Annotated in this window: 108 protein-coding genes and 1 riboswitch (1 of these 109 running past the window's edge); of the genes, 42 read left to right on the top strand and 66 right to left on the bottom strand. The window is 65.4% G+C overall.

The genetic code is table 11. The features are described 5' to 3' along the window. A protein-coding gene (locus CH278_RS19200) for an enoyl-CoA hydratase-related protein (RefSeq protein ID WP_094622624.1) crosses the window boundary here: on the bottom strand, positions 1-271 show its 5' portion. Its footprint begins 434 nt before the window's first position; the window shows 271 of its 705 coding nt (coding positions 1-271); the start codon lies at positions 269-271; the stop codon falls past the left edge of the window. Between the two features lie 85 nt (positions 272-356). Here CH278_RS19200 and CH278_RS19195 point away from each other — a divergent pair, with 85 nt between their 5' ends. Continuing rightward, entirely contained in the window at positions 357-1,184 is an 828-nt protein-coding gene (locus tag CH278_RS19195) for a purine-nucleoside phosphorylase (RefSeq protein WP_048319886.1), read from the top strand. Beyond that, the gene (locus CH278_RS19190; protein ID WP_094622623.1) at positions 1,181-2,782 is read left to right on the top strand and encodes a phospho-sugar mutase; all 1,602 of its coding nucleotides are present in this window, start codon (positions 1,181-1,183) and stop codon (positions 2,780-2,782) included. Before CH278_RS19195 ends, CH278_RS19190 begins: the two co-directional genes overlap by 4 nt. 1 nt (position 2,783) lies before the next feature. On the opposite strand, the gene CH278_RS19185 is transcribed toward CH278_RS19190, so the two are convergent. Both CH278_RS19185 and upp read right to left on the bottom strand, forming a co-directional pair. Further along, on the bottom strand, positions 2,784-3,674 hold the full coding sequence (locus CH278_RS19185; RefSeq protein WP_230591647.1) for a DUF2797 domain-containing protein: 891 nt from the start codon (positions 3,672-3,674) through the stop codon (positions 2,784-2,786). A gap of 32 nt (positions 3,675-3,706) precedes the next feature. After that, positions 3,707-4,330 carry a uracil phosphoribosyltransferase gene (gene upp / locus CH278_RS19180; protein WP_032383959.1) on the bottom strand — a complete coding sequence of 208 codons (624 nt, stop codon included), beginning with the start codon at positions 4,328-4,330 and terminating at the stop codon, positions 3,707-3,709. A gap of 176 nt (positions 4,331-4,506) precedes the next feature. Here upp and CH278_RS19175 point away from each other — a divergent pair, with 176 nt between their 5' ends. From CH278_RS19175 to CH278_RS19155, 5 genes are read left to right on the top strand one after another with little or no spacing between them, the layout of a single operon-like run. Continuing rightward, positions 4,507-4,839 (top strand): type VII secretion target, encoded by a 333-nt coding sequence (locus tag CH278_RS19175; RefSeq protein WP_080730081.1) that lies wholly within the window; start codon positions 4,507-4,509, stop codon positions 4,837-4,839. 6 nt (positions 4,840-4,845) lie between these two features. Further along, positions 4,846-5,967, top strand: a complete 1,122-nt coding sequence (locus CH278_RS19170; protein WP_094622622.1) for a C40 family peptidase — start codon at positions 4,846-4,848, stop codon at positions 5,965-5,967. 43 nt (positions 5,968-6,010) lie between these two features. Beyond that, positions 6,011-6,349, top strand: coding sequence for a hypothetical protein (locus CH278_RS19165; protein ID WP_032408078.1), 339 nt, complete (start codon positions 6,011-6,013; stop codon positions 6,347-6,349). After that, positions 6,346-6,672, top strand: coding sequence for a YbaB/EbfC family nucleoid-associated protein (locus tag CH278_RS19160; protein ID WP_094622621.1), 327 nt, complete (start codon positions 6,346-6,348; stop codon positions 6,670-6,672). The genes CH278_RS19165 and CH278_RS19160 overlap by 4 nt, the downstream gene beginning before the upstream one ends. Positions 6,673-6,687: 15 nt before the next feature. Then, positions 6,688-7,968, top strand: a complete 1,281-nt coding sequence (locus CH278_RS19155; RefSeq protein WP_094622620.1) for a primosomal protein — start codon at positions 6,688-6,690, stop codon at positions 7,966-7,968. 30 nt (positions 7,969-7,998) lie between these two features. Here CH278_RS19155 and CH278_RS19150 read toward each other — a convergent pair whose 3' ends face one another. Next, entirely contained in the window at positions 7,999-9,123 is a 1,125-nt protein-coding gene (locus tag CH278_RS19150) for an adenosine deaminase (protein WP_045841980.1), read from the bottom strand. 244 nt (positions 9,124-9,367) lie between these two features. On the opposite strand from CH278_RS19150, the gene CH278_RS19145 reads away from it, so the two are divergent. Together CH278_RS19145 and CH278_RS19140 are read left to right on the top strand one after the other, a co-directional pair. Continuing rightward, positions 9,368-10,870, top strand: a complete 1,503-nt coding sequence (locus CH278_RS19145) for an APC family permease (RefSeq protein ID WP_094622619.1) — start codon at positions 9,368-9,370, stop codon at positions 10,868-10,870. A gap of 24 nt (positions 10,871-10,894) precedes the next feature. Then, a complete protein-coding gene (locus tag CH278_RS19140; RefSeq protein WP_094622618.1) occupies positions 10,895-11,749 on the top strand; it encodes a universal stress protein in 855 nt (284 codons plus the stop codon). Positions 11,750-11,823: 74 nt separating this feature from the next. Here the strand turns inward: CH278_RS19140 and CH278_RS19135 are convergent, their stop codons facing one another. Both CH278_RS19135 and CH278_RS19130 read right to left on the bottom strand, forming a co-directional pair. Further along, positions 11,824-13,245, bottom strand: a complete 1,422-nt coding sequence (locus tag CH278_RS19135) for an NAD(P)/FAD-dependent oxidoreductase (protein WP_032366672.1) — start codon at positions 13,243-13,245, stop codon at positions 11,824-11,826. Then, positions 13,242-14,744 carry a gamma-aminobutyraldehyde dehydrogenase gene (locus CH278_RS19130; RefSeq protein ID WP_094622617.1) on the bottom strand — a complete coding sequence of 501 codons (1,503 nt, stop codon included), beginning with the start codon at positions 14,742-14,744 and terminating at the stop codon, positions 13,242-13,244. Before CH278_RS19130 ends, CH278_RS19135 begins: the two co-directional genes overlap by 4 nt. Before the next feature lie 142 nt (positions 14,745-14,886). Between CH278_RS19130 and CH278_RS19125 the strand changes: the two genes are divergently transcribed. After that, entirely contained in the window at positions 14,887-15,351 is a 465-nt protein-coding gene (locus tag CH278_RS19125) for an Lrp/AsnC family transcriptional regulator (RefSeq protein WP_032366674.1), read from the top strand. Then, positions 15,348-16,715 (top strand): aspartate aminotransferase family protein, encoded by a 1,368-nt coding sequence (locus CH278_RS19120; protein ID WP_027496423.1) that lies wholly within the window; start codon positions 15,348-15,350, stop codon positions 16,713-16,715. The genes CH278_RS19125 and CH278_RS19120 overlap by 4 nt, the downstream gene beginning before the upstream one ends. A 9-nt stretch (positions 16,716-16,724) precedes the next feature. On the opposite strand, the gene CH278_RS19115 is transcribed toward CH278_RS19120, so the two are convergent. Continuing rightward, on the bottom strand, positions 16,725-18,008 hold the full coding sequence (locus CH278_RS19115) for a thymidine phosphorylase (protein ID WP_094622616.1): 1,284 nt from the start codon (positions 18,006-18,008) through the stop codon (positions 16,725-16,727). Continuing rightward, entirely contained in the window at positions 18,001-18,414 is a 414-nt protein-coding gene (locus CH278_RS19110; protein ID WP_027496421.1) for a cytidine deaminase, read from the bottom strand. Before CH278_RS19110 ends, CH278_RS19115 begins: the two co-directional genes overlap by 8 nt. Before the next feature lie 334 nt (positions 18,415-18,748). Between CH278_RS19110 and sdhC the strand changes: the two genes are divergently transcribed. The 4 genes from sdhC to CH278_RS19090 are packed head-to-tail and all read left to right on the top strand — an operon-like array spanning position 18,749 to position 22,094. Next, a complete protein-coding gene (gene sdhC / locus CH278_RS19105; RefSeq protein ID WP_027496420.1) occupies positions 18,749-19,090 on the top strand; it encodes a succinate dehydrogenase, cytochrome b556 subunit in 342 nt (113 codons plus the stop codon). After that, complete coding sequence (locus tag CH278_RS19100; RefSeq protein ID WP_027496419.1) at positions 19,090-19,542, top strand: succinate dehydrogenase hydrophobic membrane anchor subunit; 453 nt, start codon at positions 19,090-19,092, stop codon at positions 19,540-19,542. The genes sdhC and CH278_RS19100 overlap by 1 nt, the downstream gene beginning before the upstream one ends. A 16-nt stretch (positions 19,543-19,558) precedes the next feature. Then, a complete protein-coding gene (gene sdhA / locus CH278_RS19095) occupies positions 19,559-21,310 on the top strand; it encodes a succinate dehydrogenase flavoprotein subunit (RefSeq protein WP_027496418.1) in 1,752 nt (583 codons plus the stop codon). Between the two features lies 1 nt (position 21,311). Continuing rightward, the gene (locus CH278_RS19090; RefSeq protein ID WP_027496417.1) at positions 21,312-22,094 is read left to right on the top strand and encodes a succinate dehydrogenase iron-sulfur subunit; all 783 of its coding nucleotides are present in this window, start codon (positions 21,312-21,314) and stop codon (positions 22,092-22,094) included. A gap of 61 nt (positions 22,095-22,155) precedes the next feature. Here CH278_RS19090 and CH278_RS19085 read toward each other — a convergent pair whose 3' ends face one another. From CH278_RS19085 to CH278_RS19070, 4 genes are all read right to left on the bottom strand, one after another. Next, entirely contained in the window at positions 22,156-23,394 is a 1,239-nt protein-coding gene (locus CH278_RS19085; RefSeq protein ID WP_052053776.1) for an acyl-CoA dehydrogenase family protein, read from the bottom strand. An 84-nt stretch (positions 23,395-23,478) separates the two neighbouring features. Next, positions 23,479-24,282 carry an ATP-binding cassette domain-containing protein gene (locus CH278_RS19080; protein WP_032366676.1) on the bottom strand — a complete coding sequence of 268 codons (804 nt, stop codon included), beginning with the start codon at positions 24,280-24,282 and terminating at the stop codon, positions 23,479-23,481. A 2-nt stretch (positions 24,283-24,284) separates the two neighbouring features. Next, a complete protein-coding gene (locus tag CH278_RS19075) occupies positions 24,285-25,343 on the bottom strand; it encodes an ABC transporter permease (protein WP_032366677.1) in 1,059 nt (352 codons plus the stop codon). A 27-nt stretch (positions 25,344-25,370) separates the two neighbouring features. After that, positions 25,371-26,321, bottom strand: a complete 951-nt coding sequence (locus CH278_RS19070; RefSeq protein WP_256991784.1) for a substrate-binding domain-containing protein — start codon at positions 26,319-26,321, stop codon at positions 25,371-25,373. A 260-nt stretch (positions 26,322-26,581) separates the two neighbouring features. On the opposite strand from CH278_RS19070, the gene CH278_RS19065 reads away from it, so the two are divergent. Further along, positions 26,582-27,898 carry a D-alanyl-D-alanine carboxypeptidase family protein gene (locus CH278_RS19065; RefSeq protein WP_032366678.1) on the top strand — a complete coding sequence of 439 codons (1,317 nt, stop codon included), beginning with the start codon at positions 26,582-26,584 and terminating at the stop codon, positions 27,896-27,898. Between the two features lie 43 nt (positions 27,899-27,941). Here CH278_RS19065 and yhjD read toward each other — a convergent pair whose 3' ends face one another. The 9 genes from yhjD to CH278_RS19020 form a co-directional block, all read right to left on the bottom strand. Beyond that, on the bottom strand, positions 27,942-28,961 hold the full coding sequence (gene yhjD / locus CH278_RS19060; RefSeq protein ID WP_027496411.1) for an inner membrane protein YhjD: 1,020 nt from the start codon (positions 28,959-28,961) through the stop codon (positions 27,942-27,944). An 86-nt stretch (positions 28,962-29,047) separates the two neighbouring features. Then, the gene (gene trpS, locus CH278_RS19055; protein ID WP_094622613.1) at positions 29,048-30,088 is read right to left on the bottom strand and encodes a tryptophan--tRNA ligase; all 1,041 of its coding nucleotides are present in this window, start codon (positions 30,086-30,088) and stop codon (positions 29,048-29,050) included. A 138-nt stretch (positions 30,089-30,226) separates the two neighbouring features. Continuing rightward, complete coding sequence (locus CH278_RS19050; protein WP_027496409.1) at positions 30,227-31,033, bottom strand: exodeoxyribonuclease III; 807 nt, start codon at positions 31,031-31,033, stop codon at positions 30,227-30,229. 52 nt (positions 31,034-31,085) lie between these two features. Beyond that, entirely contained in the window at positions 31,086-31,988 is a 903-nt protein-coding gene (yidC, locus tag CH278_RS19045) for a membrane protein insertase YidC (protein ID WP_094622612.1), read from the bottom strand. Between the two features lie 63 nt (positions 31,989-32,051). Further along, positions 32,052-32,441: a DUF6412 domain-containing protein gene (locus tag CH278_RS19040; protein WP_094622611.1), complete on the bottom strand. Its 390-nt coding sequence runs from the start codon at positions 32,439-32,441 to the stop codon at positions 32,052-32,054. Positions 32,442-32,502: 61 nt separating this feature from the next. After that, complete coding sequence (locus tag CH278_RS19035) at positions 32,503-32,787, bottom strand: DUF6412 domain-containing protein (protein WP_032387034.1); 285 nt, start codon at positions 32,785-32,787, stop codon at positions 32,503-32,505. A gap of 41 nt (positions 32,788-32,828) precedes the next feature. Next, complete coding sequence (locus tag CH278_RS19030; RefSeq protein WP_094622610.1) at positions 32,829-34,259, bottom strand: DUF4153 domain-containing protein; 1,431 nt, start codon at positions 34,257-34,259, stop codon at positions 32,829-32,831. A gap of 98 nt (positions 34,260-34,357) precedes the next feature. After that, positions 34,358-35,332 (bottom strand): HAMP domain-containing sensor histidine kinase, encoded by a 975-nt coding sequence (locus CH278_RS19025; protein WP_048319754.1) that lies wholly within the window; start codon positions 35,330-35,332, stop codon positions 34,358-34,360. Continuing rightward, entirely contained in the window at positions 35,329-36,003 is a 675-nt protein-coding gene (locus CH278_RS19020) for a response regulator transcription factor (RefSeq protein ID WP_032371022.1), read from the bottom strand. Before CH278_RS19020 ends, CH278_RS19025 begins: the two co-directional genes overlap by 4 nt. Before the next feature lie 135 nt (positions 36,004-36,138). Here CH278_RS19020 and CH278_RS19015 point away from each other — a divergent pair, with 135 nt between their 5' ends. Beyond that, positions 36,139-37,188 (top strand): ABC transporter substrate-binding protein, encoded by a 1,050-nt coding sequence (locus CH278_RS19015; RefSeq protein WP_045841986.1) that lies wholly within the window; start codon positions 36,139-36,141, stop codon positions 37,186-37,188. Between the two features lies 1 nt (position 37,189). Here the strand turns inward: CH278_RS19015 and CH278_RS19010 are convergent, their stop codons facing one another. Next, positions 37,190-38,329 carry an MFS transporter gene (locus tag CH278_RS19010; RefSeq protein WP_032367243.1) on the bottom strand — a complete coding sequence of 380 codons (1,140 nt, stop codon included), beginning with the start codon at positions 38,327-38,329 and terminating at the stop codon, positions 37,190-37,192. Between the two features lie 371 nt (positions 38,330-38,700). Beyond that, a riboswitch (SAM riboswitch) is annotated at positions 38,701-38,823 on the top strand. 154 nt (positions 38,824-38,977) lie between these two features. On the opposite strand from CH278_RS19010, the gene CH278_RS19005 reads away from it, so the two are divergent. Both CH278_RS19005 and metX read left to right on the top strand, forming a co-directional pair. Then, positions 38,978-40,327 (top strand): bifunctional o-acetylhomoserine/o-acetylserine sulfhydrylase, encoded by a 1,350-nt coding sequence (locus CH278_RS19005; RefSeq protein ID WP_080729313.1) that lies wholly within the window; start codon positions 38,978-38,980, stop codon positions 40,325-40,327. Positions 40,328-40,335: 8 nt separating this feature from the next. Beyond that, a complete protein-coding gene (gene metX, locus CH278_RS19000; RefSeq protein ID WP_027496400.1) occupies positions 40,336-41,469 on the top strand; it encodes a homoserine O-acetyltransferase MetX in 1,134 nt (377 codons plus the stop codon). 20 nt (positions 41,470-41,489) lie between these two features. Here the strand turns inward: metX and CH278_RS18995 are convergent, their stop codons facing one another. The 3 genes from CH278_RS18995 to CH278_RS18985 all read right to left on the bottom strand — a co-directional run bounded on the left by CH278_RS18995 (position 41,490) and on the right by CH278_RS18985 (position 43,340). Next, complete coding sequence (locus CH278_RS18995; protein ID WP_045842095.1) at positions 41,490-41,735, bottom strand: DUF3017 domain-containing protein; 246 nt, start codon at positions 41,733-41,735, stop codon at positions 41,490-41,492. An 82-nt stretch (positions 41,736-41,817) separates the two neighbouring features. Then, a complete protein-coding gene (locus CH278_RS18990; protein WP_032400121.1) occupies positions 41,818-42,675 on the bottom strand; it encodes a bifunctional methylenetetrahydrofolate dehydrogenase/methenyltetrahydrofolate cyclohydrolase in 858 nt (285 codons plus the stop codon). A 56-nt stretch (positions 42,676-42,731) separates the two neighbouring features. After that, positions 42,732-43,340, bottom strand: coding sequence for a pentapeptide repeat-containing protein (locus tag CH278_RS18985; RefSeq protein WP_032400122.1), 609 nt, complete (start codon positions 43,338-43,340; stop codon positions 42,732-42,734). Between the two features lie 33 nt (positions 43,341-43,373). On the opposite strand from CH278_RS18985, the gene CH278_RS18980 reads away from it, so the two are divergent. From CH278_RS18980 to CH278_RS18965, 4 genes are all read left to right on the top strand, one after another. Further along, entirely contained in the window at positions 43,374-43,838 is a 465-nt protein-coding gene (locus CH278_RS18980) for a tRNA (cytidine(34)-2'-O)-methyltransferase (protein WP_179273747.1), read from the top strand. Positions 43,839-43,881: 43 nt separating this feature from the next. Then, on the top strand, positions 43,882-44,754 hold the full coding sequence (locus CH278_RS18975; RefSeq protein WP_094622609.1) for an SDR family oxidoreductase: 873 nt from the start codon (positions 43,882-43,884) through the stop codon (positions 44,752-44,754). 28 nt (positions 44,755-44,782) lie between these two features. Then, positions 44,783-45,250 carry a MerR family transcriptional regulator gene (locus CH278_RS18970; RefSeq protein WP_094622608.1) on the top strand — a complete coding sequence of 156 codons (468 nt, stop codon included), beginning with the start codon at positions 44,783-44,785 and terminating at the stop codon, positions 45,248-45,250. 489 nt (positions 45,251-45,739) lie between these two features. After that, positions 45,740-46,294, top strand: a complete 555-nt coding sequence (locus CH278_RS18965; protein ID WP_174557274.1) for a DUF6764 family protein — start codon at positions 45,740-45,742, stop codon at positions 46,292-46,294. A 26-nt stretch (positions 46,295-46,320) separates the two neighbouring features. On the opposite strand, the gene CH278_RS18960 is transcribed toward CH278_RS18965, so the two are convergent. Next, a complete protein-coding gene (locus CH278_RS18960; RefSeq protein WP_256991783.1) occupies positions 46,321-46,953 on the bottom strand; it encodes an SDR family oxidoreductase in 633 nt (210 codons plus the stop codon). A gap of 99 nt (positions 46,954-47,052) precedes the next feature. Between CH278_RS18960 and CH278_RS18955 the strand changes: the two genes are divergently transcribed. The 3 genes from CH278_RS18955 to CH278_RS18945 all read left to right on the top strand — a co-directional run bounded on the left by CH278_RS18955 (position 47,053) and on the right by CH278_RS18945 (position 49,083). Continuing rightward, positions 47,053-47,274 (top strand): hypothetical protein, encoded by a 222-nt coding sequence (locus CH278_RS18955; protein WP_094622606.1) that lies wholly within the window; start codon positions 47,053-47,055, stop codon positions 47,272-47,274. A 76-nt stretch (positions 47,275-47,350) separates the two neighbouring features. Continuing rightward, complete coding sequence (locus CH278_RS18950) at positions 47,351-48,304, top strand: HAMP domain-containing protein (RefSeq protein ID WP_032400176.1); 954 nt, start codon at positions 47,351-47,353, stop codon at positions 48,302-48,304. 53 nt (positions 48,305-48,357) lie between these two features. Continuing rightward, positions 48,358-49,083, top strand: coding sequence for an SDR family NAD(P)-dependent oxidoreductase (locus CH278_RS18945; RefSeq protein ID WP_032408008.1), 726 nt, complete (start codon positions 48,358-48,360; stop codon positions 49,081-49,083). A 19-nt stretch (positions 49,084-49,102) separates the two neighbouring features. Here CH278_RS18945 and CH278_RS18940 read toward each other — a convergent pair whose 3' ends face one another. Both CH278_RS18940 and CH278_RS18935 read right to left on the bottom strand, forming a co-directional pair. Beyond that, positions 49,103-49,603, bottom strand: a complete 501-nt coding sequence (locus tag CH278_RS18940; RefSeq protein ID WP_032408149.1) for a metallophosphoesterase family protein — start codon at positions 49,601-49,603, stop codon at positions 49,103-49,105. Between the two features lie 56 nt (positions 49,604-49,659). Further along, on the bottom strand, positions 49,660-52,935 hold the full coding sequence (locus CH278_RS18935; RefSeq protein WP_094622645.1) for an error-prone DNA polymerase: 3,276 nt from the start codon (positions 52,933-52,935) through the stop codon (positions 49,660-49,662). A gap of 127 nt (positions 52,936-53,062) precedes the next feature. On the opposite strand from CH278_RS18935, the gene CH278_RS18930 reads away from it, so the two are divergent. Together CH278_RS18930 and CH278_RS18925 are read left to right on the top strand one after the other, a co-directional pair. Next, entirely contained in the window at positions 53,063-55,192 is a 2,130-nt protein-coding gene (locus CH278_RS18930) for an MMPL family transporter (protein WP_032387027.1), read from the top strand. Between the two features lie 34 nt (positions 55,193-55,226). After that, the gene (locus CH278_RS18925; protein WP_094622605.1) at positions 55,227-57,227 is read left to right on the top strand and encodes an SDR family oxidoreductase; all 2,001 of its coding nucleotides are present in this window, start codon (positions 55,227-55,229) and stop codon (positions 57,225-57,227) included. Between the two features lie 8 nt (positions 57,228-57,235). On the opposite strand, the gene CH278_RS18920 is transcribed toward CH278_RS18925, so the two are convergent. Then, the gene (locus tag CH278_RS18920; RefSeq protein WP_094622604.1) at positions 57,236-58,000 is read right to left on the bottom strand and encodes a class I SAM-dependent methyltransferase; all 765 of its coding nucleotides are present in this window, start codon (positions 57,998-58,000) and stop codon (positions 57,236-57,238) included. Positions 58,001-58,055: 55 nt separating this feature from the next. On the opposite strand from CH278_RS18920, the gene CH278_RS18915 reads away from it, so the two are divergent. Then, positions 58,056-59,015: an ArsR/SmtB family transcription factor gene (locus CH278_RS18915; protein WP_032365676.1), complete on the top strand. Its 960-nt coding sequence runs from the start codon at positions 58,056-58,058 to the stop codon at positions 59,013-59,015. 120 nt (positions 59,016-59,135) lie between these two features. Next, complete coding sequence (locus CH278_RS18910; protein WP_230591929.1) at positions 59,136-59,735, top strand: methyltransferase family protein; 600 nt, start codon at positions 59,136-59,138, stop codon at positions 59,733-59,735. 12 nt (positions 59,736-59,747) lie between these two features. Here CH278_RS18910 and CH278_RS18905 read toward each other — a convergent pair whose 3' ends face one another. The 4 genes from CH278_RS18905 to CH278_RS18890 are packed head-to-tail and all read right to left on the bottom strand — an operon-like array spanning position 59,748 to position 63,480. Further along, entirely contained in the window at positions 59,748-60,257 is a 510-nt protein-coding gene (locus CH278_RS18905) for a hypothetical protein (RefSeq protein ID WP_032365598.1), read from the bottom strand. Positions 60,258-60,266: 9 nt separating this feature from the next. After that, the gene (locus CH278_RS18900) at positions 60,267-61,025 is read right to left on the bottom strand and encodes an alpha/beta fold hydrolase (RefSeq protein WP_371833675.1); all 759 of its coding nucleotides are present in this window, start codon (positions 61,023-61,025) and stop codon (positions 60,267-60,269) included. A gap of 20 nt (positions 61,026-61,045) precedes the next feature. Continuing rightward, positions 61,046-62,620: a DNA polymerase Y family protein gene (locus tag CH278_RS18895; protein WP_027496378.1), complete on the bottom strand. Its 1,575-nt coding sequence runs from the start codon at positions 62,618-62,620 to the stop codon at positions 61,046-61,048. Next, on the bottom strand, positions 62,617-63,480 hold the full coding sequence (locus CH278_RS18890; RefSeq protein WP_032400129.1) for a hypothetical protein: 864 nt from the start codon (positions 63,478-63,480) through the stop codon (positions 62,617-62,619). Before CH278_RS18890 ends, CH278_RS18895 begins: the two co-directional genes overlap by 4 nt. Before the next feature lie 205 nt (positions 63,481-63,685). On the opposite strand from CH278_RS18890, the gene CH278_RS18880 reads away from it, so the two are divergent. Beyond that, a complete protein-coding gene (locus CH278_RS18880; protein WP_174557273.1) occupies positions 63,686-64,906 on the top strand; it encodes a serine/threonine-protein kinase in 1,221 nt (406 codons plus the stop codon). A 23-nt stretch (positions 64,907-64,929) separates the two neighbouring features. Here the strand turns inward: CH278_RS18880 and CH278_RS18875 are convergent, their stop codons facing one another. From CH278_RS18875 to CH278_RS18865, 3 genes are read right to left on the bottom strand one after another with little or no spacing between them, the layout of a single operon-like run. Continuing rightward, a complete protein-coding gene (locus CH278_RS18875) occupies positions 64,930-65,937 on the bottom strand; it encodes a MerR family transcriptional regulator (protein ID WP_032374665.1) in 1,008 nt (335 codons plus the stop codon). Positions 65,938-65,990: 53 nt separating this feature from the next. Then, on the bottom strand, positions 65,991-66,638 hold the full coding sequence (locus CH278_RS18870) for a response regulator (protein ID WP_032365604.1): 648 nt from the start codon (positions 66,636-66,638) through the stop codon (positions 65,991-65,993). Then, positions 66,635-67,882 carry a sensor histidine kinase gene (locus tag CH278_RS18865; protein ID WP_045842100.1) on the bottom strand — a complete coding sequence of 416 codons (1,248 nt, stop codon included), beginning with the start codon at positions 67,880-67,882 and terminating at the stop codon, positions 66,635-66,637. The genes CH278_RS18870 and CH278_RS18865 overlap by 4 nt, the downstream gene beginning before the upstream one ends. A 277-nt stretch (positions 67,883-68,159) precedes the next feature. On the opposite strand from CH278_RS18865, the gene CH278_RS18860 reads away from it, so the two are divergent. After that, positions 68,160-69,551, top strand: a complete 1,392-nt coding sequence (locus CH278_RS18860; RefSeq protein ID WP_094622642.1) for a PspC domain-containing protein — start codon at positions 68,160-68,162, stop codon at positions 69,549-69,551. Then, positions 69,548-69,805 (top strand): hypothetical protein, encoded by a 258-nt coding sequence (locus tag CH278_RS18855; RefSeq protein ID WP_094622603.1) that lies wholly within the window; start codon positions 69,548-69,550, stop codon positions 69,803-69,805. The genes CH278_RS18860 and CH278_RS18855 overlap by 4 nt, the downstream gene beginning before the upstream one ends. A gap of 5 nt (positions 69,806-69,810) precedes the next feature. Here the strand turns inward: CH278_RS18855 and guaA are convergent, their stop codons facing one another. From guaA to guaB, 4 genes are all read right to left on the bottom strand, one after another. Next, positions 69,811-71,400 carry a glutamine-hydrolyzing GMP synthase gene (gene guaA, locus CH278_RS18850; RefSeq protein WP_094622602.1) on the bottom strand — a complete coding sequence of 530 codons (1,590 nt, stop codon included), beginning with the start codon at positions 71,398-71,400 and terminating at the stop codon, positions 69,811-69,813. 50 nt (positions 71,401-71,450) lie between these two features. Next, positions 71,451-73,205 carry an FAD-dependent oxidoreductase gene (locus CH278_RS18845; protein ID WP_094622601.1) on the bottom strand — a complete coding sequence of 585 codons (1,755 nt, stop codon included), beginning with the start codon at positions 73,203-73,205 and terminating at the stop codon, positions 71,451-71,453. Positions 73,206-73,393: 188 nt separating this feature from the next. Further along, positions 73,394-74,533: a GuaB3 family IMP dehydrogenase-related protein gene (locus CH278_RS18840; protein WP_027496367.1), complete on the bottom strand. Its 1,140-nt coding sequence runs from the start codon at positions 74,531-74,533 to the stop codon at positions 73,394-73,396. 55 nt (positions 74,534-74,588) lie between these two features. After that, positions 74,589-76,112, bottom strand: coding sequence for an IMP dehydrogenase (gene guaB, locus CH278_RS18835; RefSeq protein ID WP_032365609.1), 1,524 nt, complete (start codon positions 76,110-76,112; stop codon positions 74,589-74,591). A 300-nt stretch (positions 76,113-76,412) separates the two neighbouring features. Here guaB and CH278_RS18825 point away from each other — a divergent pair, with 300 nt between their 5' ends. After that, complete coding sequence (locus tag CH278_RS18825; protein ID WP_027496364.1) at positions 76,413-76,817, top strand: DUF5319 domain-containing protein; 405 nt, start codon at positions 76,413-76,415, stop codon at positions 76,815-76,817. An 89-nt stretch (positions 76,818-76,906) separates the two neighbouring features. On the opposite strand, the gene CH278_RS18820 is transcribed toward CH278_RS18825, so the two are convergent. The 3 genes from CH278_RS18820 to CH278_RS18810 form a co-directional block, all read right to left on the bottom strand. After that, a complete protein-coding gene (locus CH278_RS18820) occupies positions 76,907-77,923 on the bottom strand; it encodes an anti-sigma-D factor RsdA (RefSeq protein ID WP_052073694.1) in 1,017 nt (338 codons plus the stop codon). Further along, positions 77,916-78,494, bottom strand: a complete 579-nt coding sequence (locus CH278_RS18815) for a sigma-70 family RNA polymerase sigma factor (RefSeq protein ID WP_027496363.1) — start codon at positions 78,492-78,494, stop codon at positions 77,916-77,918. The genes CH278_RS18820 and CH278_RS18815 overlap by 8 nt, the downstream gene beginning before the upstream one ends. 135 nt (positions 78,495-78,629) lie before the next feature. Beyond that, a complete protein-coding gene (locus CH278_RS18810; RefSeq protein ID WP_256991782.1) occupies positions 78,630-79,472 on the bottom strand; it encodes a hypothetical protein in 843 nt (280 codons plus the stop codon). Between the two features lie 687 nt (positions 79,473-80,159). On the opposite strand from CH278_RS18810, the gene CH278_RS18800 reads away from it, so the two are divergent. Next, positions 80,160-80,453 carry a WhiB family transcriptional regulator gene (locus CH278_RS18800; protein WP_027496361.1) on the top strand — a complete coding sequence of 98 codons (294 nt, stop codon included), beginning with the start codon at positions 80,160-80,162 and terminating at the stop codon, positions 80,451-80,453. A 79-nt stretch (positions 80,454-80,532) separates the two neighbouring features. Here the strand turns inward: CH278_RS18800 and groL are convergent, their stop codons facing one another. Both groL and groES read right to left on the bottom strand, forming a co-directional pair. Continuing rightward, positions 80,533-82,146 carry a chaperonin GroEL gene (gene groL, locus CH278_RS18795; RefSeq protein WP_027496360.1) on the bottom strand — a complete coding sequence of 538 codons (1,614 nt, stop codon included), beginning with the start codon at positions 82,144-82,146 and terminating at the stop codon, positions 80,533-80,535. A gap of 98 nt (positions 82,147-82,244) precedes the next feature. Further along, entirely contained in the window at positions 82,245-82,544 is a 300-nt protein-coding gene (groES, locus tag CH278_RS18790) for a co-chaperone GroES (protein ID WP_008718149.1), read from the bottom strand. A gap of 521 nt (positions 82,545-83,065) precedes the next feature. On the opposite strand from groES, the gene CH278_RS18785 reads away from it, so the two are divergent. Further along, complete coding sequence (locus CH278_RS18785) at positions 83,066-84,751, top strand: Hsp70 family protein (protein ID WP_094622599.1); 1,686 nt, start codon at positions 83,066-83,068, stop codon at positions 84,749-84,751. On the opposite strand, the gene tsaD is transcribed toward CH278_RS18785, so the two are convergent. From tsaD to glmS, 8 genes are all read right to left on the bottom strand, one after another. Then, a complete protein-coding gene (tsaD, locus tag CH278_RS18780; protein WP_032365611.1) occupies positions 84,736-85,773 on the bottom strand; it encodes a tRNA (adenosine(37)-N6)-threonylcarbamoyltransferase complex transferase subunit TsaD in 1,038 nt (345 codons plus the stop codon). The two genes, CH278_RS18785 and tsaD, sit on opposite strands and share 16 nt — an antisense overlap. Beyond that, complete coding sequence (rimI, locus tag CH278_RS18775; RefSeq protein WP_032408018.1) at positions 85,770-86,258, bottom strand: ribosomal protein S18-alanine N-acetyltransferase; 489 nt, start codon at positions 86,256-86,258, stop codon at positions 85,770-85,772. The genes tsaD and rimI overlap by 4 nt, the downstream gene beginning before the upstream one ends. Then, positions 86,255-86,929: a tRNA (adenosine(37)-N6)-threonylcarbamoyltransferase complex dimerization subunit type 1 TsaB gene (tsaB, locus tag CH278_RS18770; protein ID WP_094622640.1), complete on the bottom strand. Its 675-nt coding sequence runs from the start codon at positions 86,927-86,929 to the stop codon at positions 86,255-86,257. Before tsaB ends, rimI begins: the two co-directional genes overlap by 4 nt. Positions 86,930-87,053: 124 nt before the next feature. Further along, the gene (gene tsaE, locus CH278_RS18765; RefSeq protein ID WP_027496356.1) at positions 87,054-87,581 is read right to left on the bottom strand and encodes a tRNA (adenosine(37)-N6)-threonylcarbamoyltransferase complex ATPase subunit type 1 TsaE; all 528 of its coding nucleotides are present in this window, start codon (positions 87,579-87,581) and stop codon (positions 87,054-87,056) included. Then, positions 87,574-88,587 carry an alpha/beta fold hydrolase gene (locus CH278_RS18760; protein WP_027496355.1) on the bottom strand — a complete coding sequence of 338 codons (1,014 nt, stop codon included), beginning with the start codon at positions 88,585-88,587 and terminating at the stop codon, positions 87,574-87,576. The genes tsaE and CH278_RS18760 overlap by 8 nt, the downstream gene beginning before the upstream one ends. Positions 88,588-88,590: 3 nt before the next feature. After that, positions 88,591-89,793, bottom strand: a complete 1,203-nt coding sequence (gene alr / locus CH278_RS18755; RefSeq protein ID WP_094622598.1) for an alanine racemase — start codon at positions 89,791-89,793, stop codon at positions 88,591-88,593. Positions 89,794-89,869: 76 nt separating this feature from the next. Further along, positions 89,870-91,303: an NAD(P)H-hydrate dehydratase gene (locus CH278_RS18750; RefSeq protein WP_094622597.1), complete on the bottom strand. Its 1,434-nt coding sequence runs from the start codon at positions 91,301-91,303 to the stop codon at positions 89,870-89,872. A gap of 52 nt (positions 91,304-91,355) precedes the next feature. Further along, complete coding sequence (gene glmS / locus CH278_RS18745; protein ID WP_032408020.1) at positions 91,356-93,218, bottom strand: glutamine--fructose-6-phosphate transaminase (isomerizing); 1,863 nt, start codon at positions 93,216-93,218, stop codon at positions 91,356-91,358. A 99-nt stretch (positions 93,219-93,317) separates the two neighbouring features. Between glmS and CH278_RS18740 the strand changes: the two genes are divergently transcribed. Beyond that, positions 93,318-94,178 carry a dienelactone hydrolase family protein gene (locus CH278_RS18740; RefSeq protein ID WP_027496351.1) on the top strand — a complete coding sequence of 287 codons (861 nt, stop codon included), beginning with the start codon at positions 93,318-93,320 and terminating at the stop codon, positions 94,176-94,178. Positions 94,179-94,197: 19 nt separating this feature from the next. Here CH278_RS18740 and CH278_RS18735 read toward each other — a convergent pair whose 3' ends face one another. From CH278_RS18735 to CH278_RS18725, 3 genes are read right to left on the bottom strand one after another with little or no spacing between them, the layout of a single operon-like run. Continuing rightward, positions 94,198-94,464, bottom strand: a complete 267-nt coding sequence (locus tag CH278_RS18735; protein WP_032371044.1) for a hypothetical protein — start codon at positions 94,462-94,464, stop codon at positions 94,198-94,200. Next, complete coding sequence (locus tag CH278_RS18730; RefSeq protein WP_094622596.1) at positions 94,461-96,359, bottom strand: hypothetical protein; 1,899 nt, start codon at positions 96,357-96,359, stop codon at positions 94,461-94,463. Before CH278_RS18730 ends, CH278_RS18735 begins: the two co-directional genes overlap by 4 nt. After that, positions 96,356-96,661, bottom strand: coding sequence for a type VII secretion target (locus tag CH278_RS18725; RefSeq protein ID WP_032365619.1), 306 nt, complete (start codon positions 96,659-96,661; stop codon positions 96,356-96,358). The genes CH278_RS18730 and CH278_RS18725 overlap by 4 nt, the downstream gene beginning before the upstream one ends. 150 nt (positions 96,662-96,811) lie before the next feature. On the opposite strand from CH278_RS18725, the gene CH278_RS18720 reads away from it, so the two are divergent. After that, positions 96,812-97,852, top strand: coding sequence for an LLM class F420-dependent oxidoreductase (locus CH278_RS18720; protein ID WP_094622595.1), 1,041 nt, complete (start codon positions 96,812-96,814; stop codon positions 97,850-97,852). A 21-nt stretch (positions 97,853-97,873) separates the two neighbouring features. Here the strand turns inward: CH278_RS18720 and glmM are convergent, their stop codons facing one another. From glmM to eccCa, 8 genes are all read right to left on the bottom strand, one after another. Further along, positions 97,874-99,220: a phosphoglucosamine mutase gene (gene glmM, locus CH278_RS18715; protein WP_094622594.1), complete on the bottom strand. Its 1,347-nt coding sequence runs from the start codon at positions 99,218-99,220 to the stop codon at positions 97,874-97,876. A 106-nt stretch (positions 99,221-99,326) separates the two neighbouring features. Further along, complete coding sequence (gene rpsI, locus CH278_RS18710; RefSeq protein WP_027496345.1) at positions 99,327-99,851, bottom strand: 30S ribosomal protein S9; 525 nt, start codon at positions 99,849-99,851, stop codon at positions 99,327-99,329. After that, complete coding sequence (gene rplM / locus CH278_RS18705; RefSeq protein WP_027496344.1) at positions 99,848-100,291, bottom strand: 50S ribosomal protein L13; 444 nt, start codon at positions 100,289-100,291, stop codon at positions 99,848-99,850. Before rplM ends, rpsI begins: the two co-directional genes overlap by 4 nt. Before the next feature lie 184 nt (positions 100,292-100,475). Next, entirely contained in the window at positions 100,476-100,817 is a 342-nt protein-coding gene (locus tag CH278_RS18700; protein ID WP_027496343.1) for a TraR/DksA family transcriptional regulator, read from the bottom strand. Positions 100,818-100,928: 111 nt separating this feature from the next. Continuing rightward, on the bottom strand, positions 100,929-101,210 hold the full coding sequence (locus CH278_RS18695) for a WXG100 family type VII secretion target (protein WP_032365622.1): 282 nt from the start codon (positions 101,208-101,210) through the stop codon (positions 100,929-100,931). A gap of 64 nt (positions 101,211-101,274) precedes the next feature. Beyond that, positions 101,275-101,613: a WXG100 family type VII secretion target gene (locus CH278_RS18690; protein ID WP_032365623.1), complete on the bottom strand. Its 339-nt coding sequence runs from the start codon at positions 101,611-101,613 to the stop codon at positions 101,275-101,277. A 187-nt stretch (positions 101,614-101,800) separates the two neighbouring features. Continuing rightward, entirely contained in the window at positions 101,801-103,279 is a 1,479-nt protein-coding gene (locus CH278_RS18685) for a type VII secretion-associated protein (protein ID WP_094622593.1), read from the bottom strand. Beyond that, the gene (eccCa, locus tag CH278_RS18680; RefSeq protein WP_094622592.1) at positions 103,276-107,262 is read right to left on the bottom strand and encodes a type VII secretion protein EccCa; all 3,987 of its coding nucleotides are present in this window, start codon (positions 107,260-107,262) and stop codon (positions 103,276-103,278) included. Before eccCa ends, CH278_RS18685 begins: the two co-directional genes overlap by 4 nt. 210 nt (positions 107,263-107,472) lie before the next feature. On the opposite strand from eccCa, the gene CH278_RS18675 reads away from it, so the two are divergent. The 3 genes from CH278_RS18675 to mycP all read left to right on the top strand — a co-directional run bounded on the left by CH278_RS18675 (position 107,473) and on the right by mycP (position 111,525). Further along, complete coding sequence (locus tag CH278_RS18675) at positions 107,473-108,462, top strand: LLM class flavin-dependent oxidoreductase (protein WP_027496339.1); 990 nt, start codon at positions 107,473-107,475, stop codon at positions 108,460-108,462. Between the two features lie 127 nt (positions 108,463-108,589). Next, positions 108,590-110,146, top strand: a complete 1,557-nt coding sequence (eccD, locus tag CH278_RS18670; protein WP_094622591.1) for a type VII secretion integral membrane protein EccD — start codon at positions 108,590-108,592, stop codon at positions 110,144-110,146. Next, positions 110,107-111,525: a type VII secretion-associated serine protease mycosin gene (mycP, locus tag CH278_RS18665; RefSeq protein ID WP_094622590.1), complete on the top strand. Its 1,419-nt coding sequence runs from the start codon at positions 110,107-110,109 to the stop codon at positions 111,523-111,525. Before eccD ends, mycP begins: the two co-directional genes overlap by 40 nt. Before the next feature lie 22 nt (positions 111,526-111,547). On the opposite strand, the gene eccB is transcribed toward mycP, so the two are convergent. Next, entirely contained in the window at positions 111,548-113,002 is a 1,455-nt protein-coding gene (eccB, locus tag CH278_RS18660; protein WP_094622589.1) for a type VII secretion protein EccB, read from the bottom strand. Between the two features lie 221 nt (positions 113,003-113,223). Between eccB and eccE the strand changes: the two genes are divergently transcribed. Next, the gene (eccE, locus tag CH278_RS18655; protein WP_179274366.1) at positions 113,224-114,825 is read left to right on the top strand and encodes a type VII secretion protein EccE; all 1,602 of its coding nucleotides are present in this window, start codon (positions 113,224-113,226) and stop codon (positions 114,823-114,825) included. 5 nt (positions 114,826-114,830) lie between these two features. On the opposite strand, the gene CH278_RS18650 is transcribed toward eccE, so the two are convergent. Next, the coding region (locus tag CH278_RS18650; protein WP_373557339.1) for an NADPH-dependent FMN reductase at positions 114,831-115,343 on the bottom strand (513 nt) is incomplete at its 5' end.

Below are 115,343 nucleotides of genomic sequence, written 5' to 3'. Positions count from 1 at the left end.
GCCGCGTGTAGAGCGTGTGCACGCGATCGAGGTACCAGGTGATCCGGTCCAGGTTCGCGAACAGCCAATCGGTGTCGAGTCCGTTGCTGTAGAACTTGCCTGCAGAGGTGGTGACCAGCGCGGCCGGACCGGTCGATGCCTCGACCTCGTCGAGCAGTGCATGGACGGCATCTATCCAGTCGGGGTGGAACCTGTTCTCTGGATTGCCCGCGCCCTCCTGGGCACCGAGGAACAAGATGTGGACATCACCGTCGCGTTCGAGATAAGGCATGCAGCGGATACTACTCGGCGGTAACTTCCCGGTCGCACCGTCTCGGTTCCACATCCATCGCAGCGATCTCATACTGTTGTTCATCGTGGCAACTTCCGACGCACGAGCAACCGATCCCGTGACCGATCCCGACGCGGCGGCGCGCACCGCCGCCGATGCTCTCGCTGCAGCGACCGGCATCGACACCCATACCGTCGCCATCGTCCTCGGCTCCGGCTGGCAGGCGGCCGCAGATGTCTTCGGCTCCCCCACCGCGACCGTGCGCATGGCCGATCTCCCCGGCTTCGCGCCGCCGTCCGCGTCGGGCCACTCCGGCACGATCACCTCGGTGGACGTGGGCGGAACCCACACTCTGTTACTTCAGGGCCGTACGCACGCCTACGAGGGCCACGACCTCCGACGCGTCGTGCACCCGGTGCGCACCGCTATCGCGGCAGGCGCGACGACCGTCGTCCTGACCAACGCCGCCGGCGGCATCCGTGAAGGCATGAGCGTCGGCCAACCGGTTCTGATTTCCGATCACCTCAACCTGACCGCCCGTTCGCCGCTCGTCGGCGCCGAATTCGTCGATCTCGTCGGTGCCTACTCACCCGAACTCCGCGCTCTCGCGGCCGAGATCGATCCGTCTCTCGAGGACGGCGTCTACGCGGGACTGCCGGGCCCTCACTACGAGACGCCTGCCGAAATCAAGATGCTGCGCACGTTCGGTGCAGATCTGGTGGGCATGTCGACTGTGCACGAGACGATCGCCGCCCGTGCAAAGGGTGCTCGCGTGCTGGGAATTTCGTTGGTCACCAACCTCGCTGCCGGCATGACCGGAGAACACCTCGATCATTCCGAAGTGCTCGCTGCGGGCAAGGATTCGGCAGCTCGGATGGGCGCTCTGCTGCACGAGTTGGTCACCCGGCTGTGATCGAGGATCTCACCGAACGCGTGCAACTCTGGATCGCGGGAGATCCCGATCCGGCGAGCCGCGACGAACTCGACGGCCTCTCCGATTCCGAACTCGCGGACCGATTCAGCGGTCCGTTGACCTTCGGCACCGCCGGTCTCCGAGGGCCGGTGCGCGCCGGCCCGAACGGCATGAACGTCGCCGTGGTCGTACGAGCAACCGCCGGTATCGCAGCGTGGTTGCTCGGGCAGGGCCTCGGAGGATCCACGGTCGTGGTGGGCCGTGACGCGCGCACCGGTTCGGAACAGTTTGCCTTCGCGGCGGCGGAAACGTTGGCTGCGCAGGGATTTTCGGTGGTCCTTCTGCCTCGACCACTCCCCACGCCCGTTGTCGCCTTCGCCGTACGGGCGCTCGATGCCGAGCTGGGGGTGCAGATCACCGCATCGCACAACCCCGCCGCCGACAACGGGTACAAGGTGTATCTGCGGGGCGGGTCGCAGTTGGTTCCGCCGAGCGATGCCCAGATCGAGGCGCTCATCGACGCCAGCGCAGATGCAGTCGACGTGCCTCGCACAGCCGTCGAGCCCAGCGGCTCGGACATCGCGTCGCGCTATCTCGATTCGGTTGTGAGACTGCCCCGTTCGAGATCACGCGATGTTCGTATCGCCCTGACAGCACTGCACGGCGTCGGCGGAGAACTCGCCGTGGCGGCACTGCGCGGCGCTGGGTTCCGCGACATCCGGGTGGTCGAGGAGCAGTTCGAGCCCGATCCGTCCTTCCCGACGGTGACCTTCCCCAACCCGGAAGAGCCGGGTGCTGCGGACGCGGTTCTCGCGCTGGCGGCCGAGACCGACGCCGACCTCGCCGTGGCACTCGACCCCGATGCCGATCGCTGCGCAGTCGGAGTCCGAGACGCTCACGGTTGGCAGATGCTGACCGGGGACGAAACCGGCGCTCTGCTGGCCGACTACCTGCTGCGTGACGCACCGCCCGGCTCACTGGTGGCCAACACCATCGTGTCCTCGCAGCTGCTCTCGGCACTGGCACCGGCCCGCGGCGCGCGCTATGCCCGCACACTGACCGGTTTCAAATGGCTCGTGCGCGCCGGAGACGGCCTCGTGTACGCCTACGAAGAAGCGATCGGTCACTGCGTAGATCCGAATGTGGTGCGAGACAAGGACGGGATTTCTGCCGCCGTCGTACTGGCGGACCTCGCGGCAGCGCTGAAGCAGGACGGACGCACGCTACTCGACGTACTCGACGACCTCGCCGTCGAATTCGGAGTCCACAGCGGTGCGCAGGTGTCGCGCCGAGTGCAGGATCTCACCGACATCGGGGACATGATGCGCCGACTGCGCAGCACGCCGCCGACCGAGCTGGCCGGACGCACGGTGACTGTCATGGACTACGCCGACCGGGACGACGAGTTGCGCACCGACGCAGTCGAAATCGCGGGATCCGGACTCCGGGTCATCGTGCGGCCGTCCGGGACCGAACCCAAGCTCAAGGCGTACCTCGAGGTCGTCGAGCCCGTCTCGGACCGGCAGGATCTGGCAAGGGCGAGAGCGACGGCGGACGAACTCCTGGCCCAGCTCTCCGCGTTCGCAAAAGAGCTGTAACTCAGAACAGTGCCGACTGCACCGCTGGCAGATCGGACGTGAAAGCCCCGAGTTCGATGCGCCGACCCTTCAATGCCGCTAGATCCGCGACGTAGGTCTGCTCGTCGACCGAGGCGATCACTGCCTGCCCGACGCATGTCCTGATCTGCAGTCCATGAGAGCCGGTTGCGACATCGGCGGGGTAGGCAACCCGAGTATCGTTTTCGCTCAATGTTTCCCGCCCCGCAGGCGGAGTCCACCGCTCCGCGATCGGCCGGCATCCGCCGATCGCGGCGTCGGTCAACAGCTGACGGACCTGCTCCGCACGCGCGACAGTGCCTGCCTCCAATCGGTCGAGATCGAGTGGCACGCACAGCGATGCTGCCTTCGTCGCCGACCGTACGGCCTGCCGTAGTCCGAGCCTTTCGGTCACCAGGTCCTCGGCGACACGCACGGCCTTGCCGTCGTCCGCGTGCGCGACGTACTGCGCACAGATAGCCCCCTGCTCGGCCAGCCGACCCCATTTGCGAGTCTGCGCGGCTGTCCCGATCTTGAAGGTGCCGTTGGCAAATGCCGCCAGGTAGAGCCAATGCGGTGCCATGACATGCTTTTCCAGATCACGCGAGACGAATCCGCTGCGGTGCACGGTATGAACGAAACGAAACACGTCCTTGTCCGCGCACCGTGCGCACTGGCTCGACCCGACGGCCGGCTCTCGGCCCGGGCACGGAACGTACCGCGGCGGCCCGTCCGCAGTGAATGCCGTTCGGCCCGTGCAGTATCGGTCTGCCGCACCGCCGAGAGCGCGGTAGCTCAGTGTGTTACCCACCAGCTCCTGGAACTCGACCTGCTCGGTCTCGATATCGAGCAGGCGCAACCGCGGGGTGTCGGGCCCGGCGGAGGGCCAGGACACCCCGAGCGCGAGCAGGGTTGCACCGGAGCGAATCAGCGGGGTCCGAACTGACGGTCGCCCGCGTCGCCGAGGCCCGGGACGATGAAGGCATTCTCGTTGAGTCCGTCGTCGATGCTCGCGGCAACGAGTCGCACCGGGAGTCCCGACGCTTCGAGCGCTGCGACACCTTCGGGGGCGGCCACGACGCAGATGGCAGTGACATCGGTTGCGCCGCGTCCAACGAGCAGCTCGATCGTGTGCACCATCGATCCGCCGGTCGCCAGCATGGGGTCGAGCACGTAGACCGGAGTCTGGGACAGGTCGTCGGGCAAGGACTCCATGTAGGGCACCGGCTGATGCGTCTGCTCGTCCCTGGCCATCCCGACGAACCCGACGCGAGACTGTGGAATCAGACCGCTCGCCTTCTCCACCATGCCGAGACCGGCACGCAGTACGGGCACGAGCAGCGGCGGATGAGCCAACCGGGTGCCCTGGGTGACTGCGACGGGAGTACGTACCTCGAACGTGTCGATGTCGGCGTCCCTGGTGGCCTCGTACACCAGCATGTGGGTGAGCTGGCGGAGCGCAGTTCGGAACGTGGCGTTGTCGCTCCGCTCGTCCCGCATGGTGGTGAGCAGGGCGGCGGCCAGTGGGTGGTCGACCACGTGTGTATCCATGTCTCACAGGATAAGGCCCAGCACCATGAGGCCCACACGATGAGCCCCACCGGAGGAGATCGCCGAGACGCACGGCGAACGGCAAGTCGTGGGAACCGATGTGCCCGCACTCGCGTCGAACCAGTTGGGCGTCGCATTCGGCGACTGCGCGAACGCACGCGATTTCAGGGGGACTCATGGACGAACTCGTCGTCGAGACCGAGGGGGTGCTCGCCTACGGCGCAGCGGCGTCGACCATGGCCGAGCAGATCGCGGCGGCCGGCGCTGCCGCCGCTGCCTGCGGGCCCGCCGTGTTGGCACCGGTGTTCGGCCTGATCGGGCAGGAATTTCTGGCCACCGTGACCGGAACCCATCTGGCGCATACCGATGCGGTCGTTCGCCTGGCGGGAGCTGTGGCGAGCCTCGGTTCTGCGGCCACCGATGCTGCGGTGTCGTACGCCCGCACCGACGACGCAACCGGGGCGGCCGTCACGGCCCGTTCTGCCGGTCGCGCACCGGACGCTCGGTAAGCGGCGATGATCGATCTACTCTCTCGCCCCATCGTCGAGCTGCTCGGTGCCTTCGGCGGCGGTACCGTTCCCTCCGGAGGCCCGGCCGACGTGTTGCGACTGTCGTCGGCTGCGATCGAGGCCGCACAGGGAATCGGCCGCATCGCGATCACCGAACTTGGTTCGACCTGGAACGGCGAGGCCGCGGATGCCGCACTTCGGTACGCCGAGAACGCTCATGCGAGTGCTCTGGCCCTTGCCGATCACGCGGACGATATCGCCGCCGTCGTCGATCGGGCATGTCGGGATACCGAGCAGGGTTTCGTCGAACTACAGGCAATAGTGCAGTCGTTCGTGGGCATCGCCCTCTCCGCAGGACCGATCATCGCCACCCCGATCGGGCAGACGATGCTGATCTCGGCCGCGATCGAGCACCTCGAGCGTGCCCTGGCGGTGGTCGCGCGTGTGCGCGCCGAACTGGCCGTGCACGCTGCGACAGCCGGCGAGCTGGCCTCCCCACCCGCGGTCCCCGCACCCATCGACTCCGGCCCGGCAGCAGTGCCGGGCTCGCCCTCCAATCTGATGACCTCACCCGCAACGGCGCAGGTCATAGAGACCGGGGAGAAGCTGGCGAAGACGTTCGCGCAGTCGCTCTCACCGACCGGCGGCACGCCGGACTCCCCCGGAGCCGTTGGAGCACAGCACTTCTTGGGCAATTCGGCGATGGATTCACCCCGCGCCGGGGACGCCGGCCGAGGAGTAGAGGTGCGATTGCCCGACGGGAGCACCGTCACTGCCCCCAACGCCGAAGCCGCAGGTGCCGTTCGCAGCGCGTTGACGCAGCAGGGCGTCCCCTACGCCTGGGGCGGTACGACGCCGGGCACCGGACTGGACTGCAGTGGGTTGACCCAATGGGCGTACGCACAGCAGGGCGTCGACATCCCCCGGCTGGCGCAGGAACAGGACATCGGCTCGTCGGTCGCGGCCGGTGACGTACAGCCCGGCGATCTCGCGGTGTGGGACGGCCACGTAGCGATGGTCATCGGCAACGGCCAGCTCGTCGAGGCGGGAGACCCGGTGCAGGTAGGACCGATCAGAACGACCAACAGCGACATGGCATTCAAGGGCTTCTACCGCCCGACCCAGTAACGGGTCGGACCGAACGAGAGGCAGACCGAATGAGAGGAAGTCGATGACGGACGCGAACACCACCGTCGTCAGCGCGGTATCGGCAACTCGATCCGGCTCGGTATCCGTTCGCGCCACCGAGCATGGAGTGCCGATCGCAATCGCTATCGACGAACGTGAACTACGTTACGGGGGAACAGCATTGGCGTCGACGATCCTGCATCGATGCACGCGGGCGACCACAGCCGCTCGGGCACAGCGCCGAATCCGGTTGGCCGAGGACGGGGTTCCCGCCGACATCCTCGATCGCCTGGGTCTGCCGACCGACGCCCGAGTGGCCGCCGACGCGAACGACGATCTGGCCCAGGATCCGGCACCCACGAGTTGGTTGCGACCGGTATGACCCACTCTCACCCCACCGATCTCGACACCGTGATCGACAACGTGATCGACAAAGCCCGACACCGGCTCGACGGATTGCGCGAGACACAGGAGCGCGTCGACCACATCAGGATTCGAGTGGCCTCGCCCAACGGGCTCGTGACCGTCGTCGCGGACGGTACCGGGGCCATGGTCGGCCTCGATCTCGCGGAGGATCTCGGATCGGTGACTGCCCGCGAACTCGCGTCGACCATCGTTCTCACAGCTGCCGAGGCGGCGTCCGCAGCGTTGGACCAGCGCGAGACCATCCTGCAAAGTCTGCAGGCTTCGTTCACAGACTCCTGAGATAGGCTTCGCGCCATGGCTGGAGACATCATCCCGATCGAACTCGGTCTGACCGCCGGTGACTTCTCGACACTGTGGGCACCGGAGTGGCGAGAAGGCGACGACGAATGGGAGGCATTCCTCGGACACGAGGAAGATCTCTACGGATTCGCCACGGTTGCCGAGCTCGCCGCATTCGTCCGATCCGACGACGACAACGACCTCGTCGACCACCCGTCGTGGCCGGTGGTGTCCGCTCTCGCGGCCTACGAATTCGAGCCGGACGAGCTGCATCGGTTCGACCTCGTCGCAGTGCCCGAGCTGGTGGCTGCAGACCCCGAAGCCGACGTTCTCGCCGAACTGCAGGCCACCTTCGACATCGTCTCGTCCATCGGTGATGTCTGCGAACTACGGCCCGTCACAAGCTTTTTCGGAACCAATCCGTTCGTCGGAGCGGTGGCCGGTGGCGTCGAGAACTTTCTCGGCCGTGAAGGTGCCGAGCTGTGGGACCGCATCGGCGCAGCAGTGGCGAGGCATTGGGACGAAGTCCTCGACGCAGTCGATTCCATCGTGACCTCCCCCGACGTCGACAGCGCCGCCGTCGCCGTCGCCGAGGCGGAGATCACCGCGGCTGCGGAGAACGCCGTCGATGCAGACGACGCAACGGACGACATCGACGACGACACCGAGGACGACGAGTCCGACGACGACGCAGAGAGCGACGATGACGACGTCGACCGAGATCCCATCGCCGCTGCCGCGGCGGAGGAGACGTTCTGGACCACCGTCGGTATCGATCCCATTCGCATCATCACGTCCGACGACACGCTGTACACCCTGCGTTGCTACCTCGGCGACAAGCCCGTCTTCCTCGGCCGCGGTGGCGCCATCAGCGTGTTCGGGTCCGAGCGGTCGCTGGCTCGCTATCTCGCCGACGATCACGATCACGATCTGGCGCAGGTCAGCACATACTCCGATGTTCAGACCGCCGCGATCGACGGCTCCCTGGACATCACGATCACCGACGACAACGTCTACGTACTGCCCGGACTAGCCGACGACCTTGCCGACGGGCCCACCGCAGTGGACGTCGACCAGCTCGATCTTGCCGTCGAATTGTTCACCGATGCAGCCGATTTCGCCGGGGACAGCTCGGTGGACGAGGCCCTCGCCACGTCCACACCGTTGGGCTGGTACGTCTCGTACACCCTCGAGCCCAGTCCCGATCGGCTGGCCCCGAGCGCACCGTTCGACGTCGAGGCCGAGGCCTGGCGCGCCCTCGAGCGAGAGTTCGAGAGCCGTCTCCGCAAGAAGTAGGGCGTTCTCGCCCGGCCACGCGCCCGCTCGTCAGCCGATCAGCACCGCGTAGCCGGGTTTGATGACGTCGTCGATCAACGCCAATCGCTCGTCGAACGGCAGGAATGCGGACTTCATCGCATTGATGGTGAATCGCTCGAGGTCACTCCACCCGTAGCCGAACGTATCCACCAGTTTGACCATCTCTCGGCTCATCGAGGTGTCGCTCATCAAACGGTTGTCGGTGTTCACGGTGACGCGAAACCGCAGTCGTGCGAGCAGGTCGAAGGGGTGCGTCGCCAACGATTCGACGGCACCGGTCTGCACATTGGAACTGGGGCACAACTCCAGAGGCATCCTGGTGTCGCGGACGTACGCGGCCAACAGACCGAGTGACGGCGTGCCGTCGGAGTTCGTGGTGATGTCGTCGGTGATTCGCACTCCGTGTCCGAGCCGGTCGGTCCCGCAGAACGCCACTGCTTCCTGGATGGACGGCAGACCGAACGCTTCGCCTGCGTGAATGGTGAAGTGCGCGTTGCTGGCTCGCATGTATTCGAAGGCGTCGAGATGGCGGCTGGGAGGGAAGCCCGCCTCGGCCCCGGCGATGTCGAAGCCCACCACTCCGCGGTCACGGAAACGCACCGTCAGTTCCGCGATTTCTCGTGAACGTGCGGCGTGCCGCATGGCCGTCAGCAGGGTGCCTATGGTGATGTTCTTGCCCCGCACCTTGGCTGCGGAGATGCCCGCCTCGAAACCGGCGAGGGTGTGGGTGACGACCTCGTCGAGGGTCAGCCCGCGTTCGAGGTGCTGTTCCGGCGCGAAGCGCACCTCGGCGTACACGACGCCGTCGTCGGCCAGATCCTCGGCGCATTCGCGCGCCACCCTGAACAACCCCTCGGGGGTTTGCATCACGGCCACGGTGTGCGCGAAGGTCTCGAGGTAGCGCTCGAGCGATCCACTGTCCGCTGCGTCGCGGAACCACTCCCCCAGAGCGGCACCGTCGGTCGCGGGTAACCCGTCGTATCCGCATTCGTCGGCCAGTTCGAGCACGGTCTGCGGTCGGAGTCCGCCGTCGAGGTGGTCGTGGAGCAACGCCTTCGGAGCCGACCTGATGGACGCGAGATCGAGTGGCGCACTGCCACCGATCGAGGACTGAGTGTTCTCCGCGGTGCTCATGTGTCGACGGTAGCGCGCGTCGTGCGCGGACGCGCGCCTGTCATCGCCACTCGGCGAGTCCGCGGATTCCCCCGACGTCCGCCGCTTCCGCGACCTATTTCGTTGCATTGTTACTCCGATGAAAACTATTCCGTCGATACACAGCGAATCGGCGACGGAAATCGTAGTGTTCATCCATCACACGCGACCGATTCTGTCGGGTCCCCTTCCGACGCCTCGGTCGACTCGAACCTCGGAGAGACCTATGTCGATTGCGGAACCGCCCAGCACCATTCCGGGCAAGGGACTCAACACCGGCGCGCTCGGGTTGGTCGGCAACATCGTCATCGGACTGTCGGCGGTGGCCCCGGCCTACAGTCTCGCCGCCACCCTCGGCTACGTCGTTCTGGCCGTCGGCGACAAAGCACCGTCGATGTTTCTCATCGCCTTCGTTCCGATGCTGCTCACCGCCTTCGCCTACCGCGAGCTCGGGCGCGACACACCGGACTGCGGGACGTCGTTCACCTGGGGCACCAAGGCCTTCGGGCCCTGGGTCGGTTGGATGGCCGGGTGGGGGCTGGCCGTCTCGGCGATCATCGTGCTGGCCAACGTCGCCGAGATCGCAGCCATCTACCTGTTCGAGTTCCTCGGCCTGTCGGACTTGGCGGAGTCGACCGCGGCCAAGGTCGCCCTCGGTTCGTTCTTCATCGTCTCGATGACCTACGTCAGTTTTCGCGGCATCCTCATCAGCGAACGCATGCAGAACGTGTTGCTGGTCGTCCAGTTCGGCGTACTCATCGGAGTGTCGGTGACGGCACTGGTCAAGGTGGGGACGGGTACGGCCGGTCCGCAGGCCATCACGCCGCAGTGGAGCTGGTTGGTGCCCACCGGGGTGACGATGTCCGACGCGGCCCAGGCCATCATCCTGTGCATCTTCATCTACTGGGGATGGGATGCCTGCCTTGCCGTCGGCGAGGAAACGAAGGACTCGGAGAAGACGCCGGGACGGGCCGCAGTGATCACCACGCTGATTCTCGTCGCGACCTACGTGCTCGTCGGATACGCCGTGCAGTCGTTCGCCGGGTTCGGAGACACGGGTATCGGTCTGAACAACCCGGACAACGTCGACGATGTGCTCACCATTCTCGGCGATCCGGTCGCCGGCTCGATCGTCGCGTCGCTGCTGCTGTTGACGGTGTCCATCTCGGCGCTGTCCTCTACACAGACGACCATCCTGCCCACGGCCCGCGGAACATTGTCGATGGCCGTGTACGAGGCAATCCCCAAGCGGTTCGCCAGTGTGCACCCCAAGTACATGACGCCCGGCTTCGGCACGCTCGTGATGGGTGCCGCAGCCCTGATGTTCTACCTTGTGCTCACCTTCGTCAGCGCCAACGCGCTGCAGGATTCGGTGGCATCGCTCGGGCTCGCGGTCGCGTTCTACTACGGCATCACCGCATACGCGTGCACGTGGTACTTCCGTCGGACACTGTTCTCGTCCGCCCGAAACCTGTTCATGCGCGGCATCTTTCCACTTCTCGGTGGGCTGTCCATGACGTGGGCGTTCGTGCAGAGCGCAGTCGACATGATCAAGCCCGACTACGGTTACACCGTCTACGGTCCGATCGGCGGAGTGTTCGTCCTCGGTGTCGGCATGCTGGTACTCGGAATCCCACTGATGCTGCTGTGCTTCGTGGGCAACAAGGATTTCTTCCAGGGCAAGACACTCACCGCGTCCACCGAAGTCAAGGTTCCGGACACTTACTAGAAGAGAAGAGAAGGACCGAAACTCATGAAGATCACCGTCGGCTACCTCGCCACCCCCAGCGGCGACGACGGCGTAGCCCTGGCCACCGCCCTCGCCCGCGCCCTCGACGCGTCCATCGACATCGTGCTGGTCATGGCCGTCGACGAACCTGTCATGGAAGGCAGCGGACCGTATCGAAAGATTCTCGAGGCCAAGGCGAGGGGCTGGGTGGACGACGCGGCCGCCCAGGTCCCGTCGGGTATCGAGGTGACCACGCACGTGATCGGCCACGAGTCGTTCGCCCGCGCCCTGATCGACTTCGCCGTGAACTCCGATGCCGACATGATCGTTGTCGGCGGTGCCAGTGACGGCCTGCTGAACCGACATTCGATCGGCTCGGTCGCCGGTCAGCTTCTGCACGCCTCGGAAGTTCCGTTGGCACTTGCCCCTCGGGGCTACCGGCTCTCCAGCGCACCGATCACCGATCTCACCGTCGCCGTCCCCACCCGGTCATCCGCCCCGAACCCGTTGCCGTTCGCTTTCACTCTCGCCAGCGCTGCGCACGTGCCTCTTCGATTGGTCTCGCTGGTCTCGCTGGAACCGACCGGAACCCCGAGCGACGAGACTTCACTGGACACGCGTCGACGGCAAGTCGCTGCCGCACAGGAGAATCTCGAACTCGCGGCCCGCACTCTCCCCGGCATCGAGGGCCTCGAATCCGTGGTGGCCGACGGGTCGACACTGGACGAGGCCGTGGGCAACCTCGAGTGGAAGCCGGGCGATGTGTTGTTGCTCGGCTCGAGTCGGCTGGCGACCCCCAAGCGGGTGTTCCTGGGCTCGAGTGCCGCCAAGATTCTGCGTGCTGCCCCGGTGCCGGTGGTCGTCGTTCCGCACGAGTGAGCGGCTTCGCCGCATGTGAGTGGAAATGCGTAGCAGAGCCCGAGTTTCCACTCACGTGCGGCGCAGCCGCTCGGTCAGCTGTCGAAGCCCAGACCCAACGCGTCCATTCCCTTCAGCCACAATCCCCGCCGTCCCTCGTTGCGGTCTGCACGAGCGAATTGCGCACGAGTGATGTTGATCCCGATCGACTTGAGGGGCTCGGGTGGAAACGGCAACGGCTTGGTACGCACCATCTTCAGGCGCGTTCGTTCGGTATCGCGCCCGTCGAGCAAATCCAGTGCCGTTCGGGCCCCGAAGTGCGACGCGCCGACGCCGAGGCCGGTGAACCCGGCCACCGACGCCACTCGCCCGTTCATACCCAGATCCCAGAAGGCACTGAACCGCGAGCACGTGTCGATCGATCCGCCCCACGCGTGGGTCGCACGGATTCCCTCGAGGGTTGGGAACATCTGCAGCAGATGTTCGGCGAGCAAGGCGAACTCGTCTGGATGTTGGGTTCGACGTGGGTCGGTGTCGCTACCGTAGAAGTAGTGCGCGTCCCACCCACCGAACAGGATGCGATCGTCCGCCGTCAACCGGAAGTAGTGGAATCGATTGCCGGAGTCGGCCAATCCTTCGCGTCCGGACCAGCCGATTGCGGCGAGCTGCGCAGACGTCAGCGGTTCGGTCATGATCACGTAGTCCCACACCGGGACTATCCAGTGACGGAGCTTGCGGCGCAACGATTTCGATGCCGAGGTGGCCAGCAGAACTTTGGCGGCCTCGATGGTGCCGTAGCCCGTCTTCACCCGAATACCGTTGCCGGACTTGTCGATCGACAAGGCCCGAGTGTTCTCGTGGATGCGTACGCCGAGCGACTCCACCGCGTCGGCCAGGCCCCAGGCCAATTTGGCAGGATCGATCATCGCGACGTCGGGGTCGAACAGGGCACCGCGCGCCATCGGTGAGGTGATTCTGGCTCTCACTGCAGCGGCGTCGAAGTATTCCATCGGTTGCGACAGTCGTCTCCCCTCGTCGCCGAGCTCACGGAGGTCGTCGACCTGCCAGTCGAAATTGGCGATGTCGAGCTCGCCCGTGCGTTCGATGTCGGCGTCGATTCCGTACTTCTTCGCAGTCGCGCAGATCGCGTCGAGCGTCTCGGTTCCCATTCGCAGCAACTCGGGTAGTTCGTCGGCATACCGGTCGAGTCCGTTGCCCAGTCCGTGCGTCAGGCTGGCCGCGCAGAAGCCGCCGTTGCGTCCGGTGGCACCCTCGGCAATGCGGTCGCCTTCGAGCAAGACAATCGATCGGTGCGGGTTCTCCTCTGCCGCGTGCAGAGCCGCCCACAATCCGGTGAACCCGCCGCCGACGATCACCAGATCCGCAGACGTCGAACCGGAGTGCCGCGGCCTGGGCGTCGGTCGTTCCGGTCGGTCGAGCCAGAAGGGCTGCGGCGCTGCTCCGAGAACCATCGCCACGCCGCGATCGGTGGGTTCGGTAGCCCAGGATGCGCTCATCGTCGTAGCTCCTGATCCTCGGGTCCTGCGCTAGCGAAAACGGTGCGATGCCAGGACTTTCGGGCCACACGGGTGATGTCGGTCATCACGTGTTTGACGGTGAGGTACTCGTCGAGCGAGTAGCTCGACATGTCCTTGCCGAACCCCGAGGCTCCGAATCCGCCGTGCGGCATCTCGCTGATGATCGGGATGTGGTCGTTGATCCACACACAACCGGCCGCGATCTCCCGCGACGCTCGGCCCGCGCGGTACACGTCGCGGGTCCACGCCGAGGCCGCCAGTCCGAACGCGGTGTCGTTGGCCCGCCGAATCGCATCGTCGTCGCCGTAGTGCCGCGACACCGTGAGCACCGGTCCGAACACCTCGTCGCGGTAGATCTCGTCCTGCTCACCCACATCGGCGATCAACGTCGGAGGGTAGAAAGCACCCCTACCGTCCGGGACACGGCCTCCGGTGACGATCCTCGCTCCGGTATCGCGAGCCCGATCCACCATGGCCGCAACCCGATCCCGATGCGCGATCGAGATCAGCGATCCCATGTCGGTCGCCGGATCCGTCGGATCTCCCATGACGACGCGTTCCATCACCTCGGCAACTCCGGCGACGAAATCGTCGTACAGCGAGTCCGCGACGATGGCGCGGGTGGCTGCCGTGCAGTCCTGTCCGCCGTTGATCAACGAACCGGCGACGGCACCGTGAATCGCAGCCTCGAGGTCGGCATCGTCGAACACCACGAAGGGGGCCTTGCCGCCGAGTTCGAGCTGCACCCGGGTGCCGTGCACGGCTGCCTGCGACATCACCTGCCTCCCGACGGGAGTGGAACCGGTGAAAGTCATCAGGTCCAGGCCCGCATGCGAGGACAACGCGACTCCGGCCTCCGCTCCGGTTCCGGTGACCACGTTGAACACCCCGTCGGGCAGGCCGGCCTCCGAGGCGAGACGCGCCAGACGCAGCGTGGTCAGAGGCGTGAGTTCACTGGGCTTGAGCACGATGGAACACCCGGCCGCCAACGCCGGGATCGCCTTCCAGACGGCCATCTGCAGCGGATAGTTCCACGGCGTGATCGATCCGACCACGCCGACCGGGTCCCGTCGGATGGCCGAGGTGTGTTCGCCCGAGTACTCGGCCGCTGCCTTGCCGTCCAGATGTCGGGCAGCTCCGGCGAAGAACTCGATGTTGTCGACGCTGCCCGGAACGTCGAACTCCGTTGCCAGACGCACGCTTTTGCCGGTCTGGGCCACCTCTTCGGTGGCGAATTCGGCGTCGGCCGCCACCGATCGCGCCAACTCGGCAAGCACCGCGCCGCGCTGGGCCGGAGTTGCGGTGGCCCACTGCGGTAGCGCCGAGCGCGCTCGAACGAGAGCCGCTTCGACGTCCGCTGCCGTGGCGAGACCGAACTCGGACACCACGGTTCCGGTCGCCGGGTTCTCGACGCCGCAGCGGTCGCCGCTGCCGTCCACTGCGCGTCCGTCGATCCAACAACCAGGAATGTTCGCCATGACTGCACGATACCGACCGATCCACGGATTCGCCCGATTTCCGATCCCGCAACAACCGATTCTGTCGTCGAAACAGATATTTATTGCGAATTTCATCGCCTATCGCTTGTGTCGGCGGCGGTGTCGGTGACAAGATCGACCGATGCCGGATCAGTCACCCATCGCACTCGACGACGTCTCCAAGGCGATCATCGAACAACTTCAGGAGGACGGGCGACGCTCCTACGCCGCGATCGGCAAAGCCGTCGGGTTGTCGGAAGCTGCCGTGCGGCAACGTGTTCAACGCTTGACGGACTCCGGTGTCATGCAGATCGTCGCCGTCACCGATCCGGTACAGGTCGGATTCAAGCGGCAGGCCATGATCGGCATCAAGTGCACCGGAGACAGTCATGCACTGGCCGAGCAACTCTCGGCGATCGACGCGATCGACTACGTGGTCCTCACGGCAGGCTCCTTCGACATCGTTGTCGAAGTGGTGTGCGAGGACGACGAACAACTACTACGGATTCTCAACAAGCAGATCCGCAGCCTCGACTCGGTCACCAGTACCGAAACCCTGGTCTATCTGAAACTCGTCAAGCAGCAATACAATTGGGGAACACGATGACGCGAACCACATCCGAGCTCGACGCCTCCGCGGCAAAGCATCTGTGGGGCCACTTCACCCGTCACGGCGGCGGGGTCACTCCCCCGATCATCACCCGCGGCGAGGGTTCGACCATCTGGGACTCGAACGGCAAGAGCTACATCGACGGTCTGTCGGGCCTGTTCGTGGTTCAGGTGGGGCACGGCCGCGAAGAACTGGCCGAGGCCGCGGCCAAGCAGGCCAAGGAATTGGCGTTCTTCCCACTGTGGTCGTACGCCACCGAGCCTGCCATCGAACTCGCCGAACGGCTCGCCGGATACGCCCCTGGGGACCTCAATCGAGTTTTCTTCACCACCGGCGGTGGCGAAGCAGTCGAGAGCGCGTGGAAGCTGGCCAAGCAGTATTTCAAGAAGGTCGGCAAACCAGGTAAGCACAAGGTGATCTCGCGTGCCATCGCGTACCACGGCACCCCGCAGGGCGCTCTGGCCATCACCGGTATCCCGGCACTCAAGGAACCGTTCGAACCGTTGACCCCGGGCGCATTTCGGGTGCCGAACACCAATATCTATCGGGCTGCGGCCCCCATGGACACCGATCCCAAGGCGTTCGGAATCTGGGCGGCCGACCGCATCGCCGAGGCCATCGAATTCGAGGGCCCCGACTCGGTGGCAGCCGTGTTCCTCGAACCGGTCCAGAATGCGGGTGGCTGCTTCCCTCCTCCACCCGGATACTTCGAGCGGGTCCGCGAGATCTGCGATCGCTACGACGTCCTGTTGGTCTCGGACGAGGTCATCTGCGCGTTCGGGCGCATCGGATCGATGTTCGCCTGCAACGACTTCGGCTACGTGCCCGACATCATCACCTGCGCCAAGGGAATGACCTCGGGCTACTCCCCCATCGGCGCGATGATCGCCTCCGACAAGCTCTTCGAGCCGTTCGACGACGGCACGTCGAGCTTCGCGCACGGCTACACCTTCGGCGGGCACCCCGTCTCCGCAGCCGTCGCCATGGCCAATCTCGACATCTTCGAACGCGAGGGGCTCAACGCCCACGTTGCGGACAACGCACCCGCGTTCCGCGCGACGCTCGAAAAACTGCACGATCTGCCCATCGTCGGCGATGTGCGCGGCGAGGGGTACTTCTACGGCATCGAGTTGGTGAAGGACAAGGCCACGAAGGAAACGTTCAGCGACGCCGAAGCAGAACGCATCCTCCGCGGGTTCCTGTCCACCGCCCTGTTCGACGCCGGGCTGTACTGCCGGGCCGACGATCGCGGCGACCCGGTGGTACAGCTGGCTCCGCCATTGATCTGCGGGCAGAAGGAGTTCGACGAGATGGAACAGATCCTGCGCAGCGTGCTGACCGAGGCGGGCAACCTGATCTGAGCGACGGCGCTACTGCCCGATCCGGTCGATGACGAGGGGGGTCGGCTGCGCCGCGGTGGTGCCGATCTCCCAGCTGCCCTCGAGGGCCTGCTGCGCGTAGTCGAACTTCTCCGGGGTGTCGGTGTACAGAGTGGCCAACCGATCCCCGGCGCGAACCCGATCGCCCCGCTTGGCATGCAGACGCACGCCGGCTGCGCTCTGTACCGGCTCGCCCTGCCGCTCCCGGCCCGCGCCGAGCCGCCACGCCGCGAGGCCGACGCCCATCGCGTCCAAGCCGGTGACGACGCCGTCCTGCGTCGCAGTGAATTCCTGGCTCTCACGGGCGACGGGCAGCGCGGCGTCGGGGTCGCCGCCCTGCGCCGCGATCATCGTGCGCCACCGGTCCATGGCGGACCCGTCGGCAAGCTTGTCTGCCGGATCGATGCCCTCGATCCCGGCCGCGGCGAGCATGGTGCGTGCCAGCGTGATCGTCAGCTCCACGATGTCCGCCGGCCCGCCGCCGGCCAGAACCTCCACCGACTCCTGCACTTCGAGCGCGTTGCCTGCGGTGAGGCCGAGCGGTGTGTCCATCGCCGTCAGCACCGCCAGGGTCCGTACGCCCGCATCCGTTCCGAGTTCGACCATCGCCGTTGCCAGTTCGCGTGCATCGTCGACGTTCTTCATGAACGCGCCCGCCCCGACCTTCACGTCGAGCACCAACGCGCCCGTGCCCTCGGCGATCTTCTTGCTCATGATCGAACTGGCGATCAACGGAATCGACTCGACGGTTCCGGTGACGTCGCGCAGGGCGTAGAGCTTCTTGTCGGCCGGGGCCAGATCTGCGCCTGCCGCGCAGACCACCGCGCCCACGGCCGGGTCGGCAAGAATCCGGTGCATCTCGTCGCCGCTGAGATCAGCTCGCCATCCGGGGATGGACTCGAGCTTGTCCAAGGTGCCCCCGGTATGCCCAAGCCCGCGGCCCGACAGTTGCGGCACCGCCGCTCCGCACGCAGCGACCAAGGGTGCGAGCGGCAGCGTGATCTTGTCTCCGACGCCACCGGTCGAGTGCTTGTCCACGGTAGGGAGCGGCAACGCGGAGAAGTCCATTCGCGTGCCCGACGCGATCATGGCGTTCGTCCACGTACTCAACTCCCGGCGCGACAATCCGCGCAGCAGAATTGCCATCGCCAACGCCGACATCTGTTCCGGCGCGACGCTTCCGCGGGTGAACTCGGCGATCACCCACTCGATCTGCTCGTCGTCGAGAACGCGTCCGTCGCGTTTGGCGCTGATGATCGATACGGCGTCAGGCATGGTTGTTCACGCGTCCTTCGTCGAGGTTGTCGGGGCCGAATGCGTCCGGGAGCAACTCTGCCAGCCGACGCGGCCCGGTGGCGGTATCGACGAGCAGATCCGCGCCGCCGAACTCGTACAGCAACTGCCTGCACCGCCCGCACGGCATGAGGATCTCGCGTCGGGAATCGCAACAGGAAAAGGCAACGAGCCTGCCCCCGCCGGTCGAGTGCAGGTTCGACACCAACCCGCACTCGGCGCACAGGCCCAAACCGTATGAGACATTTTCCACATTGCACCCGGTGACAATGCGATTGTCGTCCACCAGAGCTGCCGCGCCCACCGGAAAATTGGAGTACGGGGCGTATGCGTGCCTCATGGCCCCATGGGCATTGTCGCGCAACGCATTCCAGTCGATTTCGTTCATGGTCACCCATCCAATCACGCTGTCTGAATTGATGCAGAGATCTACCCAAAACCGCCCGAATGAATTGGGAAGGCAAACCTAACACCGGATTTCGGCACCATACGAACCTCGAGTCGAATTAGTTCCGTGTTTCGAATGGGTTTACAGTTTCTATCAAGCGGCTAGTACAACCAGCACTAGGGCCGAATCGCGACAAATCGAGCCAGGTTAAGCCCGGCCACCGGGCTCGACGCGTCCACCAACGACGTTGGAGGCATTGCACTCGATGAGTAGCACGACGGAAGCCGCTCCGGTCAAGGAGCGCAAGCGGTCTCTGTACCGCGGGGACCCGGGAATGTGGTCCTGGGTTCTGCACCGCATCACAGGCGTGTTGACGTTCTTCTTCTTGTTCGTCCACGTTCTCGACACGGCGATGGTTCGGGTCAATCCCGAGACGTACGACGCCATCATCGAAACCTACAAGACCCCGCTCGTCGGACTCATGGAACTCGGCCTCGTCGCGGCAGTGCTGTACCACGCGTTGAACGGCATCCGAGTCATGCTGATCGACTTCTGGGCCAAGGGACCGCAGTACCAGAAGCTGATGCTCTGGGTCATCGCAGTCGTCTGGCTCGTCGTCATGATCCCGGGCGCGGGACGAATCTTCTACAACATGTTCACGGCGGGTGGTCACTGATGTCGACGCAGGGTCCCGAGGCAAAGGTCCTCGGCACGAACTACGACCGTCCGGCCAGCCTGGCCAACCCGCGTTCGCCGCGGCGTCAGAGCAAGGGCAACTTCGAGCTCTACGCGTGGCTGTTCATGCGGTTCTCCGGCCTGGCACTCGTCGTGCTCGTACTCGGCCACATGTTCATCATGCTGATGCTCGACGACGGCGTGCACCGCATCAACTTCGCCTTCGTCGCCGGCCGTTGGGCCAGCCCGTTCTGGCAGTTCTGGGATCTGACGATGCTGTGGCTGGCACAGCTGCACGGCGGCAACGGTCTGCGCACCATCATCGCCGACTACTCCCGCAAGGACTCGACGCGATTCTGGCTGACGACCTTGCTGGTGCTGTCGATGATCCTCATCATGGGCGTCGGCACCTACGTCATCTTCACCTTCGATCCCAACATCTCGGCGAGCTAAGGACACTGACGCTTACATGCAGGAACATCGTTACGACGTACTGATCGTCGGCGCAGGCGGTGCCGGAATGCGTGCTGCGATCGAAGCCGGACCCCGTGCTCGGACAGCCGTATTGACCAAGCTCTACCCCACCCGCTCCCACACCGGAGCAGCTCAGGGCGGCATGTGTGCCGCACTGGCCAACGTGGAGGAAGACAACTGGGAGTGGCACACGTTCGACACCGTCAAGGGCGGCGACTACCTCGCCGACCAGGACGCGGTGGAGATCATGGCCAAGGAGGCCATCGACGCCGTCCTCGACCTCGAGAAGATGGGTCTTCCGTTCAACCGGACGCCCGAAGGAAAGATCGACCAGCGACGCTTCGGCGGCCACACCCGTGACCACGGCAAGGCACCCGTTCGTCGCGCGTGCTACGCAGCCGACCGCACCGGTCACATGATTCTGCAGACGCTCTACCAGAACTGCGTCAAGCACGACGTCGAGTTCTACAACGAGTTCTACGCGCTCGATCTCTGCCTGACCGAGACGGACGACGGGCCGGTTGCCACCGGCATCATCGCCTACGAACTCGCCACCGGCGAACTGCACATCTTCCACGCCAAGTCGATCATCTTCGCGACCGGCGGCTCGGGACGTATCTACAAGACGACCTCCAACGCGCACACTCTGACCGGCGACGGCATGAGCATCGTGTTCCGCAAGGGACTTCCCTTGGAGGACATGGAGTTCCACCAGTTCCATCCGACCGGCCTCGCAGGCCTGGGCATCCTCATCTCCGAGGCCGTCCGCGGCGAAGGCGGCATTCTGCGCAACGAGTCGGGTGAACGCTTCATGGAGCGGTACGCCCCGACCATCAAGGACCTCGCTCCGCGCGACATCGTGGCGCGGTCGATGGTGCTCGAGGTTCTCGAGGGACGCGGCGGTGGTCCCAACAAGGATTACGTCTACATCGACGTCACCCACATTCCCGAGGAAGTTCTCGACGAGAAGCTCCCCGACATCATGGAGTTCTCGCGCACCTACCTCGGTGTCGACCCCGTCAAGGAGCCGGTGCCGGTCTACCCGACCTGTCACTACGTCATGGGCGGTATCCCCACCAAGATTCGCGGTGAGGTGCTGCGCAACAACGAGGACATCGTCCCCGGCCTGTACGCGGCAGGTGAGTGCGCCTGTGTGTCGGTGCACGGCGCGAACCGTCTGGGAACCAACTCGCTGCTCGACATCAACGTCTTCGGTCGTCGTGCGGGCATCGCCGCGGCCGAGTACGCCAACTCGGTGGACTTCACCCCGCTCCCCGAGGAGCCGGCGAAGATGGTGCAGGATTGGCTCGAGCTGATCCTGTCCGACCACGGTCACGAGCGGGTGGCCGACATCCGTTCCGAGATGCAGCAGTCGATGGACAACAACGCGTCGGTCTTCCGCACGCAGGAACGCCTCGAGACGGCGCTGAAGGATGTGCGCGCCCTCAAGGAGCGCTACAACCACATCACCGTCGCGGACAAGGGCAAGCGCTACAACAGCGACCTGCTCGAGGCCATCGAACTCGGCTTCCTGCTCGAGATGGCCGAGGTGACCGTCGTCGGAGCGCTCAATCGCAAAGAATCACGCGGCGGACACGCTCGCGAGGACTTCCCCGATCGCAACGACGCCGAGTACATGAAGCACACCATGGCCTACAAGGAGGGCGAAGGTTTGCTCACCGAGATCCGCCTGGACTACAAGCCGGTAATCCAGACCCGCTACGAGCCGATGGAGCGGAAGTACTGACATGAGCGCACCCACACTGGACAAGAAGTCCGAACAGAACGATCTGCCTCCCGTGCCCGACGGCGCGGTCATGGTCACGCTCAAGATCGCTCGTTTCAACCCCGAGAGCGGCGACGGCCAGTACTGGGACACCTTCCAGGTCCCCACGCTGCCCACCGACCGCCTGCTCAACCTGCTGCACTACGTCAAGGGCTACCTCGACGGAACTCTGACGTTCCGTCGCTCGTGCGCCCACGGCGTCTGTGGCAGTGACGCGATGCGCATCAACGGCGTCAACCGTCTCGCCTGCAAGGTGCTGATGCGCGACATGCTGCCCAAGGATTCGTCGAAGACCCTCAACATCACCATCGAGCCCATCCGCGGCTTGCCGGTGGAGAAGGATCTCATCGTCAACATGGAGCCCTTCTTCGACGCGTTCCGCGCCGTGAAGCCGTTCCTCATGACGACGGGCAACGAGCCGACCCGCGAGCGCATTCAGTCGGCTGCGGACCGCGCCCGTTTCGACGACACCACCAAGTGCATCCTGTGTGCGTGCTGCACCACCTCGTGCCCGGTGTTCTGGAGCGACGGAAGCTACTTCGGTCCGGCGGCCATCGTCAACGCGCACCGGTTCATCTTCGACAGCCGTGACGAGGGTGCCACCGAGCGTCTGGACATCCTCAACGACGTCGAGGGTGTGTGGCGCTGCCGCACCACGTTCAACTGCACCGACGCATGCCCTCGTGGCATCCAGGTGACCAAGGCCATCCAGGAAGTCAAGCGCGCACTGCTGTTCGCTCGCTGATCTCCACGCCTACGACGAAAGCGCCCCTTCGCACACGCGAGGGGGCGCTTTCGTCTGTCCGTCACACGAACGCGCTGTAGCCCGTCACGCCGCGACCGACGATGAGATTGTTGATCTGAGCGGTGCCCTCGTACGAGTACAACGCCTCGGCATCGGAGAAGAACCTGATGACCTCGTGCTCGATGAGAATTCCGTTGCCGCCCATGATCTCTCGGGCCCATCCGACCACCTCGCGCAGACGCGTCGTGCAGAACGTCTTCGCGAGCGCCGCATGCTCGTCGTGATGAACTCCGTTGCCCTGCAGTTGTGCGACGCGAACGGCCATCCCCAGAGACGCGGTGATGTTCGCCGTCATCCGCGCGATGAGATCGGCAATGAGCTGGAACGACGCGATCGGAGACCCGAACTGCTCCCGTTCGCGCGCGTAGGCGACGGCTCGCTCGTACGCGCCCATCATGACGCCGACGGCTTGGAACGCCACCCCTCCGCGGGTCAGCCGCAGCACCTTGGCGGTGTCGGCGAACGAGTTGGCATCGGCCAGCTTGTTGGCCACCGGGACGCGGCAGTTCTCGAGATGGACGTCGGCGTTCTCCACGGCGCGAAGCGAGTACTTCCCTTCGATCTTCTCGGCCCGGAACCCCTCGAATTCCTTCTCGACCACGAAGCCCTTGACCTCGCCGTCGGCCTCGTCCTTGGCGAAGACGATCGTCAGGTCCGCGAAAGTCGCATTACCGATCCATCGCTTGCTTCCGTTGAGAATCCAATGGTCTCCATCGAGGCGAGCCGTGGTCTCCAGCCCGCCGGCGACGTCCGATCCGCCGTGCGGTTCGGAGAGTCCGAACGCCCCGATCGTCTCCATCCGCCGCATGCTGGGCAACCAGCGCTGCCGTTGTTCCTCGGAGCCGAGGATGGAGATACTGCTCATGGCCAGCGAACTGTGCACGCTGAACATCGTTCCCGTCGATGGGTCGACCCGCGCGAATTCCATCTCGAGCCAGCCGGTGAGTAGTTTGCGGGAGGCCTTGCGGTCAACAGGAGTGGAGCCTGCGGAACGACCCGGTTCCTTGAAGGCGTATCCCAGACCCGCGATTTCGAGGTCGGCGATGGCCGGCATCAGGTGTACCGGTGAGACGGCCTTCTCCCAGAACTCGTTGGCTCGCGGCGCAACCTGCTCCTGGAGGAACCGGCGGGTACGCAGCACCACGTCGACTTCGGCCTCGTCGAGCAAGCCCTGATACCCGTAGAAATCCGATTCGAGGAAGTCCGGCGACAGTGGCCCGAGGGGTTCGTGCTTGCTCATGGTCGACTCCTTCGTCCGGTGCCGCCCTCGGGCACCACTACTGCTCTTCTACCCGCCGTGCCCGTGTCTCACCCATCGCGGGTCTCAGCGACCGAGTTCGTGGGTAAGGGTTGCGAGCTCTTGACCCCCGGCCATTTCGGTCGTCAACTCGTCGAGCGAGATGTCGTCGTAGGTGCAATCCAATTTCTGGCGGCCGCGGTCGAGCAGGACGAAATGATCGCCCACCAGGTACGCGTGGTGAGGATTGTGGGTGATGAACACGACGCCCAGTCCCTGTTCCTTGGCGGCAGAGATGTAGCGCAGCACCATCCCGGATTGCTTGACTCCCAGCGCCGCGGTGGGCTCGTCGAGAATCAACACACGGGCTCCGAAGAAGATCGCGCGCGCAATTGCCACGCATTGCCGCTGACCGCCGGACAGCGCCCCGATGGGGGCATCGACGTCGGGCAGATCGATGCCCATCTTGCGCAGCTCTTCGATGGTCGTCGCGCGCATGGCGTTCGTGTCCAGAGTCTTGAAGAATCTGCCCTTCGTGAGCTCCTGGCCGAGAAAGAAGTTGCGCCACACCGGCATCAGCGCGACCACGGCAAGATCCTGGTAGACCGTCGCGATACCCAGGTCGAGAGCATCCCTCGGCGAGTCGAACATCCTCGGTGTGCCGTCGACGAACAGCTCCCCCTCGGACTGCTTGTGCAGGCCCGCCATGATCTTGATCAACGTGGACTTGCCTGCGCCGTTGTCACCGAGAACTCCGGTGACCTCACCGGCACCGACGCGTAGGTCGATTCCGTGCAGCGCCACGATGTTGCCGTAGTTCTTACCGACGTTCTTCAGCTCGATGAGCGGCGCCGACGGCGACTGGACGGGCTGGTCCGAGGAGGTAGTCATGCTCACCTTTTCGCCGCGTAGTTACGGAAGGAGTTGTTGGCGATCACGGCGAAGAGAAGCATCGCGCCGAGAAAGAACTTGAACCAGTCGGGATTCCACCCGGCGTACACGATGCCCTGGTTGGTCATTCCGAAGATGAACGCACCGATGAAGGCTCCGACGGCGGTGCCGTACCCACCCGTGAGCAGACACCCTCCGATGACTGCCGCGATGATGTAGAGGAATTCGTTGCCGACGCCTTGGCCGGACTGCACGGTGTCGAACGCGAACAGCAGGTGCATCCCGACGAACCACGCGCAGAACCCCACGAACACGAACAGGCCGATCTTGACCTTGGTGACCGGAACACCGACTGCCCTGGCCGATTCCTGATCGCCGCCGACGGCGAAGATCCAGTTACCGATGCGAGTTCTCATCAGCACCCACGTGGCCACGAGTGTGAACACGACCCACCACACGACGGTGATGCGGATGGAGACCCCGAACAGCGAGAACGACGAGGAGAACACGGCTTTCGCCGAGTCGAAGCCCTGCATGTCCGAGATCGACGGGGTCGCAACCTGTCCGGTGACGAGTTTGGTGACGGCCAGATTGATGCCGGTGAGCATCAGGAACGACGCCAGCGTGATCAGGAACGACGGAATTCTCGTCTTCGTCACCAGATACCCGTTGACGAAGCCGACCGCCGATGCGAGGCCCAGCGCCAGCACAGCTCCGGTCCATACGTTCAGGTGCAGGTTGTAGGCGAGCATCGACGCCATGATCGAGGAGAACGTGACCGCGACCCCGGTGGACAGGTCGAACTCGCCGCCGATCATCAGCAGCGCGACACCGATCGCCATGATTCCGATCGTCGACGACGCGTACAGCACGGTCGCCAGCGCTTCGGGAGACCGAAACGGCGGCGCGACGATGCAGAAGAAGACGAAGATGGCGATCGCACCGAACAGGGCACCCATCTCTGGGCGAATCAGCAAGCGCTGCAACGGTTTCTGTTTCTTCACCCGCTCGTCCAGGATCACGGCGTGCGTTCCCGAAGCCGGGTCGGCCTGTGTTGGCATGATGTTCCTTCCGCGTCCGGACGACGCTCAGCGAGTTCCGTTGCGGGCGTACTCGGCGATGGCCTCGATGTTGGTCGAGTCGACGAAGGCCGGGCCGGTGAGCACCGGGGTGCCGCCGCCGATGGTGTTGCCGTTGTTGAGGTACAGCCACAGGGAGTCGATGGCGAGATAACCCTGCAGATAGGGCTGCTGATCGATGGCCCAGGCGACGTCGCCTGACTCGATCGCGTCGACGAGGGCCGCGTTGGTGTCGAACGTGACGACGGTGGCGTCGCTACCGGCATTGGTCTTCGATTGCACCGCGGTCAGTGCGATCGGGGCTGCGAGCGCTACCACGTGATCGATGCTCGGGTCCTGCTGGAGCTTCGCGGTGATCGTCGCCTCGACCGACGGCATGTCCTTGCTGTTGACGTTCAGAATTTCGGTGCTGCCCCCGGTGAGGCCCTGTCGAACTCCTGCGCAGCGCGCTTCGAGCGCTACTGCACCCTGCTCCTGGATGATGCACAAGGTCTTTCGCGCACCGTCTTCGGTGAGCCGCGCCCCGGCAGCCCTACCCGCGATGGTTTCGTCCTGACCGAAGTACTGCTGCACCCCCATTGCGCTCCATGCGTCGTAGCCGGAATTGAAGGCGACGACCGGGATGCCCGCTGCGGTTGCCGCCTCGACAGCCGGAGCCATGGCCTCGGGCTTGGCCAGTGTCAGAGCGATGCCGTCCACCTTCGAGTCGATCGCGCTCTGAACGAGATTGGCTTGATTGGGTGCCTCCGGATCGGCCGAGTAGCGGAGCTCGATGTTGTCCTTGGCGGCTGCGGCCTCGGCTCCCTTTCGGATGAGATCCCAGAACGTGTCGCCCGGTACCTCGTGCGTGATCATCGCTACCGTCGCCGCAGGCGTGTTCGCCACTCCCGCATTGCTGCCGTTGTCGGTAGATCGTGGAGCCCCACCGGTGCTCGAACAGGCCGTCAGCGTCAGCACCATCACCAACCCGAGTGCGACACCCGCCCCACCGGCGCGGCGTCGAACCGAGCGGAGCGAGCCGGTACGGGCCGCCTGTCGAAATGTCATCCGGGTTCCTCTCGGGCGACCGAGCTGTCGGTAGTACAGCTCGGCGGATCACTGTCTGTACAACGTAATGCCGATCACAGACGATGGACGTAGTTTGGCAGGGCCTTCGAACCGGCCCGCTCCCCGGTGGGTCGCGGCCTCGGTGACCTCTGCAGCGCCTATGGTAATTCGCGATGAAAAGGACTCGAAAGTTCGTAGCCGTGTGGGCGACAGCTCTCGCTCTCGCCGGCGTCGGCGGCGGCCCGGCATCGGCGCAGCCGGCAGTCGAGCCACCCGTCGTATCGACGACGCCACCGTTCACGACGCCGAACACCGACGCGTGCCCGTTCGCGGCCTCGCCGCCCCCGGCGATCGATTCCTCGGAAGTTCCGGCTCCGGGTAGCACTGCGCCACAACCGGTTCCGATCCCGGCGGACCCGGTGGGCGGATCCCGACTGGCCGAGTGCGGCGCGATCGTGCCGGACGGCGCGCCCCCACTGCCCGCGGACATCTCGGCAACCGGGTTCGTGGTGGCAGACCTCGATTCCGGATCGGTGGTAGCCGCCAAGGATCCACACGGTCGGCACCGACCGGCGAGCACAATCAAAGTACTGCTCGCCCTCGTCGCTCTGGACGAGCTGGACCTCGGCAAACAGATCACCGCGACGGCCGAGGACGCCGACGCAGAAGGCAGCGCCGTCGGCATCGGGAAGAACGGTGTCTACACCAATCTGCAACTGTTGCAGGGCCTGGTCATGGCGTCGGGAAACGATGCCGCGCATGCCTTGTCGGCTCAGCTGGGAGGTGACGCCGCGACCGTCGAGAAGATGAATGCCAAGGCAGCAGAGTTGGGCGCGCTCGACACACGGACCGCGACCCCCTCCGGCCTGGACGGGCCCGGCATGGCGAGCTCGGCCTACGACCTGGCACTGTTCTACCGGGAGGCCATGCGCAATTCGACCTTCGCGCAACTGATTTCGACCGAGAACGTGCAGTTTCCCGGCTATCCGAAGGATCCCACGATCCCGGACGACCAAGACCGCCCCGGTTTCACGCTGTCCAACGACAACCAGCTGCTCTACAACTATCCGGGCGCTCTCGGCGGCAAGACCGGCTACACCGACGATGCCCGGCAGACCTTCGTGGCGGGTGCCGAACGCAACGGTCGCCGTCTGGTCGTGACGCTCATGAAGGGTGACGTACTACCGATCCGGCCGTGGGAACAGGCGGCTCGGCTGCTCGACTACGGGTTCGCCCTGGATACGAGCAGCAGCGTCGGCGATCTGGTCGAACCGGATTCCACGTCGCCGGTAACGAGTACACGTGCCACCAGCGCGGTGCCGACCCTTGCTCAACCCCCTGCGTCGGCGTCGAGTGCCGAATCGGGTACCCGACAATCCGATCTGCAGGCGCAGGGCGACACGGTCGTGCGCATCGCGATCGGGGTCATCGGTGCACTGGTCGTGGCCGGTTTGCTGTGGGGCGCACGCACACTGTCTCGCCGCCCCTGAACTCCCCCGCCGCCTCTCACATTCGCAAGTAGGTTGCCTCGGATCAGCGTCGCCGATTGCGAAGTCCAGCGATACCCAGAGCGGCCAGAGCGCCCGCGCCCACCAAGGCCAGACCACCCTTGACACCCGGGCCGTCGCTCACCTCGACCCGGGTGTTGATCACCGCGGGGTCCGGCGCCGGCACATGGGCGTCAGCAAGGCTCTCCCGAGTGGTGGCTGCGAACGCAGTCGAGAACAGCACCAACCGCGACGTCGTGAACACGAACACCAACAGACCGATGATGGGACCGAACACGACTCCGGCGGGCCCGCTCGTGACGGACGCGAGGTAGATCGCGCCGAGTTGCTTGAAGATCTCGAAACCGACTGCGGCCAACAGTGCACCTTTGGCCGCACTGCGCCACGACACCGGTTCGCGGGGCAGACGTGAGATCACCCAGGTGAACAGCGCCCAGGTTCCGGCAAGCGCGAGCAGTATCGAGAAGACCCGCAGCGCCACTCCGACGCCGGGAACGGAATCGAGGTTCAACCATTCGAGAATGCCACGCATGACGCCGCCCCCGGCCAACGCGGACAGCCCGAGAGAAAGCACCAGTGCTGCTCCCAGGCCGAGCAGAGCCGCGAGGTCCTTGGCCTTGGTCGCAAGGAATCCGCCCGACTCGTGCTGGCTCTCCCACATCGCGGTCAGGGCCTCACGCAGATTGGCCACCCAACCGAGCCCCGCGTACAGCGCGCCGAGCAGACCGATGACACCGACACCGGTACGGGACTCGATCGCGGTATCGATCAGCGAGCTGATCGTCTCACCGAAGCTGCCCGGGACATTCTCCGCGATCTGCGACTGAATCTCGGCAAGCCATTCGGGCTGATTCACCAGTACGAACCCGGCAACGGCGAATGCAACCATCAGCAGTGGAAACAACGCCAGCACACTGAAATACGTCATCCCCGCGGCGTAGTAATCACCCTTCTGCCCCTGATACCGCTGCGCGGCAACAACAGTGTGATCCAGCCACGGCCACCGAGCACGCCGATCGTCGAGCATGGCCTTGAAATCGGGCATGGCACTCACCTTTTCGCTGTCGTCGGCGGCTGTTCGGGCCGTGTCCTCGAAATGTCGTGTAGCGCGAATATCGTGTACTGACAGGGCTATGCGCCGGGAGGAAGGAACCCCACCCTGTCGTACACCTGAGCCAGCGTTTTGCTCGCGACCTCCCTGGCTCGATCCGCACCGGCAGCGAGGAGGCGATCCAATTCGGCTACGTCGGACATGAATCCGTCCATTCGTTCGCGCAGCGGAACCACGAACTCGGTCAGCACGTCGGCAGTGTCGGACTTGAGTTCGCCGTAGCCCTTGCCTGCGTAACCGGCGACCAGATCATCGATGCTCTTCCCGGACAGAGCGGACTGAATCACCAGAAGATTGCTGACGCCCGCCTTGTTCTCCGGATCGAAGACGATATCGCGTTCGTTGTCCGTCACTGCCGAACGAATCTTCTTCGCGGACACCTTCGGATCGTCCAGGATGTTGACGATGCCCGCCGGATTCGACGACGACTTGCTCATCTTCGCCGTCGGATCCTGCAGGTCGAAGATCTTGGCCGTGCCCTTGATGATGTGTGCATCGGGAACCACGAAGGTCTTCTTGAACCGCGAGTTGAACCTCTGCGCCAGATCGCGAGTCAACTCCAGATGCTGACGCTGATCCTCGCCCACCGGAACGAGATTCGGCCGGTACAGCAGGATGTCCGCGGCCTGCAGAATGGGATAGGTGAACAACCCGACGCTGGTGTGATCGCGACCCTGCTTGGCGGACTTGTCCTTGAACTGCGTCATCCGGCCGGCTTCGCCGAACCCGGTGATGCAGTTGAGAACCCACGCCAACTGCGCATGCTCGGGAACCTGGCTCTGCACGAACAACGTCGACTTCTCGGGATCGATACCCACCGCCAACAGTTGTGCGGCCGCTATCCGGGTGCGCCGGCGCAATTCCTTCGGGTCCTGCGGAACCGTGATCGCATGGAGATCGGGAACGAAGTAGAACGCATCGAACTCCTCCTGCAACTCCACCCAGTTCCGCACAGCACCCAGGTAGTTACCGAGATGGAACGAATCCGCCGTCGGTTGGATGCCCGAAAGCACCCGACGACGCGGACCCTGCGACGTGTCGATCGAGTCAGGAGAAGACATGCGGCAATCTTTTCACGCCGTCCCCGACCCGTACCGATTGCCTTGCCACACCGGTCACTCCGCAGGCTCCGCTCCTACCACCCCGGTCACTCCGCAGGCTCCGCTCCTACCACCCCGGTCACTCCGCAGGCTCCGCTCCTAGCGGTAGCGCACCGTCACCGGCGCGTGATCGGACCACCGCTGGTCGTACGCCTCCGCTCTCTCGGTGACGGCTTCCTTCGCACGCTCGGCCAGATCACTGGTGGCGAGTTGGTAGTCGATGCGCCACCCGGCGTCGTTGTCGAACGCCTTGCCGCGGTAGGACCACCAGCTGTACGGCCCCTCGACGCCGGGGTGCAGCTCACGCACGACGTCGGTCCACGGTGACTTCTCGGCGAGCAATCGCGATACCCACTCACGTTCTTCGGGCAGGAATCCCGACTTCTTGCGGTTGGTCTTCCACGACTTCAGATCCGCTTCGGTATGGGCGATATTCCAGTCGCCGCAGACCACGACGTCGCGCTCGGCAGACGTCGTTGCCTTGGCGGTCTTGGCGAGATACTTCGCGAACGCCGCCATGAAGCGTTCCTTCTCGTCCTGTCGGTCGGTCCCCACCTCGCCCGACGGCAGGTACAGGCTCGCCACGGTGACGTCACCGTAGTCTCCTTCGATGTAGCGACCCGCGTCGGCGAATTCAGCGACGCCGATGCCGGTTCTGATCGCCTCCGGTGCGGCCCTCGACAGCAGGGCCACACCGTTGCGTCCCTTCGCCGACGGTTCCGCCGACGCCAGATGCCATCCCGCATCGAGGGCCGGGGCCAGTGCTGTGGTCAGCTCGCCGTCGTTGGCGCGCGTCTCCTGAAGACAGATGACGTCGGCATCGGTGGCCTCGAGCCACGGAAGCATGCCCTTGCGAACAGCGGCGCGGATCCCGTTGACGTTGACAGTGGAAATAGTGATCGGCACGCCGACGACCGTAGCGGAGGCCACCGACAACCGGCAGGTGGCCTCCGCAGGCTCACCTTCTCTTCGGTTTGGCTCCTGGCTTCGGAGCCGTCACCACCGATGCCACCTTCGGCACCGCGACCGGCTCCTGGTCGATCCGTCGGTAGACGATGTGCTGCTGGGCGTAGGTCCAGATGTTGTTGCTCACCCAATAGAGCAGCACCGCAACGGGCAGCACCGGGCCACCGATCAGCACCCCGGCCGGGAAGACCCACAGCGCGAGTTTGTTCATGATCGCGGTCTGCGGGTTCGCCGCGGCGGCCGCATCCTGACGCGCGATCGATGCCCGGGAGTTCAGGTGGGTAGCCACCGCGGCAACGATCATCAACGGCACCGCGACGACCGCGATGCTCCACACCGACGGCACCCCACCGAACGGACCGAACGCTTCGAGAACATCTCGAGAGCTACTGACGGCAGCGGAGATCGGTGCGCCGAACAGCCGCGCGTCGAGAAACGACTGCACATCGCCCGCACCGAACACGTAGTTGGCTATACTCGCATTCTCCTGCGCCGACATACCCAGATGCCCGAACCCGGTTCCCGTCCGGTTGAACGAGCGCAACACGTGCAGCAGACCGATGAACACCGGTGCTTGCGCGATCAGCGGGAGGCAACCCATGAGTGGGTTCACACCGTGTTCCTTTTGCACTGTGCGGATTTCCGTGGCCTGTCGAGCCCGGTCACCGGAGTACTTCTTCCGTACCTCCTCGAGCCTGGGTTGGAGTTTCTTCATGGCGAGCTGTGAACGAATCTGACCTACGAACGGCTTGATCAACAGCGTTCGTAGCGTGAAGACCAAAAATACGACGGCCAATGCCCAGGCGACGCCGTTGTCGGGGCCGAGCACGAAACCGAATACCCGGTGCCAGAACCACAGCACCGCGGAGACGGGGTAATAGACGAAATCGAGCATGATGGAGTGCCTCACTGAGAGAGAAATCGGTCGGATGACGTCTCGACCGGATCTCGCAGTGGCTCAGCGGAACTGGAGCCACCGATCCGGTCCGTGAACCGATCCGGGTGCTCTCGGCATAGGGCGGCCTGGCGCGTCGGGTTGCTCTTGTCTGCGGTAGGCCCCACGGAGTCTGCCGCCGTCGGATCCGGCGGTTGTGGACGCGGGCGGCACCACGACGAGAACGTCGGCCGATGCACCCGTCACCAGCAGTGCCGCAGCCACCAGCGCACCGAACATCGCTATCTGGGCCGCGGGCTGGGCATCGACGACGGCGAAGACGACCAGCAGGACTGCCGCCACTCCGACGAGGGTGACCACTGCGGCTCGCCACGGCGACACCGCACGCCTGGAAATTACGTCGAATGCAGCCGTCGAACCGACACGGCGAGTGGCGTTGTCGATGGACAACATAGAGATTCTCCCGTTGAACCTCGTGAACCAGGGGCACGTGAGGTGTGGGAGAGCTGTCGAACTATAGCGCTCCCACCAGGAGACCGGGTGCTCGCGGCTGCGGGCGACCGGGTGCGTCGGGGCGATGTTGACGTCGGAACGAGCCACGAAGGTGGCGCTCCTCCGCATTCGGTCCGACGTTCGACGGACGGTACAGAAGGCTCAGCGCCCCGGCACGATGCGCGTAGAACACTGCCGCCGCCAGAGCAGCGACGATGATCAGTGCGAGATCCGCCGGTCCGGCCGGAGTAGTCAGTAGCAGCGCGAAGAACAGCACCGACGTGACGACGAGGTTCTGATAGCCCATCGTGCACCTCCGTCCTTAGTCACCGATCGTCGAGTCGTTGCTCAGGGTACAGATACCGTCGGGTCTGTGCACTGGTACCAGCTGTCTCCCCAGGAGACCGGGCCTCGGGCCTGAACACACTCACGAACACGTTCGGGCAGGCGATCGAGTTCGGAATCTGCGTCCGCCGACAACCCGCCGAGGTAGAACACGTCGATCCGCCCCGTCTCCTCGAACCGTTCGACGTTCTGCCGCGCGATGTACGCGTCCGGGTTCAGGGCCGCGAGGGCGAGAACGGTCAGCACTGCTCCCACACCGACAGCTCGCGGAAGCCAGCGACCCGACATCCGTACGCCCGCGACGAGCAGCAGTACGAACACCGAACCCAACCACCATTCGACCGCGGTGACGAACAGCCGCAGGGTGGTGTAGCCGTACTGCTCCTCGTACAACGACATTCGATGCAACGCCGACGCCACGATCACCACCGACAGTGCGCACAGCGCGCCGAGCAGACCCCGCAATGCAAGTCGGTCGCGTAGGTCCGTTCGTTCGGCCTTGGTCACGGTGACCGCGATGACGAGCAAGGTCAATACCGTCACCGTCAGCAACTGCCAGAAGCCCTGCCGTGCGTACTCGGCGTTGGTCAAACCTTCGGTGCTCAGAACGTGTCCCTGGCCGCCGAACAAGCTCGGAATCTGAAAGGCGACGAATACCCCGAACAGGCCGACGACAGCGCCGAGCGGTATTGCCCACTCCCACAACCGAAGTGTGCGACGCGGTGTTGCCGCCAGGCGGTCGAAGCGCGGCGGATGCACGGCCACGTATGCGGCGGCGAGGGCACCTGCGGCCGTCAGTACGAATACGATCACTCGGCCGAAAATCGATCCGAGATCGAACTGCGGAGTGACCGAGCCCAGAGCATCCGCGAAACGTCGATCCGCCGCCCCGAACAGCGCGGCGAACACCACACAGAGCGCGACGGTGACGGCGGCGACCACGCCGATTCGGATCGGCTTGGGCCCGTCGAGATCGACGGTTCCCGCCCCTCGTCGCGTCCACCGCACGACCCGCAAGGGCAGCAGCAGCGGCAGCACGGCGCCGAGAGCGATGCCCGTCCAAGTCCAGGCCCGCGAGAGAACGACCGACCCGACGACGACCGCAAGGGCAACGGACAGAGCGACGATCCACTCCGCCTCTCGTAGCGCCGCGACGCTGGACAAGGCGAGGACCCCCGCCACACCCACCCACTCCCACGACGACAACGACGCGCGCCGAACCGCTACGACGACGGCCATGATGCTCGCGGCGGTGATGGGTACGCCGAAGTTGTTGTAGCCCAATACCACTGCACTGACGAGCCCGGCAGCAAGCGCTCCGAGAAGTGCCGCGCGGGGTGCCCGAGAGTGTCGCAGCACCGGCCAGGTTCGAGGGCTCCACAGCGATCGACGAGGCCGCGTTCTGGGGTGCATGGGTATTCCGATCGTGGTCATGACTGTGATCCATTTCTGTGTTCGAGGCATGCCGAACCGCGGCTGCGGTCCAGGGACGAGCAGTCGAGGTGAGTGGGTGTGTGAGAGAAGGTGGGTTGTCAGCGCTCGGGGATGGCCACTCTGATGTGGCAGCCCGACTCACTGTCGAGAACGTCGATGGTCCCGCCGTGCAGTTCGGTGGCCCACCGTGCGATTCCGAGTCCGAGACCTGTTCCGCCGTCGGTGGATCCGCCGCGAGTGAACCGGTCGAACACCGCGTGACGGTCGGCCGGTGCGATGCCGGGACCCTCGTCGCGAACATCGAACGCGAACCGGTCCCCGGCTCGATGCGCTCGGATACTCACCGTGCCCGACTGCGGCGAATGCCGTACGGCGTTGTCGACGAGATTCGTGATCACCTGCGTCATTCGAGCGCGATCGGCGACGACCGTCCCGGCACCGGGTGAGACGACGATCGATACTCGTTCTCGGTGAACGCCGGTCGCCTCCTCGAGGAAGGGGCGCACCGGGAATTCCGTCGGGGCGATGCTCAGCACTCCGCCCTCGACCCTCGACAGATCGAGCAGTTCGGTCACCAGGTTTCCCAGTCTCTCGGTCTGGCCGAGAGCCACCGACAACGTAGCCGGGTCGGGTTCGGTCACCCCGTCGACCATGTTCTCGAGCACTGCCCGCAAGGCAGCGATCGGAGTCTTCAATTCGTGGGAGACGTTTCCGATCAGCTCGCGGCGGTACTTCTCGGCGGCTTCCAAGTCGCTCGCCATGGTGTTGAATGCGGTGGCGAGCTCGCCCACCTCGTCGCGGGACGTGGCACGCACCCGGGTCGAATAGTCGCCTCGCGCCATCGCTTTGGCTGCCGAGGTCATCTCTCGCAGGGGCGACGTCATGCCGTGCGCGACGAATTGTGTTGCGGCCAAGGACACGATCAATGCGGCGAGAAGTGTGTAGCGAAACTGCCAGCCGGCCCCGATCCAGAAGACGACGCTCGCCAGCACCAGCACGATGCCCACCACGAGCGAGACTTTGAGTTTGAACGACCGCAAGGGATCGAGCGGACGCGGCAGCATCGGCCTCATCGCGGTGCCTCCACGGCGTATCCGACGCCGTGGACGGTACGAATCAGGTCGCCACCGAGCTTGCGCCGCAACGCTTTCACATGACTGTCGACGGTACGGCTGCTGGCCGAATCGTCCCAGCCCCACAGTTCCGACAGCAGAGTCTCCCTGGACACCGCCGTACGAGGCCGAGCGGCGAGATACGCCAGGATGTCGAATTCGGTTCTGGTGACGTGGATGTCGCCCGCGTCGGTGGAGACGCGTCGCTCCCGGTGATCGATGTGCACGTCGCCGATTCGAGTGGTGTACTGCTCGGGAGTGACGACGCGCTCGGCGCGCCTGATGAGAGCGTGCACACGCGCGACCAGTTCACGCATGCTGAACGGCTTGCCCAGATAATCGTCCGCACCGACGCCCAGCCCGACGAGCATGTCGGTCTCGTCGGACTTGGCCGTCAACATCAGTACCGGTACCGGCCGGGATGCCTGGATGCGTCGACACACTTCGAGTCCGTCGAAACCGGGAAGCATCAGATCCAGCACCACCACGTCGGGGTCGATCCGGCCGCACACTTCCACCGCGGAGGGGCCGTCGGCGGCAGTGACCACGTCGTACCCCTCGCCTCGCAGTCGAGCGGCCACGGCGTCGGAGATCGTGGGTTCGTCGTCGACTACGAGAACTGTGCGGCTCATGAGAATTGACCCTAGAGGTCGCACATGGAGGACTTCGTCGGGAAATGTGGAGGTTCGGTGAAGGTTGACCTGAAAGTCGAACTAAGGGTGGGCTACCCTTCCTTTCGATACCCGACCTGACGAAAGGCCCACTCGATGCGTACCCGACCACTTCGGAGAACTTTGGCGGTGTGCGCGATCGCGCTGACCACGGCGGGACTACTGAGCGCCTGCTCGAACTCCGACGGCACGTCCGACGGCCCCGACTCCCCCACGACCGCCAGCTCGGGCGTCTTTCCCGTCTCGGTAAAGCATGCGTTCGGCGAGACCGTCGTTCCCGAGGAACCCACGCGCGTCGTGGTGGCGGGATACACCGAACAGGACACGGTGTTGGCCCTCGGCGTGATCCCCGTCGGAGTGACGGAGTGGTACGGCGACCAGCCGTACGCGACCTGGCCCTGGGCTCGGGCCGCGCTGGGAAATGCCCAGCCCGAGGTGCTCACCAACAACGGCGACGGTTTCGAGACCGAGAAGATCGCCGCCCTCGAGCCCGATCTGATCATCGCCACCAACGCCGGTCTCACCGCGGACAGCTACCGGACTCTGAGCAACATCGCACCCACGCTCGCCCAGTCCGACGCGTCGACCGCCTACTTCGAGCCCTGGGACGTACAGGCGGAGAAGATCGGCCGGGCGTTGGGCAAGAAAGCCGAAGTGGACGGACTCATCGACGGTGTGAATCAGAAGTTCGCCGATGCCGCGGCGGCTCACCCCGAGTTCGCAGGGAAGAAGGCGATCTTCCTGCAGAACGCGTTCTACGAGGGCAAGGCCATCGCGTACCAGGACGGTTTGAGCACCGACTTCCTGACGAAGCTCGGTTTTGTGATCCCCGACGACATCGACGCGTTCGTGCCGGCCGACGGCAGTGCGCAGGCGAGCATACCGCTGGAGAACCTGTCGGTCCTCGACACTGCAGATGTGCTGATCTGGGGAACGGAGAACCCGGGCGATCGCGGCCAGTTGGAGAAGGAACCGGTGTACAACGCTCTGCAGCCGGTGAAGGACGGCAACCTCGTCTTCACCGATGGGGTGACGGCGGGGGCGATCTACTTCACGAGTGTGCTGAGCCTGCCGTACGTGATCGACAAGGTGGCTCCGGCAATGTCCGAGGCGCTCGGCGGAACCGCCACCACCATCACGTCCTGACTCATGCCGCGGAGCGCTTCTCCATCCACATGGCGACGGACAGAACGCCCAGGCCGGCAACAGCGAGTCCCGAGCCGACGGCGGCCGGTGCCGTGTAGCCGAGACCTGCGGCGATCACCGCACCGCCCACCGCGGCTCCGATGGCATTGGCCAGGTTGAACGCCGCGTGGTTGAGTGACGCGGCGAGAGTCTGCGCGTCCTCCGCCACATCCATCAGACGGGTCTGAAGTCCGGGGACGACGGACGAGCCGGACGCACCGATCAGGAACACGAGAAGCAGCGCGGTCACCGGGTTGTGAGCCGCGACGACGAAAACGGCCAGGGACACTGCGGTTGCGGCCAGCCCGATGAAGGTGCCCTTGAGCTTGTACTTGTCGGCCAACCAACCGCCCGCGTAGTTGCCGGCAACCATGCCGAGTCCGTAGATCATCAATGCCACCGGAACCAGTGCACGGGCAAGGCCTGCGACGTCGGTCAGTGTCGACGCGATGTACGTGTACACCGCGAACATGCCGCCGAATCCGACGATGCCGACGAACAGGGTCATCCAGACCTGGCCACGGCGGAGGGCACCGAGCTCGGTGATCGGGCTGGTGGTCGGCATGGCGTCGAGTCGCGGCATCCACAGGACCAGCGCACTGACGGTGAGCAACCCGATCACGGCGACGAGCGCGAATGCGCTTCGCCACCCGAGGGCCTGGCCGATCCAGGTCGCCACCGGTACACCGACGACGTTGGCCACCGACAGACCCATCATCACCATTGCGACGGCCTTGGCTCGTTTACCCGGTTCGGCGAGGTGCGCTGCCACCAGTGCCGCAACGCCGAAATACGCGCCGTGCGGCAGACCGGCCACGAACCGGGAGGCCACCAACTCGTTGAAACTCGGCGCGAAGACCGTCCCGAGATTGCCGAGCGTGAACGCCACCATCAGCGCCAGCAACAACATGCGCCGAGGAACACGCGCCGCAAGAGCAGCGATGGTCGGCGCACCGACGACGACGCCGAGCGCGTAGGCGGAGATCATGTGGCCGGCCGACGGCTCCGAGATTCCCATCGTCGTCGCGATGTCCGGGAGCAGGCCCATCGACGCGAATTCGGTGGTGCCGATGCCGAAGCCGCCGATGGACAGGGCCAGCATGGCGAGCCTGCGGCGGGTCGAGTGCGGGCGATGGCCGACACTCAACCCACTCGACACCTTGCCGCGCACGGCGCTGACGTTTCTGGCGAGAGCGGAATCGGTGACAGTCACAGCAGAACAACCTTCGTAAGCAATCGGATTACAGAGCGGGCCAGGGGCTGGTGGATCGACGACCTGGTAAATCGACGACCTGGTGGATCGATTCAGTACAGCCCGACCGGACGGCACAACGTTCGTCGTGTTCATTCTCTTCCCCGAGGCGGCCGGTTTTCGAGTCGCCGGGCGGTGATTGTCCTCACCAGAGCATCTGCTCGAGGGTCGTGAGCGCCCTCGTTCCCCCGAGACACCCGTACCCGCTAAGATTCCTGCCAGGTCATGAGTGCCAGCATCGAGCCCCGGCTTGCTGGCCGGCAACCCTCCAACCGCGGTGGGGTGCCCCGGGTGAACGACCAGGCCGATGCAACACATCCGTGTCGTATCGACAAGCGCGGGTCCGCTCCGAAGCGGACCCACTGATCTTCGGTCCCCACGGGCCGAGGCATGTCAGGAGGTTCTCATGTGTTGCTGTACCGATACGCCCCGTAACGCTCGAGTTCTCGAGCTTCATTCGACAGAAAACACGTCTGAGAAAACGGAGTATCACCAGCCATGACCGATTCGACCCCCGACGTCGTCGACGCCACCGGAGCACCTACCGAGGATCCGTTCACCGATCCCGCAGCCGACTGGAGCTTCGAGACCAAGCAGATCCATTCGGGTCAGACACCGGACGGCACCACCAGGGCTCGTGCGTTGCCCATCTACCAGACCACCTCGTACACCTTCGACAACACCGATCACGCGGCCGCACTGTTCGGCCTCGCGGAACCGGGCAACATCTACACCCGCATCATCAATCCCACGCAGGACGTCGTCGAGCAGCGCATCGCCGCTCTCGAAGGGGGCGTCGCAGCGCTTCTGCTCGCGTCGGGCCAGGCAGCAGAAACGTTCGCCATTCTCAATCTCGCCGAGGCGGGCGATCACATCGTCTCGAGCCCGCGGCTCTACGGCGGCACGTACAACCTTTTCCACTACACGCTTCCGAAGCTGGGGATCACCGTCTCGTTCGTCGACGATCCGGACGATCTCGAGCAGTGGCGCGCGGCCATCACACCGTCGACCAAAGCGTTCTACGGTGAGACGATCTCCAACCCGAAGAACGACGTTCTCGATATCCCCGGCATTTCGGCGATCGCCCACGAGAACGGCATTCCGCTGATCGTCGACAACACCGTCGCGACGCCGTACCTGCTGCAGCCGCTGAAGCACGGTGCCGACATCGTGGTGCACTCGGCGACGAAGTACCTCGGCGGTCACGGCACGGCGATCGCGGGCGTCATCGTCGACGGCGGAACGTTCGACTGGACGCAGGGCCGTCACCCCAACTTCACCACCCCGGACCCGAGTTACCACGGTGTCGTCTTCGCCGATCTCGGCGCTCCGGCCTTCGCGCTGAAGGCGCGGGTGCAGTTGTTGCGCGACATCGGGGCTGCGGTGTCACCCTTCAATGCGTTCCTGATCAGCCAGGGCCTCGAGACGTTGAGTCTTCGAATCGAGCGGCACGTGGCGAACGCGCAGAAGGTGGCCACCTTCTTGGCCGGTCGCGACGACGTCGTCTCGATAAACTACGCCGGACTCGAATCCTCGCCCTGGTACGAGCGCGGGCAGCAGCTGCTCCCGAAGGGGCAGGGCGCGATCATCGCGTTCGAGCTGAAGGGAGGAGTGGACGCGGGCAAGAAGTTCGTCAACGCTCTCACTCTGCACAGTCATGTGGCTAACATCGGAGACGTGCGTTCTCTCGTCATCCATCCCGCGTCCACCACGCATTCGCAGTTGACCCCGGAAGAGCAGTTGGCCTCCGGCGTCACTCCCGGCCTCGTGCGTCTGGCCGTCGGTATAGAAGGAATCGACGACATCATCGCCGATCTCGAGGTCGGCTTCCGCGCGGCGGCGTCTTGAGCCACAGTTTGAACACAGGCGTTCGTCCGGAGGCGGTCCTTCCGTCTCCGGACGGGCGGTTGGGAACCATCGACATCGGTGGTCTCGATCTCGAGAACGGTTCTCACATTCCGCACGTGACCGTGGCGGTGCAGCGTTGGGGCGAGATGGCGGCCGATCGCAGCAACGTCGTGCTCGTCGAACACGCGTTGACCGGCGATTCCCACGTTTCGGGACCGCCGGATGCCGACCACGTACTGCCCGGTTGGTGGAACGGGATGGTCGGACCGGGCAGCCCCATCGACACCGACGAATGGTGTGTCGTCGCCACCAACGTGCTCGGCGGATGCGGAGGCACCACCGGGCCGAGCAGCATCTCCCCCGACGGCACCCCGTACGGTTCTCGCTTCCCGGAAATTTCGATTCGCGATCAGGTGGCGGCAGAGGTCGCGGTGGCCGACGTTCTGGGCATCGATCGGTTCGCCGCCGTCGTGGGCGGGTCGATGGGTGGCATGCGCACCCTCGAATGGATTGTGGGACATCCGGATCGGGTGGGTGCCGCGCTGGTGCTCGCCGTCGGTGCCCGCGCGACAGCGGACCAGATCGGGACACAAACCACCCAGATCGCTGCGATCAAGGCCGATCCGGGTTGGCTCGGCGGCAACTACCACGACACCGGCACCGCCCCGACCGCCGGACTCGGGATCGCTCGTCGCATCGCGCATCTGACGTACCGAACCGAAAGCGAACTCGACATTCGGTTCGGAAACTCTCCGCAGAACGACGAGGACCCGTGGGCCGGCGGCAGGTACTCCGCGCAGAGCTACCTCGAGCATCAGGCCGCCAAACTGGTCAATCGATTCGACGCGGCGACGTACGTTCTTCTGAGCGAAGCGATGAACCGCCACGACGTGGGCCGAGGACGCGGCGGAGTCGCCGAAGCCCTTGCGTCCGTGCCGGTTCCGACCATCGTCGGGGGCGTCGATTCCGATCGCCTCTACCCGCTTCGACTGCAGAAAGAAATTGCGCGTGAACTCCCACAGTGCCGGGGGCTCGAAGTGATCCAGTCGCGAGACGGCCACGACGGATTTCTCACCGAGGCCGATTCGGTGGCGAAGTTGCTGGCCGAGACGATGGAGCTCGCCCGCCTCGGACGGCGCTGACCCGAGTCGATCGGTCTACGTCAGTCCGTCCCCAGGGGATCGATCGACAGCGACAGAAAGACGATGGCGCCGCCGACGCCTCCCAGCGCCAACACGTCGAATCCCCTGCTGCGCACCTTCAGGGTGCCGACGCGTGACTCGGGTAGGCACAGTCGCAGCAACGCTGCCACCACCGCTGCGCACCCGAAGATGAACGAGCCGCGCCGCCAACGGTCGGCGAGAACCAGGACCAGCGCGGCGAGCACGATGATCGACACCACGACCATCGGTAGATTCCGAGCGAGCGCCGCTCGGAAACCCGGCACGTGATCGCCTCGCGCATCCTGTACGTCGTTCACCTCGGCTCGCTCAACTCTGGGCCGCAGTGCGTTCGGCTCGCTCCACGACATTGGACAGCAGAAACGCGCGCGTCAACGGCCCGACTCCACCGGGGTTGGGCGACAGGAAACCGGCCACCTCGGCGACGTCGTCCGCGACGTCTCCGCGCAATCCGTCCTCGGTGCGGGTGACCCCGACGTCGAGCACAGCCGCCCCGGGCTTGACCATGTCTGCGGTGATCAAACCGGGAACCCCGGCGGCCGCGATGACGATGTCGGCGCGGGAGACCTCTGCGGCAAGATCACGAGTTCCGGTGTGGCACAACGTGACCGTCGCGTTCTCCGAACGGCGGGTCAGCAGCAGTCCGATCGGTCGGCCCACCGTCACACCGCGGCCGATGACCACAGCGCGCGCCCCGTCGAGTGCGACGTCGTAGCGCCGCAGCAAGTGGACGATGCCCCGCGGGGTGCACGGCAATGCGGCGTCCTTGCCCAGCACCAAGCGGCCGAGGTTGATCGGGTGCAGACCGTCGGCATCCTTGTCGGGATCGATGCGCTCGAGCGCGGCGTTCTCGTCCAGATGCTTGGGCAACGGAAGCTGCACGATGTACCCGGTGCAGTCGGGGTTGGCGTTGAGCTCGTCGATGACCGCTTCGAGTTCGGACTGAGTGATATCCGCGGGAAGATCGCGTCGAATGGAAGTGATGCCCACCTTCGCGCAGTCGTTGTGCTTGCCCCGCACGTACGCGGCAGAACCCGGATCATCTCCGACGAGCACCGTCGCCAGGCCGGGAGTGATGCCCTGCTCCCGCAGACGTGCCACACGGGCGGTGAGGTCGACGAAAATCTCGTCACGAGTCGCTTTGCCATCGAGGATCGTTGCAGTCACCGGGCCATTGTTTCAGGTTCTGCCCGTCCGGCGGCGCGCCGGGCCGATCACCGCGGTCAGCTCTCGACGATCAGACCCTGCGCAGCCGCGAAGGCCACTGCTTGCATCAGTTCGATCTTGGCCCCGCGCACCAGTGCGCCGACCCACAGCGACGCATCGACGACGGCTCCGCGCAGGTCCGACTCCTCCATTTTGGCACCGACGGTTCGTGCGCCCACGAGATCGACGGACCGCAGCACCGCTTTGCGAAGATCGGTCGAGGTCAGGTTCGCCTCCCGCATCCGACATCCGGTCAGATCGACGCCGCGCAGGTCGGCATTACCCAGCGAGGCCAACGTGAAATCGACTTCGTCGTAGGTGGCCGGACGCATGCGAGTGTCCACGAACACCGATCCCATCAACGTCGAGTGACGGAAGACGCTGTGCTGCAGATTGGTTCGAGTGAACGTGCACGATCGAAAGGCCGAGTTGGTGTGCACCGAATCCGTGAGGTCGGTACCGGTGAAGTCGCATTCGGTGAAGACGACCGAGTCGGTCCGCACATTGCTCATGTCCGCGTCACGGAAGGTGCACCGGACGAACTGCCTGCCCGACCACTCCCGCCCGTCGAGTCGAGAATCCGAGAAATCTTCGCCGATGGTCTGTTCGTCGTCCACCTGCCCCATCCTCCCCGGGCTCGTGGTGGCAGAGTGATCCGGGTGTTTCGACTCATGTTCTTCGAGCCCCGGATTCCGCAGAACACCGGCAATGCGATTCGCCTCGTCGCCGGCACCGGATGCGAACTGCATCTCGTGGGCCCCCTCGGGTTCGACATGTCCGAACCCAAGCTCAAACGTGCGGGATTGGACTACCACGACCTCGCGTCGGTCACCGTGCACCAGGACCTGCCGTCGGCGTGGTCCGCACTGGCCCCGGAACGGGTCTTCGCCTTCACCGCGCACGCAACACGCTCCTACGCCGACGTCGCCTACCAACCCGGTGACGTCCTACTGTTCGGACCGGAACCCACCGGACTCCCCGACGACGTCCTGACCGACCCCCATGTGACCGATCAGCTGCGCATCCCGATGATCCCCGGACGCCGATCACTCAACCTGGCGAACGCCGCAGCAGTGACGATGTACGAGGCCTGGCGCCAACACGACTATCAGGGCAGCGTCTGAGCGATTTGCGTTCGAGTGCGCTCGAAGCCATAGCTTTCCGTTCATGACACAACCGCTCGGACAACGGCATTGGCTCATCACCGGAGCATCCTCCGGCCTGGGTCGGGCGCTCACCGTCGCCGCCCTGGAGGCAGGCGACACCGTCGTCGCAGCGATGCGGCGACCCGAACGTCTCGACGACCTGGTTGCCGAGAACCCGGAATCCCTACTGACCATCGCCTTCGACGTCAGAAACACCGAATCCGCGCCGACCGTCGTCGAGGCCGCGATCGGCCGGTTCGGACGCGTCGACGTACTGGTGAACAACGGAGGCGTCGGGCAGATCGGTGCGGCGGAGGAGATAGACGACACGCGATTGCGCGACATGCTCGAACAACACGTGGTCGGGCCTGCTGCTCTGACCCGCGCAGTCCTGCCTCACATGCGAGAGCGGAGCGCGGGAACCATCGTGCAGGTCAGCAGCCAAGGCGGCCGCGTCTCGTTCCCGGGTGCCGGCTCGTATTCTGCAGGTAAATTCGCGCTCGAAGGCTGGTCTGAAGCCCTTGCCGGCGAGGTCGCTCGGTTCGGCATTCGAGTTCTCATCGTCGAACCGAGTCGGTTCAGGACCAGGTTCAACAATGCCGATGTACTCGAGATCGCAGACCCCATCGATGCCTACACCGCCCTGTTGGGCGCGCTCAGAGTCGACATGCTCGACGTCGACGGACGGCAAGAAGGCGATCCGGCCCGTGCCGCGCACATCATCCGCCGACTGGTCGACGCCGAATCCGCTCCCCTGCGCATCCCACTGGGGCGAGAAGCGGTTCGACGGCTACGCGAGTCGTACCGTCGGGAACTCGACTCCTTGAACACCCATGCCGAATTGTCCGCAAGCGCGGATTTCCCCGGTGTGCCCGAATCCGTCCGTCCGGTATGACTGCCCAGGTAGGACTATCTTCCCTCTCATGTCGACGAACGAACTGATGAACAGGGCGCTGTCGGCGGCCGTGGACTCGGCTGCGCCCCTGACGGTGGAGCTGCTGCACGACCTGATCGAGCCGTCGGAACTGCCCGAACCGCTCGGTATCGCCGAGGTAGCCGAACTACTCGGCATCTCCACACACACGCTGCGGTACTACGAGCGATGCGGCCTCATCGACGTCGATCGCGACGGACTCGAGCACAGACGATACGATTCCGCGGCCGTCCGTCGATCGGTGTTCCTGACAAGGATGCGGCTCTCGGGTATGCCCATGCGCGACCTCCGGAGATACGTCGCGCTGGTCGACAGCGGCGACCAGACTGTCCCGGAACGACTCGAGATGCTCGTCGCGCATCGCCACGCTATTCACAAGCGCATCCGAGAACTGCAACTGTCTCTCGTGGCAACCGAGTACAAGATCGCAACATACGGCGGCGCCACGGGTCCGTGATCCGGGTGAAACAACCGTTCGGCCCGGTGGGCATGTCTACGTCCTCGCACGTCAAATCGATTGTGAGCGTCGACAAATCGATCTGGTCGGAACGGCACCTGCGCTGTGAGACCCAACTATCGAGCCGCGTCCGACGGCTCGCCAGCCCTCCGATAACAATTTCCTTTCGTTCGGCGGTCGCCCGGGCATGCCGACTCGGAGCATCGCCACCCGCTCCGGAGACCGGCACCGGGCCGACAGGCAAGCCCCAATTACTTGTTGACGGAACGGAATCGACCGGACTCCGTACGTAAAACCTGGGCAGTACAAAGGCGGTACGAACCGACTCGACCGTTACCGCAGGGGTCCGAGAAATCGGACTTCTACGACGATTCATCTCCCGATGCCATCGGCACCGTTACACAATCTGTGTCTGCTTGCTGTCACGGACCCCCGGAGCGGGGTACCGTGTGCCGCACCGACCCGTTTCGCTCGTGAAGGAGCTTTCTGTTGTTCTCTGTTTCCCTGCCCCGTACGGTTTCTTCCAACTCCTCCTCCGCGCGAACGTTCAGTCGGTTCGGTAGTCGAATCGCCCGCACCGCAGCTATTTTCGCCATCGGATCGGGCCTGACGGCGGCCGCCTTCGCCGGCACCGCCACCGCGTCGGCGGCACCGGTCACGTGCGTGTCGCCGCCCTCGGCCAACGACATCCAGGTGAGTGACACAGCGAGCTGCGGAGCCACCTCGAACGGACCCGGAACCGCCACCGCCGGTGCCGCTGACAGCGGAACTGCCGTCAGTGTCAACGACGGGCCGGGCGCAACCAACACCTACGCCAACGGTTACGGTGTCGCGCTCGGAGCAAGCAAGAACGCGGGCACGGCATACGCGCTCGCACTCGGCGGCGGAATCGCGCACTCGTGGGCAGATGCCGGCCAGACGACCCTCGCGGTCGCAGGATGGGGATCCGGTGCCACATCCGAGGCACGAGGCGTCGACTGCGTAGGGCCGCTGTCGTTGGCACTGAACCTCACGAGCGGTCAGTTCTGCGTTCTCGGTAGCTGATTCTTCTTCCGATCGAGCGGAGCCGACTACCCCGACACGGACCCGTCGAGGTAGTCGGCTCCACCGACGTAGACAGTCCGGCCGGGCTTCTCGATGGGTCCGATTGCAGCCTCCGTCACAGCCGACGCGAACTCCGCAATGGTCGGGAGCGCACCCTGCGCGGTTCGCGCATCGACTGAGTCCGGGTTACGACGTTCGAGCAGGGTGACCACGATCGTGCCCTCGATCATGTCCCCGGACACCACGACCAATTCGATTCCCCGAGAATCCAATTCAGGAATCATCCCACGTAGTGCATCCTCCCCCGCCCGTTTGCTCGCAGCAACGGGTTCGTATTCGACGGGGACCGGTTTCTTGCCGTGAAAATGCGCCTGGTGGCTGGTGAGGAAGACGATCCGCGAGCCCGGCTCCATACGGTCGATACTCGCGCGAGCCAGCGCCACCTGCGCGTCGCGATTGATACTCATCGCGTAGTCGGGTTCTGCACCGAACTCCAGGCCACCCGAGGCATTGAGAACCAGAACGTCGATTGCGCCGAACTCGGCAACGACAACGTTCAGCATGGCGTCGATCGCGTCAGCGTCGGTGACGTCGGCACCCACAGGAAGTGCTGTGCCGCCGCACGTTGCCAGCTCGACCACGCGATCCCGTTCGACCACGCCAATCCCCTCGGCGGCGGCTGGACCACCGTCAACAACCTCCAATGCCTCTGCGAAAACCACCACAGCGTCAAAACCGCAGGCTACTGGACCGCCGTCATGCTCCCCGGCGGCGCCATCCTATGGACCTCCACCTCGAAGACCACCCGAATCACCCTGCCCGCCAACGGAACCACAGTACCCATCATCGGCAACGACCTCCGGCCACACATCCCCACCCAACCCAGACGATCCGGCATCATCGCCTACCCCGACCCACCCGACAACCCGACCCCCGAGCCAGAACCGACCAACGAAGAAGACGAGGAGCCGCCCTTCTGAGTATCGGTGCGCTCTGCGGTGCCTACTCATGGCAGCCTCGCGAATTCTGGTCGCTGCCGACCGGCATACTCGATCCATGAGGTATTCACGTGCGCACACCCGCCCGAGGGCGCTGTCGTTGCACGGACGGATTCGAGTGTTGACGATGAGCCTGGCCGCGCTCGCCGTTGCGGTCAGCGCTCTGGCGATCTACCTCGTCGCAGAGCAGTCGCTTCGCTCGCAGATCATCGACCGTGTCGGCCGAAACAGCGATGCGCTGATCGCCAGCGCAGCGTCGGGAGTGCCGGCCGATCTGTTCGGGTTCGGGATCGAGGACACAGAAGGAACCGCGGTCAAAGTTGCGTTGATGACCACCGATGGCACCTTGGTGTCCTCGTCCAACGGCACCTACCCCTTCACCAACTCCGATGGTGGGCTCGACGATCCGGAAAAGGCGGTTACCGAGGGCCGCACCGATCGGTCACTGCGGGAGGTTCGCGGCTACTACATTTCCGCCGAGCGCACCGATTCCGGTGAGACGATTATGGTGGCCGAAGCCCTGAGCGGTACCTCACCACTGCTCGGAAAACTCACGCTTGCCCTGATCCTCGTCGGGGCGTTTCTCGTCGCCCTCGCTGGTGTGGCCGGCGCAGCCGTCGCTCGCACCGGCCTTCGTCCGGTCAGACGGTTGCGCGCCGGAACGGAACGAGTGGCCAGGACGGGTGACTTCGAGCCCATCGACGTCAACGGAGACGACGAACTGGCGTCTCTTGCCAACAGTTTCAACGAGATGCTGGCTGCGCTCTCGCGGTCGCGGGCACGACAGGGACAGTTGATAGTCGACGCCGGTGCCGAACTGATGGAACCGTTGACCGCTCTGCGCACCAACATCGATCTGTTGATGTCCCTCGACGGCCCGAATGCCCCGGTCATGCCCGACGAGCAACAGGACCGACTGCGCGTGGAGGTCATCGAACAGATGGACGTCATCATCGGACTGGTGCACGACTTGGTCGACCATGCCAGAGAGCCCGCACCGACCCAGCAGTGAGAACCCAGCGGTGACGGTTAGCTGTCGCCGCCGAGCCGCTCTATTGTCGAACGATGAACGCTCCACTGACGATCGTGACCGGCGGCAGCCGCGGAATCGGAGCCGCAGTATCTCGGCGTCTCGTGGCCGATGGGCACGACGTCGTGATCGCCTACCGCTCCGATTCTGCGGCCGCCGACGCAGTGGTGAACGAACTGTCGAGCGCCGACCGAACGGTCGTCGCGATACGTGCCGACACCACCGACGAGCGGTCGGTGATCGATCTGTTCGCTGCTGCTGCCGAGATCGGCACTGTCACCGGATTGGTGAACAACGCCGGATCGGCGCGTGCAGTAGGGACCCTGGCGAACAACGACATCGAGACGATCAGGGCAGACTTGGACGTCAACCTGCTCGGCGTCCTGACCTGCTGCAAGTACGCCATACACGCGATGGCCGACCACGGCGGTGCCATCGTCAACATCTCCTCCGCGGCAGCCACCATCGGAAGCCCCGGTATGTACGTGCACTACGCCGCGGCCAAGGCAGCCGTCGACACCTTGACGGCCGGCCTGTCCAAAGAGCTTGCCGCGCAGAACATTCGTGTCAACGCCGTCGCGCCGGGAGTCATCGAGACCGAGTTTCACAAAGACCGTGAGCGACCACGGAAGATGGCGTCGAGCATCCCCCTCGGCCGCCCCGGAGTGCCCGACGAGATCGCCGGCGCGGTGTCGTGGCTGTTGTCCGAGGATGCGCGCTACGCCACCGGAACGGTCGTCCGAGTCGCAGGCGGAATGTGACGGACACTCGGCATGCCGATCAGCGAGGCGGAAGTCGATGCAGCTCGACGTCTGTCAGCTCGCCGCCTTCGGCAACGGCGGTGAGGTAGGTACAGAACGGCTGCCGACGCCGGTCCGTCGGAGATCCGGGGTTGAGCAGCCGTAGACGGTTGTCGGCCGTCGTATCCCACGGAATGTGACTGTGTCCGAACACGAGGACGTCGGTATCGGGGTATTCGGCCGCCATCCGGCGCTCGCGTCCTGTGGCGGCTCCGGTTTCGTGGACGACGGTGAAGCGCACGCCGCCGAGTGCCACGTCGGCACGTTCGGGCATGACCGCACGCAGCTCGTCGCCGTCGTTGTTTCCCCAGCAGGCGACCAGCGAACGAGATCGCTGCGAGAGTGCCTCGAACGTCGCGAGATTCACCCAATCGCCGGCATGGATCACCACATCGGCGTCGTCGACGGCGGCCCACACCTGATCGGGCAGCACTTTCGCTCGGGTGGGCAGGTGAGTGTCCGCGATGATCAGTAGCTTCACGCCTCGATTCTGCACCGGCGTCCTGCTCGATGACGCACGGGCAGGGCGGGAGTCCATCAGCGAAAGTCTCTGGATCGGGACGCAACTCGCAGATCCATCAATTGCAGATGATCTGCCACCACGGTCACCGCTCCCTCGGCATTCTGCACTTTGCCTCGAATGAGCAACGCCGGAGCGGTGATTGCGAGTTTGCGGTACTTCGCCCACAACCCCACCGAGCACACGACGTTGACCATGCCGGTTTCGTCTTCGAGGTTGATGAACGTAACGCCTCCCGCGGTTGCCGGACGTTGACGATGCGTCACTGCACCGCCGACGAGGACCCGGTCGCCATCGGGGATCTTCAGCAGCCGATTCGCGGGCACCACGCCGAGGGAATCCAGCCGATCCCGGAAGAACTGAGTAGGGTAGGAATTGGGTGACACTCCCGTTGCCCAGACATCGGCCGACGCCAGATCGAGGTCCGTCATACCCGGCAGCGCAGGCGCTTTCGTCGATGCGCCGACGCCGGGGAGCAGACCGGGCCGCTCCCCCGCGGCCGCTCCGGCAGCCCACAACGCCTCTCGACGAGTGGTGCCGAAACACCCCAGCGCGCCGGCCGTGGCCAGTGCTTCCGCTTGCGCCACCGACAGTTCGACGCGTCCCGTCAGATCCAGAAACGAGGTGTACGGCCCGTGTGCGTCTCGCGCATCGACGATCTTCTGGGCAAGTGTCGTCCCGATGAACTTCACGTCCGCCAAACCCATGCGGATCTCGAGACCGTCTGCCTCGAGATTTGCATGGCCGAGGCTGGCGTTGACGTCGGCACCGTGCACGACCACGCCGTGCCGTCTGGCATCGGCCACCAGAGACTGAGGTGAGTAGAAGCCCATCGGCTGAGCACGAAGGAGACCAGCACAGAACGCCGCCGGATGGTGCAGCTTGAACCACGACGAGTAGAAGACCAACGAGGCGAAGCTCTGCGAATGGCTCTCGGGAAAGCCGAAGTTGGCGAACGCCGAGAGCTTTTCGTAGATTCGATCCGCGGCTGCACCGGTGATGCCGTGCAGATCACGCATTCCGTCGTAGAACCGTCCACGAAGCAATTCCATCTTCTCCGGAGACCGTTTCGATCCCATGGCGCGACGCAGCTGATCGGCATCGGCGGCGCTGAAGCCCGCGACGTCGATGGCCATCTGCATCAGCTGTTCCTGGAACAGCGGCACGCCGAGAGTTCGATCGAGAGCTTTCTTCAGCGACGGATGATCGAAGGTGACCGGTTCGAGTCCGTTGCGCCGCTTGACGTACGGGTGCACCGAGCCACCTTGGATGGGACCGGGACGAATCAAGGCGACCTCGACGACGAGATCGTAGAAATTACGCGGCTTGAGCCGCGGAAGAGTGGCCATCTGGGCCCGCGACTCGACCTGGAACACACCGACCGAATCGGCCCGTTGCAGCATCTCGTACACCGCATGTTCGGACAGGTCGATCGAGGCGAGGTCGATCTCGATGCCCTTGTGTTCGGCGACCAGGTCGATCATGTAATGCAGAGCCGAGAGCATCCCGAGCCCGAGCATGTCGAACTTGACCAAACCCACTGCGGCACAATCGTCTTTGTCCCATTGCAGCACACTGCGATTCTCCATCGTCGCCCATTCCACCGGGCACACGTCGGCGATCGGTCGGTCGCAGATCACCATTCCTCCCGAATGGATGCCGAGGTGACGCGGAAAGCCCTCGATCTGACGCGCGAGGTCGAGAACGGAATCGGGGATCCCGTCGCCGTCCTGATCGCCGATTCCGGACCACCGGGTGATCTGCTTGCTCCACGCGTCCTGTTGCCCCTGGGAGAACCCGAGAGCGCGAGCCATGTCTCGTACCGAGGACTTCCCGCGATAGGTGATGACGTTGGCGACCTGAGCGGCATGGGTACGGCCGTACTTGGCGTACACATGCTGAATGGCCTCTTCCCGCCGATCCGACTCGATGTCGATGTCGATGTCGGGTGGTCCGTCGCGTTCGGGTGCGAGAAACCGCTCGAACAGCAACTTGTTGGCAACCGGATCGACGTTCGTGATTCCGATGGCGTAGCAGACGGCCGAGTTCGCCGCCGAACCTCGCCCCTGGCACAGAATGTCGTGGGTCTTGCAGAAATGAACGATGTCGTGCACCACCAGGAAGTAGCCAGGAAATTCGAGCCGCTCGATGATGTCGAGCTCGTACTCCAACTGCGAATATGCAGCCGGGTTCGCCGACTGCGGGCCGTACCGCCGGGCAGCACCCTCGAACGTGAGCCCCCGCAGGTAACTGATCTCGGTGTAACCGTCGGGCACCTCGAACGGTGGGAGACGAGGCGCAATCAGTTTCAGATCGAACGTGCATTCTCGACCCAGTTCGACGGCACCGCGCACTGCACCGGGATAGTGCTCGAACAGCTCCGCCATCTCCGCCCCCGACCGCAGATGTGCACCACCCGTCGGTGCCAGCCACCCTGCCGCCTCGTCCAGACTGCTCCGGGCACGTACCGCAGCCATCGCCATGGCCAACCTTCGGCTACGTGGACTGGCGTAGTGCGCCGCCGTGGTGGCGATCATCGGCAGACCGTACCGGCGAGCCAGCGCCGCGAGAGCGTCGTTGCGCTCATCGTCGTCGGCAGTACCGTGCCTGGTGAGCTCGACGGTGACGCGCTCGGCCCCGAACCGATCGACCAGATCACGCAGCGCGAGATCGGCCGCCTCCGGCCCACCCCGCGAGAGTGCTTGGCGAACATGCCCTTTGCGACAACCGGTCAGGATCTGCCAGTGCCCTCCCGCCGATTCGGTGAGTTCGTCCACGTCGTACCGCGGCTCACCCTTGACTCCGCCGGCCAGATGCGCGGCCGCGATCCGACGCGACAGCCGCCGATACCCTTCCTGTCCACGAGCGAGCACCAGAAGATGCGTACCGTCGGGATCGGTCGCTCCGGCCCTGGACCGGTGGGTGTCGAGTGACAGCTCGGCACCGAACACTGTTCCGATGCCGAGGGCTCGTGCTGCCTCGGCGAAACGTACGACGCCGTAGAAGCCGTCGTGGTCGGTGATCGCAATGGATTCGAGTCCCAGACGCACCGCTTCCTCGACCATTTCCTCCGGCTGCGATGCTCCGTCGAGAAAGCTGAACGCAGAATGCGCATGCAGTTCTGCGTACGGTGTCGACGGCCCCACCGAATCGAGCCGGCGACCCTGGTAGGCGTCGCGTTTGCGCGACCACGCCGGGCTGTCGCCCCCATCGCCTTCGACGACCGGCTTGGGGCGCCCGGAGAGGACTCGCTCCATTTCCGACCAGGTGGGCGGCCCGTCGTTCCATCCCATCGAGACCACCTCCTTCACACCGTCACGCAGATCGTCGAACACTTGTTCTAATGAGAACACGAGGGTCCGACACGATCAACTACAGTCGAATCGCTACTCACCCCTTCCACAGAGCCGGAGCACAGTTGTGACGCGTTGGGCATCGTTCGTCGTATCGCACAAGCGATGGGTGCTCGCCGTCGTCGTCGCGGTCGTAGCCGTCGGCGGCGTGCTGGGACTGGGCGTCTTCTCGAAACTGAGCGAGGGCGGATACGCCGACGCAGGCAGCGAATCGTCACAGGTCGCGCGGCTGGTCCAAGGCATCGGCCAACCGACCCCCGACATCGTCGCGATCTACACCGCACCCGACGGACGCACGATCGACGACATCGGACCACAGGTGCAGTCGACACTCGACGAATTCCGCAGCCGCTACACCCTCGGAAACGTGAACTCCTACTGGACCGCGGACCCGGTGACCAAGGAATTCCTGGTCTCGAAAGACCGAACCAAGGCGCTGGTGACCATCTCCCTGGGTGCGAAATCGGGAGTTACGTTCAACACGTTCGGTGAGCTACCTCCACAACTCGTCGTCCCCGGCATCGAGTCGCAATTCGCCGGCGCATCGGTCGTGGGAGTCTCGCTCAGCCAAACCCTCGAGCGAGACCTCGTGCGCTCGGAGATCATCGCCGTCCCCATCACACTTCTGCTTCTCGTCTTCATCTTCGGTGGCGTGATCGCCGCAGCGGTACCGGTGTTCGTCGGAATTCTCAGTGTGCTCAGCTCGCTGGCAATCCTGCGGGTGCTGACCGAATTCACCGAGGTGAGCTCGTTCTCGATCAACGTTGCGTCGTTGCTCGGCCTCGGCTTGGCCATTGATTACGGACTGTTCATCGTCAGTCGATTCCGCGAGGAACTCCGCACCGGGTCGTCGTCGATGGAGGCGACCGTACGTACCGTGTCCACTGCGGGCCGCACCGTCGTCTTCTCCGGACTGCTGCTGATCTGCGCGTTCGCGGGCATGCTGGTCTTCCCGCAGGCGGTGATTCGATCCCTCGGTTTCGGTGCCATGGCCGCGGTGGCCAGCGCCGCCCTGCTGTCCCTGACCGCGGTGCCCGCCCTGCTCGCCCTTCTCGGCACTCGCATCAACTCCTGGACCTGGTCGCGTACCGCCTCGGACCGCAGCGACGCACGCGCACACAAGTTCTGGGGTGGTGTCGTCACCCGAGTGATGAAGAATCCAGGAATCGTCGCCGCCGTCATCGTCGCGGGCCTGCTGATCGTCGCCACGCCGATTCTGAAGGTCTCCCTGGGGGAGGTCGACTACACGGCACTACCGAAGAACGACCCGGCACGGGCAGCCTTCGAAACCCTCGCCACCGACTTCGAGTCCACCGGCGACGGTGCCACCGTGGTGCTGCGGGGTCTCGACGGCGTCAAGCCTCAGGGCCCGCCCGTTGCGGAACTGACCGCAGCGATGAACGCCACCCCCGGCGTTGCCCGAGCCGAATTCCTCGGATCCAAGGACGATCTGGTGGCATTCCAGGCGTCCTACAGCGAACCCAGCGACGGAACGACCGAGGCTCGGTCCCAATCGAATGCGGTGACTGCCCTCCGCGCGATCACTCCACCGGACGGAACCGAAATCCTCGTCGGCGGCGGACGCGCGAACGTCGACGACGGTAATGCCGCGATAGCGAAATGGCTGCCGGTGATGATCGCGATCATGGTGATCTCGACGTTGGTCCTGCTCTTCCTGGCCTTCGGCTCGATAGTGCTGCCGATCAAAGCAGTTCTCATGGCCGGGCTGAGCCTGGCAGCGACCTTCGGAGCACTGACCTGGGTGTTCCAGGAAGGTCACGGTGCAAGCCTGCTGGGAGTGACGCCCGGTCCGCTCGAGTCGACCTTCGTCGTACTCATCCTCGCAGTCATCTTCGGCCTGTCGACCGACTACGAAGTGTTCTTGATGTCTCGGATGGTCGAAGCGCGCTCGGCAGGTGCTTCCACCGAGGAGGCCGTCATTTTCGGAGCCCAACGCACCGGACGCATCGTCACTGCCGCGGCCCTGATCCTGATCGTCGTCACCGGAGCATTCACGATCTCGGGCCTGTCGATCATGAAGTTCCTCGGCTTCGGCGTGATTCTGGCGCTGATCATCGACGCCACCATCATCCGCATGCTGCTGGTGCCCTCCTTGGTCAAGCTCATGGGCGAAGCCAACTGGTGGGCCCCGGCGTGGATGAAGAAAGTGCACGAGAAGGCCGGTATGGGGCACTAGCCGTCAAACTTACCGAGGAGTAAGGTCGCCTCGCATGGCGAGCTACATCGTGACCGGCGGTACGGGGTTTCTGGGTAAGAACGTGCTGCCCCGACTTCTCGGACGTGATGCGGACGCCCTCGTCCATGTACTCGTTCGACCGCAATCGGTCGCTCGACTCGAGAAGCTGGCCGACGATCTGGACGGCGGCGACAGAATCCGCCCACTGATCGGCGATCTCGTCGAACCCGGGCTCGGCCTGAAAGACGTTCCGGCCGACGTCGATCACATTCTGCATCTCGGTGCCGTCTACGACCTCACGGCGGGAGACGAGCAAACCCCGACCAATGTCGCCGGAACGGCGTCGGTGATCGAACTGGCGAAAAGGACCGGCGCTCGTCTGCACCACATCTCGTCGATCGCAGTGGCAGGTGACTACCGAGGGACGTTCTCCGAGAACGATTTCGACAAGGGGCAGAACTTTCCGACGGCGTATCACCGCACCAAGTTCGAGTCCGAGAAACTGGTTCGCGGCAGCTCCGCTGACTGGCGGGTGTACCGCCCTGCTGCCGTGGTCGGGCACTCCGAGACCGGCGCGACAGACAAGATCGATGGCCCGTACTACTTCTTTCCACTGTTCGCCGAGCTGGCGAAACTGCCGGCGGTCCTGCCGATCACGGTACCCAAGATCGGACACACCAACCTGGTTCCGGTCGACTACGTCGCGGACGCCATTGTGGAACTGGTTCACCGAGACACCCCGTCCGGCAGCGTTTTTCACCTGGTGAATCCGGAACCTCAGTCGATGGCCGAGGTGTACTCCGCATTCTCTTCGGCTGCCGGATCCCGCGCCAGAATCGTCGACATCCCAGGGAAGCTGGTTGCCCCCGTGGTGTCACCCACATCCGCAGCGGTTCGGAAACAACGCAACGCTGCGCTTCGCGATCTGGGCGTGCCGCCGGTGATGCTCGATCATCTGACTCTGCCGACCGTCTTCGAGTCCGCAACGACACAGAAAGCATTGCAGGGCAGCTCCATCGCACCGCCGCCACTGCGGACGTACGCCGACCGCCTGTGGCAATACTGGATGGAGAATCTCGACCCCAAACGCAACCGCCGAGACGATCCACGCGGTCCGCTGTTCGGCCGTCACATCGTCATCACCGGCGGGTCCTCCGGTATCGGCAGGGCCAGCGCCGAGGCCGCTGCACGAAAAGGAGCGGTGGTCATCGTGCTCGCGCGCGGCCAAGATCAGTTGGACGAGGTCGTCCAGCAGATTCGCGCCGACGGCCATGTCGCTCATGGGTATTCGTGCGATGTCACCGACAGTGAGTCTGTCGAACGAACAGTGAAAGCGATACTGCACGACCACGGGCATGTGGACATGCTCGTCAACAGCGCGGGCCGATCCATTCGCCGCGCGCTCTACCGTTCCACCGACCGACTGCACGACTACGAACGCACCATGGCCGTCAACTACTTCGGCGCGATTCGTGTGGTGTTGGCGCTACTGCCGCACATGCGCGAACGCAGCTTCGGGCATGTGGTCAACATCTCCAGCGCTGCAGTGCTGGGGCACCCACCTCGGTTCTCGGCGTACGTGGCGAGCAAGGCAGCACTCGACGGTTTCACCGATGTTGCTGCAGCAGAGACGCTCTCGGACGGAATCACCTACACGACCATTCACATGCCGCTGGTGGACACCCCGATGATCACCCCGACGGGCGACAAGAACGTCGGCACTGTCTTCTCACCGGAGAAGGCAGCCGCGATCGTCATCCGCGCGTTGAGCGACAAGCCGAAGCGAATCGACACCCCACTGGGAACACTCGGACAGTTCGGGGCCATCTTCAGCCCCAAGGGCAAAGATCGCACGATGCATCAGCACTACCGAAAATTTGCCGAGTCGGCCGCCGCCAAGGGCGAAACGCCGGTACCCGTCGAAGACGGGAAAGTGCCCTATCGGGTTCGGCCGTACGACCCGTCGACCCCCAGCGCGCGTATCGGCAAGGTCGTCCGCCGCATCGGCAGGTTGGTACCCGGCACCAGTTGGTGACGTGCACGTCAGGGGGCCACGGCAGTCCACAGGGTCCAGCGATCGCGTTCGATCAACTCACCTTCGGCCAGGCGAGCCCTCAGATGCTCGACCAACTCCGTAAGTTCGACGTCGGAGAGTTCGTGCAGGATCGAGCGGCCTGTTCTGCCCGCGATTTCGTCGAGGTATTCGTCAAGGCCGGAGTAGCGGCGACGGGTTTCCCAGAATTGCTGCGTAGCGACATCGACGAATCCAGCTCGGGACAACGCGCCACGGACATCGTCGACGCCATGCCGTCGTCGAAGTTCGATGTCCATCAGCCGTGGAAATGCGTCGAAAAAATAGCCGCGCGGGTTGGTTGCGGAGCCGGACAGCCCGGCGTCCTCGGCCGTGCGGTCCTGGATGATCACCGTCCCACCCGGTCGTAGAAGCCGAGCAGACTCGAGCGCCACTGTGTAGGCGTCGGGCAGATGGTGAACGAGGGCGCGAGCGAACACGATGTCGGCTTGTCCGTCGGGCAAGCCGGTGTGCTCGGCACCAGCGCAGACGAATTCGATATCTTCGGGCGACGAGCGTCGGGCCGATTCGAGGATCGGCGGACTCGAATCGATCGCCGTCACACTCGCCCCCATAGAACGCCATGCCCGCGCATAGGTTCCGCCGCCGCACCCGAGATCGACCACGTGCGATCCGACCGGATCGACGATACGGACGACGGCGTCGCTCCAGGATGAGTCGGCCTCACGGTTCGAGTAGGTGTTGTTGTTGCGCGGATCACGAAAGTCGATAGGCATGTGAACGAGTACAGCGAGCCACACCGAGGGCGTCCACCATTTAGTGTGGGGCTACATGTTGGCTCTGCATCTTCGGGCCGCCGACTTGGCGGACACGTCACTGACCGTCTCGCCTCTGTTCGAGACGGTCCTGAGCCTGCGCACATGGACCGCTCCGAACCGGCACCCGCTGCACGAGCCCTGGCGACGACGCGTCCGATCGGCATGGCAGCAGTGTGACACCGAGATGCTGACGGCGCTGGTCTCTCCCGATGGGAGAATCCCGGATTTCCTCGCACCCCGACCGCCCACTCAGTCGCCGGCTTTCGACGACGAGATCGCTGTTGTCGGGGCAACACCGGCAACGGAGATGCGACGCGATATCGCGGCCGCCTTCTCCGCTGACATTCCTGCGGTCCTCGTCGGTCCGGCCCGAGAGGTGCGCACCCGTGCAGTCCATGCGCTCTCGCACTACTGGGCAACGTGCCTCGAACCCGACTGGTCCAGGATCCGAGCAGTATTGGATGGCGATCTGGACTACCGCGCGCAACAGCTTTCGCACTTCGGGGCACGAAAGATGTTCGAGCATCTCGATTCTCGTGTCCGATGGGACGATGGCGTGCTGTGGGTCGACAGGCTAGAGGACCAGGTGTGGGTCGACGTCGACGGACGTGGACTTCCTCTCATTCCGTCGGTGTTCGTGCACGGCGCGATCACGCAGACGAGCCCGACGCGAGCTCCCTCCCTGGTGTATCCGGCCCGCGGGCGAGGCGCAGTGTGGGACATGGGGCGGACAGCTCCGAACCGGGCGCTGACCAATCTTCTCGGCACCCAACGTGCAACGATTCTCACGCTGCTCGATGCGCCCACCACCACCGGGGAACTCGCTGCGGCACTGGCCGTCTCACCCAGCGCAGCGAGCCAGCATCTTCGCGTTCTGCGCGAAGCAGCGGTGGTGCGACGCGTCAGACAGGGACGATCGGTGTTGTACGTACGCACTTCGCTGGGGGACGAGCTGCTCGGGCGGAGTCGATAGACCGCCCACCGTCACGCTGTCAGTCGGTGATTCACCGCGCTGACATCGCATCACTCGATCATGGAGTGGGCGGTCCGGGTGATGTTCCGTTACGGGTCCACGTCTGCGAAGCTGTCACGCGTGATCGCCGAGAAGCTGCCGTTGTTCGTGACCGATCGTGCGGCCGCTGCTGTTCTGGCGGCAGCATTCACCGGTTTCGTGTGGTCGGAATACAAGATGGGAATGCGGAAGCCGCGTGCCGGCTCTTCGAATCGAGACAATGGTTCCGGTCGCGCCGTCGGCCGCGGCCTGGTGCTCTCGTATGGCGGAGGCCTTCTCCTGAGCGTGATCTCGCCTGCCACTGTATGCACCCGCCACCGACGGGCGGTGTTCCTGACAGGGTTGGCCACCGCAACCCTCGGGCAGACACTTCGGGTCTCGGCAGCTCGCACACTCGGAGAGTCCTTCACCTTCGTGGTCCACACACACCCTGAGCAACTCGTGGTTCGGACGGGCCCGTATCGGTTCATTCGCCACCCGTCGTATACCGGCGCACTGATCTGTGCGCTCGGTTTCTGTATTGCGTACGGGAACTGGCTTTCTCCCGCCATGGTGGCATTTCTGGCCGGAGGATACGTACGCAGAATCCCATCGGAGGAGAAGGCCATGCTCGAGGGATTGGGAGACGCGTACGCCGACTACATGGCACGCTCGAAACGATTGGTGCCCTTCGTTTTCTAGCCTGGTTTTTCCTCAGCGCAACAGAGCTCTTGCCCACACTCGCAGAAATCCCTGACTCAGGTATGTCAATGAGCCGATGGCCAGTATCCATTTGACGGTGCTGACCACGGTGGTGGCCCGTACGACGGTGTCGGAGATCTGTTCTCGGTTGTCCACCAGTATCAGCCCGACGATGTTTTCGATGTAGTCACCGGCAGCGGAGGCCACGGGAGCGACGGCCAATGCCGTCGTTACTGCAGGGCTCAGCGGAGTCTTCGCAGCCAAGCTCCTCGCACCCGCACGCAGTGCGATGGCATAGATGGCAGGGTGGACGAAGTCGGGCAGATAATGACTGCGGAAGCGGGCGATCTCCGTCTCGTCCATGCTCGCCAGAATCTGCCGGTACCGCTGTTCGGACCAGGCCGTCTGCACGGCAAGCACTTTCGGTGCCGCGGGCCCGAGCAACCGGGCGATATTGGCCTGGGAGACGACGAACAACGCCGACCATCCCAGCAGCTTCCGATCCAGCACAGTCAGCGACATGAGAGCAGATTACTGCGTCAGAAATGGACGAACTACCGCTTCGAAGGCTGAGTAGCCATCGCGGTGGATGCTGTGTCCGGTCCTGAATGCCTCCACTCGACAGTTCGGAATGCTCGCCACCATCGCGTCGAGCCGAACCGGATCGACCATGCCGCCCGGACCTCCGCGAAGTACCAACGTCGGAGCAGTGATGTCGGCCAACGACTCCCACCACCGCGGGTTCGGCCGACGGAACTGCTCGAGAGCAGTGGCGGTCATCGATCGATCGAACGCGAGTACCGCACGGGGATGCAGAACAACGCTGGTCGCCGCATGCCAGAGTTCGGTGACCGACGGCATCCGGCCGGTCAGGGTCGGCGGGGCGTCCCCCGGCCTGATCGGTATCGGAAGTTCTTCGAGAACCAGGCGTCGGACGAGAGACGGGCGACGCTGCGCCACGAGCGAGACCGCGTATCCACCGAGTGAATGTCCGACGAGATCGACTTCGGTGAGCCCGAGGTGATCGATCAGGGCGAGGAGATCACCGCCGAACATGTCGAACTCGTACGTGGGCGTGTGGGCACTCTTGCCGTGCCCTCGGAGGTCGACGGTGATCACCCGGCGACCGTGCGCGGTCAGAGCCCGAGCGAAGCGATCCCAGGTTCCGCTGTCTCCGCCCATGCCGTGCACCAGCATCACCGGTGCCGCACTCGTGTGTTCCTGCGGCACGAACGAGCGATACGCGATGTCGACGCCATCGAGGTCGACCGTCTCGGACATCATCTGCATTTCCCCGACGGTAGCGGTTCCTACTCGTAGATTCCTTCCACCCGCCACAGACCGTCGTCGAACACCAGCAGCAACGCCCTCTCGTCGTCGAGCACCACCTGTGCCCGCGCCGTCGGCCCCGTCGATCCTTGCCCGCTGTCCCACCACCGTTCGTCGACGGGCCACGGCCCGGCCAGGCCCGTCAACTCCCATTCCTTGGTTCCCCACCGCAATCTCTTGGGTGGCGCATCGAACACACCGCGGTCGGTGACGCCGATTCCCGAACCCGCCCGATTCATCAGCGTCACTGCCGGGCGTGTCTCGATCACCGCCGCCGGTGCCGGCTCGGGTAGTCGGCCAGGCCACGGGGCCGATGGATCGGACAGCGGCACCAGCTCGTCCCCCAGTGGACGCAACGTGATCCGCTCGGCCGGCCCGCGTCCACCGCTGAGAACACCCCCGAGCACCGATTCGCCGCCGAGCAGACCCTGAACGCGTACCAACGCCCGACGCGCCCTGTCGTCCTCGTCACCGACACTGCCCCACAAACCCAGCTGCAACTCCCCCGCTGCCACCACTTCGATCGGCTCGAGGCGCAGGACGGTGATCGCCGACGTCGGCTTGTTCTCGCTGCGTCCGGTGATCCAGCCGTCGAGTTGCCACCGCACGCGATCGGCCGTGCCCTCCGGCGTCAACGGCTCGGCGCACCGCCAGATTCGCGACAGATTCTCACCGTTGCCGGTACTGGCGTGCACCAGCAACCGAGTGCACGCAACAGCAGCCGCGGCGAGCTTGGTGTGCAGCTGCTCGGCCAATGCGCGCCCGGCGAACGCGGCTGCATCCACCCGATCGATCGGCGGATCGCACAGATACTCCACATCCAGGTCGGGAGGCAGAGCACGGGCAGACGGCGGCCTTTCGGGCTCACCGCGGGCACTGCGATGCGCCAGCACGGCATCGGTACCGAATCGCGATGCCACATCCGACGGAGACAGGGCAGCGAAGTCCCCGATTCTGCGTAAACCCAAGCGGTGCAACAGATCCACCAGTTCACCACGATCGGCCGCGGCCATACTGGGCTCCGCCGAGAGTTCGGCGATCGGTAACGGCGAAAGAAACCCGGCACCACCACCGCGCGGCACCACCTGTGCGTACCGCGCGGCGACGACTGCGGTGGACAACTCGTCGGCAATCCCGATCTGACATTCGACACCTGCAGCCGACGCTTCGTCGATCAACCGCTCCGCGGCGCGATGCTCGGTACCGAAGTACCGTCCGACACCACGCGCTGCAAGAACCAACAGGCCCGGCCGCAGCACTTCGACGCCGGGGGCGATGGCCGCGACAGCCGAGACCACGGGCTCGAACAGGCGTGCATCACGATCGGTATCGGCAACGGCCACATGCACGTCGGGGCACCGCGCCTGCGCCTCCCGGCGACGTAGGCCGCGCTTGATGCCCGACGCCCGTGCAGTGGCCGAGCAGGCGACGACCCGGTTGGCAGACGTGACGACCACCGGGTGCGTCGCCGGTAGATCGGCCTGAGCTGCTGCGGCGACGGCAGGCCAGTCGGGACACCACAGCGCCAGAACACGGTTGGACTGGCCGGTACTCATGTCGAGACCGCGATCGACAACGGATTCGACTCCTGCTGTTCGGCATGCCATTCGATGCGGCCGTTCTCCGCACGCAAGTCGAATCGAACCGTACGAGGACGCATCGCTTTGCCCCGCGCGCACACCGACAATCGAACCCCACGCAGCCGGCCACGCCCCAGCTCACGGCCTGTGCCGAGGCCGTCGTAACCGTGCACCGACGCGTCGAGTCGTAGCTCGGCTCCGTCCCAGTGCCCGTCGGTCACCACCAACGTCGACCCTTTGCTGCGGGCGCGCGCCACTACTGCCCTGGCCCGAGTCGGTGGTACCGACAGGCCGCCGAGACCGAGGACGACGAGATCGACGCCGTCGAGCAGGATCGCCGCCACTTCCACCGGGTCGGGGCCGGGATCGGGAATCAGAGCCAACTTGCTCAGTTGCGCGCCCATCTCCACCGCAGCCAGCAGCCCGAAGCGGGGCTGACCTATGACGGCGACATGGCCACCGGCACCGGTCACCGCGGCCACCAACCCGATCAACAACGAACCGGCACCGGACACCGAGGCCACCGTTCCGCGCACCAGACCACCGTGCGGAAGAACCTCCATCAGCGCCGACGGCACCGGAAGAACAGGCCGCCTACGGGTCGGTATCGACACCTGCTCCGAGCCGTTGACGACGTCGGAATCGGGGTCGGAATCGGGGTCGGTAGGGCGGGGACGAACGGAAGCAGAACTCTCGATGCGCACCGAGGCCGTTTCACCGCGAGACGGTACGGCAGCCATCCGACTGCGTAGCAGCGCCACCCGCTCGGGAAGCGACAACCCGTCGAGCGCATCCGGCGGTACGGAAGCCTGTGCTGCAGCCTCGGAAACAGACATGTCACTCCCCTTCACTGCATGAAAAATCGAGCCGAAACACCGGTGTTCGACGGACGCGGGAAGTGACGTATTCGAACACAATTTCGATCTGCACCCAGTAAAGCCGTTCGGACGGCAACTCGTCAAGGCGATGCCGTAGCCCCTGGTAGAGGCGGTAGTACCGCTGCTGCGGGCACACCGCGGCATCGTCCACTAACCTGTGGACGTGACCGATCAGCAGCGTGTTCGACGGGGAGTCGGGCCCGACTACCTCCTCGCCGGCAGATACCGTCTCGCCGGCAAGCTCGGCGGTGGCGGCATGGGCGCGGTCTGGCTCGCCACCGACACCCTTCTGCACCGGCAGGTGGCCGTCAAACAGGTCACCTCCACCACCCGATTGACCCCGGAACAGGCAGTGGACGTGCGCAACCGGGCCATGCGCGAAGGACGGATCGCGGCCCGCCTGTCGAGCCCACACGCCATCGCGATGCACGACGTCGCTCTCGTCGACGGCGAGCCGTGGTTGATCATGGAATACCTGTCCTCACGCAGCCTCGCGCAGGCGCTCGGCGTCACCGACTCACTACCACCGTTCGAAGTCGCTCAGATCGGTGCGCAGATCGCCGACGCCCTGACCGAAGCACACGACGCCGGAATCGTGCATCGCGACATCAAGCCGGGCAACATTCTGATCGCCGACCGCGGCAAGGATCTGGGCATCGTCAAGATCAGCGATTTCGGCATCTCTCGAGCCAAGGGTGACGTGGAGGAAGCCGACGACAGCGTCATCACCGGCACCCCCGCATACTTCGCCCCCGAGGTCGCCCGCGGCCAGGACCCCACTGCGGCCAGCGATGTGTTCTCCCTCGGTGCCACGTTGTACACCGCAATGGAAGGTGCGCCGCCCTTCGGCATCGATCACGATTCGATTGCGCTCCTGCACCGAGTTGCCAAGGGGCAGATCATCTCTCCCACTCGCAGCGGAGACCTCACCGGCCCACTACTGCACATGCTCGAGCCCGATCCAGCTCGACGCCCCACCATGGCGCAGGCCCGTGACGAGATCATTCTTGCCGCAATAAGCAAGCGCGGCACTATCTCTCAGTTGCGCGGAGTACCTCTGACCTCAGCGGACGGCGTCGTCCCCGCCTGGGCGAGACGGTCGACTCCCGTCTCGGAATCTCGTCGACCGTCCCGAGAATTCGGACGCACCATCGCCGGTCTGCCCGCCGTGCAACCGGGAGAAAGCCGAACGGATCCGACTCCCTCCTCGTACTCACCGCCGCCGTTCGACCTGCCGAAGAAGAGAAAGAACCCGGTCCAGGACGCACTCATGCGCATCGAGGACGTCATCGGCGACCGGACGTCCATCCCGGCAACGGCCGTCCTCGGCGGACTCGTCGTGGTCGTGATTCTTCTGATCCTGGCCGTCGTCCTGTTGCTGTAACAACTCCCGCACACTCCGTCCGTTCAGCCGAGAACCGGCATCACCAACGTCGTCAGAGCGCCGTCGACCGCGGAACGCACCAGCATCGGTTGATCCGGTGCAGCGATATCGAGCATCAGATCCGGTCCGACGGCCGATGCAACGGCGGCCTGCAGAACGGCCGCATCGAAGAACACAACGCTCTGTGAACCGGTCACCCGTGCAGGAACCGGAACACCATCGACCGAGAAACCGTCGGGCCCGGCCTCGATACGCAGGGTACTGCCGTCGACGGGAACGAAATCTCGTTGCAGCACAACCCTCGTCACGGTCGGAGCCAGACCGTCCATCATCGTGCGCCAGTCGGGGAATTCACCGTCGACCGTGTTCACCGGCACCCGAGAACCGTCGGAGTCGATCACCATCGACTCCTCGGTTCGCGTCAGCACGAGGGTGCCCGACGCGGGGACGGCCTCGAGAGATCCGACGGCTACGATTCGCGACCACGGTAATCCGGGCGAGCACTGCGCGACGAGACTGCGCGTGGACAATCGATACCGATCCGTCGCGGTGAGGGTGACACTGCTTCCGTCCACCTCGATCAGTACGCCCTGCAGTACCGGAAATTCTTCGCTCGTCCCGGCCGCCGACGAGACCTGCGCCATCGCCGAGGCCAAATCCTCGGCTGATACCGTTGCCGTGCAGTCTTTCTGGTCGAACAGTCGGCGAATCGACACTGCTGCCTCGGCTGCCGCCCGCGCCTGTGCAGCCAGAGCTTCGACGTGTCGATCCACGATTTCGATGGCGGCAGTTCCATCGCCGTCGAGGGCAGCGGCAACCTTGTCGAGTGGCAGCCCGATCTCGCGCAGCTGGCGAATGATGTTCGCCCGCTGCGATTGTGCGCGGGTGTAGTAGCGATAACCCGATTGTGCATCGATGGACGCCGGGGCCAGCAAGCCGCAATCGTCGTAGAACCGCAGCGCGCTGGGGGTCAGCCCGCTCTCGCGCGCGAACACACCGATGGTCAGGAATTCTTCGTCCGAATCAGTCATGCCGAAATCCTGAAGCTTCCCGTCGGTCGAAGGTCAAGCCCAACGCAGACGGCCTAATCGATTCGACGCTTGTGCGCCCACCGCGTCAGTGCATTCCTGTTCGATTGCTGGGTCTTCCGAAGAACATTGGACGCGTGCGTTTCGACGGTTTTGACCGAGATGAACAGATCCTCGGCGATCTCCCGATACGTGTAGCCGCGCGCCAGCAACCTCAGCACTTCGAGTTCACGGGGCGTCAACGAATCCAATTCCGGATCCAACGGCGGCTCGGGCGCTGCGCTGCGGCCGGTGAACGAGTCGAGGACGAAGCCGGCAAGACGCGGGCTGAACACCGCGTCTCCCCCGGCTACGCGTCGGACGGAATCGGCCAGTTCCGAGCCGGAGATGGTCTTGGTGACATACCCCCTCGCGCCGGCCCGGATGACGGCGATGACGTCCTCCGCTGCGTCGGACACGCTGAGCGCCAAGCACACCGGGCCCTCGGCGATTCGGTTGAGCACGGCCACGCCACCACCGTCGGGCATGTGCACGTCCAGCAGCACCACGTCGGGCTTGGTGGAATCGATCCCCGACACCGCCTCGGCGACTCCGCCTGCTTCCCCGACGACGTCGATGTCCACCTCACGGCCCAGTTCGGCGCGTACTCCCGAGCGAAACACCGCGTGGTCGTCGACCAGAAAAACGCGGAAAGGGTCGGTCACGTCGGCTGCTCCTGATGGTTGGATTCGGATTCGGTGGTCACTGCCCCGCCGTTGCGTGGCATGAAGATTCGTACTTCGGTTCCCTTACCGACTGTGGACCGCACCTGTACGGAACCGCCGCGGCGTTCGATTCGTCCACGGATGGACTTGGCCAGTCCCTGTCGGTCCTCGGGCACCGCAGACTCGTCGAAACCCGTACCGCGGTCGCGGACGAACACACTGACCTGCTCGGGTTCGGTTTCGGCGAACAGATCGATGTTGGTCTCACCGGAATGCTTGGCCGCGTTGACCAGAGCTTCACGAGTGGCCCCCAGCAGCGCGGTGAAGCTCTCGCGCGACAGCCCCGATTCGACGTCGTCCGGCAACAGATGCACGTCCCCGACCGTGATGGGACGGACCGTCACGCCGTGTTGATCCTCGACCTCGCCGGAGATGGTCTTGAGCGCATCGGCCAAGCTCGAATTGTCTGTGTCGCCGCCGTCGAACAACCACTTGCGCAGTTCTCGCTCCTGCCCACGCGCCAGCCGCATGACCTCCTGCGGCCGATCCGCCTGCTTCTGAATGAGCGCCAGCGTCTGCAGCACCGAATCGTGCAGATGCGACGCAATCTCTTCACGCTCGTCGTTTCGGATACGCGCCGATCGCTCGGCCCCGAGCGCACGCCAGGTCCGCAACCAGATCGGCACCGTCAACAGACCGACTCCGACGAGGGTGACCACCACCGCCAACAGGGACGACCGAAGCGACGCGAGATCGACGCGGGCCAACACCACCACGGCCAGGCCCAGGACGATCAACGTCGCGCCGCCGACGACACGAGCCCAGCTGAGCACGGTCGGTTGCTTGGGCAGCCCCAGCGCCGTCCGCGGCCCCTCGGCATCGAATTCTCGCCACACCAGGGCAGCACCGACGACGACCACGACGACCGGCACGACAACCGATGCCGCAGTACCACTGAGCAACCAGGCCAGCCCGACGGCGAGTCCGAGGCCGATGGCGGCCAGTCCCAATGCTCGTTGCCGCTCGGTAGCGCTCGGGCGTGCCGTGTCGTCACCGACCGGGGTGAACATCCAAATCAGGCCGTACGCAACGATCCCTGCACCGGCTGACGCCGCGAGCAACGCGAACGCCACCCGGATCTTGAACACGTCGACACCCAGATGATCGGCGAGTCCGCCCGCGACGCCGCCGACGATACGACCGCCGCCGCGGCGCCGATACGGTGCGGGGGCCGACCGTTCCAACGCTGCACGAGAAGCCGAACCCGACGCAACGACAGGGTGCGGCGGGAGCGGACGGGTCGACGGCGCAGCACCTGGCGCGGCGGACGCGCCGACGGCGGCGTCAACGGCTGGATTGTCGACAGGGTGCACGCCCACGATCCTGGCACGGCCGAGGGCGGTACCGCATCAGGGTTCGCCCTGATCTTTCGGCCTGCAACAGACCCGGGTGCAAGTCCGGGGTACGAGATCAGGGGAATCCCTGATGTGCTCCGAGGTTGGAGCCGACACGATGGTCATCATGAACAACGTGACCGTCTCGGATCAGCTACAGCAGATGTGGCGCACCCGTCCGCACCGCTTGCCGCAACGCGGACACGTGGCGGGTGTAGCAGCCGGTATCGGCTACCGATACGACGTCGACCCCGTACTGATCCGGGTCGCATTCGTCGTGTCCACCCTCTTCGGCGGCACCGGAATCGTGCTGTACCTGGCGGCGTGGCTGGTCCTCAGCCGCGCCGGCGACTCCGCCTCGGGGGTCGAATCCATGGTGGGCCGCGGGCACAGCTCCGATTCGACGACCAAGACCGTCGTCGTGGCGGTCGCGTTGGTGATCGCACTGTCGACACTCGGTCCGGCCGGTGTGGGACTCGGCGGATCCGGCGTGATCTCTCTCGCGGCGATGCTCGGCGGACTGTGGTTGCTTCACCAGCGCTGCCCCGAGCCGCCGCCGTACCTGCGAACAGCGGAATTCACCCGGCAGCAGTACGCACCGATGCCCTTCGGCTCGTCCACCACCTCCGCGGAGCAGTGGTCCGCCGCGCAATACCGGCCGCCGCAGTTCCAGTACGAGCAGTACACCCCGTACACGACGCTGCCCAAGAGCTACGAGCCGACACCGCAGACAACACAGCCGGTATCGGAATCCGGTACTGCACCGACCGTCGACCTCACCAAGAGCACACGTGCCGAAAGTACTTCTGCCACTGCCGTTCCGACCACACCCCAGGCCGTGACACCTCCGTCGTGGGACCCATTGGGAGTGGCACCGTTTGCGTGGGACCTCCCTGAACCGGCCGGCACCTTCCCACCGGCACCGATCGAACGTAAGCGTCGATCGCGTTGGACGGCAAGCTTTCTCGGCCTAGCATTGCTCGGCGCTGCCGTCACCACCGGACTCGGAGCTCTGACAGGTTCCGACTGGATCACTCCGGGCCGCGTCGGTGCCGTCGCGTTGTCGATCATCGCAGTGGGTCTGATCCTGGGTGCATTTCTCCGAAAGGGCTACGGCCTGTTGGTCGTCGGCGCGCCGCTGGCCGGGTTCGTCGTCCTCGCATCGGTGGTCGGGCCGGTGAATCTGGACGACAGTGTGTCGGGCGCGCAACGGGCTGCCCCGACCACCGCCGCCGCACTTGCCCCCGCCTACGACGTCGGCTTCGGTGAACTGGACCTCGACCTCACCGGCCTGACGCTCACCGAGAACAAGACTGTGGCGATCGATGTGACGTTCGGCAGTGCCGTGGTGACCGTACCGAGCACGATGAGCATCGAGACGAAATGCAACGCCGAATTCGGTTCGGCCGAGTGCGGTGATCCCGGCGTCCGCGCCGGAAAGGACGCACGACCCGACGCGCCGGTCTTGACGATCGAGGGCGATGCGACATTCGGAGAACTGAAAGTGGTGCAGCAATGAGCGACAACGGGATTCACACCGAATACTTCCACGGCGACAGTTCTTCGGACACCGCGGCACAGAGTTCGAGCAGGCAGGGCCCGTCGGCTCCGTTGTTCCTCGCCGGACTCGCCGCGCTGATCGTGGCGATCGCCGCGCTGATCGGCCAGGACGCCGTCACCGCCCTGGCCGAGGTTCAGTTCCGCTGGGTGTTCGTCATCGCTGCGGTCGTGGTGGGTGCGGCCTTACTGCTGGGTCCCAGCAGAAAGCACTGAACCCGCTACTCCCACTCGATGGTGCCCGGCGGCTTGCTCGTGACGTCGAGTACGACTCGGTTGACCTCCGGAACCTCGTTGGTCACCCGAGTCGAAATCGTTTCCAGCACGTCGTACGGCAACCGGGTCCAGTCCGCGGTCATCGCATCCTCGCTCGACACCGGACGCAACACGATGGGGTGACCGTAGGTACGACCGTCTCCCTGCACGCCGACGCTGCGCACGTCGGCCAACAGCACCACCGGGCACTGCCAGATCTGCTGATCCAGGCCTGCGACCGTAAGCTCTTCTCGGACAATCGAATCCGCGTGACGCAACGTGGCCAGTCGGTCCGCGGTAATCTCGCCGACGATGCGAATGGCCAGTCCGGGTCCCGGGAACGGTTGTCTGCCGACGATGTCCTCGGGCAGGCCCAGCTCGCGTCCGACGGCGCGCACCTCGTCCTTGAACAGCGCCCGCAACGGCTCGACCAACGCGAACTGCAGGTCGTCGGGCAGTCCGCCGACGTTGTGATGGCTCTTGATGTTCGCGGTACCCGAACCGCCACCGGACTCCACGACGTCCGGGTACAGGGTGCCCTGCACCAGGAACTCGACGGAATCACCGTGCTCGGCGTTCTCGCCCAACACCTCGGCAACGGCACCCTCGAAACTGCGAATGAACTCACGGCCGATGATCTTGCGCTTCTCCTCCGGGTCCGACACGCCTTCGAGGGCGCCGAGGAAGGTGTCGACCGCGTCGACGGTGACGAGCTTGGCACCGGTCGCGGCTACGAAGTCCTGCTGCACCTGCTCCCGCTCGCCCGCGCGCAGCAAGCCGTGGTCGACGAAGACACAGGTGAGCCGATCACCGATCGCACGCTGCACTAGTGCCGCGGCCACCGCGGAATCGACACCACCGGAGAGGCCGCAGATCGCCTTGCCCGTCGGACCGACCTGTTCCTGGACAGCGTCGACCAGCGCGTCGGCAATGTTCGCGGCGGTCCAGTCCGGCTTGATTTCGGCGGTCTCGTGCAGGAATCGGCTCAGGACCTGCTGTCCGTGTGGTGAGTGGAGTACCTCGGGGTGGTACTGCACGCCCGCCATCCGCTTCTCTTCGTTCTCGAAGGCAGCAACCGGAGCCCCGGCACTGGTCGCGGTGACGGTGAAGCCGTCGGGAGCAGCGGTGACCGCGTCACCGTGACTCATCCAGACCGGCTGGGTGGAAGGCAGACCGTCGTGCAGGCGGCCGCCGTCGACGCTGAGCTGAGTACGCCCGTACTCACGTGTTCCGGTGTGCTCGACGGTTCCGCCGAGCGCCTGCGCCATGGCCTGGAACCCGTAGCAGATACCGAACACCGGGACGCCCAGTTCGAGTAGGGCGGAGTCGAGTTCGGGTGCACCCTCGGCGTAGACGCTGGACGGCCCACCGGACAGCACGAGAGCAACGGGGTCTTTGGCGGCGATCTCCTCGGCGGTCGCGGTGTGCGAGATGACCTCGGAGTACACGCTGGCCTCGCGCACCCGGCGGGCGATCAGCTGTGCGTACTGGGCTCCGAAATCGACGACCAGAACCGGCCGTGCGTGTGCGGGATCGTGTGCAGAGGAGTCGGTCACCTGGTCAGTCTAGTGGGACGGATTCGGTGTGCTCGCAGCACCCGAATCGCTCACGCGACACCCGAATGTTCGACGGGCATGGCCGCCGAACCGGACCTGATCTGCACGATCGGCAGCCGCAGGCCGCCGGGTGCGTCGACGGGCACGACGGGCGAGTTCGGAGCGATCGGATCGAGTCGCTGGTAGGGCTGGCCCTGCGCCGGACGCAGGTCCGACTCGCCCTTGTTCGGCCACAGTGCAGCGGACCGCTCGGCCTGCGCGCTGATGGTCAGCGACGGGTTGACTCCGAGGTTGGCCGAGACTGCCGCACCGTCGACCACGCTGAGGGTCGGGTAGCCGTGGACGCGGTGGTACGGGTCGATGACGCCGTGCTGGGCGTCCTCTCCGATAGCGCACCCGCCGAGGAAGTGTGCGGTGAGCGGGATGTTGAACAGCTCGCCCCACGTCCCGCCCGCGACGCCGCCGATCTTCTTGGCAATTCGCCTGGTGGCGTCGTTGCCCTCGGGAATCCATGTCGGGTTGGGCTGTCCGTGTCCCTGGCGGCTCGAGACCTTGCGGCCGAAGGGGCCCCGCTTGGTGAACGTGGTGATCGAGTTGTCGAGGTTCTGCATCACCAGCGCGATGATGGTCCGCTCGCTCCAGTGCCGGACGTTGACGACGCGGACGAACTGGATCGGATGGGCGATGAGCGCGAAGACGAATTTGAGCCAGCGCGGGATCTTCCCTCCGCCGTCGGTCATCAACGTCTGCAGCATGCCCATCGCGTTGGAGCCCTTGCCGTAGCGGCACGGTTCGATGTGGGTGTTGGGGCTGGGGTGGAACGAGGACGTGATGGCGACGCCGCGCGTGAGATCCATGTTCGGATCGACCGCCAACTTCGCAGCTCCGACGATCGACTCCGAGTTGGTGCGGGTCAGCTCACCGAGAGTGTCCGACAACCGCGGCAACGTGCCCGTGTCCTTCATCTTGTGCAGGAGGTTCTGCGTGCCCCACGTGCCGGCTGCCAGCACGACATTGGCAGCGCTGTACGTCTTGCGACCCTTGCGCAAACGCGCCCCGGTGCGCTCGGTGTCGACGTCCCAGGTGCCGTCGGACCGAGGATTCAGGCCGGTGACCGTGGTCATCGGCACGATCTCGGCTCCGGCACGTTCGGCCAGCCCGAGGAAGTTCTTCAGCAGAGTGTTCTTGGCACCGTGGCGGCACCCGGTCATGCACTCGCCGCATTCGATGCATCCCGTGCGCTCGGGGCCGGCACCACCGAAGTACGGGTCCGGGACGGTCTTACCGGGTTCGTCTCCGAAGAACACGCCCACCGGTGTCTGAATGAACGTGTCGGCGACGCCCATGTCCTCGGCCACCGACTTCATCACCTCGTCGGCGGGGGTCATGTGCGGGTTGCGCACAACACCCAACATGCGGGTGGCCTGGTCGTAGAACGGAGAGAGCTCACTGCTCCAGTCGGTGATGTGCGCCCACTGCTTGTCCTCGAAGAACGGTGCCTGCGGCTTGTACAGCGTGTTCGCGTAGTTCAGCGATCCGCCGCCGACCCCTGCACCGGCGAGGATCAGGCAGTCGCGCAGCAGATGCACTCGCTGGATGCCGTAGAGACCCAGCTTGGGTGCCCACAGGAAGCGCTTGAGATCCCAGCTGTTCTTGGCGAAGTCCTTGTCCTCGAATCGCTGCCCGGCTTCCAGGATTCCGACGCGGTATCCCTTCTCCACCAGCCGAAGCGCGGTGACGCTTCCACCGAAGCCCGAACCGACGATGAGAACGTCGTAATCCGTTGCGCGTCCAGCTGAACCCATGGTGACCTCCGCTACGTCCGTTACCTGTCGAACAGCATGCACATCGCTGTGTGACTACCGCCACAAGCGATTCTAGCTGTTACGGAAGGTATCACCAACCGAGGGTCGGCTTACCGGTGCCTGCCCGACGAACGACACAGGGCGCGCACCCGAAGATCGAGTGCGCGCCCTGTCGTATGGGGGTTCTGTCAGGCCCGAACGTTCAGGCCGACCTTCTGAAATTCCTTCAGATCGGAGTAGCCCGACTTCGCCATCGAGCGACGCAATCCGCCGACGAGGTTGATCGAGCCGTACGACTCACGCGACGGTCCGTGCAGCACCTGATCGAGGCTCGGACGCTCCCCCGCGGACATCGGCAGCAACGCGCCACGCGGCATCGACGGATGCGCCGCGGCGGACGGCCAGTACCAGCCGCCACCGGGAGCCTCGGCGGCCACGGCCAACGGCGCACCGAGCACTGCAGCATCCGCGCCGCAGGCGATGGCTTTCGCCAGTGCGCCGGACGTGGTGATGTCACCGTCGGCGATGACGTGCACGTAGCGTCCACCGGTCTCGTCCAGGTAGTCCCGACGTGCGGCCGCCGCGTCGGCGATCGCAGTGGCCATCGGAACACCGATGCCGAGCACCTCACCGGTGGTGGTGCCGCCTTCGACCGAGCCGTAGCCCACGATGACGCCGGCCGCACCCGTGCGCATCAGGTGCAACGCGGTCCGGTGATCGCTGACGCCGCCGGCGATGACGGGGACGTCGAGCTCTGCGATGAACGTCTTGAGGTTGAGCGGCTCGTCGTCGCCGTGCGCAACGTGCTCGGCGGAGATGATCGTGCCCTGGATGACCAGCAGATCCAGACCCGACGCGATCAGCGCAGGCGTCAGGGCACGGGCGTTCTGCGGGCTCACTCGTACAGCGACGGTGACGCCTGCATCCCGCACCTGGCCGACCGCGGCGGCCAGCAGATCGGGCTGCAACGGTGCCGCGTGCAGTTCCTGCAGGAACGCGATCGGCGCGTCGGGATCGAGATCGGTCTCGGCGATGTGGATCAACTGGTCGAGCTTGGCCTGCACGTCGGCGTGCCGCGCCCACAGCCCTTCGCCGTTGATCACCCCGAGCCCGCCTTGCTTACCGAGCTCGATGGCGAACGCAGGCGAGACCAACGCATCGGTCGGATGGGCGAGCACCGGGATGTCGAACCGGTAGGCATCGAGCTGCCAGGCAGTCGACACCTCCTTGGACGACCGGGTGCGCCGAGACGGCACGATATCGACGTCGTCCAGCTGGTAGGTGCGACGGGCTTCTCTGCCCATGCCGATTTCAACGAGGTCGCGCACGCGCGCACCTTTCTACTTCGAGAGCGAATCGATCGGCCACCACGGGCCGACGCGACTATCGGGTGGTGTAGTTCGGAGCCTCAGCGGTCATCGTGATGTCGTGCGGGTGGCTCTCCTTGAGACCGGCCGCGGTGATCTGCACGAACTGAGCCTGCTGCAGGTGCTCGATGGACGTCGACCCGGTGTACCCCATGGCAGCGCGCAACCCACCGGTGAGCTGGTGGATGACCTGGTTCAACGGACCCCGGTACGGGACGCGTCCCTCGATCCCCTCGGGAACCAGCTTGTCCTCGGCCAGCACGTCGTCCTGGAAGTAGCGGTCCTTCGAGAACGACTTCGCTCCCCCGCGTCCCTGCATCGCACCGAGCGAGCCCATGCCGCGGTAGCTCTTGAACTGCTTGCCACCGACCAGGATCAGCTCACCCGGAGACTCGGCGGTGCCGGCCAGCAACGATCCGAGCATCGCGGTCGACGCGCCTGCGGCGAGTGCCTTGGCGATGTCACCGGAGAACTGCATACCACCGTCGGCGATGACCGGTACACCGTGCGGCTTGCACGCGGCCACGGCTTCGAGGATGGCGGTGATCTGCGGAGCGCCGACGCCGGCGACCACGCGGGTGGTGCAGATCGAACCGGGTCCGACGCCCACCTTCACCGCATCGGCACCGGCCTCGACGAGGGCGAGTGCGCCCGCGCGGGTGGCGACGTTTCCGCCGACGACCTGAACGCGCTCGCCCACCTCTGCCTTGAGCTTGCTGACCATCTCGAGCACCTGAGAATTGTGGCCGTGCGCGGTGTCGACGATGATGACGTCGACGCCGGCATCGGTCAGTGCCATCGACCTGGCCCAGGCATCCTGCCCGACGCCCACTGCTGCTCCGACCAGCAGTCGACCGTCACGGTCCTTGGTGGCGTCCGGGTGCTGCTCGGTCTTGACGAAGTCCTTCACCGTGATCAGGCCGGTGAGTGCGCCTTTGCCGTCGACGATCGGTAGCTTCTCGATCTTGTGGCGACGCAGCAGGCCGAGGGCCGCTTCGGCGGTGACCCCCTCCTGCGCGGTGATCAACGGTGCCTTCGTCATGACGTCGGCGACGCGACGGTTCTGATCCACCTCGAACCGCATGTCGCGGTTGGTGATGATGCCGACCAGCGCACCGGTCTCGTCGGTGACCGGGAGCCCCGAGATACGGAAGCGCGCACACATCGCGTCGACCTCGGCCAGCGAGTCGGTGGGCTTGCAGGTGACCGGGTCGGTGACCATCCCGGCCTCCGAGCGCTTGACGGTCTCGACCTGAGACGCCTGATCGTGCAGCGAAAGATTGCGGTGCAGCACACCCATGCCGCCTGCACGTGCCATCGCAATGGCCATCCGCGCCTCGGTGACGGTATCCATCGCAGAACTGACCAGCGGGACTCGCAGCCTGATCTCGCGGGTGATCTGACTGGACGTGTCCACGGCGCTGGGGATCAGATCCGAAGCGGCCGGCAGCAGCAGGACGTCGTCGAACGTGAGGCCGAGCATCGCGACCTTGTTGGGATCGTCGCCGCCTGTGCGGACGTGGGCTCCGGGACTACTCATACGAATCTGGCCCTCCCTAGAGCCTGGTTGCATCGTGGGCGCGGCATGCGGCCGGTGAGAGCTCGCAGGCGCACCGCGGTGCGGTGTTGGAGAACGGATGGAGTTTCGGCACTTGCACTCATCTGTTCAGCGCCGGGAACCATGGTATCGGCCTGCGGCACAATCAGTGCGCACGCCTCCCGCTGCGGACGCTCGGAGGCACCGAATCGAAGACCCGACGGGGTCCGGCGGTACGGATCGTCCGGCATGTCGTACTCGAACGGCTGGCGCAGACCCACCAGTTCTGCGTACCGTGGAGGCGTGCGCGATCAACTGCCTCCCGGTCTACCCCCGGATCCGTTCGCCGGAGACCCCGCCGACCCGTCGGCCGCCCTCGATGCAATCGAGCCCGGCCAGCCTCTCGATCCCCAAGAACGGCTGGCCGTAGAAGAAGACTTGGCGGACCTCGCTGTCTACGAGGCACTCCTCGGCCACCGCGGTATCCGTGGACTCGTCGTGTGCTGCGAAGACTGCCAGCAGGACCACTACCACGACTGGGACATGCTGCGTGCGAATCTGCTGCAGCTGCTCGTCGACGGCACCGTGCGCCCGCACGAGCCGGCCTACGACCCGGTGCCCGACGCGTACGTCACGTGGGATTACTGCCGTGGTTTCGCCGACGCATCCATGAACGACGCTCTGCACGGAGACGGTTTCGAGAGCTGAGACCCCAGACAAACGAAGAAGCCCGACACGATCATCGTGTCGGGCTTCTTCGTTGTTTACGGTCTGCGTCGTCGAACAGGGCCTGTCGCTCAGCTTCCGCCGGACGGAACCGACATGCGGTCGCCGTTCTCGGACGAACTGCCACTGGCAGTGGCCGTCGGCTGATTCGGGTTGTCAAGCACCGTCGGCGTGACGTCGGTGGTCGTCGGACTCGGACTCGTGGTGACGGGCGGGCTGACCGGTGTCGTCGTTTCCGGATTCGGCGTGCTCGGAACCGCGGTGGATTCCGGTGCAACCGTCTCCACCGGAGCCGTCGGAACCAGAGTTGCTTGGCTGGGCACCGACAACGGGGCTGCCGGGGCCGCACCCATCGGAGGTACCACGGGCGGCACCGTCATGGCCTGCAACTCCTGCAGCAAACGGGCCAGCCACTGGTCGAGTTCGGCTCGCTGTGCATCGTCGATGACCGCGGAACTGCGGTTCGATGCGCCGTCGAGAAGAGCGCGGGCAGCGTCGGCATCGCCGGACGACAGAAGGTTCTCCGCCTCCTGCAGCTTCGATGTCGTATCTATCTGCGCGACAGTCGAATCGGCCTGCTCGGAGAACACGACCGACTTGACGCTCCACAGCGGATCCTCGGGCGTCGAGTTGTACGAGATGACCACCAGACCGCCCAACACGACGGCGATCGCGGCGGCGGCACCGGCGAGCGGACGCAACAGACGCATCCGGCCCCCGCGGTTCGCCGCGCTGGATCGCGCCATGTCGGCTGCCATCTTCTCGCGCTCGACGGCCGCCACAACGGTGTCGAGAGAAGGACCGGCCGGCATGGACGGTGTGATCACGTCCGCTCGCCAATTGGCGAGCAGGAGCGCGAGTTGGTAATCGTCCGCATCATCGGTTGCGATCGGTCCGTCACCACTGATCGCGTCGATGAAGGCATCGTCACGACGAACGGCGACGAGGTCCACGGGACCACCGTCTGCGCCGATGTCGGCATAGGGATCGTTCTGCTTCGGTCCAGTGGGTGTCACGTGCTCTCCGATACGCGAGATTCCGCGACGCGGGGTCTCACCGGGGCCACCGTGACCATTGTCCCTAGCCATACATTTCACCTGCTCTCACAACTTCGTTCTTCAGTTTTGCGATAGCTCGGTGCTGAGCCACGCGGATAGCGCCTGCAGTGCTGCCGACCGCAGCTGCCGTCTCCTCGGCCGACAATCCGACGATGAGTCGGAGCACCAGAATCTCGCGGTGCTTGGCGGGCAAGGTGTCCAGTAGTGCAGTCATCTGACGACTCGACTCGGATTCCAGAGCTCGCTGCTCCGGACCGTGTTCTGTCGACACGACATCTGGTACTTCGGCGGCCGGGTCCGATTTGTTACGCGAGGCACTGCGATGAGCATCTGCGACCTTGTGCGCCGCGATGCCGTACACGAATGCCATGAACGGACGACCTTGATCCTGGTAACGCGGCAAGGCGGTCATGACTGCCAAACAGACCTCCTGCGCCACGTCGTCGGCCGAAAGCTGACCACGCTCAGCCGAACCGACTCGAGCCCGGCAATACCGGACGACGAGTGGTCGGATGAATTCCAAGACCCGGGACAGAGCCAGTCGATCGCCTTGCGCTGCGGCAACGACGAAAGAGTCCAACTCCTCACCCGCACTGTTCATCGTCGACAAATTTCCCCGCGTTACAGGTACGCACCCGCCTGGGAGCGCTTCCACGTGGTGGTGGAACGAACCAAGGATAGCGACACCGACGGCCTGCAATCGAACCGCTCGGTCCGTGCCCGGCTGCGGTCCAGGTCAACCGACCGCGGATCCGCCCAGTCGTTGGAGTGCGGCTCCCAGCTCGCGTGCCGACACCATGTCCGAATCCGCTCCCCCGGTTCCTTCGCACAGCATCGTCGCGGCCCAACGCAAGGGCAGTAAGCCGTGCATCGCCGCAGCACAGGCCACGTCGACGGCCCCTGCGCATGCACGCTCGGTCGCACCGGCGCAGCTCAGGGCCGCCGCCATCACCAGATCGGTTTTGATGCGGTGCCGTAACGAATCGGTGTCGGCGGCAAGTGCACGAGCGAACTCGGCGTGTCGGAGTGCTCCAGTGCCGTCTCCACGCATCATCGCCAGCTCGGCTGCCACCCACTGCGCGCGGAGTGCCGGACGCCACAGATCCGAGCCGCCACGCGCCGAGAGCAGCTCTGCGTTGCGCGCCAGAAACGCGTCCGCGAACCCGAATCGGCCGGTCCCCAGTGCATCCGCCGCCAATCCGACCAGTGCATCACTGCGCGCCTCCACCGCGTCCGTCGTTCTCGCCTCGCCGGTGAGCCCGATCAGGAACACCGCCCTCCCGTCGAACCCGCGGGCGAGCCGGTGCCGACCGATCTGGCGTAGCCATGACGCCCTGGTCGACTCGTACAGGGACTCGAGCGCCGGCGACGTCGGCCGGAACCGCCGGAGCTCGACCCGAGCAGCGTTGTACCGACCCTGGCCGGCCAGTGCGACGCCGCGGCACCAACTCTGCCGCGCATCGGTGGCCGCCGGAAGGTCGGTTCGACCGGGGTCTGCTCCGAACGCCGCCTTTTTCAGCTCGAGCCCGATGCAGTCGGACTCTCCGGTGACGGGCGAGGACTTCGAAACACTGTGCACGACGTCAGGGTATGGCCACAGCCGGACCGCAGGCACGCGAGTCGGCCGACCGAGAACGCCGGACACCGCAACGCACGAATGCGAATGTCGCGCCGGATAGCTGTCGCATTCACGACGACCTTTCGGGACGCCGCTGCAGTTTTCACAGAATTAACAATGTGAATAGGTGTTGTTTCGGAAACAGTTATCTGAACGCTGTGTGGCGAATGGGTTAAACGGCGGGTCGTTTATCGGAGCCGGACAAGAATGCGTCGGGCACATTCGACACCGCCGATCGGAATCGTTCGGCAACAACGACCGACTCCTCGCTCGATCCGCTCGGCCGCTCGTGCGTCGAGGCCGAACCCGGCCCGCCACTGCTCGACGCTCTGCGACAACACCTTCGAGCTGCAGGTCTTCGAGAAACGCGCGGTGGAATTCGGCGCGGCACCGGCTCGCGCCGACACGTCACCGTCGATCCTGCGCCGCGTCGTGCCATGAGCATCGTCTCCCGACTCGACCGATTTCTCAACCGGAAGCGCACACATGCGAGCGGCTCGAAGTAAATATCGAGCGTGTTAATTCTTCGCCCTCCTGCTATGCATTTGCCCACGATCGAGCTCTATTGACTCGATTTCGTCGACCCACATAACGTTGTCGCTGTTCGGATCACGAATCCGTCGAAGCCACACCACCCTAGGAGTTTCCATGCCGCAGCCGAATCACCTCCCTGGGCCGAACGCCGATATTTGGGATTGGCAGATGCACGGCCTGTGCCGTGGCGTCGATTCGTCCATGTTCTTCCACCCCGACGGCGAGCGGGGTCGGGCGCGAGCACAGCGAGAGATGCGCGCCAAAGAGATGTGCCGCAGCTGTCCGGTACTCGCTCAGTGCCGCACCCACGCACTCAACGTCAGCGAGCCGTACGGCATCTGGGGAGGGATGTCCGAGACGGAGCGCGAATTGCACGCCCGGCACAACCGCCGTCGCATCGCGGTCTGAGCACACGACATTCACAGCTGCACACACGACGAAGCCCCCAACCCGTTCGGGTTGGGGGCTTCGTCGTACTACCCGAAAATCAGTGAGCGTGTCCGTGGCCGGTTGCGGCCTCGGATTCTTCTTCGGGCTTCTCGACGATGGAGCTCTCCGTCGTCAGGATCATGCGCGCGACGGATGCGGCGTTGACCACGGCAGATCGGGTCACCTTCACCGGATCCACCACACCGTCGGCCAGCAGGTCGCCGTACGTCAGGGTCGCGGCGTTGAAACCGTGGCCCTTCGGCAACTCGGCCACCTTGCTGACGACGACGGAACCGTCGATGCCGGCGTTGGTAGCGATCCAGAACAGTGGTGCGTTCAGAGCAGTGCGCACCACTGCGACGCCGGTGGCTTCGTCACCGGTCAGGCCCAGATCGTCGGCAAGCGACAACGCGGCCTGAGTCAGAGCAGAGCCACCGCCGGGAACGATGCCTTCTTCCACCGCAGCCTTGGCCGCTGCAACTGCATCGTCGACGCGGAACTTGCGTTCCTTGAGCTCGGTCTCGGTTGCGGCACCGACCTTGATGACGGCGATGCCGCCGGAGAGCTTCGCGAGCCGCTCTTCGAGCTTTTCACGATCCCACTCGGAGTCGGTGTTCTCGATCTCGCGACGAAGCTGGCCGACGCGGGCATCGATGTCGTCCTGCGAGCCGGCACCGTCGACGATGGTCGTCTCGTCCTTGGTGACGACGACGCGACGCGCCCGGCCGAGCAGCTCGAGGCCGGCTTCCTTCAGGCTCAGGCCGACATCTGCAGTGATGACCTGGCCTGCGGTGACGACTGCGAGGTCGTCGAGGAACGCCTTGCGACGGTCGCCGAAGAACGGAGCCTTGACGGCAACGGCCTTGATCGTCTTGCGGATGGAGTTCACGACCAGAGTCGACAGAACCTCACCCTCGGTGTCCTCGGCGATGATCAGCAACGGCTTGCCGCTCTCGGCAACCTTCTCCAACAGCGGAAGGAAGTCGGGAAGCGAGGTGATCTTCTCGCGGTACAGCAGGACGTAGGCGTCCTCGAGCACAGCTTCCTGCGTGTCGACGTCGGTGACGAAGTACGGCGAGAGGTAGCCCTTGTCGAACTGGACGCCCTCGGTGACCGACAGCTCGGTGAGCAGAGTCGAGGACTCCTCGACGGTGACTACGCCGTCTGCACCGACGCGAGTGAGCGCCTCACCGACGAGTTCGCCGATCTCGGGGTCCCGCGACGACACGGTCGCAACCTGAGCGATGGCCTGCTTGCCCTCGACCGGGGTGGCGGCGGCGAGCAGTGCCTCGGCAACCTTGTCCGCTGCCTTGGAGATGCCGGTGCCCAGCGCGATGGGGTTGGCTCCGGCGGCGATGTTCTTCAGTCCGCCGCGGACGAGAGCCTGTGCGAGAACGGTCGCCGTGGTGGTGCCGTCGCCTGCGACGTCGTTCGTCTTGGTGGCGACGCTCTTGACCAACTGGGCACCGAGGTTCTCGAACGGATCTTCCAGGTCGATTTCACGAGCGATCGACACACCGTCGTTGGTGACCGTGGGGCCACCGAAGGCCTTGGAGAGGACGACGTGGCGACCACGCGGTCCGAGAGTGACCTTGACTGCGTCGGCGAGCTTGTCGACGCCGCGCTCGAGAGAGCGGCGTGCTTCCTCGTTGAATTGGATTTGCTTTGCCATGTTTCGGTGTTACTCCTTCGAGTAAAGAAACTCGATCGAACGCACTCCGCCCCGGGACCGACACTGAAATCGGATTCCGGGGCGGGATGCGTTGTGGCCTACTTGGCGATGACTGCCAGCACGTCGCGTGCCGACAGAATCAGGTACTCCTCGCCGGCGTACTTGATCTCGGTGCCGCCGTACTTGCTGTAGATGACGGTGTCACCTTCTTTGACGTCGACCGGGATTCGGTTGCCCTTCTCGGTGACACGGCCTTCGCCAACGGCGACGACGGTGCCCTCCTGGGGCTTCTCCTTGGCTGTGTCGGGGATGACCAGACCGGAGGCGGTCGTCGTCTCGGCCTCGTTGGCCTGGACGAGGATCTTGTCCTCGAGCGGCTTGATTTTCACGCTCGCCACGTTGAGCCCTCCAAAGTTATGGGGTACGCGTCCGGGGTCGGATCCCCGGACAGCTGTGTGTAAGTACTTCTCGTGCGGTCCTGACAAACTCGGCACGAAACTCGGTCCCGTCGTCGCGGGTGCCGGGACTTCGCTCGGTGCCAACTAGCACTCTATACACGAGAGTGCCAGCACTCAAGGGCTGGGTTCGCCAGGCTTGCGTTCGGGGGACCGACTCGGCCGGATCGCACTTCCACCCGACCCGCACCGGTCGCCTCGGCACGCGACACGGGGATTTCCACACTTTTTTCTCGATGCCGCGACACTGCCGAAGGTGCAGGTGAGGCCGCACCCGGGCCTGCGAAGTAACCGACCGAGCAGATTATTACGGTCGCGCAACGGGATCGGTAACGTTACGATAACGGAGCTGTCCGAACGATAACGATCGACAGCCGCGCCACGACTCGACAGACGAGAGGCACTGCACGACATCGGCGGAACCGAACGGTTCCTACACACGGACAACGGGGCGGAGGTACACCATGCGGGTAGGAGTCGGTGTATCGACCGGATCCGAGGGCGTGTGCGCAGCCCTGGTCACCGTCGAATCCGACGGCAGCCATGCAGTCGAGTACCGCACCGTCTCGGCGGATCGCCAGGCGAAGATCGATGTCGGTGATCTCGTGACGTCCGCGGTCGAGCTGATGGCGTCCCTCGTTCCCGGCGACCGGCAGCCCGATTCCATCGCCGTCACCTTCCGAACCGAAGAACATGCGGCGCGCATCCGCGCTGCACTTGCACACACCACGCGAGACGTTCGGCTCGTTCCGGAAGCCGCCGCCGCGTCGGCACATCTGGCCACCACCGGTCTGGTCGACGGGTACGACACCATCGCCCTGGTGGACCTGGGAGCCAGTGGACTGTCGGTGACCGTGGCCCGCCGGACCGACGGTGTCGTTCTGTCCTACCGCCGATCCGAGGCCATCGGCGGCGTGGTTCTCGACGCACTGGTCAAGGACCTCGTTCAGAACATGACGCTCGACAATCTGCGAGACGACATTCGCGACGACCGCGGAATCGGATCGGCACGGTACCGGGCGATCAAAGAACTGCTCTCACACGAGAACGAAGCACGCATCGAGCGCTACAGCGGTGTACCGCTGACCGTGAGCCGCGCTGCATTCGAGACCGCTGCGTCGCCCCTCTTCGACGAGGCAGCGCAGTTCGTGCGCAGCGTGTTCGACGAAAGCACACACGAACCCGAGGCCATCGTGCTGATCGGCGGCGGCGCCCACATCCCGCTGCTGGCCACGTCTCTGACCGACACGTTCCATGCACGCATCGTTCGCCTCCCCGAGCCGGATGCCGTGCTCGCCGTGGGCGCGGCTGTCGTCGCCGCATCGGTGACCGACAACGATTACCCCCTTGTCTCGGCCGCACGCCGGACTGCGGGCCGGATGGGTCGCTACTCGGGTGCGATCGCGGCGGCCGTCGTCGCAGGCGGGCTGGTCCTCGCCTACGGGCTGCAGACGATGACCCCGGCAGACGACCCCAGCGTGTCCCCTGCCGGTAGCGCCACCGAACCCGTCGCAGCCGGGGACGCAGGACGACCCGCAGCCGAGGGCTACTCGCCGAGCGATACGCCGACTTCGACCCGTTACACGGCTGACCCGATCGGCCCCGCGGCGACCACAGCCGATTCCTCGCGTCCGACGTCCCGACTCCCCGCGTCCTCGGCACCGACCACCACGCCGACGCTGCGACCGGCTCCCGACCTCCCGCGGATCGACTGGCCCATGGATCTGGCACCGGAGTCGTCGTCGCCCGACGCGGGCACCAGCGTCACCGTCGAGCCGTCGACGCCGGTCTCGCCCGAGCCCACGACGACGCCCGCGCCGACCACCAGCTCGCCCGTCGAGCCGACCCCGGCCCCGGGTGAGACTTCCGAACCCACTGCGCCGTCCGGCCCGATCGAGCTCAGCCCAGGACCGACACCTCGGCCCTCGGCAGGGTCGGTTCCGGAAAGCTCGGAAGTCCCGACCGGATCGATCACCGTTCCCACGACGGTCGTCCGTGGCTCGGATCCCACTCCGGAATTGACCGCTCCGCCGACGGTCTGGTCACCACCACCTGCTGTATCCGGTCAGAGCGTCGAACCCCGGACGTCACCGGACACGGCAGCGCCGCGAACCTCCGAGCCCCCTCAGGACGCTCAGCCGGGAACCTGACTGGTCGCGACCGACAGGCCGGGGTCCGTCACCGCTGTCAGAGCAGACGGTGCCGCGCCCCCGGCAACCAGGTGAGCACCGAGGGCGGCAATCATGACACCGTTGTCGGTACACAGCCGCGGCTTCGGAATTCTCAGCGTCAAACCGTTGTCGGCGCACCGTGATTCGATCAACGAGCGGATCCGCGAGTTGGCCGTTGCACCGCCACCGAGAACGACGGTGTCGACGTTCACGTCGGTCGCGGCGCGTACCGCCTTCATCGTCAACACATCCGCAACGGACTCCTGGAACGACGCCGCGATGTCGGCGACCGGAATCGGATCTCCGGCCCGCTGACGGGCCTCGACGAAGCGGGCGACGGCCGTCTTGACCCCCGAGAACGAGAAGTCGTAGCGCGCGTCCCGTGGGCCGGTCATCCCGCGCGGAAAAGCAATTGCAGTCGGATCGCCTTCGCGCGCCGCATCGTCGAGCGCCGGACCGCCCGGGTAGCCCAGACCGAGCAGGCGGGCCACCTTGTCGAACGCCTCACCGGCCGCGTCGTCGACGGTGGTACCCAGTTCCGCGATGGGCTTGGACAGATCGTCGACGTGCAACAGATGAGTATGGCCACCGGAAACCAGAAGTGCCACGCACGACGGCATCGGACCGTGTTCGAGGGTGTCGACCGCGACGTGGCCGCCCAGATGATTGACGGCGTAGAAGGGAACGTCCCACGCCGCTGCGTAGGCCTTGGCAGCGGCAACACCGACCAGCAAAGCACCGGCCAGTCCCGGTCCGATGGTCACTGCGACCGCGTCGGGACGATCGATGTCGGCGGCGGCGAGAGCGCGGCGCATCGTCGGAACCATGGCCTCGAGGTGGGCCCTCGACGCCACCTCGGGCACCACCCCGCCGTACCGGGCGTGCTCGTCGACACTGGATGCCACCTCGTCGGCCAGCAACTCGCACACACCCGAGTCGCGCCAGCGAACGATGCCGACTCCTGTTTCGTCGCAGGAGCTTTCGATACCCATGACGATCATCGGGCAGCCTCCGTCTTCTCCGGTCGACGCATGGTGAACGCATCGGCTCCGCTGGGCTGGTAGTACTTCGCCCTGGTACCCACGATCTCGAAGCCCTCACGTCGGTACAACTCGATGGCCGGGTCGTTGTCGGTGCGCACCTCGAGAAACACCGGCCCACCGTGATCGTCGGCGACGCGCAGCAATTCGCCCAACAGTCGTCCGCCGATCCCCCGGCGATGGTGCGCGGGATCGACTCCGATGGTGTGCACCTCGGCCTCACCGACGACGAACGCGCCGCGGCTCGGTTGCCCCAGCAGAGAGATTCCCGCATAACCGACGATCTCGCCGGCCTCCTTCGCCGTGACGTAATGATTGTGCGGCGCAGCCAGTTCCGCGACGAACGCGTCTGCCGACCACGGGTCGTCACCCTCGAAGAGCACCGTCTCGAGATACGCGCATCGTGCGCAGTCGTGCACCGTCATCGGTTCGATCGTCACCGTCATCGAGCGGCCTTCTCCGCAGCCCGTTCGGCGAGTGTCTTCGCGTCCGGGCGCCGCAGATAGAGCGGAACGAGCGGTCCCGGTGGCACCCCGCTGCCGATGTCGGTGGCAGCGACCCGAACCAACCCTGCCGGCGACGGGGCCTGCACGTCACGCACCGGCAACCCGAACAGTGCGGCATGCGGCGCGGAACCGGCGACAGCGTCGACGCCTCCGTGCTCCAGTTCGGCCGGAGCGATCACGTCGGGGCCCGCTACCTGAACCCCGGCTTCGTAACGTGCCCAATAGATTTCGCGACGACGTGCGTCCGTGACCACCAACAGCGATCCGGATTCGTCGACGTCAGCCGCGATCGCGTCGAGACTGCAGACACCGTGGACCGGCAGTCCGAGCGCATCACCGAATGCGGCCGCGGTCGCCATCCCCACCCGCAGGCCGGTGTAGGGACCGGGGCCCACCCCCACGACGACGGCCGCGAGATCGGCAGCCACGATTCCGGCCTCGGCCAGGCACTCGAGGATGTGAGGAGTCAGAACCTCGGCGTGCGATCGCGCGTCGACCTTGATGCGGGTGGCGACGGTGGTGACATCGGCCCCGTCGGCAGCGGAGTCGGACAACCGCACTACACCTGCGGTGACGGCAGGGGTCGAGGTGTCCACGGCAAGTACGAGCACGAGGATCAAGGCTACCCGCCCGGTGGTCGCACCCAGCACTCCCGTAGCCGCGGCACCAGGAACCCGGGATACCCGCATCGCACGCTTCGTCGAGTGCCGTTACGGGCGCGCCGGGTTTCGGTGCTCACTCGGGTAGGCGGCCGAGCGCATCGCCATTCACCCGGCGAGCACTCACCCTTCGGACGTCCGATTCCGGATCGCGTGACAAGCGCACGGAGACATGCTGATCCGTCAGGGTTTCCACCACGCCCTCGCCCCACTCGACGACGACGACGGCGTGCTCGAGATCGGTATCGAGGTCCAACGCGTCCAGCTCGTCGAACGCGGACTGTCCCGTCATACCCAGACGGTAGGCGTCGACGTGCACGAGGGCGACAGGCGGTAAACCGTTGGGGCGCACGCCTGGTCGATGCTCGCGGGCGATGACGAACGTCGGTGAGGTGACGCGACCGTGCACTCCGAGACCCGCCGCGATCCCCTTGGTCATCGCGGTCTTCCCCGCACCGAGCGGACCGTCGAGTACGACGAGATCGCCGGCGACCAGAATGTCCGCGAGCCGAGCACCGAACTCGGCAGTGTCCGTCGCCGTCGCCAGTTCGGCCTCGACGGGCAGGTCGAGCCGGGAGTTCGGTGGACTCTCGGAATCAGACAACGCCCCACCGCTTCTTCTTGGGCTCCGATGCTCGCGCCACCAGGCGAAGGATCGCACCGTTGACCTGTTCGGGGAACTCCAACTGCACCAGGTGCCCACCTTGACGCACCCGCACCATCTCCGATTTCGGCAGGGCGTCGGTGAGTGCTTCCGAACTCGCGAAGGGAATGATCCAGTCCTCGTCGCCGCACACCACCGACACCGGAATGTTCTCGAATTCCGCCAGAGCCGCCGACTCGTCGTGCAGTTCGAGGGTCTCGAGAAAATTCACGATGGTGACAACGGAGGTGTCGTCGATCATCGACTGCGAGAATGCCACCAGCCGAGGAGACACCCGCGTTCCGTACGAGGCCGCGCGCAGCACCGGTGAAATGATGGCGCGCACCGCTCCTCGCCCGAATTGCACCAGGCCGGGTGACGTGCGTACAGCCAGTCGAAAAGCATCGACCGCCGGATTCTGCAGGCTGCGGCCGACTCCCGTCTGTGCGAGGCCGGCAGCCGTAGTGGAGATCAGCACGGCACCGATCACTCGTTGCCGGACGACGGACGACCGCTGGCGCGCCATGGAAAGAATCGACATGCCGCCCATCGAATGCCCGACCAGGACGATGCGTCCCTTGGGCACGACCGAACGGATGACCGCGTCGAGGTCGAGGCCGAGCTGACCGATGGTGCAACTGCTTGCACTGGGCACCCCGGAGCGGCCGTGACCGCGCTGGTCGTAGAACACCATGCGCACGCTCGAACCCCACTGCTGTTCGAGCGCACGTCGTTGGAAATGCCACGACGACATGCGCAGGCAGTATCCGTGCACGAACACGACGGTCAGTTGTGCATCCGCCGGCCCCACCTCACGGACCGCCAGCGGAACACCGTCGTCCGCCGTGACGATACTGCCTCGATCGGCGTCCATCAGGTCGAGATTCTCGGTCGCCAGCGGATCCTTGTTGGATCGAAACGCCGTCTCCCGCACCACTATCGCAAGACTCTCCAGCAATCCCAGCATGGCCTACTTCGTCGCCTCCCCTGAGCGCGTGCCGACGAAACGACGTCGAACACGTCCACGAACGCCGGTGACGACCTCGTAGCCGATGGTGTCGAGCGCATCCGCCCAATCCTGAGCGTGCGGCTCTCCGCTGTCCCCCGGCCCGAACAGTATCGCCTCGTCGCCGATGGCGACACCCGAGCTGTCGCCGCCGAGATCCACGACGAATTGGTCCATGCACACGCGCCCCACCGACGGGTAACGACGACCGTCGATGGTCACCTCGAAACGACCGCTGAGTCGGCGTACGACCCCGTCGGCGTAACCCAGCGCCACCAGTGCGACCACCGTGTCGGTCGGAGCTGTCCAGGTGTATCCGTACGACACCGATTCACCTCGGTTCACCTTCTTGATGTGGGCCACCTGCGCGGACAATGTCATGACCGGACGCAAGCCGAAATCTCCCATATCGGGCACCGGCGACAGGCCGTACAGCGCAATACCCGGACGCACCATGTCGAAACCGAGGTCCGGCCTGGTCAGCGTTGCCGCCGAGTTGGACAGATGCACGACGGCCGGCGAGATACCGCGCCGGCCGGCGCGGGCAACAGCGTCGCGGAGCCGCTCTGCCTGGGCGTCGTTGGCCGGGTGATTCGGTTCGTCGGCACAGGCGAGATGCGAGAACATCCCCGTCAATCGCACGGACCCTTCGGCGACCGCCGACGCGGTGGCGTCCAGGACGACATCGAGGTCCGCCCGCGCAACGCCGTTGCGATTGAGGCCGGTATCGATCTTGAGCGAGAGGTCGGCGGTGAGACCGGTCCGCCTGGCTGCGGCGATCACCGAATTCAGCTGGCCGGCCGTGGACACCCCGACTCCGATGTCCTCGGCGATCGCAGCACCGAAGTCCGAATCGGCCCGGTGCAGCCACGCCAGCACCGGCACGGTGATTCCGGCTGCGCGCAATTCGAGGGCCTCGCCGATGGTCGTGACCCCGAATTCGTGCACGCCCGCCGCGACGGCAGCGTGTGCCACGGGGCCTGCCCCATGGTTGTAGGCGTCGGATTTCAGGACGGCCATCACGGCGGCGTCGCCTGCGAATTCCCGCAGAACCCGGACATTGTGGGCCACGGCATCGAGATCGACGGTTGCCAGAGCACCCGAATCCGTCCGCGGATCGGTCTCCACGTCGCCGTTACCGATAGTCACAACATTCGATAGTGCCATCCCTGCCGCACACACCACGGATCAGGTGGCACAACTCATGACACACCGTTAGGTCGGCCGGCGAGCCCAGTGCAGCTCAGACAGCGATCGAGCGGACCGTCCGGATGGCTTCTCGCAGGCTGTTCGACAACGGTGTCGCCGAGATCGGGGCTGCGAATTCGCCATCGGCTCCGTGCGCGGCATGGGCTGCGGCCAGTGCGTGCACTTTGGCCCCGCACGCGGCCGCGGTCGACGGTGCCATTCCGGTTGCGAGTAGGGCACCGAGGACGCCGGACAGCACGTCCCCGGATCCGGCGGTGGACGCGGCGGATCCGCCCGCGTCACTGACGAACGCGGTGCCGTCCGAGTCGGCGACGACCGTCGCGCGGCCCTTGAGCAGCACGGTGACGCCCCACCGAGCGGCGAGGCCTCGTACGGCCGCGACGCGGTCGGGACCGGGTTCCGATCCGGTCAGGCGGGCGAACTCCCCGGCGTGCGGGGTCAACAGCGTCGGTGCAGTGCGATCGACGACCCACTGCTCGTTGTCCGCGAGGATCGTCAATGCATCGGCGTCGACGACCACCGGCAGATCCGATTCGAGCACTCGACGCACGATGTCCGCCGAGGAGTCGTCCGTGCCGAAGCCGGGGCCGACGACCCACGACTGCACCCTCCCCGCTGCATCCAGATCCGGTGCGACGACGACCTCCGGGTGGTGCGAGACCACTTCTGCGCCGGCACTTCCCACGTACCGAACCATCCCGGACGTGGCGGCGACGGCTGCGCCGACACACAGCAACGCGGCCCCGGGATACGTGGCGCTGCCGGCCAACACGCCGACGACTCCCTGCGAGTACTTGTCGTCCGACGCGGTGGGAATCGGCCAGATTCGGCCAACGTCGGCCGGCTCGAAGGACTCGATCTCGGGTGACGGCAGGGTCAGCCCGATGTCGACCACGTCGATTCGGCCACAACGAGGTACGGCCAACACGTGCACCGGTTTGCGAGCGCCGAACGTGACGGTGACATCGGCGGTCACCGCCGGTCCCGACACCTCACCGGTTTCTGCATCGACGCCACTGGGAATGTCCACGGAGACAACGGGCGCGGTGATCCGGTCGACCATCCCGGCAGCGTGGGGACGCAGCGGACCCTTCCCGGATATCCCGACGATGGCGTCGATGACGAGGTCCGGATCGTCCGGCTCCGTGACGACCCGTCCCCCCGAGGCTCGCAGGGCCGCAAGACCTTCGGTGTGCACACGGTCCGGATCGAGCAGCAGCGCGGACACCGCGACGCCGCGCCTGCGCAGGAACGCACCTGCCCACAGGCCGTCTCCGCCGTTGTCTCCCGATCCGACCAGTATCAGTACTCGTCGCCCCGCGACGCCGCCGGTTCGCGAGAAGAGCTCGCGCGCCACCACCGAGGCCAAGCCGTACGCAGCGCGGCGCATCAACGTGCCGTCGGGCAACGATCGCAGCAGCGGAGCCTCGGCGTTCCTGATCTGCTCGGGTGTGTAGTAGCCGCGCATGCCGAGGTCCTCCCGCTCGTGCCGTCGTGTGTGTCGAGCCCCGCCGGTCCTACTACTCGACCGTGACGGACTTGGCCAGATTTCGCGGCTTGTCCACGTCGTAGCCGCGCGCCTGAGCGACCTCGGCTGCGAAGACCTGCAGCGGAATCGTCGAGAGCAACGGCTGCAGCAGTGTCGACGCCGCCGGGATCTCGATGAGGCTGTCCGCGAAAGGCCGGACCGCTTCGTCGCCCTCCTCCGCGATGACGACCGTCCGAGCGCCGCGGGCCTGGATCTCGCGGATGTTGCTGAGCATCTTCGAGTGCAGCACCGCACGGCCCTTGGGCGACGGCATGACGATGATGACCGGAACGCCGTCCTCGATCAGCGCGATCGGACCGTGCTTGAGCTCACCGGCGGCGAAGCCCTCCGCATGCATGTAGGCGAGCTCCTTGAGCTTGAGCGCGCCTTCGAGAGCGACGGGGTAACCGACGTGTCGACCGAGGAACAGGATCGTCGACGACGTCGACAGCTCGCGCGCGAGCGCACGCACCGGCTCGACCGTCTCGAGCACCCGCTGCACCAACTCCGGCATCGCTTCGAGTTCGGCGAACTCGCGCGCCACCTCGTCCGGGTACTTGGTGCCGCGCGCCTGAGCGAGAGCCAAGCCGACGAGGTAGTTCGCGGTCACCTGGGCGAGAAACGCCTTGGTCGACGCGACGCCGATCTCCGGACCTGCACGCGTGTACAGAACTGCGTCGGCCTCGCGGGGAATCTGCGAGCCGTTGGTGTTGCACACCGCAAGAACGCGCGCCTTCTGGTCCTTGGCGTGCCGCACTGCTTCGAGGGTGTCGGCGGTCTCGCCGGACTGCGAGATGGCCACGACCAGGGTCGACCGATCCAGTACCGGGTCGCGATAGCGGAACTCGCTGGCCAGTTCCACTTCCACCGGCAGCCGGGTCCAGTGCTCGATGGCGTACTTGGCGAGCAGACCCGAATGGTAGGCACTGCCACAGGCGACGACGAACACCTTGTCGACGTCACGCAATTCCTGATCGGAAAGACGCTGCTCGTCGAGCACGATCCGGCCGTTGTCGAAGTGGCCGAGCAACGTGTCGGCCACGGCGGCGGGCTGCTCCTGGATTTCCTTCAGCATGAAGTAGTCGTGGCCGCCCTTCTCGGCGGCCGCGAGGTCCCAATCGATCCGGAACGGACGCCCCTGCGCCTCGTTGCCGTCGAAATCGCTGATGTCGTAGCCATCGGCCGTGATGACGACGACCTGGTCCTGCCCGAGTTCGACGGCGTCGCGCGTGTGCTCGATGAATGCTGCGACATCGGACCCGAGGAACATCTCGCCCTCGCCGACTCCGAGCACCAGAGGGGTGGACCTACGCGCCGCGACGATCGTGTCCGCGTGATCGGAATGAGTGAAGACCAGCGTGAACGCACCTTCGAGGCGACGCAGCACCGCCTTCGCACTGGCGACGAAATCGCCCGCGGTAGGCCCGTCCGCGTATGCCCGAGCGACGAGGTGGACAGCGACCTCGGTATCGGTGTCGGACAGGAACTCCACACCCGCCGTTTCGAGTTCGGCACGCAGCGGACCGAAGTTCTCGATGATGCCGTTGTGCACCACCGCCACCGTTCCGGACGCGTCGCGATGTGGGTGAGCGTTGCGGTCGGTCGGACGCCCGTGCGTCGCCCACCGCGTGTGTCCCATGCCGGTGGTCCCGACGAACGTATCGGTGCCGATGTCGTCCAATTCGGCCTCGAGGTTTGCCAGCCGCCCGGCCTTGCGCTCCACCGCGGTAGAGCCTGCGCCGTCCAGTATCGCGATTCCTGCGGAGTCGTAGCCCCGATATTCCATACGCCGAAGCGCCTCGACCACCACACCCAAAGCTGGGCGGTGGCCGACATATCCAACGATTCCGCACATGGTGCATCAGGGTACTCGGCACGACGCGCACGACCCATTCGCTCAGGTCGCCGTGTCCGGCGTCCCCGTACCCGAGCACATTCGGTAGCGTCATCTCTCGTGGCGAAACCGAAGAAGCTGGCATCTGCTCTCTCCAAGCGTGGCCCGCACAAGGTACTCAGAGGGAACCTGGCCCTGGCCGGGCAACCTGGCGTCGTCTACACCCCGGCCGAGGGCTTCGGCCTGCCCGGTGTGGCGTTCGCGCACGGTTGGATGCTGCGCCCCGGCAGTTACACCGACACCCTGAAGCACCTGGCGTCGTGGGGGTTCGTCGTGGCAGCACCCGACACCGAGCGTGGCCTCGTGCCCTCGCACCGCGGACTCGCCACCGACCTGGGCACTGTGCTCGACATCATGACCGGCGTTCGCCTGGGCTCGGGCAACATCAGTGTGCATCCCGAGAATCTGGCCACAGTCGGTCACGCGATGGGCGCCGGGACCGCCGTACTCGCTGCCTCCCGACGACCGGATGTCAAAGCGGTCGCCGCCCTGTTTCCGGCACCGACGGCACCGTCGTCCGAGGACGCCGCCGCAGGCCTCGACGTGCCCGGACTGGTCGTCGGCGACAGCTCGAACGCAGATTCGCTCAACGACAATTCACTGGCTCTCGCCCAGGCCTGGCACGGACCATCCGTCCTCCGACGGATCGACGGCTCGACGGCAGACGGATTCGTCGAAGGCCGGCGAATGCTCCGCGCACTGGGAGTCAACAGCTCCGACCGCAAGACCCAGCAACGCACCCGCGCTGTACTGACCGCATTTCTGCTCTACCACCTGACCGGCGACTCCGACTACGAGGAATTGGCCGGAACGAACGGCGACATCGCCGGCACCCGTGCTGTCGACCCTCACGCGCCGCTGACCGAGCAGCCCAAGCCGAAGGCGACCGCGTCGATCAAGGCATTGCTGGGTCGCGGCTGACCCACCGGACTCGGCGTCGTCACACCAGCCACGATCGGGGTTGCTCGTCGGGGTCCGGTTCGACGTGTGGTGCGCCGTGCCGCCGATCCAGGTGAGCCGGGCGCAGGACCGAGCCCGCTGCCAACCGAGTGTCGCTTCCGCTCAACCGGTCCGAAACCCCCTGTCCCACATCGGTTCTCGCCGGTTCTCTCGGATTCCGTAGCCGTTCGGCGGCATCCGCCATCGCCGACCGATGCGCGTCGCGAATACGGTGCAGTTCACGACGCCACGCGGGGTCCGAATTCACAGTGCACCCGCCTCGCTCAAGCCCGCGCCGGACCCCGCCGAGCTGGGCTGAGGTTCGGTGACCGGAGGGGCCACGGGAGCTGCAGGTACCTCATGAGTCTCGTTCGAGCCCTGCCGGACGGAGCGCTCCTCGCCCGAAGTTTCCGGAACGCATACCTCCGGAGTGTCCGCGGTCGATGCGGGCTGCAAGTCCGTGGGTTCACTACCCACCTGCGGCTCGTCGGCCGGTGCGACATCCACCGGCGGTGAGGTCGCTGTGTTCGGCTCGGGAGCGCCGGACTCGGCAGAAGGAGGTGCCGGTTCGATCTCGGGTTCTGCATCGGGTGTGGTTCGATCCCCCGCGGCGGGCTCCGGCGGTTCCACGGTCGCCGAAGACCGGTTCGGCACCCCGACACCGCTCGGATCGACGGTCCCGGGAACTTCGACGATCTCCGGCAACCCGAAGGGACCAACGCGCAACTCGAACGTGCGCACCCCGAGGCCCGGTGTCTCGAGTCGAAGCGATACGGCCCCATCGTGTTCGAGCGCGATACGGGCACGATGGCCGTCGAGTTCGGCCTCGAGATGTCCGCGCTCGCCGACGACCTTCGATGCATCACCGAATTCCGGCGACGGGATCGAAGCGGGCGGATCATCGAGCGTTGCAGTCGGATTGGGTTCTGAGGCGGGGTTGGGTTCTGAGGCGGGGTTGGGTTCTGCGGTGGGTCCGGATTCTGCAGTGGGGTCGGCATCGGTCTCGTCGCTGACACTCCCGTCGCCGGTCGTGTCACCGAGCGCCTCGACAACCCGGTCCACGATGTCGTCCACAATGCCGTCGACGAGTCCGGCGACTGCGTCGACCCGACTGTCTTCACGACCATTGTCGTTCTCGGTTTCGCCCCACGCTTTGGGACCGGTGGCACGTGCATCCGGAGCAGGTGCCGGTTGCGCCGACGGAGCCGAGGCCGGCACCTCGGACGGAGGTTGGTCTGTCGATGCGGGTCGGTTGACGGCTGCCTCTCCCCCAACTCCGCCCGTGACCGCCGCAGGGCAGTTCTCGGGCGACGACAGCTCGCTCGAGTGCTCGGAAACAGCCAGCGGCACCCAGCTGCGCTCGTCGAGCTCGTCGAACACAGGGTGGACGACTTCCTCGATGACCTTCACCACCAGGGCCAAGCACTCTCGAACGGCCGTGTCCGTGGCCGTGCAGGCAGACGACACTGCGGCACACGTGCGTTGCACATGTGGCACGAACTCGCCCTCGATCCATTCTCGAGACCGGTCGGCGACCTCGGCCGCGAACTCGTCCGATACGTCTCCTCGCGCGAATTGCTCGGCCCATTCCGGAAACGCCGGTGTCAGGCGGGCGAACACGGTTGCCCGGTCGACCGGAACGCACTCGATGCCCGAGGCCAGCAGAAGCGCATCGATTCGGTCGGGATCGTGTCCTTCTACGGTGTCGGTATCGAGGCTTCCGACGAGCTCGGCCTTGTCGGTCACAGCCTCACGCAGTACGTCCACAGCCGTGTACATCGTCTGCAGCGCATCCTCGACCGAGTCGAGAAGCACCCCTGCTCTCTCCTGCTCGGTGCCCACGTACTGCTGCGCCGTCTCACCGGCGTCACCGTGCCACCGCAGTCGGAGAACGATCAGAAGCTGCGCCTGCTCGTCCAATTGTTCACCCAGCGCCGCAGCCATCGCCCCGACCGCATCTGCGTCGGACGTCAGAGCCTCCAGATTCAGGCCGCGCTGCTCGTCGTACCGTGCACACACCTCGTCGTAGCGCGGGACTTCGCTGCCGGACACGCGCTCGGCCAACGGCAGGAAACGCTCGAAATACAGCAGCCCGACGGCATTGGCGTCGAGAATCTCGTCGACCGATGCCGCCTCGGCGGGCGAGGTGGAAGACACGGTCACCGCAACGAGTCGATCGCGTGCGCGTCGACGTCGTCCTGTAGTTCGTACGCATTCATCGCAGCGACGAGGGCATCCGCGATGTCGTCGACCGACGATCGCCACACCCCGACGGCCCGCCCGAGCCCGGAGTGGGCGTCGAGATAGGCCGCGCCCAGGTCTCCGTAGTTCCGTCCTGCGGCGGCGGTACCGAATCCCGGTGATGCGATCGAATCGGCTGCCGCACCCAGGGCCTCCGCCGACGCCGTCATCGAGTCCGCCACCTCGCGCACGCGGACCGCGTCCACCCAGAATCCGTCGCTCATCGCCCGCCCGTTCCCGCTCGAAGTGCCCCTTTCCCACTATGACGTGCGCCGACTCCCATCGGTTCCCCGGCGAGCGGTAACGTCCCGATACGAAACGTCGGTAACAGACAACCGAGCAGCTCCACCAGCTACTCGAGAACGAGGAGTCCCATGCACATCGGAACGATGCTGAACTACAGCGGTGGTTTCACCGAGACCGTTGCCGAGGTAGCCGAACTCGAGAAGGCGGGCCTCGACATCATCTTCGTGCCCGAGGCCTATTCTTTCGACGCCGTCAGTCAACTCGGGTTCCTTGCGGCCAAGACCAGCACGATCAAGATCGCGTCGGGCATCTTCCAGATCTACACGAGAACGCCGTCGCTGACGGCCATGACGGCCGCCGGCCTCGACTACGTTTCCGACGGGCGCTTCGTTCTCGGACTCGGCGCATCCGGGCCACAGGTCGTCGAGGGTTTCCACGGCGTCAAGTACGACGCACCCATCGCCAGAACCCGTGAGGTCATCGAGATCTGCCGCCAGGTGTGGCGTCGAGAAAAAGTGCAGTATCAGGGCAAGCACTACCAGATCCCGTTGCCGGCGGACAAGGGAACCGGCTTGGGCAAGCCACTGAAGCTGATCAATCACCCTGTGCGCGAACGCATTCCGGTCGTCATCGCCGCTCTCGGACCGAAGAACGTCGAGCTGACCGCAGAGATCGCAGAGGGCTGGCAGCCCATCTTCTACTTCCCGGAGAAGGCAACCGACGTGTGGGGCGAATCGCTGGCCGCAGGCAAGGCCAAACGCGATCCGTCACTCGGCGAACTCGAGGTGTTCGCCAGTCCCACCCTGGCCATCGGCGAGGACGCGGACAAGTACCTCCCCTGGGTCAAGCCGCACCTGGCGCTCTACATCGGCGGCATGGGAGCCAAGGGAAAGAACTTCTACAACTCCCTTGCTCAGCGCTACGGCTACGAAGCCGAGGCCGAGAAGATTCAGGATCTGTACCTCGCCGGCAAGAAAGAGGAAGCAGCAGCGGCGGTTCCGGACGAGCTCGCGCGTTCGGTGAATCTCATCGGACCGGAGAGCTACGTCAAGGAGCGCGTGGCAGCCTTCGCCGAAGCCGGCGTGACGACACTCAACGTCGCACCGTTGGCCGAGAACACCGCAGGACGCGTCGCGCAGCTCACCGCCTTGCGAGAACTCACCGCCTGACGATCGGACACTGCCTGACGATCAGACCGCCGCGACCCGGCCCGCCAACTCCTCGGCGAGCCGGGTCGCGACGTCGAGTTCCGACGCTTCCACCATCACTCGCACGAGCTGTTCGGTCCCGCTGGGACGCAACAGAACTCGCCCCGATTGGCCGAGCTCGAGCTCGGCGACGGCCACGGCGTCCGACACCGACGGTGCCGACGCCACCGCAGCTTTGTCCGAGACACGTACGTTGATCAACACCTGGGGCAGCGTGCGCATCGGCGACGCCAGATCCGCCAGGGTGCGTCCGGTCCGGGCCATCCGCTCCATCAGGCGCAGCGCGGTGGCGATCCCGTCGCCGGTCGTCCCGATCGCAGGGAGTACGACGTGTCCGCTCTGCTCACCACCGAGTGCGTACCCTCCGCGGCGCAACTCCTCGAGGACGTATCGATCACCGACTGCGGTGGTAAGCAACGTGATTCCCGCTTCGCGCATCGCGATGTGGAGCCCGAGGTTGCTCATGACGGTGGCGACCAACGTGTTGTCGGTCAGCGTGCCGTTCTCACTCATCGCGATGGCCAGCACAGCCATGATCGCGTCCCCGTCCACCACCGCACCGGAGGCATCGACCGCGAGGCAGCGGTCGGCGTCGCCGTCGTGCGCGATCCCGAGGTCGGCCCCGTGCTCGACGACAGCCTTCTGCAGCCCTTCCAGGTGCGTCGAACCACACCCGTCGTTGATATTCAGCCCGTCGGGCTCGGCGTTGATCGCCACGACCGTCGCACCGGCCCGGCGGTAGATTTCCGGTCCGACCGTCGAGGCTGCACCGTGCGAGCAATCCACCACGACGGTGACACCGTCGAGTCGGTGCGAGAGCGGTGCCACGAGGTGCGCGGCATAGAGCTCGGCAGCGTCCGGCGCGACGTCGATACGACCGATGGCAGCGCCCGTCACATCGACCGGCTTCTCGGTACGACCGTCCACCCCGAGTAGCGCCTCGATGCGATCTTCCATGTCGTCGTCGAGCTTGTGCCCGCCTGCGGCGAAAATTTTGATTCCGTTGTCGGGCATCGCATTGTGCGAGGCGGAGATCATCACGCCCAGCGCCGCGCCGTATTCGCCGGTGAGGTAGGCGACCGCGGGGGTCGGCAGCACGCCCACGTCGATCACGTCGACACCCGAGGCAGTGAGCCCGGCCGACACTGCGGCACCGAGCATCGAACCGCTGATTCTGGGGTCACGGCCGACGACCGCTGTCCGTCGACCACCGTCGACATCCGGTGCCAGCACGGCGGCGGCAGCCCGGGCGATGGTCATCGCGAGCTCTGCCGTCAGGACCCCGCCTGCGAGTCCCCTCACTCCGTCGGTGCCGAACAATCGCGCCATGAATGAAGACCCCTTCGAACAGAGAGAACATCGTCGGAAAATGCCTCGAGGGCAGGCATCCGATCTTGCTGGAGCCTGCCCTCGAGGATGGAACGGGTAAGACGCGTCAGCGCTTGGAGTACTGCGACGCCTTACGGGCCTTCTTCAGGCCGTACTTCTTGCGCTCGACCGCACGCGCGTCACGCGTGAGGTAGCCGGCGGCCTTGAGAGCCGGGCGATCGTCCGGGGTGAGCTCGATCAGCGCACGCGAGATGGCCAGACGCAGCGCGCCTGCCTGTCCCGACGGTCCGCCACCGTGCAGCAGTGCCACGATGTCGAAGGACTCTGCGCGGTCGACCAGCACCAGAGGAGCCTTGATCAGCTGCTGGTGCACCTTGTTCGGGAAGTAATCCTCGAGGGTGCGGCCGTTGAGCTTGAATCCACCGGTGCCCGAGGACAACCGAACACGAGCGACGGCTTCCTTGCGGCGGCCGACGGTCTGGATCGGGCGATCGAACACGATGGGGGCCGGAGCTGCAGCAGCTTCGATTTCCGTGGCCACCTCGGGATCTTCCACTGCCACGAACTCGTCGGCGGCGATCTCTTCGATGTTCTCCTGCGACGTCACGTCATTTCCCTCCGGCGCCGTCACTGGGACACCTGCTTGATCTCGAACGGAACGGGCTGCTGAGCGGCATGCGGGTGGTTCGGTCCCGCGTAGACCTTCAGCTTGCTCGCGATGGCATTTCCGAGCTTGTTCTTCGGGATCATGCCGACAACGGCCTTCTCCACGAGACGGTCGGGGTTGTTCTCGAGCACCTGACGCGTCGAGCGCGACTTCAGACCGCCCGGATGGCCGGAGTGGTGGTGGTGGAACTTGCCATCGAGCTTGTTGCCACTGATGGCAACTTTCTCGGCGTTGATGATGACGACGAAGTCGCCACCGTCGACGTTGGGTGCGTAGGTGGGCTTGTGCTTACCGCGGAGCAGTGTCGCGGCCTGGACGGCGAGGCGTCCGAGCACGACGTCCGTGGCGTCGATCACATGCCACGTCCGGGTGGTGTCCCCGGCCTTCGGGGCGTAAGTAGACACAGAAAATTCCTGTCTTCATGATGTCGCTGCTGGCCAAGACGTGTGGATGCCCTCGGCGGCCAGTTGAGACCCGAGGACAAGAGCTCTGCGCATCGAAGAAATGCGGCGAGCCCATACACGCCAACGGGGAACGATACCGGGAGCCGGCACCCAGGTCAAAACGCCTCCGACGCGGAAGACCGGCTCAGGACAGGCGAACGCACCGCACACAGCGGCGGGCCGCAGGCAATGCCTCGAGCCTGATCGCCGGTATCGACTCTCCGCACCGCTCGCACGTGCCGTACGTCCCGAGATCCCACCGCGTGGACGCGGCGTCGAGCTCGCGCATCTCGGACTCGGTGTCGGAGATCAGGGCCGCGATCTTGGCACGCTCGAAGGCGATGGTGGAACCCTCCGGGTCGTGTTCGTCGTCGTCGGTGGTCCACCGGCTGCCTTCGATGACCGACGCGAGCTCGTCGCGAAGGGAGTGCAGGCGGTGTTCGGCGCGAGAACGCTCGGCATCGATCGCCGTCCCGAAATCCGTCATCCGTCCAGTACACACCGCCACCACAACCCGCGCCAGGTGCCGCGCCCCTCGACAGTCGTATGCCCCGACCGACAAGTGCCGATCGGGGCATACGACGCTCGTGGTCTACGGTCAGCGCGCCATGCGTGCCTTGTTCGCCATCTCCACCCCGTGCATGGCCTCGCCGCCGGTGCGGGCGGCCGCGACGAGGCTCGACAGAATGAGATTGAGCTCGTCGGATGCAGAGTTCCACTGACGCTGGAGTTCGTAATAGGACGTCATCGCGTCGCCCTCCCACGATTCGTAGAGTCTCTTCGCAGTGCCGTCCACGTCGGCGAGAAGGTCTTTGGTCACGTTCGCCTGCTTGTTCATCGCCTCGGTCAACGCCGCGATCTGAGCGAAGTCGTACTTCATGTCGAATCAGTCTCCTAAATAGAGCTCGGTCGTGTGGTCGGTCGTTCGGTGGCCGGTCGTGCCGTCAGTTGAACGTGGTCAGTCCCGAACCGAGCGATCCCGCCACCTGGTTCACAGCCGCCACGTTGTCGTCGTCCGCATCGGAGTAGCCGTGGCCGTTGGTCTTGATGTCCGCCGAGATCTGCTCGAGCGCGCTGCGCATCTTCTGGGCACTGGTGTCCCACTGCGACATGACATCCTGAAACGACTTGCCGGCCTTGCCCACCCACGCCTCGGCGGTCTGCTCGACGATGGAACGCACGGCCGAGTTCGACGCATCGATCGACACGCTCAGGCCCTCGATCGTCGCCCCGGCAGCAACGAGCTCCTGCGGTGTGACGGTGACGCCGTTCGACGAACCCATAGATTCCGGTCCCCCTGGATATCCCACTTCGACTCCTCTGCTTCGATTTTCGTATCCACGTACGCCCGCGGCGCACATGACGCTCGACCGAGGGACCGCGTGCGGCCCGCTCACTCCCCTACATCTCCTTGGACGCAGCCACCCCTTGGTTCGGTTCCGGCATACGGCGAAAATCTGCGCGGCGGCCTCAACGCATCTTCACGACCTCCAGAGTCTGGGTGGCCAAATCACATTCGGTGTCGATCGCGGACGAGTCCGGTCCCTCGAACTGACAGCCGATGCTCACCTGCACATCCGATTCGACGAGCACACGCCACAACACTGTGGACGCATCGGCCGGCCGCTCGACGTACGAGATCCCCACCCGACCTCCGAAATCCCGGGCAGGCTCCAGCGATCCGATCGGGGAGTCGGGTCCACGCGCGTCGACTGCCGCACCGAGCTCGGACGCAACCTGTTCGAGCGTCGAGCCGTGCACCAGTTCCTGCACTGTGACGACGATGCGACGCTCGGGTGCTGTCGGCGGAATCAACACCATCCGGGCCGGGTCCTCCATCCTGGTCCAGGTCGCCGGTAGTCGCAGCGACGCCCGGCCCGAGACGAACGTCGCCGACGGGATCACCGACGGTGACTCGCTCGTCGCCGATACTGCTGTCGCCGAGGTTGTTTCGGTCGCGGAGGTGGCTTCGGTCGCCGACACCGCCTGGGTGGCAGGCATCGCGAACGGCGGCGAGGTCGCGACGGCCACCTCTTGCGGAGACCGAAGGACGAACGTCAGTGCAACGACACCACCGGCAACGATGACCGATGCGGCCACCGCACCGAACGCTCGAACCGGCCATCCGCTTCTTCGGGGAGGTGGCACCGCGACGGTCACTTCGTCGAGCCATGCCGCCGAGCGCCCTGCCGTGGCTCGACCTGGCGGGGCAGTCTCCACCTCCGCTCCCGCACGTCGATACAGAGACCTGGCCACGTCGAGACCGGTCAGCCATCGTGCCGGATCTTCCGCAGCGGGGCTCGAGCTCGAACCCGACTCCGTCACGATGAAAATGTCCGCGGGACATTGCGACACCGACGATCGAAGGTAGTCGTCGGCTCGTCGTCGCCAGCTGTCGTCTCGTTCTCCGACAGCAAGTACTGCACCGATGTCGCCGCCGTGAGTTCTTGCCTCGTCCACCAGGACGACCGTGGTGTCGAGGGTGCCCACTTCGATCACCACCGCAGCAGCCGGTGCCCGTTCTCCTGCCGACGCGACCGCGGCGATCGCCGTCTCCACGACGACGACCTCGCTCGCCGACGTGGCGAACACTGCTCGGAGGAGCTCTCGACGCTCGTCGCCCCACGTCGAGGGATACGCGATCTCGAGCAGATCGAGTCGGTCGTGTATCCCGGCTCCCTGCAGCGCCGACCACACGATCCCGTGCAGGACTTCGCCGCGATCCCACACTGCGCCGCCCACGAGGATCGATCGATCGTCGAGACACAGCAGCGGAGGGACCTCGGTGTCCGCGCCCGCCCGCCCGAAGACGAGACGACCACCCTCCGATACCGCGTATGCGGATCCGACGTGTTCGCGTGGACCCTGCAGCGTCGCACCGGACGCGACGACAGAAATCTCCGAATGACTCAAATGCACAGCCGCGTAACGCCACTGCGGCCTCGTCAACTCGAGTGTCCGAGCTGCACGAGCGCGGGGCCGGACCGATCGACGAACACTCCACGTCCGGGCGGCATCGGGCTCGGACGCACGGTGCCGATCAAGCTCCCCTCGTCTCGGCTCCCGCTCATGACCAATCCCGGAGTCACCAGGTCGCGTAGCCGCCCGATCACCGGGTCGAACAGTGCCCGCCCCGCCCCGCCCGAGCGACGCGCCACGATGAGGTGCAGTCCGATGTCCCGGGCGTGTGGCAGATGCTCGACCAAGGGCGACAACGGGTTCCCGGACGCGGTGGCCACCAGGTCGTAATCGTCGACGACGACGAACACCTCGGGCCCGTCCCACCACGACCGCTCGCGGAGCTGCTGCTGGGTGACGTCCGATCCCGGCATGCGCCTGCTCATTCTGCCTGCGAGATCGGCGATCATCGCCGTCAACGTCGCCTGCGCGGCCGCATAGCCGGCCAGATGCTCGGAATCGACTGTGCCCAAGAGAGTTCGACGGTAGTCCGCCACGATCAGTTTCACCCGATCGGGTGGGTTCGCATCGACCAAAGATCGACAGATCCCCCGCAGCAGGGACGTCTTCCCGCATTCGCTGTCGCCGAAGACGACGAAATGTGGGTTCTCGGCGAAGTCGACCGTCACCGGAGCCAGCTCGGCCTCGTCGATGCCGATCGGAACCCTCAGTTCCGCAACGGTGCCACGGTCGCGGGGCCAGGCGCCGGCGAGTCGATCGAGCACCTCCGACCGTTCGAGCATCTCCGGCAACATGCGGACCGGCGGGGCAGGCGACCCCGTGGACGCTGCGGCGATCGCGCTGACGGACTCTGCGACAGCTCGGGACAGGTCGGCCACCGATCGACGGTCGTCGACCCGAGGCAGTGCGATCTGCAGGTGCAGACCGTCCTTGGTCATGCCCCGGCCCGGTCGGCCCTGCGGCACACTGGCGGCTTTCGTTCGGCCGATGTCCGAGTCCGACGGATCTCCGAGTCGCAGCTCGAGCCGGGTCCCGATCAGATCCTTCGTCGCGGGCCTCACTTCTGCCCAGCGAGAGGCCGTCAGAACGAGGTGCAGACCGAATGCCAGTCCCTGGGTCGTCAGCGTCGCGATCTGTTGTTCGAGACTCTCGAAGTCGGATCTGATGGACTGCCATCCGTCGATCACCAGGAAGACGTCGCCGAACCGGTCGTTCTCATCGACCGGTTGCATCGCCCGCAGCCGCCGGAACTCGACCATGGAATCGATGCCGCGATCTCGAAAAGTCTTCTCCCGCTGACGAACGACAGCCGCGACCTCGGCCACGGTCCGGCGCACTCGGTCGACGTCCAATCTGTTGGCCACCGATCCGACGTGCGGTAGTTCGGCCAACCCGGCCAGCGTTCCACCCCCGAAGTCCAAGCAGTAGAACTGAACCTGAGCGGGTGTGTGCGTCATCGCCAGAGCCATGATCAGCGACCGAAGGGCCGTCGATTTCCCCGACTGCGGAGCCCCCACGATCGCGACGTGCCCGGCTGCACCGGACAGGTCGACGGTGAGCAGATCCCGCCGCTGATCGAACGGCCTGTCGATGATGCCGATCGGCGCACGAAGTGTGCTCAGCGCATCGACGCCGCCGCTCAGTACCGACCGAGGCAGTAAGCGGGTCAGTGTCGGTGCCTTGTCCAACGGCGGTAGCCATACCTCGTGGGCCGGCATACCGCGGCCTGCGATTCGGCCGACGACGACGTCGAGAACGGTCGCGCCGGTGTCGTCGTTCTCGACCGGATCCGGTTCGACCACCGGCTCGACACGGACGTCGTTCTCGACGGGATCGACCATGACCGGATATGCGGTGAACGGCCTCGGACGGATATCGACGCCCTGCGCGGCGGGTGCCCCCGCACTCGAACGTGGCGGAACGTACGGTCCGGACACGTAGGCCGCAGCGAAGCGGACGATCTCGGCCGAATCGCACTTGAGATAGCCGGCACCGGGCTGAGCAGGCAGGTGGTACGCGTCGGGAACACCGAGAACGGAACGTGACTCGTTGGCCGAGAACGTTTTCAGACCGATTCGATAGGACAGATGGCTGTCGAGTCCGCGCAGCTTGCCTTCTTCCAGACGCTGACTGGCCAACAACAGATGCATGTGCAACGAACGTCCGAGCCGCCCGATCGCCACGAACAATTCCGCGAATTCCGGTTGCTGACTGAGCAATTCCGAGAACTCGTCGACCACCACGAACAGAGCGGGCAACGGTGCCAGAGCAGCTCCCGCTGCGCGCGCCTTCTCGTAGTCGGACACATTGGCGAAGTTTCCGGCCGCGCGCAGCAACTCCTGCCGACGGTTCATCTCGCCGGCGAGGGCATCACGCATCCGGTCGACCAGAGCCAGGTCCTCGGACAGGTTGGTGATCACGGCCGCAACGTGCGGCGCGGCCTCGAGCCCCGCGAAGGTCGCCCCGCCCTTGAAGTCGACCAGTACCAGGTTCAACTGCTGCGGGGCGTGGGTGGACACCAACCCGAGAACGAGCGTACGCAGAAACTCCGACTTACCCGAACCCGTTGCGCCGATGCACAATCCGTGTGGACCCATGCCGTTCTCGGCAGACTCCTTCAAATCGATCTCGACCGCGCTGCCGTCGGGTGCGACGCCGATGGGTACCCGCAACCGGTCTCGACCGCGACGCACTGTCCACGCTCGATCCGTATCGAGCGCACCGACGTCGGCGATTCCGACGAGGCTGTTCCATCCCGACACTGCGGCCCCGTCGTCGGTGACGGTATCGACAGCGGAGGGCGACGACGGCGCGCGATACGGAGAAAGGCGTCGAGCAACGGCGTGTGCCTCGGTGGTACTCATCGCGTCCGCCACAGCGAAGACCTCGACTGCCGTGCCGCTCACAGCACCGATCGAGCCGTTCTCGACCACCAGCTGGAGCCCGCGACTTGCCGCCAGTCGCGTACACAACCCGGACAGGTCGACGATGGTGACGGAATCGAGGCCGGTGTCGGTGAGGTCGGTCGAACGGTTGGCGACCAGTCCGCCGTCCACCACGATCACCAACTGCGTGACCCCACTGTTCACCGCCCCACGTGCGAAGCGATTCCGCATCGACAGGACGTCCCCCAGCGCGCTCTCGAGCTCGAGGACACTGCCGAAGATCATTCGCGCAGAACCGGCACCGTCTCGCAACACGTCGTGTTGTGTGTGCGGCAGCCACTTGGTCCATTCCCACTGCTCCACGGTGTCGGGGCCGCAGACGACGGCAACCGCGAGGTGGTCCGGTCCGTGAAAGGTACAGAGATAGGCGACCATCGAGCGCACCATCGCACGAGCGGCATCGCGATCCCCGGCTATCGACAGAGCGGCGAATCCCCTCAGCGACACGGCAATCGGCAACTCGGACACCACCGAGTGTGCTCGCACGAATCGGCGCAGCGACACCGCGGACACCGGTTCCAGCTCTTCCACAGGTCCGGTCTCGGGAGGCACGAGTCGGGTCGCCAAACGCTGATCGCCGAGCCCGACCCGCACGTGGGCGAAGTCGGCGTCCTGAGGCCGACGCTCCCACATACGCTGCGTTCCGGCCGTCGACCACAGAGTGCCCGGATCCGGGTGGCTCCACTCGAGTGCCCTGCGCTGATCTCGCTCGGTGTCGGCGACGTCTCGTCGAAGCTGGTCGAGATACCGCAGATAGTCCTTACGGTCCTCGTTCGCCTCGGCGGTACGTGCTCCCCCGGACTTGCCCCCGCCGGCCAACATGCCCACCATAGACATCAGCATCATGGCTGGGAACATCAACATCATCGGGTTCGCTGCCGCACCGGAAGTGAACATGAGCGCAACCATTCCGACCATGGCGGCGACCATCACCAGCGGCATCAGCTTCATCAGGAGATTGCCGGGTACCGCGCGCGGCACGGGAGGCGGCGGTTGAAGTACGACCTCGCCGCCCGGTGACCGAGGTACTTCCCGGCGCGCGCTGCGAACGAAGCGCACGGTACTCATCGATCAGCCCCCACGGCCGCGCCCCCACAACTGCATTCGCGGCGACCTCCCCCCGAGGCCGCGTGGACGACAGGCTAACGCATGCACAACCGGAGGGTCCACTGTTGAGTCGAAGCATCGGGATACAGAAATAGAACGGCACCGCATTCGGTTGAACGAAGAATGCGGCTCCGAGGCCGCACATGTTCGACGAACGAAAGGTCGGCTTCCGTGTCCGTACCCCTGTCCATCCTCGATCTCGCACACGTGGGCGAGGGCGAAACAATCCGAGACAGTTTCGACGCCAGCGTGACGCTCGCCCAGCATGCCGAGAACTGGGGTTACCAGCGCATCTGGTACGCCGAACATCACAACATGAAGACGATCGCATCGTCGGCGACATCGGTGTTGATCGGGCACGTGGCCGCACACACGAAGCGAATTCGACTCGGCTCCGGCGGGATCATGCTTCCCAACCACGCGCCGCTCACCATCGCCGAGCAGTTCGGCACGTTGGCCACGTTGTTCCCGGACAGGATCGATCTCGGACTGGGCCGCGCCCCCGGCAGCGACCAGGTGACCATGCGCGCCATGCGCCGCGACCCGGCGTCCTCGGACCGATTCCCTCAGGACGTCCAGGAGCTGCAGGGGTACCTGTCCCAGCAGTCCCTCGTCCCCGGGGTCAGTGCCACGCCGGGTGCCGGCACCGAGGTGCCGCTGTACATCCTCGGATCGTCTCTCTTCGGCGCACAGCTCGCGGCAGCCCTCGGCCTGCCGTACGCATTCGCATCGCATTTCGCACCCGACGCACTCGAACAGGCCGTGGAGATCTATCGCCGCGACTTCCGTCCGTCGGCGCAGCTGTCCGAACCTCACCTCATCGTGGGCGTCAACGTGATCGCCGCGGACACCGTGGCCGAGGCTCAGGCCCAGTTCCTCCGCACCAAGAGAAGCCGCGTGAGCCTGCTGCTCGGACGGGGTCGCACCTTCACCGACGAAGAAGCCGACATGGTGCTGGAAGCACCTGCGGGGCAACAGATCTCGAAGATGACGAAGTACTCGGCCGTCGGGACACCCGACATGGTCAGGGAGTACCTCGACCGATTCGCCGAACGCACGGGAGCAGACGAGTTGATCGTCGCCTCGGGCGTCTCCGATCGTCGATCCTGGCTCAGGTCGTTCGAGCTGCTGGCCCAGGTGAGCGAGCTGGTTCCTGCCTGACTGCTGCGAGCAGGTCTCGGCGGAGGAGACGAGCGGTCGAGTGTCGGCGTGATGTCGTAGGGTGTGGACGCACGATGCCCGGGGGGCGGGCATCGACAGTGCATTGCACGCATCCGGGGGGATATCCATGACACGCGCCGACAGCCGTCCCGCAACGACGAACACACCGTCCGACGCAGCCGAACCGACCATCGCATCGGACCCGGCCCGACGTGCGCAGGGGCTGCGTGCCGTCTTCGCCCAGGACGTGTGCCGGGTGACGGTGTCGGCGAGGTCGACCCAGGTTGATATGGCACTGCCCGTGGACGTTCCGGTGTCGCTGTTGATTCCGGGGATCGTCGATATGATCGCGTCACGAGCGGAGCCTGCGGAAGGACCGGGTCCGGTCGGGAGCCGGACCGCGGACTCCGGATCCGACGGGTTGTCGGGGGCCTGGACGCTGTCCCGTATCGGACGTCCGCCATTACCGTCGACGTCCACACTGTCGGAACTGGGCGTACGTGACGGCGACCTGCTCGTGTTGGGTGTCGCCGCGCGTCCGGCACCGACTCCGTTGTTCGACGATCTCATGGATGCCGTGGCCCGTTCCGGCACCGACGACCTTGCTCAGTGGACCGCGCGTACTGCACGCACGGTCGGTTCGATCATCACGGGCTCGACGGTCCTGCTCGCCTGCGGAATCGTTCTGAGTGACCCGGTGCGAGCCGGTGCCGAGAACACGAGCAGCCCGGTCGAGGCAGTCGCCGCGGTTACGGCCGCGGTCCTGTTCGCCGTTGCGGGGATGATTCTCGGCCGGCTGTACGAGCAGGTGGCCGTCGCGGCGCTTTTCGGGGGATGCGCCTCGGCGCTGATGTTCACCGGTGGAACGCTGTTCGTACCCGGCCAGTTCGGGGCAGCTCACGTGATGTTGGGTTCGGCCATGGCCGGCTCGATGGCGCTGTTGTCTCTGCGAATCGGCGGTGCCGGGCTCGCCGTGTTCACCGGGTCGATCGTGCTGGCAGTGTCGGCGTTCGCCGCGGCTGCCTGCGCGTTGTTCACCGTGATGACGCCGGCGGCCATCGGTACCGTCGCAGCACTGGTAGGTCTGACCGGAATCGCCGTGTCGGCCCGACTGTCGATGATGCAGGCGCGGCTTCCGTTGCCTCCGGTCCCCACCGCCGGTGCCCCACTGGACACCGCCCAGGAGGCAGAGCTCGATTCGATGTCGTTCGCAGATCTGCAGGTGGCAGCTACGCGCGCACGGAGCTACCTGACGGGATTGCTCACGGCGTTCACGATCGTGGTGGTGATGGGAGTACTCGCTGCGGCGGCGAGCGACACCGCGACCGGTTCTGGGTGGCCCGGCATCGCCCTCGCCGCACTGTGCGCGCTGGTGCTACTTCTGCGCGGACGCACGTATGCCGTTGTGGCACATGCCGTCCCACTCGTCGGTGGTGGTGCGGTCGTCCTGTTCTCGCTCTCGGTCGGGGCAGTGATCACATTTCCGGACCGTGCACTCGAGTTGTTCGGCGCGACGTTGGCCGCCGCCGTCGTCGCATCCGTGTTCGGAGCCCTGGTTCCGACCCGCAACTATTCGCCGGTGATGCGGCGATCGGCCGAACTGGTGGAATACGCCGCGATCGCCCTCGTCATTCCGATCGCAGTATGGGTGTGCGGTCTGTACAGCGTCGTCCGCGGACTGTGACCGCGCGCCGGCGTCGAGCGTGCGTCGTTGCCGCGCTCACCGTCCTGACCCTCACCTACGAAGCACTGATCGGACCGTCCTTCGCACACGCCGAACGCCCGCTCATCGATCCGGTGCAACTGCCACCGCCCAGCCCTCCCGCCCCTTTGGAACCGACCGAGCAGAAGAACGCGTGCGCCGTCCCCTCCGAAACGATCGACGCCCAGGAAATTCCGACGGCGCAGCAAGCACTCGACTTCGCGTCCGTATGGCCGATCACTCGCGGAGCCGGTCAACTGATTGCCGTCATCGATACGGGCGTCACGCCTCACCCACGTCTGCCGGGGCTGATTCCGGGGGGCGACTACGTCGGCACCGGCGACGGATTGCTCGACTGTGACGCGCACGGCACGATGGTGGCCGGTCTCATCGCCGCACAGACGGCCTCGGGCAGCGGTTTCGCCGGCGGCGCTCCGGACGCCCGTGTCCTGTCGATCCGCCAGTCCAGCAACGTGTTTCAAGTCGTGGACAACAGGACCGACCAGGAGAAGACGACCGAACCCGAGAACGCTGCCGGGTACGGAAACGTACGGACGATGGCCATGGCAATCCGGGCGGCGGCCGACGCAGACGCATCGGTCATCAACATCTCCGAAGTGGCGTGTGTCCCTGCCGGCGCAGGCGTCGCCGACGGCCCACTCGGTGCAGCAGTGCAGTACGCCGTTCGTGAGAGTGACGCCGTCGTCGTGGCTGCGGCAGGCAACTTCGGAAGCGACGCGTGCAGGACACAGAACCCCATGCCCGACCCGGTCCGGCCCGAGGCGGACCCGTGGGAAGGGTTTGCGACCATCGCGACACCTGCCTGGTTCGACGACGTGTTGACCGTCGGTTCGGTCGAGTTGGACGGTTCGCCGTCGTCGTTCAGCCTGGCCGGACCATGGGTGGACGTGGCTGCTCCGGGCTCCAACATGACGTCGCTGTCGCCGGCGGGCAACGGCCTGGCCAACGGCATTCGGGGCACCGACGGCGTAGTACCGATGACCGGAACCAGTTTCGCCGCACCGCTCGTCGCTGCGACAGCGGCACTGGTGCGGGCGTACAGGCCCGATCTGTCCGCTCTCCAAGTGATCGACCGCATCGAGCGAACAGCTCATGCGCCGGCCGACGGATGGAATCCGTCGGTCGGCCACGGCGTCGTCGATCCACTCGCTGCGGTGACCGACGTCGTGACACCGACGCAGCGAACCGTCCCCGCAGATGCGGTCGCGATCGGTGCGCCGCTCCCACCGCTCGCCGTCGATCATCGGCCCCGCGATGCGGCGGTGGCCGGGTCGGTAGTGGTCGCGGTGATTCTGGGCCTCGGAACGGCAGTCTCCATTCCCCTGCGCCGACGACTGTGATCGGCTCGCCCACTCACCGGGACTACTTGGACGGAACCGCGGCTGCCTGCGGGTCCGCCGCGACCCCGTCGTGCATGGTCAGCGCCTGACCACGCCCCAGAGTCGGCCCGCTGCCCAGCAACTGCAGAATCTGCCACGGTGCAGGTGCCGGGAGTCCGAAGCCCAATGCCGACGCTGCATCCGCACCCTCGACTCCGTAGCGAACTCCCGTGTCGGCGACGAAGAAGACGCTGTCCTGACGGGTACTGGCCGTCGAGATACCGGTGCTTCGAACGAATCCGCCGCTACCCGGCGACAGATGGACCTGGTCGACCGCATCACCGCCGCCGTCCGCCTGAGCCAGTGCCACCGGTGAAGCGGTGGTATCGAGTGGCAACGACCGTCCTGCGGATTCGACCAGCTGCGCAGTCGGACCACCGTCGGCGACATCGAGTGGTGACCATGTCAGACACCCGACGGGCCTCTGGCCCGAGTCGACGATGTCGGGAGTCGTCGGTGGGAAGGTCGATATGTCGAGTCCGGACATCGTCTTGGGAGCGTCGGCCAGGACGTCGGGATTGACGGCCGCGATGTCGGGGCTGCCCTGCGAGTCGGCGAACTTGACGAGTAGGGCTGCGGTTTCGCTGATGGCTTGGATGCCGTCCTCGAGCACGACGTAGTACCGAACGTCGCGGCCGGCAACCTTGACCACGGAGCCGATAGGCCGGTTGTCGAACGGGTAGGCGGGGATCTCACCCGCTCGCGCTATGAACGGAGCCGTCACCGCAGGCGACTGCGGTACCGCGTTGAGCAGACCGGCACTGACCGGCGTCGGCGTCGCATCCTCGAGGCCCAGCGCACGAACGACAGCTCTGTCCGCCAGATCGACCGGCGACTTGGTGCCGTCGTGGACGAGATACGCCGCACCGCCCGAAGTCCACAGGAATGCCTCGGATGGGCCGAGCGCAGCCGCGTTCTCGCCGTAGCGGGGCTCCCCCACGATCACTGTCGTGGACGTGACGCCGGCGATCGGATCGACGGTGTCGCACACGGTCCACGACTCGGCCTCGCCGTCCGGGTCGTGCGGCAGCGCCGACGGGGCACCGGGAATTCCGACCAGCGCACCGCGAGGTCGCGACGCCAGTTCCGACTCCTTCACCGTCACAGGGTTGTCGGGCCTTCCCACGATCAACCGCGCCGAAGCCAGGTTCAGCACCGGATGGAACACGCCGTCGACGCTGACGAACATGGCGGCCGACTCCTTACCGACCACGATCGACGCGTCGCCGATCTTGTCCTGAGGCCGAAACAGCGCCAGGGCAGCGCAGCCCGCCAGACCCACGCATGCGACGACGACACCCACCATGAGCGCGCGCGACTGCGACTTCATCGGGTCGTGCAGCATCCGCGCGTCGCGCCTGATGAGGGCATGTTCCATTCGTCGGACGAGAAAGCGGTATCCGCCGACCTGCCATTTCGTCGTCGGAGTAGATGCCACGATTCCTCCCCAAGATTGTGCCGACCCGATCCCCCATCGGGTCACGCGACACAGTACAGTTCGTCCGCACCCATCGGCGACCGCGTCGGCGACGATCGATCGGGCTGCAACCTTCGGGGGGAGGGTATGTGATGACGCGTTCGAGGAGACGACGGCGCACGTCGGTCGTGTCGTTCGCCGTGCCATCTGTTCGAGGGTTGTTCGCGGCCGAAATAACTACTGTGACAACAACTCTCGCACTACTCGCGGCCGACGTTCCCGTCGAGTGGACGCTCACCGCCGCAGCGACGGTGTCGCTCGTACCGTTCGTCGCCTTTCGGCGAACGTCGATCGCCGGCTGGCTGGTCGTCGCTCTGCGCTTCGGATCCGGCCGAGCCCCTGCCGTCGGGGTGACAACAGAACATGTCGACCCCGACGGCCGGACCGTCGCTGTGCACTGGCAGCGCGATACCGTCACGTGCACCGTGGAGATCATTGCACCGGAACACGACACGACGGTGCTGGCGCGAACGCGAGCCGACACACGACACACGCTGCCCATCGAGGCGTTGACGTCGTGCTTTCGGCAGCACGACGTCGAGGTTGCCGCAATCGACATCGTCGCGCTCGGGTTTCGAACCGCCGACGGTTCGGTGGCCACCGACGTGTACGAGGGCCTCATCGGCCCGTTGCCCGCCGTCGCGCAGCGCACGGTGTGGGTGTCCGTCACTCTGGACGTACGAGCCAACGCCCTGGCGATGGCAGCGAGGGGCACGGGCCGGACGGGGGCGGCCCGAACCGCGGTCGTTGCAGCCCTCCGCATTGCACGCGCCTTGGAATCTCATGGACTGTCCACACGGCTGTCGACGGCCACAGAACTCCGAGCCGCGGCATTGCACCTGAGCCGGGGTGTCGACACCGACGACCTGACTCAGGTGTGGTCCTATGCTCCATTGCCCGGCGTCGCGAGTACGGGTTACGGAATCGATTGCAGCACAATCACTGTCGAGGATCTTTCGGCCTTGTGGGCGACACCGTCGCTGGGTACGACCATGTCCGTTCACCTGCGCCCCACCGACGAGCCGAGCCGCGTCCGCGTTCGTGCGTCGTGCAGATTCGCTGCGCGAGAGGCAATCTCGAGGCCCGATGTTGCTTCACTGACCTCGATGGCCGGACGTCAACGAGACGGCATTCTCGCCCAATTGCCACTGGCTGTGGCAACACACTCGGCAGTGATGCCGGTCGGAACCCTCTCGACCTCCGCACTGCAGGCCTGGGCGTTCCCGGTGAGTGGTTGCGGCCAACTACTGGGATCGGATACGAACGGAAACGGTGTGGCAGTGCGGATCTTCGGGGCGAACCTGCCGCGGGTCAGCATCGTGGGCGAGCTCTACCTCGCCCAACAACTTCTGTTCCGAGCCGTGGCGATCGGAGCGCGAGTTGTCGTCAGAACGGACAGACCGCACGCCTGGGGAGCCCTCCGCGACGCCATCGGGGAGCCCAAGCGGTTTCTGGTCGACAGCGACCACACTCGGGTGCGGCCCTCGTACGACGTCGTCGTGGTCGACTTCGCAGACGGCTCCATCTCGCTCGATCAACAGTCTGTTCCCGGCGTCACTGTGATCTCGCTGACCGAACACGAACCGCCGCATGATCCGGCGGCACCCGGGCCGAGCCGACAGGAATTCGCCGCGATGCTGTCGATCGTTCAGCCGCGTGCGTCGGGTGACCGAATTCGGGTGCGCTCGGGTCCGATCGACATCGAACTGACGCTGGTCACCATTCCGCAGGAAACGGCGTTCATCGGTCGACCGAGAAGTCTTCGACCCGCCGTCCGAGTCTGACAGTGTCAGCCGGGGTACCGGACGCGCGCCCGTGCGCTCGACACTGCGCCGGCCCACCACTCGAGTTGGTCGAGCAATCGCCCCAAGGAGTCGACAGCAGCGGGATCGTCGACGCCACCGGCCTCGTCGAAACGCCGACGCACGCGATGGAGTGATACCGAATCCCGTACCGACACCATGTGTAGCTCTGCGGCGATGAGGCGCAGTTGCTCGGTCGCTCGCACACCACCCGCCAGACCACCATAGGAAACGAATCCCACTGGCTTGGAACGCCATTCGTACTTCACCGTGTCGAGCGCGGTCTTCAGCGAGCCGGGCACAGCGTGGTTGTATTCGGGAGTGACGAGGACGAACGCGTCGGCCTCGCCCACGATGCGGGTGAAACGTTCGGAGTCCTCGCTCGACGTCAAGCTGTTCGGGAGATCGAAGTCCGCGAGATCGACATCCACAACCGTGAGGGAGTCGCGCGCCGACGCCACGCTGCGTACCCAGGCTGCGACGGTGGGGCCCACCCGCCC

This window comes from Rhodococcus sp. 05-2254-5 (assembly GCF_002258575.1).
GTDB lineage: Bacteria > Actinomycetota > Actinomycetes > Mycobacteriales > Mycobacteriaceae > Rhodococcoides > Rhodococcoides fascians.
Note: the sequence above shows the minus strand (reverse complement) of the source record. Positions and strands in the feature narration are given on the sequence as shown.

What these genes read in the sequence shown, in the direction of transcription:
- upp (WP_032383959.1), bottom strand. Translation starts at nt 4,330, where the DNA reads ATGGATACACACGTGGTCGACCACCCACTGGCCGCCGCCCTGCTCACC.
- CH278_RS19175 (WP_080730081.1), top strand. Translation starts at nt 4,507, where the DNA reads ATGGACGAACTCGTCGTCGAGACCGAGGGGGTGCTCGCCTACGGCGCA.
- CH278_RS19170 (WP_094622622.1), top strand. Translation starts at nt 4,846, where the DNA reads ATGATCGATCTACTCTCTCGCCCCATCGTCGAGCTGCTCGGTGCCTTC.
- CH278_RS19165 (WP_032408078.1), top strand. Translation starts at nt 6,011, where the DNA reads ATGACGGACGCGAACACCACCGTCGTCAGCGCGGTATCGGCAACTCGA.
- CH278_RS19160 (WP_094622621.1), top strand. Translation starts at nt 6,346, where the DNA reads ATGACCCACTCTCACCCCACCGATCTCGACACCGTGATCGACAACGTG.
- CH278_RS19155 (WP_094622620.1), top strand. Translation starts at nt 6,688, where the DNA reads ATGGCTGGAGACATCATCCCGATCGAACTCGGTCTGACCGCCGGTGAC.
- CH278_RS19150 (WP_045841980.1), bottom strand. Translation starts at nt 9,123, where the DNA reads ATGAGCACCGCGGAGAACACTCAGTCCTCGATCGGTGGCAGTGCGCCA.
- CH278_RS19145 (WP_094622619.1), top strand. Translation starts at nt 9,368, where the DNA reads ATGTCGATTGCGGAACCGCCCAGCACCATTCCGGGCAAGGGACTCAAC.
- CH278_RS19140 (WP_094622618.1), top strand. Translation starts at nt 10,895, where the DNA reads ATGAAGATCACCGTCGGCTACCTCGCCACCCCCAGCGGCGACGACGGC.
- CH278_RS19135 (WP_032366672.1), bottom strand. Translation starts at nt 13,245, where the DNA reads ATGAGCGCATCCTGGGCTACCGAACCCACCGATCGCGGCGTGGCGATG.
- CH278_RS19130 (WP_094622617.1), bottom strand. Translation starts at nt 14,744, where the DNA reads ATGGCGAACATTCCTGGTTGTTGGATCGACGGACGCGCAGTGGACGGC.
- CH278_RS19125 (WP_032366674.1), top strand. Translation starts at nt 14,887, where the DNA reads ATGCCGGATCAGTCACCCATCGCACTCGACGACGTCTCCAAGGCGATC.
- CH278_RS19120 (WP_027496423.1), top strand. Translation starts at nt 15,348, where the DNA reads ATGACGCGAACCACATCCGAGCTCGACGCCTCCGCGGCAAAGCATCTG.
- CH278_RS19115 (WP_094622616.1), bottom strand. Translation starts at nt 18,008, where the DNA reads ATGCCTGACGCCGTATCGATCATCAGCGCCAAACGCGACGGACGCGTT.
- CH278_RS19110 (WP_027496421.1), bottom strand. Translation starts at nt 18,414, where the DNA reads ATGAACGAAATCGACTGGAATGCGTTGCGCGACAATGCCCATGGGGCC.
- sdhC (WP_027496420.1), top strand. Translation starts at nt 18,749, where the DNA reads ATGTGGTCCTGGGTTCTGCACCGCATCACAGGCGTGTTGACGTTCTTC.
- CH278_RS19100 (WP_027496419.1), top strand. Translation starts at nt 19,090, where the DNA reads ATGTCGACGCAGGGTCCCGAGGCAAAGGTCCTCGGCACGAACTACGAC.
- sdhA (WP_027496418.1), top strand. Translation starts at nt 19,559, where the DNA reads ATGCAGGAACATCGTTACGACGTACTGATCGTCGGCGCAGGCGGTGCC.
- CH278_RS19090 (WP_027496417.1), top strand. Translation starts at nt 21,312, where the DNA reads ATGAGCGCACCCACACTGGACAAGAAGTCCGAACAGAACGATCTGCCT.
- CH278_RS19085 (WP_052053776.1), bottom strand. Translation starts at nt 23,394, where the DNA reads ATGAGCAAGCACGAACCCCTCGGGCCACTGTCGCCGGACTTCCTCGAA.
- CH278_RS19080 (WP_032366676.1), bottom strand. Translation starts at nt 24,282, where the DNA reads ATGACTACCTCCTCGGACCAGCCCGTCCAGTCGCCGTCGGCGCCGCTC.
- CH278_RS19075 (WP_032366677.1), bottom strand. Translation starts at nt 25,343, where the DNA reads ATGCCAACACAGGCCGACCCGGCTTCGGGAACGCACGCCGTGATCCTG.
- CH278_RS19070 (WP_256991784.1), bottom strand. Translation starts at nt 26,321, where the DNA reads ATGGTGCTGACGCTGACGGCCTGTTCGAGCACCGGTGGGGCTCCACGA.
- CH278_RS19065 (WP_032366678.1), top strand. Translation starts at nt 26,582, where the DNA reads ATGAAAAGGACTCGAAAGTTCGTAGCCGTGTGGGCGACAGCTCTCGCT.
- yhjD (WP_027496411.1), bottom strand. Translation starts at nt 28,961, where the DNA reads ATGCCCGATTTCAAGGCCATGCTCGACGATCGGCGTGCTCGGTGGCCG.
- trpS (WP_094622613.1), bottom strand. Translation starts at nt 30,088, where the DNA reads ATGTCTTCTCCTGACTCGATCGACACGTCGCAGGGTCCGCGTCGTCGG.
- yidC (WP_094622612.1), bottom strand. Translation starts at nt 31,988, where the DNA reads ATGCTCGATTTCGTCTATTACCCCGTCTCCGCGGTGCTGTGGTTCTGG.
- CH278_RS19040 (WP_094622611.1), bottom strand. Translation starts at nt 32,441, where the DNA reads ATGTTGTCCATCGACAACGCCACTCGCCGTGTCGGTTCGACGGCTGCA.
- CH278_RS19035 (WP_032387034.1), bottom strand. Translation starts at nt 32,787, where the DNA reads ATGGGCTATCAGAACCTCGTCGTCACGTCGGTGCTGTTCTTCGCGCTG.
- CH278_RS19030 (WP_094622610.1), bottom strand. Translation starts at nt 34,259, where the DNA reads ATGACCACGATCGGAATACCCATGCACCCCAGAACGCGGCCTCGTCGA.
- CH278_RS19025 (WP_048319754.1), bottom strand. Translation starts at nt 35,332, where the DNA reads ATGAGGCCGATGCTGCCGCGTCCGCTCGATCCCTTGCGGTCGTTCAAA.
- CH278_RS19020 (WP_032371022.1), bottom strand. Translation starts at nt 36,003, where the DNA reads ATGAGCCGCACAGTTCTCGTAGTCGACGACGAACCCACGATCTCCGAC.
- CH278_RS19015 (WP_045841986.1), top strand. Translation starts at nt 36,139, where the DNA reads ATGCGTACCCGACCACTTCGGAGAACTTTGGCGGTGTGCGCGATCGCG.
- CH278_RS19010 (WP_032367243.1), bottom strand. Translation starts at nt 38,329, where the DNA reads ATGCTGGCCCTGTCCATCGGCGGCTTCGGCATCGGCACCACCGAATTC.
- CH278_RS19005 (WP_080729313.1), top strand. Translation starts at nt 38,978, where the DNA reads ATGACCGATTCGACCCCCGACGTCGTCGACGCCACCGGAGCACCTACC.
- CH278_RS18995 (WP_045842095.1), bottom strand. Translation starts at nt 41,735, where the DNA reads ATGGTCGTGGTGTCGATCATCGTGCTCGCCGCGCTGGTCCTGGTTCTC.
- CH278_RS18985 (WP_032400122.1), bottom strand. Translation starts at nt 43,340, where the DNA reads ATGGGGCAGGTGGACGACGAACAGACCATCGGCGAAGATTTCTCGGAT.
- CH278_RS18975 (WP_094622609.1), top strand. Translation starts at nt 43,882, where the DNA reads ATGACACAACCGCTCGGACAACGGCATTGGCTCATCACCGGAGCATCC.
- CH278_RS18970 (WP_094622608.1), top strand. Translation starts at nt 44,783, where the DNA reads ATGTCGACGAACGAACTGATGAACAGGGCGCTGTCGGCGGCCGTGGAC.
- CH278_RS18955 (WP_094622606.1), top strand. Translation starts at nt 47,053, where the DNA reads ATGCTCCCCGGCGGCGCCATCCTATGGACCTCCACCTCGAAGACCACC.
- CH278_RS18950 (WP_032400176.1), top strand. Translation starts at nt 47,351, where the DNA reads ATGAGGTATTCACGTGCGCACACCCGCCCGAGGGCGCTGTCGTTGCAC.
- CH278_RS18945 (WP_032408008.1), top strand. Translation starts at nt 48,358, where the DNA reads ATGAACGCTCCACTGACGATCGTGACCGGCGGCAGCCGCGGAATCGGA.
- CH278_RS18935 (WP_094622645.1), bottom strand. Translation starts at nt 52,935, where the DNA reads ATGGGATGGAACGACGGGCCGCCCACCTGGTCGGAAATGGAGCGAGTC.
- CH278_RS18925 (WP_094622605.1), top strand. Translation starts at nt 55,227, where the DNA reads ATGGCGAGCTACATCGTGACCGGCGGTACGGGGTTTCTGGGTAAGAAC.
- CH278_RS18920 (WP_094622604.1), bottom strand. Translation starts at nt 58,000, where the DNA reads ATGCCTATCGACTTTCGTGATCCGCGCAACAACAACACCTACTCGAAC.
- CH278_RS18915 (WP_032365676.1), top strand. Translation starts at nt 58,056, where the DNA reads ATGTTGGCTCTGCATCTTCGGGCCGCCGACTTGGCGGACACGTCACTG.
- CH278_RS18905 (WP_032365598.1), bottom strand. Translation starts at nt 60,257, where the DNA reads ATGTCGCTGACTGTGCTGGATCGGAAGCTGCTGGGATGGTCGGCGTTG.
- CH278_RS18900 (WP_371833675.1), bottom strand. Translation starts at nt 61,025, where the DNA reads ATGCAGATGATGTCCGAGACGGTCGACCTCGATGGCGTCGACATCGCG.
- CH278_RS18895 (WP_027496378.1), bottom strand. Translation starts at nt 62,620, where the DNA reads ATGAGTACCGGCCAGTCCAACCGTGTTCTGGCGCTGTGGTGTCCCGAC.
- CH278_RS18890 (WP_032400129.1), bottom strand. Translation starts at nt 63,480, where the DNA reads ATGTCTGTTTCCGAGGCTGCAGCACAGGCTTCCGTACCGCCGGATGCG.
- CH278_RS18875 (WP_032374665.1), bottom strand. Translation starts at nt 65,937, where the DNA reads ATGACTGATTCGGACGAAGAATTCCTGACCATCGGTGTGTTCGCGCGC.
- CH278_RS18860 (WP_094622642.1), top strand. Translation starts at nt 68,160, where the DNA reads ATGAACAACGTGACCGTCTCGGATCAGCTACAGCAGATGTGGCGCACC.
- CH278_RS18855 (WP_094622603.1), top strand. Translation starts at nt 69,548, where the DNA reads ATGAGCGACAACGGGATTCACACCGAATACTTCCACGGCGACAGTTCT.
- CH278_RS18845 (WP_094622601.1), bottom strand. Translation starts at nt 73,205, where the DNA reads ATGGGTTCAGCTGGACGCGCAACGGATTACGACGTTCTCATCGTCGGT.
- guaB (WP_032365609.1), bottom strand. Translation starts at nt 76,112, where the DNA reads ATGAGTAGTCCCGGAGCCCACGTCCGCACAGGCGGCGACGATCCCAAC.
- CH278_RS18820 (WP_052073694.1), bottom strand. Translation starts at nt 77,923, where the DNA reads ATGGCTAGGGACAATGGTCACGGTGGCCCCGGTGAGACCCCGCGTCGC.
- CH278_RS18815 (WP_027496363.1), bottom strand. Translation starts at nt 78,494, where the DNA reads ATGAACAGTGCGGGTGAGGAGTTGGACTCTTTCGTCGTTGCCGCAGCG.
- CH278_RS18800 (WP_027496361.1), top strand. Translation starts at nt 80,160, where the DNA reads ATGCCGCAGCCGAATCACCTCCCTGGGCCGAACGCCGATATTTGGGAT.
- groL (WP_027496360.1), bottom strand. Translation starts at nt 82,146, where the DNA reads ATGGCAAAGCAAATCCAATTCAACGAGGAAGCACGCCGCTCTCTCGAG.
- CH278_RS18785 (WP_094622599.1), top strand. Translation starts at nt 83,066, where the DNA reads ATGCGGGTAGGAGTCGGTGTATCGACCGGATCCGAGGGCGTGTGCGCA.
- tsaD (WP_032365611.1), bottom strand. Translation starts at nt 85,773, where the DNA reads ATGATCGTCATGGGTATCGAAAGCTCCTGCGACGAAACAGGAGTCGGC.
- rimI (WP_032408018.1), bottom strand. Translation starts at nt 86,258, where the DNA reads ATGACGGTGACGATCGAACCGATGACGGTGCACGACTGCGCACGATGC.
- CH278_RS18760 (WP_027496355.1), bottom strand. Translation starts at nt 88,587, where the DNA reads ATGCTGGGATTGCTGGAGAGTCTTGCGATAGTGGTGCGGGAGACGGCG.
- alr (WP_094622598.1), bottom strand. Translation starts at nt 89,793, where the DNA reads ATGGCACTATCGAATGTTGTGACTATCGGTAACGGCGACGTGGAGACC.
- CH278_RS18750 (WP_094622597.1), bottom strand. Translation starts at nt 91,303, where the DNA reads ATGCGCGGCTACTACACACCCGAGCAGATCAGGAACGCCGAGGCTCCG.
- glmS (WP_032408020.1), bottom strand. Translation starts at nt 93,218, where the DNA reads ATGTGCGGAATCGTTGGATATGTCGGCCACCGCCCAGCTTTGGGTGTG.
- CH278_RS18725 (WP_032365619.1), bottom strand. Translation starts at nt 96,661, where the DNA reads ATGAGCGACGGATTCTGGGTGGACGCGGTCCGCGTGCGCGAGGTGGCG.
- CH278_RS18720 (WP_094622595.1), top strand. Translation starts at nt 96,812, where the DNA reads ATGCACATCGGAACGATGCTGAACTACAGCGGTGGTTTCACCGAGACC.
- glmM (WP_094622594.1), bottom strand. Translation starts at nt 99,220, where the DNA reads ATGGCGCGATTGTTCGGCACCGACGGAGTGAGGGGACTCGCAGGCGGG.
- CH278_RS18700 (WP_027496343.1), bottom strand. Translation starts at nt 100,817, where the DNA reads ATGACGGATTTCGGGACGGCGATCGATGCCGAGCGTTCTCGCGCCGAA.
- CH278_RS18695 (WP_032365622.1), bottom strand. Translation starts at nt 101,210, where the DNA reads ATGAAGTACGACTTCGCTCAGATCGCGGCGTTGACCGAGGCGATGAAC.
- CH278_RS18690 (WP_032365623.1), bottom strand. Translation starts at nt 101,613, where the DNA reads ATGGGTTCGTCGAACGGCGTCACCGTCACACCGCAGGAGCTCGTTGCT.
- eccCa (WP_094622592.1), bottom strand. Translation starts at nt 107,262, where the DNA reads ATGAGTACCGTGCGCTTCGTTCGCAGCGCGCGCCGGGAAGTACCTCGG.
- eccD (WP_094622591.1), top strand. Translation starts at nt 108,590, where the DNA reads ATGACACGCGCCGACAGCCGTCCCGCAACGACGAACACACCGTCCGAC.
- mycP (WP_094622590.1), top strand. Translation starts at nt 110,107, where the DNA reads ATGGGTGTGCGGTCTGTACAGCGTCGTCCGCGGACTGTGACCGCGCGC.